The organism is Helicobacter pylori, from assembly GCF_014496485.1.
GTDB lineage: Bacteria > Campylobacterota > Campylobacteria > Campylobacterales > Helicobacteraceae > Helicobacter > Helicobacter pylori_DD.
Map to the genome: position 1 here is coordinate 1 of NZ_JACTAX010000004.1, position 115,343 is coordinate 115,343.

Sequence of the window (115,343 nt, forward strand, 5' to 3'; positions counted from 1 at the left end):
TGGGCTTAAAGATCCCTTTAGCGGTCAATTCCTTTTATGAAACGCATGGCAAAGGGCTAAACACTTCCCTCTTTTTCAAACGCCTTGTGGTGTTCAACGTGAGTTATGTTTATAGTTTTTAGGGGGGTAAATGCCTTCAAACGCTCTTTCTGTTGAAGAAATCGCTCATTTAATCAACGTTTCTCATAGCAGCGTGCGTAATTGGATCAAAACCAATCTTTTAGAAAAATTAGAGATTGATCATAAAATTTATGTGAAAACAAGCTCTTTTTTAGATTTTTGCCGCAACCATTTAGGGAAAAACAAGCTTAACAAATACGCTAACAAATCCTTAAAAAGCGTGCATAACCATCAAGAATTGATTTTAAAATACCTAGAAATGTTAGAAAATAGCTCTGATTTAGAAAATCTAGGCTCTTATTATGAAAAAGAGCTTTCCAATACCACCAGAAATTTAGAAGGCATTTACTACACCCCTAATAGGATAGTAGAACAACTTTTCACTCTCCCTAAAGATTTTGATACCTCCCAAGCGATTTTTTGCGATCCGGCTGTGGGGAGTGGGAATTTTGTCATGCATGCTTTAAAACTGGGGTTTAAGGTTGAAAATATCTATGGCTATGATACAGACGCCTTTGCTGTCGCTTTGACTAAAAAGCGTATTAAAGAGCGTTATCGTTTAGATTGCCCTAATATCATGCAAAAAGATTTTTTGAGTTTAAAACATGCCCCGCAATTTGATTGCATTTTCACTAACCCGCCATGGGGTAAGAAATACAATCAAAACCAAAAAGAAAATTTCAAACAGCAATTCAACCTCCCTCAAAGCCTAGATAGCGCGTCGCTCTTTTTTATGGCGAGTTTGAATTGCTTAAAAGAAAACGCTCATTTAGGGCTATTATTGCCCGAAAGTTGTTTGAATATTGATGCGTTCAGTAAAATGCGAGAAATGGCTTTAAAGTTTCAAATGAGAAGCCTGATTGATTTTGACAAACCTTTTAAAAATCTAATGACTAAGGCTGTGGGTTTGGCGCTTAAAAAAACCCCTAACAAGAATCAAAAAATCTCATGTTTTTATCAAAATAGCAAGTTCAAACGCTCACCCTCTTCTTTTTTCAACAACCCTAAAAAGATTTTTAATATCCATTGCTCTCACCAAAAAAATAAAATTTTAGACCACCTTTTTTCCATTCCCCACACCACTTTAAAAAATAACGCTCATTTTGCTTTAGGGATTGTTACAGGTAACAATAAAGAAAAATTACACCCCAAACAAGAAAAAAATACCATTCCTATTTTTAGGGGTTCAGATATTTTAAAAGACAGATTAAAGGCCCCTAGCCAATTCATTAACGCTGATTTAAAAGACTGCCAGCAAGTCGCTCCCTTAAGCCTTTATCAGGCTAGAGAAAAAATCGTGTATAAATTCATTTCTTCAAAGCTTGTCTTTTTTTATGACAATGAGCAACGCCTTTTTTTAAACAGTGCGAACATGTTTGTTTTAAAAGAAAATTTCCCTATCAACGCTCATGCATTAAAAGAATTATTAAACAGCGACTTAATGCAATTTATTTTTGAATCGCTTTTTAAAACGCATAAAATTTTAAGAAAAGATTTAGAATGTTTACCCCTATTTACGCAATTTATTAACAATAGTTTTGATGAAAAATTTTATTTAAAAAATTTAGGGATAGAAAAAAAAGACCCTAAACATTTCACCATCAGGAAAAACCATGCATGTTGCTTGTCTTTTGGCTTTAGGGGATAACCTCATCACGCTTAGCCTTTTAAAAGAAATCGCTTTCAAACAGCAACAACCCCTTAAAATCCTAGGCACTCATTTGACTTTAAAAATCGCCAGGCTTTTAGAATGCGAAAAACATTTTGAAATCATTCCTGTTTTTGAGAATGTCCCCGCTTTTTATGATCTTAAAAAACAAGGGGTTTTTTTGGCGATAAAGGATTTTTTATGGTTGTTGAAAGCACTTAAGAAGCACAAAATCAAACATTTGATTTTAGAAAAACAAGATTTTAGAAGTTTTCTTTTAGCCAAATTTGTTTCCATAACCACTCCAAATAAAGAAATTAAAAACGTTTATCAAAACCGCCAGGAGTTGTTTTCTCAAATTTATGGGCATGTTTTTGATAACCCCCCATATCCCATGAATTTAAAAAACCCCAAAAAGATTTTAATCAACCCTTTCACAAGATCCATAGACCGAAGTATCCCTTTAGAGCATTTAAAAATCGTTTTAAAACTTTTAAAACCCTTTTGTGTTACGCTTTTAGATTTTGAAGAACGATACGCTTTTTTAAAAGATGAAGTTACGCACTATCGCACTAAAACCAGTTTAGAAGAAGTTAAAAACCTGATTTTAGAAAGCGATTTGTATATAGGGGGAGATTCGTTTTTAATCCATTTGGCTTATTATTTAAAGAAAAATTATTTTATCTTTTTTTATAGGGATAATGACGATTTCATGCCGCCTAATGGTAAGAAGGAAAATTTTCTAAAATCCCATAAAAGCCATTTCATAGAACAGGATTTAGCCAAAAAATTCCGCCATTTGGGGCTATTATAATATTGTGTTATACTTCTAATTTCAATTTTGCTTGTTAGGACATTCATGAAAAATATTAGAAATATCGCTGTAATCGCGCATGTTGATCATGGGAAAACCACTTTAGTGGATGGCTTACTTTCTCAATCTGGCACATTTAGTGAGAGGGAAAAAGTGGATGAAAGGGTGATGGATAGCAATGACTTAGAAAGAGAAAGAGGGATCACTATCCTGTCTAAAAACACCGCTATTTATTACAAAGACACTAAAATCAATATCATTGACACTCCCGGGCATGCTGATTTTGGGGGCGAAGTGGAGCGCGTTTTAAAAATGGTGGATGGGGTGTTGCTTTTAGTGGACGCTCAAGAAGGGGTCATGCCTCAAACTAAATTCGTGGTTAAAAAGGCTTTGAGTTTTGGGATTTGCCCTATTGTGGTGGTGAATAAAATTGATAAGCCTGCCGCTGAACCGGATAGGGTGGTGGATGAAGTTTTTGACTTGTTTGTGGCGATGGGAGCTAGCGATAAACAATTGGATTTCCCTGTGGTGTATGCTGCTGCTAGAGATGGCTATGCGATGAAAAGTTTAGACGATGAAAAGAAAAATTTAGAGCCTTTGTTTGAAACGATTTTAGAGCATGTGCCAAGCCCTAGTGGGAGCGTTGATGAGCCTTTGCAAATGCAAATTTTTACGCTTGATTATGACAATTATGTAGGCAAAATCGGTATCGCTAGGGTGTTTAATGGCTCGGTTAAAAAGAATGAAAGCGTGCTGTTGATGAAAAGCGATGGGAGTAAAGAAAATGGCCGTATCACTAAGCTTATAGGCTTTTTAGGGCTAGCTAGGACGGAGATTGAAAACGCTTATGCGGGCGATATTGTAGCGATTGCTGGGTTTAACGCGATGGATGTGGGCGATAGCGTCGTTGATCCCACTAACCCCATGCCTTTAGATCCCATGCATTTAGAAGAGCCTACAATGAGCGTGTATTTTGCTGTCAATGATTCGCCTTTAGCCGGGTTAGAAGGAAAGCATGTTACTGCCAATAAATTGAAAGACAGGCTCTTAAAAGAAATGCAAACCAATATCGCTATGAAATGCGAAGAAATGGGCGAAGGTAAGTTTAAAGTGAGCGGGCGTGGGGAATTGCAAATCACTATCTTAGCTGAAAACTTGCGCCGTGAAGGGTTTGAGTTTAGCATTTCACGCCCTGAAGTCATCATTAAAGAAGAAAATGGCGTCAAATGCGAGCCTTTTGAGCATTTAGTGATTGACACGCCCCAAGATTTTAGCGGGGCCATCATTGAGAGATTAGGCAAAAGAAAAGCCGAGATGAAAGCGATGAATCCCATGAGCGATGGCTATACAAGATTAGAATTTGAAATTCCTGCAAGAGGGCTTATCGGTTACAGGAGCGAGTTTTTAACCGACACTAAAGGCGAAGGCGTGATGAATCATAGCTTTTTGGAATTCCGCCCTTTTAGCGGGAGCGTGGAATCGCGCAAAAATGGGGCGCTAATTAGCATGGAAAATGGCGAAGCGACCGCTTTTTCCCTTTTCAATATCCAAGAAAGAGGCGCGCTTTTTATCAACCCCCAAACGAAGGTTTATGTGGGCATGGTCATTGGCGAGCACAGCAGGGATAATGATTTAGATGTCAATCCCATTAAGTCCAAGCATTTAACCAACATGAGAGCGAGCGGGAGCGATGATGCGATCAAACTCACCCCGCCTAGGACTATGGTGTTAGAAAGAGCGCTAGAGTGGATTGAAGAAGATGAGATTTTAGAAGTTACCCCCTTGAATTTAAGGATTAGGAAAAAGATTTTAGACCCCAACATGAGGAAAAGGGCGAAAAATAAATAGAATTTTTTGGAATGCATGCCAATTTATTCAACCAAAACGCTAGTAAAAAAGATATTTTTTTGCACAATTTACGCTCTAATAATGGGCGTTACAAACGCTACATAAAAGCCCCTTTAAGATATGGTGGAGGCAAATCTTTAGCTGTAGGGTTAATAGTGGAGTGTATACCTAATGGTGTGCGTAGGATTATTAGCCCTTTTATAGGTGGGGGGAGCGTGGAAATTGCATGCGCGACAGAGTTGGGTTTAGAAGTGTTGGGCTTTGACATTTTTGACATTTTAGTGAATTTTTATCAAGTGCTGCTTAAAGACAAACAAGCTCTTTATAATCATTTGCTCTCTTTAGAACCGACACAAGAAACTTACAACATTATCAAACAAGAATTAAAAGCCCATTATAAAAAAGAATGCGTTTTAGACCCTTTAATTTTGGCTAGAGATTATTACTTTAACTTTAATTTAAGCTATGGGCCGGGATTTTTAGGGTGGATGAGTAAAATTTACACTGATAAGCAACGCTATTTAAACGCTCTTTTAAAAATTAAAGGTTTTAACGCCCCTAGTTTAAAGGTGGAATGCTCTAGTTTTGAAGAAGTGTTGCTCGCTTATCCTAATGATTTTTTCTATCTTGACCCCCCTTATGTGTTAGAAAATTCTAAAATGTTTAAGGGGATTTATCCTATGCGTAATTTCCCTATCCATCATAATGGTTTTAAACATGAAGTGTTAGCTCACATGCTAAAAAGGCATAAAGGGCCATTTATTTTAAGTTATAATGACTGCAAATTTGTAAGGAATGCTTATAAAGATTTTAAAATTTTAGAACCCTCTTGGCAATACACTATGGGACAAGGCGAAACCAGAATGGGTAAAAACCGCTTAGAAAGAGGCGATAATAACCATGTCAAACAATCTCATGAGCTATTGGTCATCAAGGAGTAAAAATGCATATTAGCGAGGTCAAAACTGCCTTTAAAATCGCTGATGTAGAATACGTGAAAGACAGCACAAAGTTGAATTTCAACTATCTTAAGGATTTAAAAGATGAAAACAATCAATCTTTATCTCAAAATATTTTGACTCAAAATGTGGCTAGAGTGTATTTAATTGTAGTGGATGGTGAGATTAAAAAAATCGGTGGCTCTCAAGCGGATGGTGGGATTAAAAGCACGCTCAATATTTATAAAGATGGGGGAGTCAAAGGGAGACCTAGTATTAGAAGTTTTGGCGTGTGGTATTTTCTTTATCACACAATACTCACAGGGGCTAAAATAGAATTTTACATGATTTATCAGCCTAATTTTGAAACTCAAGTGAAAGGCTTGTTTGGTTTTTGTGCAATCAAAGACGCAAGCATCAGCTATAAACTTTTAGAGCAAGCTTGCCTGACGGATTATAGAAACAATAATAATGACGCATTACCCGAATGGAATGCGCAAGAGCAAGGTAAAGATTGGCCAAACGATATTAAAGGTGAGCATGCCAATACCACTCAAAAAGCTCAAAACAGAGAAAAGGCCGTCCATAGAAAAGCGATTGACAAACCTGGCGGAACTTTAAAAGATTGAATAAATAGTCTTAACCCAATCTCAAAAAAAGGGCTTTAAGTTACTAGATGCATTTAAAATAAAGCATGGGTTTAGATGAAAGGAAGAAATAAAACTTGTATAAAGTAGCCGATATTTTTTGTGGTGCTGGAGGATTGAGTTATGGCTTTTCCACACACCCTTATTTTGAATTAGTATGGGCTAACGATATAGACCAAGACGCCATTTTAAGCTATCAAGCCAATCATAAAGAGGCCCAAACCATTTTATGCGATATTGCGCAACTTCATTGCCACAACTTGCCATGCGTTCCAATTGACATTCTATTAGGCGGACCACCATGCCAGAGCTATTCTACGCTTGGCAAAAGAAAAATGGATGAAAAAGCGAATCTGTTTAAAGAATATTTGCGGATCTTAGATTTAGTGAAACCAAAAATATTTGTTTTTGAAAATGTGGTGGGTTTAATGTCTATGCAAAAAGGGCAATTGTTCCAACGAATTTGTAACGCTTTTAAAGAGAGAGGTTATATTTTAGAGCATGCCATTTTAAACGCCCTAGATTATGGTGTGCCTCAAATAAGAGAGCGAGTGATTTTAGTGGGCGCGCTTAAAAGTTTTAAACAAAAATTCCACTTCCCTAAACCCATAAAAACGCATTTTTCTCTAAAAGACGCTTTAGGGGATTTACCACCCATTCAAAGCGGTGAAAATGGCGATGCTTTAGGTTATCTTAAAAATGCGGATAACGTTTTTTTGGAATTTGTGCGAAATTCTAAAGAATTAAGCGAGCATAGCAGTCCTAAAAACAATGAAAAACTGATAAAAATCATGCAAACGCTAAAAGACGGACAGAGTAAAGACGATTTGCCCAAAAATTTACGCCCCAAAAGCGGTTATATTAATACCTATGCCAAAATGTGGTGGGAAAAACCAGCCCCCACCATCACAAGAAATTTTTCTACCCCAAGCAGTTCTAGGTGTATCCATCCAAGAGACTCTAGGGCGTTAAGCATTAGAGAGGGGGCAAGATTGCAAAGCTTTCCTGATAATTATAAATTCTGTGGGAGCTCTAGTGCTAAAAGATTGCAAATTGGCAATGCCGTGCCGCCTTTATTGAGTGCAGCACTCGCTCATGCTGTCTTTGATTTTTTAAAGGGTAAAAATGTTTGATAATAACGATTTTAAAGGTTATAGAAATTTATTGGGTTTTAATTCTCAAAATGCGTTTAAGGAATTTTTAGGCGCTAAAGACATACAACCTTGCGTTGATTTCAATTATTTAAACGCGCTAAAAAAAAGGCTTATTGAAATTTTTAGCGCTATCAATAGTGTTTATTGTTTTAAATATAATGAGTATGAATTGGAATGCTTTTTTAAAAACTCCATAGAGCGAGTGTTTTCAAAGATAGCGGACACTCATATTATTTATAAGCTGAATAATCAAGGCAGAAGAGTTGAAGAAGTTTGTTTTTCGTGGATGCGCGGGTTTTTAGTAGCGGAGTTTTTTAAGGATTTTATCGCTTGTCTTTTTGGCGCGCAAAAAGAAATCATCAAATTTTTTGGTGGTGATAATTTTGAGAGTATAGAAAGCTTTAAAAGAAGTCCTAAAGCCGATTTTTTGTTAGACAATCATTTATTGCTAGAAGTTCAAAGCGGATTTCAAGGGATCAATGACATTAAACAACATAAAGTTTAGAAGCTCAAAGGCGTTTGATAACGGATAAAATTCCCACTATTGTGGTGCATTTTGATCTGTTTAACGGGCAAGTGGCATGCGTAGAAATTTCTAAAATCAAAAAAAATGATTTGAATTGGATAACCCGCCAACAAATGGAAGGGCAGAGCGTTTTTAATATTTCGCAAAACTTTTTTGATTACAAAATTACAGAAATGCCTAATTCGTTATTTTTTGCCTGACATTCAGCGTGAGTGTGTGCGCCTCAAGTAAGAGAGCGAGTGTTTTGAGTAGGCGCGCTTAAAAGTTTTAAACAAAAATTTTACTTCCCTAAACCCATAAAAACGCATTTTTCTCAACCGACTTATATTGATCCACCCTATCTTTTTTATTGCCTTCTGCTAAAAGTGATCCCATAAACTTCATTCCTGATTTGGAATAAGGGATCAGTAGGGGCTTCTACGCCTTTAGGGAGATCGGCTGGGAAATACACATCTTTATTGCAACCCATTCCTTCGTATTTTTCAACTTTCAAGGTCCCCACCAATAATTCCTTGTGTTTGCCTTTCCAAAGTGCGGTCGTGTCGTTGGTGGCATCATTTTTATTCGCAAACACCAGATACATTTGGTATTCTATGGGCTTAGTTTTAAGGTGTTGTTGGAATGAAGAAAGCAGATAATTTGAATCTTTTTGCTTTAATTCTTGGGGGTTAAGATACTTGATGCCGTCTTTAGGCACAAATTTCCATCTCGCAGGCAATAATTCCTCTTTCTTATCTTTAAACCTGAACGCATGCACGCTATAATAGGGCGTGTTAGCCACGCTTGAGCTAATCCCTATCGTTTTCATATAAGTTGCAAAATTCCTATAAGAGGGGACTTCTTCATAAAGCTTTTTGATTCTTGCTTCATCCACCTTGCCATTTTTAGGGATCCTCATCTCAAAGAATTGAGCGAATTCGTTAGGGTTTTTGGCAAAATTGATTTCTGTATTGAGCATCACCATTGTCCAGCTAGCGTTTTGATTTTCTAATTTTAACGCCATTCCCCTAACTTTGCTTTTATCGTCCATCATCGCGCCCCCTAAAGAATACCTTACAGACGCAGGGATTTCTTTTTCATTGAGTAATGGCACCTCTAAAGCCTCTCTTGCTTGCGGGTTAGGGAGGAACACGCCTTTAGCACAAAACCCCTTAGTGTGGTTGATTTTCATTTTAGGCTCTTTGGCGTTGAGCTTGTAGAAAATATCCGCAATCTCTTCAGTGCTCACTTCATGAGCTTTTAAAAAACCCAAACTCAAAACCAAACACAAGCTCAAACCAATTTTTTTCATTTTTTTCCTTATTGTTATTTTTTATATAAAACAATGCCTTTAATTGTATCAGTAAATTCCCTATTGAGCCTTAAAAAAGCCTTTTTTTCAATATATTATTAGGTCTTAAAAAATTATCCTATCCATTTGCATGCTCATGAGCAAGCTTTTAAGGATAAACTTGTGTTTTAAATTTTGTGATTTTTAAGAAAAACTAGCTTGATTTTAAACTAAATCTATATTCTTTTATGCTACAATTATTTCTACAGAGTAATTTATCTATTCTCAGGTAAAGTAAGGAAGAGGAATGAAATTAAAGAAACGAAAAGTTGCGGCTGCATTGCTAAAGCGTTTTACCTTGCCACTATTGTTCACTACGGGTTCATTAGGGGCGGTTACTTATGAAGTGCATGGAGATTTTATCAATTTTGCTAAAGTGGGTTTTAACCATTCGCCCATTAACCCTGTTAAAGGTATCTATCCTACAGAGACTTTTGTTAACCTTACAGGTAAGCTAGAGGGTTCTGTGCATTTAGGTAGGGGATGGACCGTGAATTTAGGCGGTGTTTTGGGCGGACAAGTTTATGATAGCACTAGATATGATAGGTGGGCGAAGGATTTTACCCCCCCAAGCTATTGGGATAAAACTTCTTGCGGCACTGATTTTATGAGCCTTTGTATGAACGCCACTAAAATGTGGGAGCAATCAGGGCCAGGTGGTATCATTAACCCTAGAGGTATTGGTTGGGAGTATATGGGTGAGTGGAACGGCTTGTTCCCTAACTACTATCCGGCTAACGCCTACTTGCCCGGTGGTTCAAGGCGCTATGAAGTTTATAAAGCGAATCTTACCTATGACAGCGACAGAGTCCATATGGTCATGGGGCGCTTTGATGTTACGGAGCAGGAGCAAATGGATTGGGTTTACCAATTGTTCCAAGGTTTTTATGGGACTTTCAAGCTTACGAATAAGATGAAATTCTTGCTCTTTAGCTCTTGGGGTCGTGGTATCGCTGATGGTCAATGGTTGTTCCCCATTTATCGTGAAAAGCCTTGGGGTATTCATAAGGCGGGTATTATTTATCGCCCTACAAAGAATCTAATGATTCACCCTTATGTGTATCTCATCCCAGAAGTAGGCACATTGCCTGGTGCTAAAATAGAATACGATACCAATCCTGAGTTTAGCGGTATGGGCATGAGGAACAGAACGACTTTTTATGTGTTGTATGACTATCGTTGGAATAACGCTGAATACGGCCGTTACGCGCCCGCTCGTTATAACACTTGGGATCCGTTCTTGGATAATGGTAAGTGGCGTGGCTTGCAAGGTCCNGGTGGTGCGACGCTCTTTTTACGCCACCATATAGACATTAACAACTACTTTGTGGTTGGTGGTGCTTATCTCAACATCGGTAACCCTAACATGAACTTGGGTACTTGGGGTAACATCATCGCTGTGGATGGTATCGAACAATGGGTTGGCAGTATCTACAGCTTAGGGTTTGCAGGGATTGACAACATTACCGATGCTGATGCGTTCACTGAGTATGTTAAAGGTGGAGGCAAGCATGGTAAGTTCAGTTGGAGCGTTTATCAACGCTTCACCACCGCTCCAAGGGCATTGGAATATGGTATTGGTATGTATCTAGACTATCAGTTCAGCAAGCATGTTAAAGCGGGTCTCAAACTCGTATGGTTAGAGTTCCAAATCCGTGCGGGTTACAACCCTGGAACCGGTTTCCTTGGGCCAAATGGGCAACCGCTTAACTTGAATAATGGTTTGTTTGAGTCTTCAGCGTTCGCGCAAGGTCCTCAAGACATGGGTGGCATTAAAAAGAGTATTACCCAAGACAGAAGCCATTTGATGACACACATTAGTTATAGTTTTTAAGAGAGTTCTCCCCCTATCTCTTAGATATGCCTTTTTTGTATTTTTATTTTTAATATCTTTGGGAGTTAGGGTTTTGGAAATTAAGAAATATTTTTCTTACTCTCTATTTTTTTTGCTTTTTTTTAGTCTTTTTTTATCCAAACTTCAAGCTTATAAATTCAACATGAGCATTGTTGGAAAGGTGAGCAGCTATACCAAGTTTGGCTTTAACAACCAAAGATACCAGCCTTCTAAAGACATTTATCCTACAGGTAGCTACACTTCTTTACTCGGCGAATTGAATTTGAGCATGGGTTTATACAAGGGTTTGAGAGCGGAAGTGGGGGCGATGATGGCAGCGCTCCCCTATGATTCTACCGCCTATCAAGGCAACAATATCCCTAATGGCCAGCCTGGCTCTAGGACGGATCCTTTTGGGGCGGGTATCTTTTGGCAATACATTGGTTGGTATGCGGGGCATAGTGGTTTAAACGTGCAAAAACCTCGTTTAGCCATGGTGCATAACGCTTTTTTGAGCTACAACTACAAAAAAGACAAATTCAGTTTTGGCGTGAAAGGGGGGCGCTATGATGCTGAAGAGTATGACTGGTTCACTTCTTACACTCAAGGGGTTGAAGGCTTTGTCAAATACAAAGACACCAGATTCAGAGTGATGTATTCAGACGCTAGGGCTTCAGCGTCAAGCGACTGGTTTTGGTATTTTGGGCGTTACTATACAAGCGGTAAGGCTCTAATGATTGCGGATTTAAAATACGAAAAAGACAACCTAAAAATCAACCCTTATTTTTATGCGATCTTTCAAAGAATGTATGCACCAGGCATTAATATCACTTATGACACCAACCCTAATTTCAACAATAAGGGCTTTCGTTTTGTAGGCACTTTCGTGGGGTTTTTCCCCATTTTTGCCACTCCGGCTAATCAAAACGATATTATTCTATTCCAACAAGTGCCATTAGGCAAGAGCGGGCAAACTTATTTCTTCCGCACTCGTTTTTACTATAATAAGTGGCAATTTGGGGGTAGTGTCTATAAAAATATCGGTAACGCTAATGGTGATATAGGTATTTATGGGGATCCTTTGGGGTATAACATTTGGACGAATAGTATTTATGACGCAGAAATTAACAATATTGTTGGCGCTGATGTTATCAATGGGTTTTTGTATGTAGGCTCACAGTATAGGGGGTTTAGTTGGAAAATTTTAGGCCGTTGGACGGATAGCCCAAGGGCTGATGAAAGGAGTCTCGCGCTCTTTTTGAGCTATTTTTCTAATAAGTATAATATTAGAATGGATTTAAAACTAGAATATTATGGCAATATCACCAAAAAAGGCTATTGTATTGGGTATTGTGGCATGTATGTTCCAGTCGATCCTAACGGGCCTGGCACGCAACCTTTAACGCACAATGTGTATTCTGACCGAAGCCATATCATGTTTAACATCACTTATGGTTTTAGGATTTACTAGTATTTATCCTTAATGGATATTTTTGATTAGCCTTTTTAAAATATTAAAAGGCTCTGCTCCAATCAAATATTAATACTCAAAAAGTTTTATTTAACTTTATTATTAAATATTTAATATACTAGAACACCACAGCACACCCTACGCAGTTTCTAAACAAACTAAACGAGTTTAAAAATGATGTTTTTACCACGCCCAAGGCTAAAGAATACATTGACATAGCGAGCGGTTTTCACAAGCTTTTCAAAAACGACGCTAAGATCGCCGACACCCTAAAACCCGCTATCACGAAAAACTTAAGCCAGGGTTTAGCGACCACTTTAAGCGGAGCGTTAAAATACCAATGGACTAAATTCACTTTAGGAACGCTATACAGAAACGCGCCCGATCGCATTTTAGGGATTAAACTTCCCAAAGCCTTGAACGAAGCCACCGCAGGCGCAGCCTTGAAGTATCACCTAAAAAGAGCGTTAGAGAGAAGCCATTCTATAAGCGAATTTAGTAAGAATTTAGAACTAAGCGCACAAAACGCTAAATTCAGCAACAACACGCTTAAAATCATTGAAGAGCTTACTAACGGAATCAAGCAAGCGAGCGAAGAACTAAGCCAAAAAGCGAGCGATTACCAACACGCTATAACCCCCCTTAAAGAGTTTGGCAAGAATTACCCCGAGTTTGCCTTAAAGCCTAAGGAAGCGTTAGAGAAACTCTTACAAGAGAAAAACGGACAAGTCGCAGGCGCAGCGTATAGGGAGGATTTAGGAGGGATTGATTTTGTTTGGGGAACGCCAAAGACTAAAGATAGCGTAGGTTATGGGTTAGCGCACATAATAGAAAGCCGAGAAAAACAATACAAAAAGTTAGGGCTAGCACCAGAACAAGCTAAAGAAAGGACTAATGAACTAATTAAAGAAATCCCTAATATCATACAAAAAGGCTTGAAAGAAGAAGACAGACCAGGTTATGCGGCTATTATTTTAAACAATTCAAAAGTAATTCTAAGTAAGTTTAAGGGAGATAACGAACTAAAAAACCATTATATGATTACAAGTTTTGAAGTGGATGAGAAAGTTTTAAGGGAGTTAGAAACCATTGCACCACTTCCTAACGATTACAGAGATGGCGGTAGCATCTCAAACCTTAATAGAGATAATCCTACTCAAAAACCTTTAACCAGTCAAGAGGATTTATTAAAAAATACAGAAAATTTAAACGAAAGCACCCAAGAAGTTAAAAATTTAAGCCCCTTAGAACAAGCCAGAGCCGAAAAGTTAGCGAAATTAGAAAGCGAACAATTACAAAGCGAACAGGAATTTTTAAAAGCTAAAGAGCAAGAAATAAAACGCAAAGAAGCGTTAAAAAAGAAATTAGAACATGAGCGAGGCAACGCAGGCAACATTGAAAGCCAGACTAAAATAGAAGTAGGAGAAGATATACCTACAAAAACGCAAGAGCAATTACCTAAAAGCCGAGTTCGGTTAAACGAACGAGAGATTTACGATCTAGATTATGCGATCGTGAAAGCCAAAGATTTAAAGCCTAGTTTTACCACAGGCGGGACGCAAAAACGCACCGACATGAACGAAGAACAGATTAAAAGCATAGCGGAAAATTTTGATCCTAAAAAGATATTTGGGAGCGGAGGTTTTGAAGATTTACCCATCATTCTACACGATGGGCAAGTGATCGCAGGAAACCACAGAATACAAGGCATGCTGAATTTCACGCCTAAAAGCCGTTATATTTACGATAAAGCGATCAAGGAATACTACAACATAGATTTAGCGCCGGACGAATTGTTAGTGCGAGTGCCGCATAAACGCCTAGACAACACCGAGATTAACAATTTAGCGGCTTCAAGCAATCAAGGAAGATTTAACAGCGAAAGCGATCATGCCATAGCGGTTTTAAGCCATTACGAAGCGAAATTGAAAGAATTAGAAAAGAAATTAGACGCTGATAGCATCTACTCACTTAAAAATATCGTTGCTCAAAACCTTAATTTTGACAAAGCCACGCATCCTAATGTAGGAGATAGTAACTTAGCGTTGCTTATGTTTAACATGCCAAGGACCAAGACGCAAGGGATAGAATTACTCAACCGATGGCAAAAAGAATTTTCTAACGATATTAAAAGCTATGAAAAGGTTAAAAAAATGTTTGTAGATAATGCGGGCAGTTTTCACAATCTAATCCATGACATGAATTTTCCTAATGTAAGCCTTAACGCTTATTTGAGCGATATTATGGATCGCAGTTTTGCGAATTTAAAGAATTACCAAAGCACGAGCGAGAGCTTAAAAGATTTGAGCGAGAAATTCTATAAAACGAGTTCTTTAGAGATGTTTGAAAAGAGCGAACAAAACACGAGTGATATTAGCGAGATTTTAGGAGGTGCGATCGCGCGCTTTGCGAGGTTTGATGATCCGAGCAAGGCGTTATTTGAAGCTTTAAGAAGCGATAACATTAAAAAAGGCTTGAAAGAGTTCAAGATCGCAGATATCACTAAAGACATGTTTAACCCTGATAGTAAAGAGTTTAAGGATATTGATATTTACGACTTCACGCATTATCTTTTAATGGTCAATAGAGAGCCGAATGAAAATAACCCTACCTTAAAGCGTTTGATAGAAGCCGTGAAGGACATGCAAAAAGAAAGCGAGAAAGGGAGTAAAAAACTAAAGCTTGAAAAAGTCAAGGAGTAAGAAGATGGAAAGAAAGCCTAACTATAATAATCCAAGGTTTAGAGGGCGTTTTCTAAACCTTAGATTGAATGATAGCATAAATAAGGAATAAAATGATCAATTACCCTAATCTACCTAATAGCGTTTTAGAAATCACCGAGCAGCCCGAAGTGAAAGAAATCACTAACGAGCTATTAAAGCAACTTCAAAACGCTTTAAAAGGTAATCATCTTTTCACTGAGCAAGTAGAACTGAGCCTTAAAGGCATCGTTAGGATTTTAGAAGTGCTTTTGAGTTTGGATTTTTTCAAAAACGCGAATGAAATTGATAGCAGTTTAAGAAACTCCATTGAATGGCTGAGTAACGCCGGCGAGAGTTTAAAATTAAAAATGAAAGAATACGAGGGCTTTTTTAGCGAGTTCAATACGAGCATGCACGCCAACGAGCAAGAAGTAACCGCTATACTAAACGCTAATACTGAAAACATCAAAAACGAAGTTAAAAAACTAGAAAATCAGATCATAGAAGCCACTACAAGGCTTTTAACGAGCTATCAAATCTTTTTAAATAACGCCCGAGATAACGCTAATCATCAAATCACCGAAAACAAAACCCAAAGCCTTGAAGCGATTACGCAAGCTAAAACGAGCGCTAATAATGAAATAAGCAACAACCAAACGCAAGCAATAAATAACATTAACGAAGCAAAAGTTAGCGCTAACAATGAAATAAACACCAATAAGCAAGAAGTTTTAAATAACATCACGCAAGAAAAGCAACAAGCCACAAGCGAGATCACCGAAGCGAAAAAAACCGCTTTTAACGAACTTTTAGAAACACTAAAGCCGAAGTTTAGCGGCTTGTTTGTGGGCGCTTATTATATTAGAAATGTTATTTATATCCAAAGCGGATGGGAGCAGAAAGTCAAGGATTTGAGCGATTACACGCTAGAAAAAAGCAAGAAAGGAGAGTGAAATTTTAAATTGAGAAATTGATGAAGATTTATTTTGCGCGGAATTTAGGGCAACGCTTCAAAAATGCGAAGAGAATGAGCATGATAAATAAATCACAGGACAAATTAAAACATGGTTTAAAAAAGTTCAAGAATCCTTTTAACAAAGAGGGCTTTAAAAGGGTTATAACATTAACTCTCATTGAGTGTATGGGTGTGAGAAAAATAAGCCCAAAATCCGTTTAAGTCTTGGATCTGTTCTCATCAAACATGAATGGCTAATTTTTTGGCTAACGCCAAGCTCTTTGCTATGGATTGTAAAAATGTTTTTAGCATTTTTTAGATTTTATTACCCGTATTTGATGAGAGCCAAGCCTTTTTTATTTAAAAAGGGCTGTATCAATCACAATGAAATGTAATCCACTTCTTTGGGTCTTTGATGGTTAGCGATGAGTTGCTTGCAGGTCGCAACGCCTTCTGAAGTGCCAACCATTAATAGTTTGGATTCGCTTGCAATGATCGTTTCTCCATCGGGCATGGGGATGTATTTGCCGTCTTTTTGAGTGATACCAATCACAAACGCTTTAGCGATCTCTCTAAAATGGGCTTCTTTTAATTTCCTTAACACAAGCCAGCTGGTTTTAGGGACAATCACTTCCTCTAAGTCTAAAAGCGTGTCTTTTTTATTGATAAAGCGCTCTAAGATATTTTCCATATCCGGACGCACCGCCATAGCGCTCACTCTCTGCGCCATGAGTTTTGTAGGGGAAACCACCATATCAGCCCCTAATTTTTTTAATTTTTCTAAGCCTTCATCGCTATGCGCGCTTGCAATGATGTAATAAGGTTTGCGCTTTAATTCCTTTTCAAACAAGCGCACGCTCACCATTAACGCCACATTCACCGGTAAAATCTTAGACAAAGCCACAACGCCCCTAGCACTGCTTAAGTGGGTTTTTAGCATGGCTAAATTGGTGTGCGGATCGCCTATGATATAGTAGGGGTATTTGTGCTTAATGGCTTCTTCTTCAAAACTAGGGTCATTATCCACGACCACAAAGGGGATTTGAGCGGAGCGGAATTGCTTGCTCAATTCAATGGTGTATTCATTGTGGTAACAAATCACATAATGATCCTTAAGGCGTGCGATTTTATAAATCATACCTTTCTCCTTAATCAATCTGGTAAGCGTGCCTTTATTGACCACGCTAACTAAAATAGCCACGCTAAAGGCAATGATTCCTGCCCCAAAAAACATTAAAATGGAAGTTAAAAAAATACTTATAGGCCCAAACTGGCTTTCATTTAAAGCACCAAACCCTGTAGCTGTCATGGTGTAAGTCGTTTGGAAGAAAGCTTGCATAAGGCTATAATTTTCTAGGGCGAAGTATCCCAGAGTGCCTAAAAGCACAAGCAATTGGATTAAAATAAGCGGGAGTCTAAAGACCTTAAATTGCTCATAGATTTCAGAATTTAAATTGACTTCTGGCTGAATTTCATCGTCTTTTTTGATTTTAAAAAATTTCAACTTTTCAAACAAAACCAATTCCTAGATCAAAATAAATTCTTTTGAAAGCGTTCACCTCTAAATTTAATCAAAACGCTAAACCTAAGCTGTGTTTTAATCTCAAAAAGAAGTTTAGATCTCAAGGGGAGTTTTAAAAAGGTTATCAAAAACATCAAAACCACCCCTACAATCAAAACGGACAGAAATTCTAAAAACTAAGCCCCTTTACGCATGGTTCTTAAAGTGGAAGCAGCCACTTTAATGCGTTTAGTCGTGCCGTCGTCTAATTGGATCTTAATCGATCGCAAGTTAGGGAGTAAGCGGCGTTTGTTTTTGTTGTTCGCATGACTGACATGATTGCCTACCATAGGCCCTTTAAAAGTTAAAGTGCATCTTTTTGCCATTGTGTATCCTTAATTATTGAAATAAATTTGATATTATACTTAAAATAGCCTTTAAAAAGACTGATTTTAAGGCTAATTTTTAAATGGTTCGTTTAAGAACTACTTTTTTTGAGGCATAGAACTTTTAAAGCCCTTCATTCTATCAATAGCGTCTCGGTATTTGGCAATATTTTCTTCTGTAAGTTCTGTTACAGCTTTTTTCATGACAACCGCATACATTCTGTTTAAGATTTTATGTATCGCATCTTCTTTATTCTTTTCCAAATCTTCATGGATAATGCTGTTTGAAGAATCAAACCCTCCAGAATTACTGTGTTTGTAAGTATAGGTCATTGCCTGAAAAGTCCCTACTTCCACAGCAAAATCATGAACTACACGATTGCTTTCTGGCTCATAAAAATTAAACCACACAGAGCCTGAACTTTGATCCACTAGCGTGTCTAAATTAGGGTTATTGGGATCTTTTACATTCATTTTCAAATCTTCTAAGATTCCTACCCACCCTTTCAAATCCAAAACGGAAAAAATCTTTCTCTTATCTTGCGCATTCAAAGCTTTTTCATCTTGAAAACGCAACACTTGATAGCCTCTTTTTTCAAAAATAGTTTGGATTTGATTGACTAAAGCGTCTTGAAACTTATCAATATAGGGTTTTAGATTATCGCTCACTTGAATGCGTGGCGCTAAAATACCTACAACATGGTGGTTTTGTGGGGCTTGAGCAATATGTATCGGATAATTAAAATCTAGCGGCGTAACATGTTCAGAGCTTGTTTGTATTCTTTCATGAGTTTGAACTTGGTTTTTGGCGTCATTTTGTTTTGTCTCAGCGCTTGGATTCATCGCGCAACCGATTAACACGCCTGAAAGCCCTAAAGCCACTAACATTTTAGAATAAACTCTAACTTTTTTAAAAATAAGCGAACGCTCCATAAAAGACTCCTAAAAATTAAAATGAACTCCCATTATATCCTATTCATGCTATTTTTAAGTAAATCAATTTGCGCTACAATTATGCTTTTTCTAATCTATACATGGCGATTTTAGGGGATTTTATGCTCTATTCTTTACTATATGGCTATTTTAATATCAATCTTTTCCAGTATTTGACTTTTAGAGCAGGGTTAGGGTTTTTCATAGCCTTTTTCCTCACGCTTTTTTTAATGCCTAAATTCATTCTATGGGCCAAGGCTAAAAAGGCTAACCAACCCATTTCAAGCTTTGTGCCAAGCCACCAGAATAAAAAGGATACCCCTACGATGGGGGGGATTGTGTTTGTTTTTGCAACCATTGTTGCGAGCGTGTTGTGCGCGTCTTTGGGTAATCTTTATGTGTTGTTAGGGATAATCGTGTTAGTGGGCTTTAGTTTTGTGGGTTTTAGAGACGATTACACTAAAATCAACCAGCAAAGCAATGCCGGGATGAGTGCGAAAATGAAATTTGGCATGCTTTTTGTCCTTTCGCTTGTAGTGTCTGTTTTATTGAGCCTTAAAGGGTTAGACACTTTTTTATACGCGCCTTTTTTGAAAAACCCCTTGTTTGAAATGCCCACGATTTTAGCGGTTGGTTTTTGGGTGTTGGTTTTTTTATCCACGAGCAATGCGGTGAATTTAACCGACGGGTTAGACGGCTTAGCGAGCGTGCCTAGCATTTTCACCCTCTTAAGCCTTTCTATCTTTGTGTATGTGGCAGGGAATGCGGAATTTTCTAAATACTTGCTTTATCCTAAAGTCATAGATGTGGGGGAATTGTTTGTTGTCTCGCTAGCGTTAGTGGGATCGCTCTTTGGCTTTTTGTGGTATAACTGCAACCCGGCAAGCGTGTTTATGGGCGATAGCGGGAGTTTGGCAATAGGAGGGTTTATCGCTTATAACGCTATTGTTTCGCACAATGAAATCTTACTCGTTTTAATGGGGTCTATTTTTGTAATAGAAACTCTGTCTGTGATCTTGCAAGTAGGGAGTTATAAAACCCGTAAAAAACGCCTTTTTTTAATGGCGCCCATCCATCATCATTTTGAGCAAAAGGGTTGGGCAGAAAATAAGGTGATCGTGCGTTTTTGGATCATTTCTATGCTGAGTAATTTAGTCGCTCTTTTAAGCTTGAAGGTGCGTTAAAATGAAAATTTCTTTATTGGGGCATGGCAAAACCACTCTAGCTTTGGGGCGTTTTTTTAGAAAAAACCATAATGAAGTCAAATTTTTTGACGATCAATTCACTGCATTTCATAAGGATAGCGAGGGTTTTCTTTGTTATCCCAGTAAGGATTTCAACCCTAATGATTCCCAACTAGAAATAGTCAGCCCTGGCATTAGTTTCACGCACCCTTTAGTCATAAAATCCAAGCATTTAGTGAGCGAATACGATTATATTGACAGCTTGTTTGATTTGGTTTTCACGCCTACTATAATCAGTATTAGCGGCACTAACGGGAAAACCACCACGACAGAAATGCTCACCATGCTTTTAGAAGATTTTAAGGCTGTGAGTGGGGGGAATATCGGCACGCCCTTGATTGAATTGTTTGAAAAACAATCACCCTTGTGGGTGTTAGAAACAAGCTCTTTTTCTTTGCATTACACGAATAAGGCTTACCCTTTAATCTACTTGCTCATCAATGTCAAAGCCGATCATTTGACTTGGCATTGCAATTTTGAAAATTATTTGAACGCTAAACTCAAGGTTTTATCGTTGATGCCTAAAACTTCGCTCGCTATCCTCCCTTTAAAATTCAAAGAACACCCTATTATTCAAAACTCGCAAGCGCAAAAAATCTTTTTTGACAAAAGCGAAGAGGTTTTAGAGCGTTTAGAAATCCCTTCTAACGCTCTTTTTTTTAAGGGAGCGTTTTTATTAGACGCGGCTTTAGCCCTTTTAGTTTATGAGCAATTTTTAAAAATAAAGAATTTAAAATGGCAAGATTATAGAGAAAATGCCCTTAAAAGACTGAACGCTTTTAAAATCGGTTCGCATAAAATGGAAGAATTTAGGGATAAAGAAGGGCGTTTGTGGGTAGATGACAGCAAGGCCACGAACATTGATGCCACCTTACAAGCCCTAAAAACCTTTAAAAACCAAAAAATCCATTTGATTGTAGGAGGCGATATTAAAGGGGTCAATTTAACCCCCCTTTTTGAAGAGTTTAAAAACTATAAAATAAGCCTTTATGCCATAGGATCAAGCGCTTTTATCATCCAAGCCTTAGCGTTAGAATTTAATGTTTCTTGTCAAGTTTGTTTAAAGTTAGAAAAAGCGGTTCAAGAAATTAAAAGCGTTTTATTGCAAAATGAAGTCGCTTTGCTTTCACCCAGCGCGGCCAGTTTGGATCAATTTTCTTCGTATAAAGAAAGGGGTGAAAAATTTAAAGCGTTTGTTTTAAAGGATTAAAGCGTTTGAACCACTCCGTCTAATTGTGAGATTTTTTGAAAAATCTCATTCCGTTCCGCTTCGTTTGAAACTTCCATAGAAACATTAAAGCTATAAAATTTAGCGTTTTTAGAAGTGTTTTTAAATTCCAATTTAAAGGGGCGTTGGTAGGTTTCTAAAAGCTTTTTTAATGTGCTTGTATCTTTAGTGGTCATAATCACTCTATAATCCCAAAGGCAAGGGTAAATGATAGTGGGTTTTTCTGAATCAGACGGCACTAAGAAGCTCCTTAAACAATTTAGGAATGGCAATAGGGCTGTATGTAGAGCGGTTGACAAAGCCAAACTTGATTTCTGAAGCAAAGACTTTAAAAGGCTTCATAGGCTCTAAAGAAGCGTTTTGGATACAATAAATTTCTTGAAAAAGCACCACAAAAACCTTTCTTAATTCTTTAATTTGCGTTCTTATTTCTAAGACCTGCCCAAGGCTTGCGGGGGTGAAAAAATCCGCTTTGATAGAGCGGATGACAAACACGCCTTCTTCATTTTCTGGCAAGACATTTTTTTTAAAAAAGAACTCGCTCCTAGCCCTTTCGCAATATTTCAAATAATTCGCATGATAGACCACGCCTTCAGAGTCGGTATCTTCGTAATATACCCTACAGCACATTAATTCCCCTTACTTAAATAATGAAATTTTCTTAAAATTATACAATATGTAACTTAACTATAGTATAATCTATGGGCGTTGCTCTATATTTTTTAGGTATTTTTGAAGTGGGTTTTTTCTTAAATCTTAAGATCTCTAAAGATTTCAAAAAATTAATACAGCAATAGTTGGACGATTAAGGACATAGCTCTTTAATTTTAATCATTCACAAGGAGTTTGGTAGTTAAGAATGGGTAATCATTTTTCTAAATTAGGATTTGTTTTAGCGGCTTTAGGGAGCGCGATAGGTTTAGGGCATATCTGGCGCTTTCCTTACATGACTGGGGTGAGCGGTGGGGGTGCTTTTGTTTTATTATTTTTATTTTTATCCTTAAGCGTTGGTGCGGCGATGTTTATCGCTGAAATGCTATTAGGGCAAAGCACTCAAAAAAATGTAATAGAAGCCTTTAAAGAGCTTGACCTTAACCCCAAAAAACGCTGGAAATACGCAGGGCTTTTGCTTATTTCTGGGCCTTTAATACTGACTTTTTATGGCACTATTTTAGGTTGGGTGCTTTATTATTTGGTGAGTGTTAGTTTTAATTTGCCTAACAATATCCAAGAATCTGAACAAATTTTTACTCAAACTTTGCAGTCTATAGGGTTACAATCCATAGGGCTTTTTAGCGTTTTATTCATAACCGGATGGATTGTTTCTAGAGGGATTAAAGAAGGGATTGAAAAACTCAATTTGGTTTTAATGCCCTTACTCTTTGCCACTTTTTTTGGTTTGCTTTTCTATGCGATGAGCATGGATTCTTTTTCTAAAGCTTTCCATTTCATGTTTGATTTCAAGCCAAAAGATTTGACTTCTCAAGTGTTCACTTATTCCTTGGGGCAGGTTTTCTTTTCTTTAAGCATCGGTTTAGGGATCAATATCACTTACGCTGCGGTTACGGATAAAACGCAGAATTTGCTTAAAAGCACTATTTGGGTGGTTTTATCAGGGATTTTGATTTCTCTTGTGGCAGGGCTTATGATTTTCACTTTTGTGTTTGAATATGGGGCTAATGTCTCACAAGGCACAGGGTTAATTTTCACTTCTTTACCGGTGGTTTTTGGCCAAATGGGAGCGATAGGCGTTCTTGTTTCAATTCTTTTCTTGCTCGCGCTCGCTTTTGCTGGCATCACTTCTACGGTGGCTTTATTAGAGCCAAGCGTGATGTATCTTACCGAAAAGTATCAATACTCTCGTTTTAAGGTTACTTGGGGTCTTGTAGCGCTAATTTTTATCGTAGGCGTGGTGTTGATTTTCTCGCTCCATAAGGATTATAAAGACTATCTCACTTTCTTTGAAAAAAGTCTTTTTGATTGGTTGGATTTTGCCTCAAGCACCATTATCATGCCTTTAGGCGGGATGGCAACCTTTATTTTTATGGGCTGGGTTTTGAAAAAAGAAAAATTGCGTCTTTTGAGCGTGCACTTTTTAGGCCCTAAATTGTTTGCAACTTGGTATTTCTTGCTTAAATACATCACCCCTTTAATTGTGTTTTCTATTTGGTTGAGCAAGATTTATTAAAATATTTGGCATGGGAAAATTTTCTAAATTAGGCTTTATTTTAGCCACTTTGGGTAGCTCTATCGGTTTAGGGCATATTTGGCGCTTTCCTTATATGGTAGGTCATAATGGGGGGAGCGCGTTTGTGCTTTTATACCTAGTGCTAACCTTGAGTTTAGGCATTGCTATGCTTTTAGTAGAAATGCTGATTGGGAATTTGGGTAAAAAAGACGTTGTTTCTAATTATCAAATCTTAGATCCTAGAAGGAAAAAATACTACCCTTTCACTTCCTTTTTTATTTTAGGCGGCCCTCTCATTTTATCTTTTTATGCGGTGGTGTTAGGCTGGGTGCTTTACTATCTTTTTGTAGTAACTTTTGATTTGCCTAAAGATTTAGAGCAAGCCAAAATGCAATTTAGCATGCTCCAAAATGGCAGTTTGATCTGGCCTGTTATTGGCTTTAGCGCATGTTTATTACCGACAATATGGTTTGTTTCTAGGGGGATTGAAGAGGGGATTGAAAAATTAAATGTCGTGCTGATGCCGTTATTGTTTGTGATTTTTATAGGGCTTTTAATCTATGCGATGACTTTAGAAAGCATGCCTAAGGCTTTGCGCTTTTTATTTAATTTTGAGATTCAAAAGATTGATTTTAAGGTTGTGATGGACGCTTTAGGGCAGATGTTCTTTTCTTTGAGTTTGGGGGTAGGCACGATCATTACTTATTCGGCTTTTACGCCTAAAAAAGAAAATCTACTTAAAAGCTCTTTATTTATTGTTTTACCGGGTATTTTAATCTCTCTCATTGCCGGGGTGATGATTTTTACCTTTGTGTTTGAATACCATGCAGATGTGTCTCAAGGGCCAGGGCTTGTTTTTATTTCCTTACCTTTGACTTTCGCTAAAATGGGCATGAGCGGACAGATTGTCTCGCTCTTTTTCTTTATGGCGCTTGTTTTTGCTGGGATCACTTCCACGGTTTCTTTAATAGAGCCTTTAGCGCTTTATTTAATCAATCGTTTTAATTTCTCGCGCCTTCAAGCGTCGCTATGGATAGGGATCGTTGTGTATGTTTTAGGCGTTTTAGTCATTCTTTCTATGAATGAACGATACGCTAAGTTTTTAAGCTTCGCTCATAAGAGCGTGTTTGGGTGGTTAGATTTCATCACTTCTTCATTTTTAATGCCTTTGGGAGGCTTGTTTTCAGTCTTATTTGTGGGGTGGGTTTTAAATAAAAAGCGCTCTTTTTTAGCCACGAAGCATTTCTTTAATATAAACGCTTTTAAAGCGTGGCATTTTAGCGTTCGTTTTATCGCGCCTGTAGTGATTTTAGCGATTTTCATCTTGCAATTTAAGTGAAATAAAGATACTTGATGAAAAGCATTTGGCTCTTTATGGTTTTTATAGTTTGTCAGTTAGAAGGCAAAAAATTTTCACAAGATAATTTTAAGATAGATTATAACTACTATTTGCGCAAACAGGATTTGCACATCATTAAAACGCAAAACGATTTGTCCAATGCCTGGTATCTCCCTCCACAAAAAGCCCCCAAAGAACATTCTTGGGTGGATTTTGCTAAAAAATATTTAAACATGATGGATTATCTAGGCACTTATTTTTTGCCTTTTTATCATAGTTTCACCCCCATTTTTCAATGGTACCACCCTAATATCAACCCCTACCAACGCAATGAGTTTAAGTTCCAAATTAGTTTTAGAGTGCCTGTATTTAGGCATATTCTTTGGACTAAAGGCACGCTTTATTTGGCTTATACCCAAACTAACTGGTTTCAAATTTATAATGACCCCCAATCCGCTCCCATGCGAATGATGAATTTCATGCCTGAACTCATCTATGTTTATCCTATTAATTTTAAACCTTTTGGGGGTAAAATAGGGAATTTTTCTGAAATTTGGATAGGTTGGCAGCACATTTCTAATGGCGTGGGAGGCGCGCAATGTTACCAGCCTTTTAATAAAGAAGGTAATCCTGAAAACCAATTCCCAGGAGGGCCTGTGATCGTTAAAGATTACAACGGGCAAAAAGACGTGCGCTGGGGGGGGTGTCGTTCGGTGAGCGCGGGGCAACGCCCTGTGTTTCGTTTGGTGTGGGAAAAGGGAGGTTTGAAAATCATGGTCGCTTATTGGCCCTATGTCCCTTATGATCAGTCCAACCCTAATTTGATTGATTACATGGGGTATGGGAACGCTAAAGTTGATTACAGGAGAGGGCGCCACCATTTTGAATTGCAACTTTATGATATTTTCACGCAATACTGGCGTTATGATCGCTGGCATGGAGCTTTCCGCTTAGGCTACACCTACCGCATTAACCCTTTTGTGGGGATTTATGCGCAGTGGTTTAACGGCTATGGCGATGGCTTGTATGAATACGATGTTTTTTCCAATCGTATAGGGGTAGGAATACGCTTAAACCCTTAAAAAAGCGTTCTTTTATGCTATAATTAAGACAAAAATTCAAGGGGATTATTCAGCTATGAAAATCAGTGTTAGTAAAAACGATTTAGAAAATGCTTTGCGCTACTTGCAAGCTTTTTTGGATAAAAAGGACGCTTCTTCTATTGCTTCACACATCCATTTAGAAGTCATTAAAGAAAAGCTTTTTTTAAAGGCTAGCGATTCCGATATTGGGCTAAAAAGCTATATTTTTACGCAATCTAGCGATAAAGAGGGCGTAGGCACGATCAACGGGAAAAAGTTTTTGGATATTATCTCATGTTTAAAAGACTCTAATATTGTTTTAGAGACTAAAGATGACAGCTTGGTGATCAAACAAAATAAAAGCTCTTTCAAACTCCCCATGTTTGACGCTGATGAGTTCCCTGAATTCCCTGTTATTGATCCCAAAGTGAGTATAGAAGTCAATACCCCCTTTTTAGTGGATGCGTTTAAAAAGATCGCTCCTGTGATTGAGCAAACCAGCCATAAAAGGGAATTAGCCGGTATTTTAATGCAATTTGATCAAAAACATCAAACCCTTTCGGTGGTAGGCACGGATACCAAACGGCTTTCTTACACGCAGTTAGAAAAAATCTCTATCCATTCCACTGAAGAAGATATTTCTTGCATTTTACCTAAAAGGGCTTTATTAGAAATCCTTAAGCTTTTTTATGAAAATTTCAGTTTTAAAAGCGATGGCATGCTAGCGGTGGTTGAAAACGAAACGCACACTTTTTTCACCAAGCTCATTGATGGGAATTACCCTGATTATCAAAAAATCCTCCCTAAAGAATACATTTCTTCTTTCACTTTAGGCAAGGAAGAATTTAAAGAGAGCATTAAATTGTGCAGTTCTTTAAGCTCCACCATTAAACTCACTTTAGAAAAAAACAACGCTTTGTTCGAATCTTTGGATTCTGAGCATAGCGAAACGGCTAAAACCTCTGTTGAGATTGAAAAAGGTTTGGATATTGAAAAAGCCTTTCATTTGGGCGTGAACGCTAAATTTTTCCTTGAAGCCTTAAACGCTTTAGGGACAACGCAATTTGTTTTAAAATGCAATGAGCCTTCTTCGCCTTTTTTGATCCAAGAGCCTCTTGATGAAAAGCAAAGCCACTTGAGTGCTAAAATTTCCACTTTGATGATGCCAATCACATTATAAAGGCTGATTTGAATGCAAAATTACCAGAGCCATAGTATTAAGGTTTTAAAAGGCTTAGAGGGGGTTAGGAAACGCCCTGGAATGTATATTGGCGATACCAATGTGGGTGGGTTGCACCACATGGTGTATGAAGTCGTAGATAACGCTGTAGATGAGAGCATGGCGGGTTTTTGCGATACGATTAATATCACTTTGACTAGTGAGGGGTCATGCATTGTAGAAGATAACGGGCGAGGCATTCCTGTAGATATTCACCCCACGGAAAAAATCCCCGCTTGCACCGTGGTTTTAACGATTTTGCATGCGGGGGGCAAGTTTGATAACGATACTTATAAAGTTTCAGGCGGTTTGCATGGCGTGGGCGTTTCGGTTGTGAACGCCTTGAGTAAACGCTTGATCATGACGATTAAAAAAGAGGGTCAATTCTATCGCCAAGAGTTTGAAAAGGGTATCCCCATTAGCGAGCTTGAAATCATTGGCAAGACTAAAAGTGCTAAAGAAAGCGGCACGACTATTGAATTTTTCCCTGATGAAAGCGTGATGGAAGTCGTTGAATTTCAAGCGGGTATTTTACAAAAGCGCTTCAAAGAAATGGCGTATCTTAACGACGGCTTAAAAATTTCTTTCAAAGAAGAAAAAACCCAACTGCAAGAAACTTATTTCTATAAAGACGGCTTGAAACAATTCGTGAAAGACAGCGCCAAAAAAGAATTGCTCACCCCCATTATTGCGTTTAAAAGCATGGATGAAGAAACGCGCACTTCTATAGAGGTCGCTTTAGCGTATGCTGATGATTACAATGAAAACACTTTAAGCTTTGTGAATAACATTAAAACTTCTGAGGGTGGCACGCATGAGGCGGGCTTTAAAATGGGCTTGTCTAAGGCGATTTTGCAATACATTGACAATAACATTAAAACCAAAGAGTCGCGCCCCATTTCTGAAGACATTAAAGAGGGCTTGATCGCTGTTGTGAGCTTGAAAATGAGCGAGCCTTTGTTTGAGGGGCAGACTAAATCCAAACTCGGCAGTTCGTATGCGCGCGCGTTGGTTTCAAAATTAGTCTATGACAAAATCCATCAATTTTTAGAAGAAAACCCCAACGAAGCCAAAATCATCGCCAATAAAGCCCTACTAGCTGCAAAGGCTAGAGAAGCCAGTAAGAAAGCCAGAGAGCTTACAAGGAAAAAAGATAATTTGAGTGTCGGCACCTTGCCTGGAAAATTAGCCGATTGCCAGAGTAAAGACCCCTTAGAGAGTGAAATCTTTTTAGTGGAGGGCGATAGCGCGGGCGGGAGCGCTAAACAAGGGCGCGATAGGGTTTTTCAAGCGATTTTGCCCTTAAAAGGTAAGATTTTAAATGTGGAAAAAAGCCATTTGTCAAAAATCCTAAAATCAGAAGAAATTAAAAACATGATCACGGCTTTTGGGTGTGGCATTCAAGAGAGTTTTGATATAGAAAGATTGCGCTATCATAAAATCATTATCATGACCGATGCTGATGTGGATGGGAGCCATATCCAAACCTTGCTGATGACTTTTTTCTATCGTTATTTACGCCCGCTGATTGAACAAGGGCATGTTTATATCGCTCAAGCCCCTCTTTATAAATACAAGAAAGGCAAGACAGAAATTTATCTTAAAGACAGCGTCGCTTTGGATCATTTTTTAATTGAGCATGGCATCAATTCGGTGGATATTGAGGGGATTGGCAAGAACGATTTGATGAATTTGTTAAAAGTGGCTCGCCATTACCGCTACGCGCTTTTGGAATTAGAAAAACGCTACAACTTGCTAGAAATTTTACGCTTTCTCATTGAAACTAAGGACGCTTTAAGCTTTGATATGAAAGTTTTAGAAAAAAACATTTTAGAAAAATTAGAGGGCTTGAATTATCAGATCTTACGCTCTTTTGCTACTGAAGAAAGCTTGCATTTGCATGCGCAAACCCCTAAAGGCTTGGTGGAATTTAACCTAGATGACAACCTCTTTAAAGAAGTGTTGTTTGAAGAAGCGCATTACACTTACCAAAAGCTTATGGAGTATAATTTAGATTTCTTAGAAAATAAGGACATTTTGGCGTTTTTAGAAGAAGTGGAAAATTACGCTAAAAAGGGAGCGAATATCCAGCGCTATAAGGGGCTAGGCGAGATGAACCCTAATGATTTATGGGAAACGACCATGCATAAAGAAAACCGCAGCTTAATCAAACTCAAAATTGAAGATTTAGAAAAAACCGATGCAGTCTTTTCGCTTTGCATGGGCGATGAAGTGGAGCCTAGAAGAGCCTTTATCCAAGCGCATGCTAAAGATGTGAAGCAACTAGATGTGTAAGGGATTTTAATCGCCACTCCCAAACATTTAACCAAACAAGAGAGCGTGAATTTAGGGGCTTACTACACGCCCCCTTATTTAGTGGATTATGCTTACAGGCTTTTAAAAAAGCATGTTGGTATTGAAAACTACACGCTTTTAGACACCGCATGTGGCAATAAAGAGTTTTTAAAACTCCACCACCCTAAAAAAATAGGAGCGGATATTGACCCTAAGTGTGGTGCTTTAATGATAAACGCTCTAGCCAATCCTAAAAGAGAAAATTATGGCATTAGCCAAGATGAGCCTTTAATCATTGTGGGCAATCCCCCCTATAACGATAGAACTTCCTTTATCAAACAAGATATTAAAAATAAAGATTTCATTTTTGAGATAGACAACGATTTGAAATCTAGGGATTTAGGGATAAGTTTTTTAAAATCTTTCGCGATTTTAAAGCCGGCGTTTATTTGCGTGTTACACCCTTTGTCTTATCTTATCAAAGAAGCTAATTTTAAGCAATTAAAGCTATTTAAGGATCATTACAGGCTTTTAGACGCTTTGGTTGTTTCTTCTAAATCTTTCACTAAGAGTAACGAATTTCCTATTGTGATAGCTTTATATGAGCGAGGGCGAATGGACTATGCAGATATTAGGCGTTTTATTTTTCCAACTGATTGCGATACGACGCTATGCTTAAACGATTTTGACTATATAGCCAATTATGTGGATAAATACCCTAACGCTAAAAAGGTTGGGGCATGCGTGGGCTATTTTTTCCCTATGCGAGACATCAACGCTCTTAAACGCAACAAAACTTTTTTAAACGTGCCAAGCGCTAATGCGGTATATATCAGTCAAGATAAATTGATTTATTACCAATATATCCATTATTTTAAGGAAATCGCCCCTAAAATCCCTTATTATTTTGGTAATTTGGATATTATTATTGATCATTTCGCTTTTTTAGAAATTAAAGACGCTTTTTTGAAAGATAAAAGAGTGCGTTTAGAATATTTTAAAAAATTGTTTCAAGGACACCCTTGTGAGTTTGATTAAAGCTAGTGGTGATAAAAAAGTGATCGAGGTTTCCATTCCTTTAACTTCAATTTCAGGCAAAGTGCGTGTGAAAATCAGACATGCCTTTAGCGATTATGGCATTTCAACAGCGACCAGAAAAATCCCTTTTAGTTTAAAACATTATGTAGAGTGGCAAATCGGTTATGATGTCCCCATTAAAGATAAAGAAAAATTGGAGCTCACTACCCTAAAAGATGAAAAATATCATTTTTTAGGGGCTAATAATAAAGTAAAAACCCTTTATGAATTGAGCGAAATAATTGATTACGCTAAGCAATTAAATTTAATCAGTTTAGAAAATTTAGAAAATACTTTAAAATATTTAGAAAAACAAAAACAATTTATAGAAGATAATTTTATGATCACAAGAGAAAGATTTAGATTGCATCAATTTGGTGGCATGGATTTTGAGCTCTCACGCATTTCTTATCCTTTGCTCATTCATTCTTTTAATGATAATCAGTTGAGCGAAATCGTTATTAGAGAGCAACAATACGGCTCTAAAACCCATGCTGTATTTTTGCTTTTCTATTTTGGAATTAAAAACCGCTACCCCCTTATTAAATAGAACGGCTGCACTCAAAGAACATGCCCTTTTAACTATCCATAAAACCAACGCTCTTATGTTTTTAGAAATGCTTAAAATTTTTGGACTTTTAAGCCAAGCGCACTATAACGATGTGTTAAAGATTTTAGAAAAAATACTTCAAAATTAACAATGATACGGATTGATTAGAAAGGGAATGAATATCCAACGCTATAAGACGGGATAAAACCATTTATGAGAAACCACCATGCACCAATAAAACGCGCTTCATAAAGCTATAAAAACAAGGCTAGGCTTTAAACTTGTATCGTTTTTCTTTAATGGCTTATGTTATACTAATAAAATACAGATTCAATTGAAGGCATTAAACGACTGCATGGTATTTTTTCATAAGAAAATTATTTTAAATTTTATCTATTCTTTAATGGTTGCTTTTTTACTCCATTTATCCCATGGGGTTCTTTTAAAAGCCGATGAAATGGCTAAAAAGCAAACTTTATTGGTGGGTGAAAGGCTTGTGTGGGATAAACTCACGCTGTTAGGGTTTTTAGAAAAAAACCATATCCCCCAAAAACTCTACTACAATTTGAGCTCTCAAGATAAAGAATTGAGCGCTGAAATCCAAAGCAATGTAACCTACTACACCTTAAGAGATGCTAACAACACGCTCATTCAAGCCCTTATCCCTATAAGCCAGGATTTGCAAATCCATATTTATAAAAAAGGGGAGGATTATTTTTTAGATTTTATCCCCATTATATTCACTCGTAAAGAAAAAACTTTGCTTCTTTCTTTACAAACTTCGCCCTATCAAGATATTGTCAAAGCCACCAATGACCCCCTTTTAGCCAACCAATTGATGAACGCGTATAAAAAAAGCGTGCCTTTTAAACGCTTGGCAAAAAACGATAAAATCGCTATCGTTTATACAAGAGATTATCGTGTGGGGCAAGCGTTCGGGCAGCCGACTATCAAAATAGCCATGATTAGCTCTCGCTCTAACCAATACTATCTCTTTTCCCATTCAAACGGGCGTTATTACGATTCAAAAGCGCAAGAAGTGGCAGGGTTTTTACTAGAAACCCCGGTGAAATACACCCGCATTTCTTCGCCTTTTTCTTATGGGAGGTTCCATCCTGTCTTAAAAGTCAGACGGCCTCATTACGGCGTGGATTATGCGGCTAAACATGGCAGTTTAATCCATTCTGCTTCAGATGGCCGTGTGGGTTTTATAGGGGTTAAGGCGGGGTATGGGAAGGTGGTTGAAATCCATTTGAATGAATTGCGCTTGGTGTATGCTCACATGAGCATGTTTGCTAAGGGGTTGAAAAAAGGATCGTTCGTTAAAAAAGGGCAAATTATAGGAAGAGTGGGAAGCACCGGTTTAAGCACCGGGCCGCATTTGCATTTTGGCGTGTATAAAAACTCCCGCCCCATTAATCCTTTAGGCTATATCCGCACCGCTAAAAGCAAATTACACGGCAAGCAAAGAGAGGTTTTTTTAGAAAAAGCTCAGCATTCTAAGCAAAAATTAGAAGAACTTCTTAAAACCCATTCTTTTGAAAAAAATTCATTTTATCTTTTAGAGGGTTTTTAATGTCTTATTTTAAGAATGCTTTCAACCAAAAATCTTTAATAGATGATTCCAGTGTGTATTTAGAGCCTTGTTCTAGCTCTAATTTCATAGAATTAAAACGCATGCATTATAATGAAGAGAATACTAAGAAAACATGGGATATTATTAAGTCTTTAGACAGCGTGGCGGTTTTACTCTATGAAAAAGAATCCGATTGCTTTGTGATTGTGAAACAATTCCGTCCAGCCATTTATGCGCGCCGTTTTCATTTTAAGCGCGATCAAGATCAAAATATTGACGGATACACTTATGAATTGTGTGCGGGGCTTGTGGATAAAGCTAATAAGAGTTTAGAAGAAATCGCTTGCGAAGAAGCGCTAGAAGAATGCGGTTATCAAATTAGCCCTAAAAATTTAGAAACCATAGGCCAATTTTATAGTGCGACCGGGTTGAGCGGGAGTTTGCAAACGCTCTATTACGCTGAAGTGTGCACGCATTTGAAAGTTTCAAAGGGTGGGGGGATTGATGCCGAAAAGATTGAAGTGCTGTTTTTAGAGCGATCAAAAGCTTTTGATTTTATAATGGACTTTCAATACGCTAAAACCACCGGATTGTCTTTAGCCATTTTATGGCATTTAAAAAAGTTTAAAAATGTTTAAAAGGAATTTTATGTTAAGGCTTTTGATAGGACTTCTTCTAATGAGTTTTATAAGCTTGCAATCAGCCTCTTGGCAAGAACCCTTAAGAGTGAGTATAGAATTTGTGGATTTGCCTAAAAAAATCATTCGTTTTCCTGCTCATGATTTGCAAGTGGGGGAGTTTGGTTTTGTCGTTACTAAACTTTCAGATTATGAAATCGTTAATTCTGAAGTGGTCATTATTGCCGTTGAAAATGGAGTCGCAACGGCTAAATTCAGAGCGTTTGAGTCTATGAAACAAAGACATTTACCCACTCCAAGAATGGTCGCTAGAAAGGGCGATTTAGTCTATTTTAGGCAATTCAACAACCAAGCGTTTTTAATCGCTCCTAATGATGAAATCTATGAGCAAATCAGAGCGACTAATACTGATATTAATTTTATTAGTTCTGATTTGTTGGTTACTTTTTTGAATGGGTTTGACCCAAAAATCGCTAATTTAAGAAAAGCATGCAACGTTTATAGCGTGGGGGTGATTTATATTGTAACCACGAACACGCTCAATATTTTAAGCTGTGAGAGTTTTGAAATTTTAGAAAAAAGAGAGCTGGATACAAGCGGTGTTACTAAAACTTCTACGCCGTTTTTTTCTAGGGTTGAGGGTATTGATGCAGGCACGCTGGGGAAACTTTTTTCAGGCAGTCAATCTAAAAATTACTTCGCTTACTATGACGCTTTAGTGAAAAAAGAAAAACGCAAAGAAGTGAGGATTAAAAAGCAAGAAGAAAAGATTGATTCTAGAGAAATTAAACGAGAAATCAAGCAAGAGGTCATTAAAGAGCCTAAAAAAGCCAATCAAGGCACAGAAAACGCTCCCACTTTAGAAGAGAAAAACTACCAAAAAGCAGAGCACAAACTTGATGCTAAAGAAGAAGGGCGCTATTTAAGAGATGAAAGGAAAAAAGCCAAAGCCACCAAAAAGGCTATGGAATTGGAAGAAAGAGAAAAAGAGCATGATGAAAGAGACGAGAGAGAGACTGAAGGAAGAAGAAAAGCTTTAGAAATGGATAAAGGCAATGAAAAAGTCAATGCCAAAGAAAATGAGCGAGAGATCAAACAAGAAGCCATTAAAGAGCCAGATAATGGAGATAACGCCACCCAACAAGGCGAAAAACAAAACGCTCCTAAAGAGAACAACGCTCAAAAAGAAGTGCCAAAACCAAATTCTAAAGAAGAAAAACGCCGCTTGAAAGAAGAAAAGAAAAAAGCCAAAGCCGAACAAAGAGCGAGAGAATTTGAACAAAGAGCGAGAGAGCATCAAGAAAGAGATGAAAAAGAGCTTGAAGAGCGAAGAAAGGCGCTAGAAGCGGGTAAAAAATAACATGTTAGAGAAGCAACACATCCAATACTTTAAAAACCTAGTAGGGGGAGAGGATTTTTTCACCGATTTAGCGCATTTGAACGCTTATTGCTATGACGCTACTAAAGAAAGGCATTTGCCTAGTGGCGTGATTTTCCCTAGAAACGAGCGAGAAATCAGTCAGATTTTAAAATATTGCAACGAGCACCGCCTTATCGTTGTGCCTAGGGGGGCTGGGAGCGGTTTTACAGGGGGGGCGTTGAGCGTGAGCGGGGGGCTAGTTTTAAGCGTGGAAAAGCATTTGGATAAGATTTTAGAGATTGACACTAAAAATTTAATCGCTAGAGTAGAGCCGGGCGTGATTAACAAGCATTTCCAAAACGAAGTGGAAAAATTGAATCTCTTCTACCCCCCAGATCCAGCGAGTGAAAATCAAAGCACTTTGGGGGGGAATGTCGCTGAAAATGCCGGTGGCATGCGTGCGGCTAAATACGGCATCACTAAAGATTATGTCATGGCGATGAGAGTGGTTTTAGCGAATGGTGAAATCATAAGGGCAGGCAAAAAAACCATCAAAGATGTTGCCGGTTTTAATGTTGCAGGGCTGATGATCGCTAGTGAGGGGTGTTTGGGCGTGATTTCTGAAATCACTTTAAAGCTTTTAGCCAAACCGCCCCTAAAACAAAGCGCAATGGGGGTTTTTAACCATATTGAAGACGCCATGAACGCTGTTTATAAGACGATGAGTAGCGGCGTTACGCCTGTGGCGATGGAATTTTTGGATAATTTGAGTATCCAAGCGGTTGAAGAACGATTCTCTAAAGGCTTACCCAAAGACGCTGGAGCGATACTCATCACTCAAGTGGATGGCGTGGTTAAAGAGCAGATCGCATGGCAACTCAATGAGATAGAAAAGCACTTCAAAGCCAATGGGTGCGTGGATTTTAAGATCGCTCAAAACGAACAAGAAGAGCAGGATTTATGGTTTTCAAGGCGTAACGCTTCCCAAAGCATTAGCGTTTATGGTAAAAAGAAATTGAATGAAGATGTAACCGTTCCTAGGGCGAGTTTGCCGAGCTTGTTGCAAGAAGTCGCCAAAATAAGCCAAAAATACGGCTTTAAAATCCCTTGCTTTGGGCATACGGGCGATGGCAATGTGCATGTGAATATCATGCTAGAAGATCCTAAAAGGGATTTAGAAAAAGGGCATCAGGCTATGGAAGAGATTTTTCAGGCCGCCATTAGTTTGGAGGGGACTTTAAGCGGGGAGCATGGCATAGGCTTGTCTAAAGCCAAATTCATGCCTTTAGCGTTTAATCATAGTGAAATGGAGCTTTTTAGGAATATTAAAAAAGCCCTTGATCCTAATAATATTTTAAACCCTTTTAAAATGGGGCTATAAAGTTTAAAAGCAAGGAAAGTGCATGAAAATCGGTGTTTATGGAGCGAGCGGTCGTATAGGGAAACTGCTCTTAGAAGAATTAAAAGGGGGGTATAAGGGATTAGAGCTGTCTAGCGTGTTTGTCAGGCAAAAATGCGAAACGGATTTCAGCTCTTTTTCACACGCCCCTTTAGTAACCAATGATTTAAAAGCGTTTGTGAGGGCATGCGAATGCGTGATTGATTTTTCTTTACCTAAAGGCGTGGATCATTTGCTAGAGGCTCTTTTAGAATGTCCTAAAATTTTAGTTTCTGGCACAACCGGTTTAGAAAAAGAAACGCTAGGAAAAATGCAACAATTAGCTTTAAAAGCGCCGCTTTTGCATGCACACAACATGTCTCTTGGGATTATAATGCTCAACCAATTAGCCTTTTTAGCTTCTTTGAAATTAAAAGATGCGGATATTGAAATTGTAGAAACGCACCACAATCTCAAAAAAGACGCTCCGAGCGGCACGGCGTTGAGTTTGTATGAAACTTGCGCTAAGGCTAGGGGGTATGATGAAAAAAACGCTCTTACCACTCACAGAGAAGGTTTGCGCTCTAAAGAAAGCATTGGCATAGCCGCTTTAAGGGGGGGCGATGTTGCCGGGAAGCACACGATAGGGTTTTATTTAGAGGGCGAATACATAGAACTTAGCCATACGGCGACTAACCGATCTATTTTTGCTAAAGGGGCTTTAGAAGTGGCTCTATGGCTTAAAGATAAAACCGCTAAAAAATATGAAATCAACGAGATGTTTGGTTGAATGTTTTAATTCTTTTTGTATAAATAATTCACGCTTTTACGATGAAATATTTCCCCTTTTTAGCCTTACTAAAAGGTTTTTACTATACTATAAGGGATATTACTGACAATCAAGCTGTATTGGAAGGGTTTGTTTTTTTAAGGATTGATCTTGTCTTGTGCGGTTAATAACACAAGGTGGGTGTAACAAGACCTACTATAATTCTAATTCAAGAAGCCTAACCAAAATAAAATGAGTAATTTTAGTTAGGGCTTTATTATAGCAAAAATTATTAAGGATTACAAAGGGTAGCGTTTCTGGTTGGGATTTAGAGCGTTATTCCCGTTGTTTTGAGTTCCATTTACTTTTTTTTCATAATAAATCTTAACTATCATAGACGCATGATTAAAGTATTTGAGTTATTAAAAATTTTAAAACAAAAGGATATAAAATGAAAACCATTAGAAATAGCGTGTTCATTGGATCTTCTTTACTCGGCGGTTGCGCTAGCGTTGAGACTTATTTTGACGCTTTTGCGTGTCGCTTGCGTTAAAGACGCTTGTTTATAGAGAAAGAAGCACACCACACGCCCAAAGATTTTAGTAGCCCTTACCACACTGACTAAACCGGCACTGGGTTTTAGGTGGGTTTCTTAAAAGATAAAAAATACTAAAAGCATTTTTATAATTAAGAATTAAAGAGCTTGATACCAAGTCAGGTGGTATCTTCTTAAGCGGTCTTGGGTTTTTTAGGGGTGTTATTTTAGATACCCTCTGTTCCCTTAAAGAAAATAAATTTCTACCATAAAATAAAATCTTAAATTAAGGCGACTAAAACCCCACTTTTAAAAAATTAAAAAGCGTTAAGTAAGACTTATCTAAAAAGCAAAGAAAATCAATTTTTCCAACCACTCTTTTTAAAAATAAGGTATTTTTTCCTTATTCTAAACTTTTAGAGTGGGATTATTAACCCACTCATTGTTTTAGCATGAATAAGTGGTGATAAATTCAAAAGGATGGGGCTTGCTCTCCCATGGGAACACTTCAGCGTTGAATTTAAGAGATTGATAGGCTTGAATAAATTCTTCGCTAAAGACCTGACTTTCTTTTAAATACTGCTTATCGGCTAGCATTTCTTCTAACGATCGCCTTAAAGTGTGGGGCATTTGTTTGATACCTTTTTCCCTAATTTCATCTAAAGTCAATTTGAAAAGGTTGATATCCATCGCTTCGCCGGGATCAATCTTATTTTTAACGCCATCCATGCCCGCCATTAAAATCGCTGCAAAAGCCAAGTAGGGGTTTGATGAGCTGTCCGGGAATCTGAATTCAAACCTAGCACTATTTTTAGAAATCCCATAAGGGATACGCACGCTCGCGCTCCTGTTATTAGCCGAATAAGTTAAAATAGATGGGGCTTCATATCCCGGAATCAGGCGTTTGTAAGAATTAGTGGAAGCGTTAGTGAAAGCGGCCAACCCTCTAGCGTGGCGCAACACGCCCCCTAAAAAATGCAACGCCAACTCACTCAAGCCCTTGTAAGTTTCGCCGCTAAAAAGGTTTTCGTTGTTTTTCCAAACGCTCACATGGGTGTGCATCCCGCTCCCGTTATCCCCATATAGGGGTTTTGGCATGAAAGTGGCGGTTTTCCCATTTAAATGAGCGACCATTTTAACCACATATTTGAGTTTTTGGACATTATCAGCCGCTTCCACTAAATCCCCAAATTTCACGCCCACTTCGCCTTGCGCTTGCGCGACTTCATGATGGACGACAAAAGTTTCTAGCCCCACTTGGTTTAAGACTTTCACAATTTCAGTGCGAATATCCATCATCGTATCCGTTGGCGGCACAGGCAAATAGCCCCCTTGCTTGCCTGGTCTATGCCCAAAATTGACGCCATTTTCAAAGCTCTTGTCTCGATTCCATTCGCCCTCTTCGCTATCCACTTCGTAGTATTGGGAATTGGAAGCGTCTTTAATCTTAATGGAATCAAAGATAAAAAATTCATTCTCCGCGCCAAAATAAGCCACATCGCCCAAACCTGAATCTTTTAAATGTTGTAAGGCTTTTTTAGCGATACTTCTAGGGCATTTCTCATAAGGCTGGTTTTTATACACATCATACACATCGCAAAACACGACCACGCTCACATCCGCGCTAAAAGGGTCAATGAAATAACGCACCAAATCGGGGGTTAAAATCATATCGGAGTGTTCAATGCCTTGCCAGCCTTTAAAACAACTCGCATCAAAAGGAATCCCCTCTTTAAGCATGCCATGCGTCAAAGCCCCAAAAGAATAAGCGATGTGGTTCCAAGTGCCTTTAATATCGCTGAATCTAAAATCCACAAATTCCACTTCATTTTCTTTGCAAAATTCAAAAAATTCTTTGATCTTGCTTTCACTATTTTGAGTTCTTACTATCATTAACCACCTTTAATTGTTATGAATTGAGTTTGATTGATAGGGGTGATTATAGCATTTATGGGGTAAAAAAGTAAAATCTGTATCAAGTTTGATTAAGATGCATGCGGTAAAATCCGCTAAATCAAGGAGTGTTATTATGAAAGCAGACGCAACCACACTATTAGGATTTTTTGAAGAAAATCAAAACAATCAATTTGTCATTCCTATCTATCAGAGGTTGTATAGTTGGGAAAAGGAACAATGCAAACAATTATGGGATGATATTATAAAAATTGGTGGGAATGATAAGATGAACGGGCATTTTATCGGTTCTATTTTGTATGTGCGAGTTGATGCTACGCACTCTAGCCCATTACTCATCATTGACGGCCAACAAAGGCTCACTACTATCACGCTTTTATTCATCGCTTTAAGGAATCACTTAAGCGAAGAAGTTGAAATTTTGGAAAAATTTTCGCGTAAAGAAATAGAGAGCTATCTTATTAACAGCGATAAGGACGGCGATAAGAAATTCAGGCTCATCTTATCAGAGTCTGATAAAGACACCTTGCTGTTTTTGATTGATAAAAACAAAAGAAAACCGAGCGAGCCTTCATCAAAAATAATGGAAAATTTCAAATTATTTGAAGAATGGATCCGTAAAAACACCGACAAACTAGAAACCATTTTTAAAGGATTAGACAAACTCATGATAGTTTGGATTGCTTTAAAAAAGGAAAAGATGATCCTCAACTTATTTTTGAGAGCATGAACTCAAAAGGTATCGAACTCACGCAAACGGATCTGATCAGAAACTATATTTTAATGGGATTAGAGCCCGAAAAACAAAAGATTTTTTATAAGAAGTATTGGAGGGCTATGGAGGAGGATTTTAAACAAAATGAAACATTGTTTAATCGGTTTGTCCGGCATTACCTCACGATCAAAACAAGAGAAATCCCCAATATCAATAAAGTTTATGAAGCTTTCAAGCGTTACCAACAAGAAAGGGGGATAGAGACAGAGGTATTGCTCCAAGATTTACAAAAATATTGCGGGTATTTTTGCCAGATTGCATTCAAAAAAGAAGCCGATAAAGATTTAAACAAGGCTTTAAGTTTTCTTGTAGATTTGGAAATGGATGTGGTGTATCCGCTATTATTGGAGCTTTATGGCGATTATAGCGATGGCGTTTTATCCAAGCAGGATTTTATCCCTATTATCGCTTTAACAGAGAGCTATATTTGCAGAAGGACGGTGTGTGGGCTTGGCGCAAATGGTCTCAATAAAATCTTTCCCTCTTTTACAAAAAAGATTGATAAGAAGCAATACCTTAAAAGCGTAGAGAAGCATTTTGGGTCGCTAAAAGGGAAGCAAAGATTTCCAAACAATGAAGAGTTTAAAGATTCTTTTATCACGATAGATTTTTATAAGCTTCAAAAAATTAAATACTTTCTTGAAAGGTTAGAAAATTTTGACACAAAAGAGCCGGTCAATACTCAAAAATGCAGCATAGAACATATAATGTCTCAAACCCTTAATTTAGAATGGGAAAGGGATTTGGGTGAAAATTTTAAAGCGATACACGAGAAATACCTCCACACAATAGGCAATCTCACTCTAACCGGTTATAACCAAGAGTATAGCAACAATTCTTTCCAAGAAAAAAGAGATATGGAGAAGGGCTTCAAACAAAGCCCGTTGAGACTCAATCAAAGTTTAAAAGATTTGTCTTTTGGCGAAAAAGAGATTGAAAAAAGAGCTAATGATTTAGCGGATTGGGCTTTAAAGATTTGGACTTACCCCAAGCTAGATGCAGAAACATTAGAGAAGTATAAACCCAAGAAAGAAAAAAAGGCTTATGATTTAAGCTCTTATAAGTTTGGTTCTCATTCAAGGGAATTATTTGATATTTTAAGCAAAGAGATTAAAGCTCTTGATGAAAGGATAACCGAAAGCTTTATGAAAGCATATATAGCTTATAAGTTTAAAACAAATTTTGTGGATATTGTTGTGCAAACAAAAGACTTAAAATTGTATTTAAATATGCCATTTAATGAACTGCAAGATGAAAAAAATTTGGCAGAAGATATGACTAATAAACATCATAATGGGAATGGGGACATAGAAGTCAAGCTAGAAGCAAAAGAGAATATCCCTTATTGTTTGGGGTTAATCAAACAGGCTTTAGAAAAGCAGATGGGTGGTAAGAACAGGCAATAAAAACCCAACTTATTAAAATAAAGAGTATAATTACAAATTACTTACAACTTAAAGGGGATATGATGAAAGTTCTATTACTAGAAGATGTGAAAAATTTAGGCAAAGCGGGTGAAGTGTGTGAGGTTAAAGATGGCTATGGGAATAACTTTCTAATCGCTAACAAAAAAGCCAAACTCGCCACTAACGAAGTGATCAACAAATACAAAGCCGAAGCTAAAAAGAAAGCGGAAAAAGAAGCCCTAGAAAAGGCGCAAAAATTGCAAATGGTAGAAACTTTACAGACCATCACGCTGACTATCCATAAAAAAGTCGGCGCGAACGGCTCTTTATTTGGAGCGATCACGAAAGAAGAGATCACAGAGCGTTTGAAAGAGCAACATGCGAGTTTAAATTTAGATAAAAAAGACATCGAGCTCAAACACCCAATTAAAAGCACAGGGATTTATGAGATTGAAGTCAAGCTTGGATCGGGGATTGCGGGCGCGTTTAAAATTGATGTGGTGGCTGAGTAGAAAATGTTTGAAGCGACAACGATTTTGGGCTATAGAGGGGAATTTGATAATAAGAAGTTCGCTTTCATTGGAGGCGATGGGCAGGTAACTTTGGGTAATTGCGTAGTCAAAGCCAATGCGACAAAAATCAGAAGCTTGTATCACAACCAGGTTTTAAGCGGATTTGCCGGAAGCACCGCGGACGCTTTTAGTTTGTTTGATATGTTTGAACGCATTTTAGAGAGCAAAAAAGGGGATTTGTTTAAAAGCGTGGTGGATTTCAGCAAAGAATGGCGCAAAGACAAGTATTTACGCCGACTGGAAGCGATGATGATCGTTTTAAATTTGGATCACATTTTTATTTTGAGCGGCACGGGCGATGTTTTAGAGGCTGAAGACAATAAGATCGCTGCTATTGGGAGTGGGGGGAATTACGCCTTAAGCGCGGCTAGGGCTTTAGATCATTTCGCTCATTTAGAGCCTAAAAAACTTGTAGAAGAGTCCTTAAAAATCGCAGGGGATCTTTGCATTTACACCAACACGAATATTAAAATTTTGGAGCTTTAATGTCTAAATTGAATATGACCCCACGAGAAATTGTCGCTTATTTGGATGAATACATCATTGGGCAAAAGGAAGCTAAAAAGTCTATCGCTATCGCTTTTAGGAATCGTTACAGGCGTTTACAACTGGAAAAATCCTTACAAGAAGAAATCACGCCTAAAAACATTTTAATGATTGGCTCTACTGGTGTGGGTAAAACTGAAATCGCAAGAAGAATAGCAAAAATCATGAAACTCCCCTTTGTGAAAGTGGAAGCGAGCAAATACACGGAAGTGGGTTTTGTGGGGCGTGATGTGGAGTCTATGGTAAGGGATTTAGTCAATAACAGCGTGCTTTTAGTGGAAAATGAGCATAAAGAAAAATTAAAAGACAAGATTGAAGAGGCGGTTATAGAAAAAATCGCTAAAAAACTCCTACCCCCCTTGCCTAATGGCGTGAGCGAAGAAAAAAAACAAGAATACGCTAACAGCCTTTTAAAAATGCAACAAAGAATCGCGCAAGGCGAGTTGGATAGTAGAGAAATTGAAATTGAAGTGCGTAAAAAAAGCATAGAGATTGATTCTAATGTGCCGCCTGAAATTTTAAGGGTTCAAGAAAACTTGATTAAGGTTTTCCATAAAGAACAGGATAAAGTCAAAAAAACTTTAAGCGTTAAAGAGGCTAAAGAAGCCCTAAAAGCAGAAATTAGCGACACGCTTTTAGACAGCGAAGCCATTAAAATGGAAGGCTTGAAGCGCGCGGAAAGTTCAGGGGTGATTTTTATTGATGAAATTGATAAGATCGCTGTAAGCTCTAAAGAAGGAAGCCGTCAAGATCCCAGTAAAGAGGGGGTTCAAAGGGATTTGTTGCCGATTGTGGAGGGGAGTGTGGTGAATACGAAGTATGGTTCTATCAAAACGGAGCATATTCTATTCATTGCAGCAGGGGCGTTTCATCTTTCTAAACCAAGCGATCTCATCCCTGAATTGCAGGGGCGTTTCCCTTTAAGGGTGGAGTTAGAGAATTTAACCGAAGAAATCATGTATATGATTTTAACTCAAACTAAAACCTCTATCATCAAGCAATACCAAGCCCTTTTAAAAGTGGAGGGCGTAGAAATTGCGTTTGAAGACGATGCGATCAAAGAGTTAGCCAAACTTTCTTATAACGCCAATCAAAAAAGCGAAGATATAGGCGCTAGAAGGTTGCACACCACCATTGAAAAAGTGCTAGAAGACATTAGTTTTGAAGCGGAGGATTATTCTGGGCAAAAGGTTACTATCACTAAAGAATTGGTCCAATCAAAGCTAGGGGATTTAGTGGCTGATGAAAATTTAGTGAAGTATATTTTATGATGAAAACTAAGGCGGGCTTTGTAGCTCTTATAGGCAAACCAAACGCTGGAAAAAGCACTCTTTTAAACACTTTATTAAACGCTCATTTAGCCCTTGTTTCGCATAAGGCTAATGCGACCAGAAAATTGATGAAATGCATCGTGCCTTTCAAAGATAAAGAAGGGTATGAGAGCCAAATCATTTTTTTAGACACACCAGGGCTCCATCATCAAGAAAAATTACTCAACCAGTGCATGCTCTCACAGGCTTTAAAAGCGATGGGCGATGCTGAATTGTGCGTTTTTTTGGCTTCTGTGCATGATGATTTAAAAGGCTATGAAGAGTTTTTGAGTTTGTGCCAAAAACCCCATATCTTGGCTTTGAGCAAGATTGACACAGCCACGCATAAGCAGGTTTTACAAAAATTACAAGAGTATCAAAAATATTCATCGCAATTTTTAGATTTAATACCTTTGAGCGCGAAAAAATCTCAAAATTTAAACGCGCTTTTAGAATGCATCAGTAAGCATTTAAGCCCTAGCGCATGGCTTTTTGAAAAGGATTTAATGAGCGATGAAAAAATGCGCGATATTTATAAGGAAATCATTAGAGAGAGTTTGTTTGATTTTTTGAGCGATGAAATCCCTTATGAAAGCGATGTGATGATTGATAAATTTATAGAAGAAGAACGCATAGATAAGGTGTATGTGCGCATTATCGTAGAAAAAGAAAGCCAAAAAAAAATCGTGATAGGCAAAAACGGGGTGAATATCAAACGCATCGGAACTAACGCGCGATTAAAAATGCAAGAAGTGGGCGAAAAAAAGGTTTTTTTAAACTTGCAAGTGATCGCTCAAAGATCATGGAGCAAGGAAGAAAAGAGCTTGCAAAAACTGGGCTATATCCATAAAAGGGGTATGGATTGAAAAAAATATTATCGGCTCTGTTAATGGGGTTTGTGGGATTGAATGCTAGTGATCGTTTGTTAGAAATCATACGCCTTTATCAAAAACAAGGCTTGGAAGTGGTGGGTCAAAAGCTGGATTCTTATTTAGCGGATAAATCTTTTTGGGCAGAAGAGCTTCAAAATAAGGACACGGATTTTGGCTATTATCAAAACAAGCAGTTTTTATTTGTGGCGGATAAATCCAAGCCCAGTTTGGAATTTTATGAGATAGAAAACAACATGCTTAAAAAAATCAACAGCTCTAAAGCCCTTGTAGGCTCTAAAAAGGGCGATAAAACTTTAGAGGGCGATTTGGCCACGCCTATTGGAGTGTATCGTATCACGCAGAAATTAGAGCGCTTGGATCAATATTATGGCGTTTTGGCTTTTGTAACGAATTACCCTAATTTGTATGACACCTTGAAAAAACGCACCGGGCATGGCATTTGGGTGCATGGAATGCCTTTAAATGGCGATAGGAATGAATTGAACACTAAGGGTTGCATTGCGATTGAAAACCCTATTCTAAGCTCTTATGATAAAGTGTTAAAAGGCGAAAAAGCGTTCCTTATCACTTATGAAGACAAGTTTTCCCCTAGCACTAAAGAGGAATTGAGCATGATTTTAAGCTCCCTTTTCCAATGGAAAGAAGCTTGGACTAGGGGTGATTTTGAACGCTACATGCGTTTTTATAACCCCGATTTCACTCGTTATGACGGCATGAGTTTTAACGCTTTTAAAGAGTATAAAAAAAGGGTGTTTGCAAAAAATGAAAAAAAGAATATCGCTTTTTCTTCTATCAATGTGATCCCTTACCCCAACTCTCAAAACAAACGCTTGTTTTATGTGGCGTTTGACCAAGACTACAAAGCCTACCAGCAAAACAAGCTCTCTTATAGCTCTAATTCTCAAAAAGAACTCTATATAGAGATTGAAAACAATCAAGTGTCTATCATAATGGAAAAATAAGAAAAATAAGGCTCTGTTTTAATTAGGGTAATCTAAGCGGATTTTCCTATTCCTTAAAGCTTTGATACAAGGATACAAGTTTGATTAAAAACTACAGAGCTTCCATGGCTTTTTCATAGCCAAATTCTGCGGATTTTTGCAGGAATTTTTTAGCTCTGTTCTTTTTCTTTCTAGTGCCAAGCCCTTCTTTATAAGCGATCCCAATTCTATAAAGGATCTCCCCCATTTGTTGTTTGAGTAAAATAATATTGCTTGAAATTTCAGCAATATCTTCCCAAAGAAGTGTCTTATCTTTGATTTGAGTGGATTTCTTAACAAGTATTCCAAACTTCTTTCCAAATTTTTCAGGATTCGCGCTCAAACCTGAAAGATCAATGAATCGCGATCCAATAAGCATACTAGTGAACGCAAGGTTTGGTAATCTAAAATTGTTAGCAAAATAATTTGTGCTTTTATTAGAAAACATGCGAACCACATGCCTGTAAGTCTTAAGCGCTTGTTTCAAATCCTTTTTCATCCCTAAGCCTTGCGCTTGCATGCGTCCTAAAATAAGAGCGCCCCCTAACAACCCGCTCCCATACCCTTTGATAGCGTTTTGTGCATAGAATTGCGCTTTTTTGTAATCCACTTTCACGCCCTTTCCCTCCAAATACATTTTGGCTAAATAAACGCTGCCAAGCCCAATGCTGTATTCTTGAGCCAATTTAAAATCCTTAAAGGCTTGCTTGTATTGGCCTTGATTAAAATGGTCTAAACCATTTTCAAAATAATATGTCTTATGATTTCGTGCAATTTCATCCCACTGATTTCGCGCCCTTTCATCCCAATCATCACTGATGCTAATATATTCATCAGCTATACAAAGTGAAAACGGCAACAATAAAACTAGTAAAAGCAATAAAGGCTTTAAAAAAGAGAGGGTGGTGCGATAAAAATCTTTAAACATGTCAAGTCCTTTTACAATTTGAGCCATTCTTTAGCCTGTTTTTCTAGCCAGATCACATCACCGCTCGCATGAAATTCCACTTTAGGGAATGCGTGTGCATTTTTCTTAAGGGCGTATTTTTGCTGCAAATATTCCACAATAGCATCGCCCGAATGGATGAGTAGGGGGGGGGTTGAAAGGGCAAAATGCCCCATGAAATAGCCCTCAATTTTTTGAGCGATTAAGGGAAAATGCGTGCAACCTAAAATAATCACTTCAGGTAAAATCTTTAAGGGAGTGAAATAATAACGCATGCAAGTTTCTAGCAATTCGCCCTCTAAAATACTTTCTTCAATCAAAGGCACAAAAAGAGAAGTAGCTAAATGCGAAACATTCAAATAGCCTTGTTGTTTCAGGGCGTTATCATAAGCGTTAGATTGAATCGTTGCTTTTGTCCCTAGCACTAAAATAGGGGCGTTTTTATCTTTTACTTGTTGTTTGATCGCTAAAATGCTTGGCTCAATCACGCCCACAATAGGGATTTTGGAATGCTTTTGCATCTCTTCTAAAGCTAGAGCGCTCGCTGTGTTGCATGCCACAATCAATAATTTAATCTGGTGCGGTTTGAAAAAATCCAAAGCCTCTAAGCCAAATTGCTTGATCGTGGTGGGGTCTTTAGTGCCATAAGGCACTCTAGCGCTATCGCCATAATAGATGATTTCATCAAATAGTTGTGCTTTTAAAAGGCTTTTTAAAACGCTAAACCCTCCCACACCGCTATCAAAAACGCCTATTTTCATGACACTTTTTTTAATTTAATGGGATTAATTAGGGATTTTATTTTTCATTCATTAAATTTAAAAATTCTTCATTGTCCTTAGTTTGTTGCATTTTAGAATACACAAAGCTTAAGGCTTCTATGTCGTCCATTTGTTGCATCACATTCCTTAAAACCCACACTTTAGTCAATCGGTCTTTGCCAAGCAAGATATTATCTTTTCGTGTGCCGGATTTTAAAATATCAAAGGCCGGATAAATACGCCTGTCCGCAATATTCCTCGCTAAAACGATTTCGCTATTCCCGGTGCCTTTAAATTCTTCAAAAATCACCTCATCCATTCTAGATCCCGTTTCAATCAACGCCGTAGCGATAATCGTCAAGCTCCCGCCTTCTTCAATATTCCTTGCGGCTCCAAAAAAGCGCTTGGGCCTATGCAAGGCGTTCGCATCCACGCCTCCACTTAAAACCTTACCGCTTGAAGGCGTTACAGCGTTATACGCTCTAGCTAAACGGGTGATAGAATCTAATAAAATCACCACATCTTTACCCATTTCCACTCGCCTTTTAGCCCTTTCTAAGACTAATTCAGCGATTCTTATGTGGTTATTAGCGGGCAAATCAAAAGTGGAACTAAAAACTTGACCTTTAACGCTTCGTTGCATATCCGTAACTTCTTCAGGACGCTCATCCACTAAAAGGATAATCAGCTCCACTTCAGGGTGGTTAGAAGTGATGCCTTGGGCGAGTTCTTTCATCAGCTCTGTTTTCCCGGTTCTTGGTGGCGCAACGATCAAAGCCCTTTGACCTTTCCCCACAGGGCTGAATAAATCTAGCATTCTGCCGGTAACTTTAGTGGATTCGTATTCTAATTTGATTTGTTCATCAGGAAATAGGGGGGTTAGATTGTCAAACAAAGGGCGGTTTTTAATCTCATCTGAAGGCAAATAATTGATGGCTTCTATTTTTAAAAGGGCGTAGTATTTTTCCTGGTCTTTGGGGGATCGCACTTGACCGGTAACAATATCGCCATTCCTTAAAGCAAAACGCCTGATTTGAGAAGGGCTAACATAAGTGTCATTATGCCCGTCTGAAAAACTCCCATCAAACCCTCTTAAAAAGCCATAGCCATCAGGCATGATTTCTAAAATACCGGTAAAAAGAATGTATCCGCCTTGCGTAACTTGGGTTTTTAAAATTTCAAACATCAAGTCTTGTCGTTTGAATTCTTGGGGGTTTTCCACTTTGAGCTTGTTAGCGATTTCTAAAAGCTTTTCAGTAGGGTAGGTGCGTAAATCTTCAATGTGATAACCGCTCACTGGCGTGTGTGTTTTGACTTTGTGCGAACTTTTGTGCGTAGGCGCGTTTTCGTTCATTAAATTTCCTTTTAACAAAAAGAGATTTCTAGTTTGTTGCAATTAAGATAAAAATACAAAAAGCTAAAGCATTCTTAAAAAATTAGTGTAACCAAAAGATGCTAATAAGTGGCCCATGCCACAAGTGTTGAATTTCGTAATGCTTTGCTATGCTATCATAATTTTTTTAACAAAGTCAAATTTTATTTTAACTTTAGAGTGGTTTTAATTTGTTGTTACTTGCGCTATAATTTTAAGTTTAAATTTAAAAATAAAGGATACTTGATGAAAAAAGGCATTCACCCCGAATATATCCCATGCAAAGTTACTTGCGTAACGAGCGGAAAGGAAATTGAAGTTTTAAGCACCAAACCTGAAATGCGTATTGATATTTCTAGCTTTTGCCACCCTTTCTATACCGGTAGCGATAAAATCGCTGACACTGCAGGGAGAGTAGAGAAATTCAAGCAACGCTATAACTTGAAGTAACTCTTTTAAAAAGCGTGGCTTTTTGTGCTGTATTTTTTGCCCACTCCTATAGGTAATCTCGCTGACATTACGCTACGCACACTAGAAGTTTTAGAGCGTTGCGAGATTTTTTTATGCGAGGATACAAGGGTGAGTAAGAGGTTGTTGCACTTGCTTGCACAAAACCCTATTATCAGCCATTCTTTCCCAAATATCGCTGCTAAAAAAAGGGAGTTTATCGCTTTCCATTCGCATAATGATCAGGAATTTTTAAACCAAATAGAGCCTTCTTTTTTTGACAAAGAAATCGCTGTGATGAGCGATGCGGGCATGCCAAGCTTGAGCGATCCAGGCATGAGTTTAGCCGCTTACGCTTTGAAACATAACATTCAATACGATGTTTTGCCTGGGGCTAACGCGCTCACTACGGCGTTTTGCGCGAGCGGGTTTTTAGAAGGGCGGTTTTTTTATGCTGGCTTTTTACCTCATAAGAGTAAGGAAAGGCGCTTAAAAATCGCTAAAATTTTAAACGCTTTAGCGTATTTGGAAGAAAAAACCCCGGTGGTTTTTTATGAAAGCCCGCACCGATTGTTAGAGACTTTAAAGGATTTAAACGATTTGGCTCAAGGCATGCATTTGTTTGCGGCTAAAGAGCTTACCAAACTCCATCAGCAGTATTATTTAGGAGAGGTTTCTCAAATCATAGAGCGGTTGCAACAAAATAATATCCAAGGGGAGTGGGTTTTAGTGCTTTTGAACGAGAAAAAAATAGAGCCTTGCATGGGGCTATCGGCGTTATTGGAGTTGGATTTGCCTCCTAAAATTAAGGCTAAAATTGAAGCCGCTATGACACAAAAAAACGCTAAAGAGCTTTATTTCCAGCGTTTGTTAGAAGAAAAAGATCAATAAAAGGGGTTTAGCATGCAAGCAGTAATTTATGGCAAGCAGGTGATTATGCACCTTCTAAACTCTCACAAAGAAAAATTGCAAGAAATCTATCTTTCTAAAGAAATAGACAAAAAGCTTTTTTTCGCGCTCAAAAAAGCATGCCCTAATATCATCAAAGTGGATAATAAAAAAGCGCAAAGCTTGGCTAAAGGGGGGAACCATCAAGGGGTTTTAGCTAAAGTAGAACTGCCTTTAGCTACTTCTTTAAAAGAAATTAAAAAAGCTCAAAAACTTTTGGTGCTTTGTGGCATTACGGATGTGGGGAATATTGGGGGTATTTTTAGGAGCGCGTATTGTTTAGGAATGGATGGCGTTATTTTAGATTTTGCTAAAGAATTGGCTTATGAGGGGATTGTGCGATCCAGCTTGGGGCTTATGTATGATTTGCCTTTTAGCGTTGCGCCTAACACGCTGGATTTAATCAACGAATTGAAAACGAGCGGGTTTTTATGTTTGGGCGCGAGCATGCAAGGCTCTAGTCAAATAGAAAATCTATCCTTAAAAAAATGCGCTCTTTTTTTGGGGAGTGAACATGAGGGGTTGTCTAAAAAAATCCTTGCTAAAATGGATACTATATTGAGCGTAAAAATGCGAAGGGATTTTGATTCGCTCAATGTGAGCGTGGCAGCAGGGATCTTAATGGATAAAATCAACTAGGTGGTCAATTGAATGGAACAGAATAAAAAAAGTTTAGAAAATTTAGATCTTTCTGATGTTCAAAACGTTTCTAAAGATATTTCTGGCACGGCTTTAGAAGAATTATCGCTTAAAAATTTAGATAAAAATTTGCAGATTTTAAAAGAAGTTGGAGTGGCGGAAATTTGCAAAGCGACTAAAATCGCTTCTAAAAATATCCATTCTATCTTGGAAAAGCGCTATGAGTCTTTATCGAGGGTGCGTGCTAGGGGTTTTATACAGATTTTAGAGCGCGAGTATAAAATTGATTTGAGCGCATGGATGAAAGAATTTGATAAGGCGTGCACTTTTAAAGAGGGTGTGAGCGAAGAGCAAAATCAAGAAACAGACCCCGAAGAAAAAACAAAAAACCCTTTGAAAGTTGAGATAGATTATAGCATCAATCAGGCCAATACTTCATTATCCAAAAAATCTTCCAAATGGAAACCCTTTGTTTTGGTTTTAGGAGTGGTTGTCATTGTTTTGGCGGTCGTTATCATTCAAAACAGCTCTTCTTTAAAAGAAGAAAGAGGGCAAGAAAGCGCTATTAAATCCGGCACTAAAAAGAATTCTTTCAATAAAGTTAATCCTACAGAAGAAAACAAGCCAGAGTCAACGCCTAAACTAGAAGAAAAACCAAAAGAACAAGACAAGCAAGAAAAAGAAGTGATCAAAGAAGATCCTAACACCATTTATATTATCCCTAAAAAAGATGTTTGGGTAGAAGTGATTGATTTAGATGAGAAAAAAAATTCCTTTCAAAAGGTTTTTAAAAAAAATTATTCTTTAGAAACCAAAAACCACCGCCTGTTGTTGCGTTTTGGGCATGGGCATCTTAGTCTTAAAAACAACCATCAAGAACAAGAATATAACGACAGCAAAACCAGGCGGTTTTTATACGAGCCAAATAAAGGCTTAACGCTCATCAACGAGGCCCAATACAAAGAACTCCAGCAATGAAAAACCTTTTTTTAGCTTTTATTGTTGGGGGAATGCTTTTAAACGCTGACGCTTTAAACGATAAGGTTGAGAATTTAATGGGGGAGCGAGCTTACCATACGAACAAGCTTTTTTTAGAGCGTTTGTTTAAAAATCGTAAGGATTTCTATGTGATGGGGCGTTTGGATTCCTTGAAACTGCTCAACACTCTCAAAGAAAACGGGCTTTTGTCTTTTAATTTTGACAAGCCAAGCATGTTGAAAATCACTTTCAAGGCTTCAAGCAATCCCCTAGCGTTTGCCAAAAGCATCAATAATTCTTTGAACATGATGGGGTATTCGTATGTTTTGCCTATTAAAATGCAAAGTTCTTCAGGCGAGAATGTTTTTTCATACGAGCTTAAAACGGAATACGTTTTAGACCCTAACATTTTGATAGAGACGATGAAAAGGCATGGTTTTAATTTTGTGGATATTAGGCGCATATCCTTGAAAGAGTGGGAATACGATTTTTCTTTACAAGAAGTCAAGCTCCCTAATGCGAGAGCTTTAGTTTTGAGCAGCGATCCTGTGGAGTTTAAGGAAGCGAGTGGGAAATACTGGCTGAGCGTGAATCAAAACGCGTATTTAAAAATAAGCTCTAATAACCCTTTGTGGCAACCCAAAATCATTTTTTATGATGAAAACTTAAAGATCATTCAAATCATTGCTAAAGAAAACAGACAACAAGAAATCGCTCTTAACTTGCTTGATGGCGTGCGTTTTATCCATATCACTGACGCGAAAAACCCTATCATTTTAAAAAATGGGATCAGCGTGGTTTTTGATGCGATGCCTTAAGTAGGGGTAACCCTTATCCAATTGATTGGAATATAAGAAAATGTGCTTTTAGACTTAAAAAAAGAGAGCCTTAATAATAGCGATCCACCCAATATTTACCAAAAAAAATCTTTTGTATCACACAGCCCACCAATAGATCAGCTCCCGCTTCTATAAAAAAGACAGCCCACCAATTAATGAAACCAAACCATACAAAAAACAAATGCGCTGGTAAAGCGCCAAGCAATAGTGAAACGCCGCTCACAATAGAAATTCCAAAGCGGGTTTTAAGGATTTTACTTTTTTTGCCAAACGCCATGTCTGCTACAAATTCCCCACTAAAAGAAATCAAAAACCACCCAATCAAATGTTCAGGCATCAATAACCAAGCAACTGCACTACTTCTATTAACCGCTGTAATGACAAGAAGTGAGAAAAAATACACGCTTGCAGATGCAAAATGCCTACCCCTATTCCTTAAAGACCAATTCCTAGAAAAGCGGCTTTTGATTTTTTCATGTGTAACCATAGGATTTCTTTCTTTTTTAAAATACCATTAGACCTAACTTTTGTATTGTAAAATAAGAATGCTTTCATTCAATACTCTGATCATGATGATTGTCTTTTTATATTCAAACAAAAGGATAGAATAGCAGATTGGTAACATAATGATGTTTTTTATATTATTTACAAACTATGTAAAATATCCGCTTTTTTCTAAAATGATAGCAAGTCGTGAAAAATTTGGCTTTGTTTTTATTGAGCGTTGGTTATAAAAAAATATTGCATTTTTAAGATTGGATAATAGAGAGCCTGATTTTATCAAGCGGTATTTTTAAAAGCGGTCTTTAGGGATTTAGGGGAGATTTTAGTTGTAGGGGGAGAATGATTTCAAAATACCCCTTATTTCTTTAAGAAAATGGGTTTAAAATAAAGTTTAAAAACACAATCTTAAAAGTTAAAGAACCAGTTATCAATATTTCATTAAGGTAAAGTTTTTTATAGATCTAATTCATGCCCTCCACAAACGAGCCAAGCGACATCAATTTTTGATAGCGGTTGTCAAGGAAATGAGGGTCTTGTTGGATAGTCCTTAGAGCGTCTAAAAAATACTCTTTAATCGTGTTAGCCGCTGAAAATTTGTCTCTATGAGCCCCTTTGCTAGGCTCTAAAATAATATCATCAATAAGCCCCGCCTCCTTTAAATCTCTAGGCGTGATTTTCATCGCTTTAATAGCCACTTCAGTCTTGCTAGGGTCATCCCAAAGAATCGCTGCGCAACCTTCTGGGGATATAACGCTAAAAATGGAATATTCCATCATAGCCAACTTGTCAGCTACCGCAATCGCTAACGCACCACCACTGCCCCCTTCACCGATAATTACAGAAATAGTAGGGACTTTTAAAGAAGCGAACTCTTGGAGGTTTTTAGCGATCGCTTCACTCTGGCCTCTTTCCTCTGCACCAATCCCCGGATACGCCCCGGCTGTATCTACAAGCATTAAAATAGGCAAATTAAATTTTTCAGCAAATTTCGCCATTTTCAAAGCCTTACGATAGCCACAAGGGTTAGGCATGCCAAAATTTCTTAAGAGCTTGTTTTTAGTCCCTCTGCCTTTTTCTTCTCCGATCACCACAACCGGGACATTATCAATTTTCCCTATAAAACACACGATCGCTTTATCATCGTTATAGTGCCTATCCCCAAAGACTTCATACTTATCTTTTAAGATGAGATCAATGTAATCCATAGCGTAGGGTCTGTCAGGGTGTCTCGCTAATTGGAGTTTTTGAAAATCAGTGAGATTGGAATAAATGCTTTTAACTTCCTTATCCAATCTTTTTTCTAAGATTTCTTTAGCGTCCTCATCGCCTCTAATAAGGGCTAATTCAATTTCATTTTGAATCTCTTTAATATGATTTTCAAAATCTAAATAAACGGCCATTCAAAATCCTAACTTTGTAAAACTAGGCTTTTTTGAAAATCACAACACCATTAGTGCCACCAAAACCAAATGAGTTACTCATCACCGCATCCACTTGTTTTTCTCTGGCCGTATTAGGGATATAATCCAAATCGCATTCTGGGTCAGGCGTTTCTTGATTGATGGTAGGAGGTAAGATCCCTTGATTCATGGCCATGATAGAAATAACGGCTTCTAACGCACCCGCAGCGCCCAAGCAATGCCCAATCTGCCCTTTAGTGGAGCTAACAGGAGGGACTTTTTCTTTAGAGCCAAACACATTTTTTAGAGCGATGCTTTCATACCAATCATTATAATGCGTGCTAGTCCCATGGGCGTTCACATAGCCTACTTCCACTTTTGCCATTTCTAAAGCCATTTTCATGGCTCTAAAAGCCCCTTCACCCTCAGGGGCTGGGGCTGTGATGTGGTTAGCATCGCCGCTCTCGCCATACCCGGCAAATTCCGCATAAATTTTAGCCCCTCTTTTTTTCGCGCTCTCGTATTCTTCAAGCACTAAAGCCCCAGCGCCTTCGCCCATTACAAAACCATTGCGATCCTTATCAAAAGGTCTTGAAGCTTTTTTAGGCTCATCATTCCTTGTAGAAAGGGCTTTAATGCTCGCAAACCCTCCGATCCCTACAGGACAAATGGTGGATTCCGCTCCCACGACTAGCATTTTATCAGCCCCATTAAGCAAAATGGTTTTAACGGCTTCAATAATCGCATGAGTGCCTGCTGCACAAGCTGTTACGCTAGAGAGGTTAGGCCCTTTAATGCCAAATTCAATGGAAGTGAAACCACCAATCATGTTCACTAACGCAGAAGTGATGAAAAAGGGATTGACTTTTCTAGGGCCTTTTTCAAAACAAAAAATGGAATTCGCTTCAATATTACCTAACCCGCCAATCCCAGAGCCAGAGCTTACGCCCATGCGGTTTGCCAATTCTTCAGGGCATCTATTGTGAGCGTCTAAAATCCCACTATCTTTCATCGCCTCTCTTGTGGCTTTCAAGGCTAATTGAATGAAACGACCCGCCTTCTTAACATCTTTGGGATTCATCACCTCTGTAGGGTCAAAGTCAGTGATTTCTCCAGCAATACGCACAGGAAACGCGCTCGCATCAAAACTTTCTATGTGTTTGATACCGCATTCTCCCTTAGCGATCGCTAAAAAAGAATCTTCTTTATTTAAACCTAGCGAATTGATCATTCCCATTCCAGTTACTACAATCCGACGCACCAATAGCTCCTCATTTCAAAAACTTTCATTCAATAAAACTAGATTTTAGCTAAAGCTAAATTTTTGACTAAAACCTGGAGACAAACGCTCCAAGTTAAAAAGATTAAGCTAGTTTATTGTCCTCAATATACTTCACCACATCGCCCACATTGACGATTTTTTCCGCTTGTTCATCAGGAATCTCAATGCCAAACTTTTCTTCTAACGCCATGATTAATTCCACGACATCTAAAGAGTCCGCACCCAAATCCTTTACAAATTCCGCCTCTGGCGTAACTTGTGCCGTATCCACATTCAACTGCTCAGCAATAACTGCCTGAATATCTTCAAATAAAGCCATGATTAAAACTCCCTTGTCTTGTAAAAATTAAATTGAATCATTGGAGCGTTTATTTTTGCTCCAAAACATCTAAAATTCTATACAACAAATAAATTATAATGAGAAACAATATTAAGTAAATAATCCCCATTTGACAATAACCTCTTTGTTTTAGAATAACCTCATAATGTTAGCATGATTTTTGCTACTTACAAACTTTTATCGCTAAAAGAATCCTTTGTTTAGGACTACATATAAAGCCCGCCATTGACTTTGAGAGTCTCCCCAGTGATGTAACTAGAGTGATCGCTCAAAAGAAACGCTACCGCTTCTGCCACTTCTTTAGCAGACCCTAGCCTGTTTAAGGGAATATTTTTAATATAATCCGCTTTGACTTCATCTTTTAAAGTGGCGTTCATGTCGGTTTCTATAAAGCCTGGCGTTACACAGTTAAAACGGATATTCCTTAAAGCTCCCTCATAAGCAAAGGACTTGCTCATTGCAATCATTCCCCCCTTACTCGCTGAGTAGTTTGTTTGCCCCATATTGCCTCTTTCACCAATGATAGAAGCGATATTAACCACGCTCCCAAAACGGCTTTTGCTCATAATTTTTAGGGCTTCTCTGCAACCTATAAACGCTGAAGTGAGGTTATTTTCTATGACATGGTGAAAATCTTCTGTTTTCATTTTGATCGCTAATTTATCGCGCACGATACCAGCGTTATTCACCAAGTAAGACAAACCCCCATCGCTTTGGACAATGGTTTGTATCGCTTCAATAAAATCGCTTTCAGAAGCCGCATCAAATTTAATGACAGCCACTTTGTAACCTTTTTCTTCAAGCTCATTTTTCAAAGCGTCAGCCACTTCAGCATTACTGCGGTAATTGATCCAAACTTTCAGCCCCATAGAAGCGAGAGTTTTGGCGATTTCAGCCCCAATGCCTTTAGAAGCTCCCGTAATAAGAACATTTTTCCCTGTGAATTGCATTCTTTAATAATCCTTAAATTTTAAATTCGTTCAAGTTCTTATAGTCTTGATTCATAACGCCTTAACATATAAAGACGCTTTAAGACTTTCTTTTTAGCACTGATTTTTTGTTTTTTGCGTTTTTCAGTCTTGGATTCAAAGAACCTTCTAGCGCGGCATTCTGTTACCACCAAATTGCGATCGGTTTGCTTTTTGAATCTCCTATAAGCTTCATCAAACGCATCGCCTTCTCTAACCTTAATCCCTGGCATACTGCTATCACCTCTTTTCCATAGCTTAAAATCATTGCTTAACAATGGCTACAAATGAAACAGCATTATATAAGACGAATTAACTGGTTGTCAAGAATTTTCACTTTTTTCTAGCAATTTTGTTAATAAGGTTATAAGGATCAAAGGCAACCGTCATATACACTTGGTAAGATTCTGACCAAGGCAAGCTCCTATCAAAGCCCCCACGCATCGCATTAAGAACGAAATTGATGCGGACCGATGCGAAGTCGTTTTTCCAATTGTAATAAAAATCAAAACGATTGTATAAATTAGCTTGAAAGAATGGCACGCCACGATAAATAGGCGTGGGGCAATAAGAAGGCGTGCAATACATTTCAACATACTGGTATTGGTTATAAAAAGGCATCTCTGGGGTCTTGGCGAAGAAAAATAAATTGTGGATGCCAAAGCCTTTGTATTGGATCTCCACATCAAATTGCCCGCCCACGCTGTTCATAAAAGGCACATTTTTATGAATTTGCCTTAATCGGCTTGATTCAGAAACCATGCCAAAACTAGCGTTGAGTTTTTCCATAAAGGGGGCGATGTCTAAAAGGCTTGTCCCTATGTAAGCGTTAAAGTAGAGGCGATCCATAAGATAAATATTATTGCTATCAATCGCCTTTTTTTCATTAAATTTCATGCCATCAGCCCCATTTAAAAGGTATTTGTCTTCGTTATGAAACAAGACAAAATACCCTCCAATACCCAATAAATCCTTAAAGAAATTATAAGCGACAGAGCCGTTCATTTGAAACCTGTCCATCGCGTTCCCATAAGGGTTTCTCCCAAACTTACAAGTGTTGTAACAATTGCCTCCAAACCAATCTAGCATAAACTCCGCATGCCCATAATAGGGTTTTGAAGGCGAATAATGGTTTTGAAATTGCAATAAAAACCCTCTAGCGTTGGGGTCTATAAACCAATAATAGGGGGCAAAAATATTCAAACCATACCTTCCTAAGAGGTTTTTTCTAGGAAAGATGCCACCATAAAAAGTAAAACGCTTCCCTCTAGCCTTATAATACATAGTAGGCCCCCAACGGTAGGGAAAATTGGTGCTGTAATTATGGAAGTTTTGAAAGAAATACGCCCCCACAGTCAGGCTTTGCTCCACACCTCTTGTATAAAATTGGATCCCAAAATTTGGAGTCAAACGGGTTTTAAGATTGGTGTTAGTATTGACCCAATAAGGCGTTGAGCCTTCATGATCCATGATAAACATATTGAAACCCAGATTGTATTTAAAAATATTCCAATCAAAAGCGTAAGAATTAACCGCTAACAAACAGACTAAAAAAGAATGTTTTAAAAAGGTGTTTATTGCCACTTGTTACCCCTATGTCATCATTTTTTTGATAAAAAAGCTTATCTTGTAACAAATGGGTATTCTAGCACATCTAAAAATATTTTTCTTTAGATTTAATATAAAATGGCGTTTATTTCATGTTAGAATAGCCACCATGATGTTACAACATACTAACTAAAAAAGGAAATTTTAATGGAATTAGGAAATAAAAATATAAAACCCGGTCGCAAGCGTGTCGCTGTAGATGAGTTGAAACGCAATTTTTCAGTTACTTTTTATCTCTCTAAAGAAGAGCATGATGTTTTAAGACGACTAGCGGATGAAGAAGTAGAAAGCGTCAATTCCTTTGTCAAACGCCACATTTTAAAAACAATCATTTATAAAAAAGGCGCTAACCAAGATTCTTCTATCAATTGTGATTCTTCTGGTAGGCTTTAAGCCTACTTTAAGGTATTCGCTCTTTAAGAGCAACACCCGCTAGAGCATTTAGTTTTAATCCCTACCGATGAGCGATCCATCAAGCAAAACCCTTTCCCCTCTAAATAGCGTTTCGCATCAAATCCGGCCACAAACAAGCCTCCAGCAAATAACGCCAAGTCTTTAACCACTAGCCTTCCAGCCCCAGAAAGCCATGGGAAATGCTGATTGACAAACACTTCTGGCGTTGTGAATAAAAAGGATAGAGTCGTGATCGTCATTCCAGCGACAAGCAAGCCCCCAATCACGCCCATTAAAGGCATCCAAAGCCCTAAAAGCACCAAAATACCTAGGATCATAATCGTGATCCCTAAGGCTTCAGCCACTAAATAAGTGCGGTTTTCTTTATGCCATTCTTTGTTTTCAACGATTTTAGGGTCATCTTGCATTTCTTCTTGCATAGACTGGGATTCAGACACTTTGTGTTGTTTGTATGCGGGCTTTTCAAATTTATACATGAAAGAAAAGAAAGGGGAATTAGCCACAAAAGGAGCGATCCCTTCGGCTTCATACGGCACAAACTTAAGCCCTCCAATCCAAATAAAAATGATGAAAATAGCTATATGCATCAAATAGCCGCCTAGATTCTGGAGTTTTGTAATCACTTCAAGCAATGATTTTAACGCTTGCATGGTTTTATTCCTTTAGGATATTTTTTATATTGCTAAAAACAACTCGCAAATGATAGCGCATTATGTTTAATTACGACAAAATCATTACCATTACAAGAAATAATGATCAAAAACACCCATTTTCAAAAACTCTCATGCTCAAAACACTCATGCCAATATAACGCACGATTCCTTTATAAAAAATCCCATCATTTTTTAAAGAAAGTTCTAAAGATTCGTTGCTTTTAGGGATGAGAGTGGCTTTTTTAGGCGTGTTATAAAAAATGCGCGCGGCGATAAAAACCGCCGCCATGCCTGTCCCGCAAGCTAGCGTGAAATCTTCAACCCCTCTTTCATAAGTTTGTAAAAAAATCGTCTCTTCATTTTCTATAAAAGCGATATTAATGTTAGCGTTAAATTCATGCCTTAAAGCCCTTAATTCTAGCGTGTTAAGAGAAAATAACCATTCTTTATTTTCCACAAATCCCACTAAATGCGGCACTCCTGTATCTATGAGATAGAAAGTAGGGATATGTTCTAAAACGCTGTCGCTTGAAAAAAAATTTTTGCATCTTAAGGCGGGTATGGTGTCTAGGATTTCGTAGTTACCGAGATTGCTCTCAATAATATTGGGCTCTTCTATGCGAATAGAAATCTCTCTTTTCCCGGCTAAAAAAACATGCTCTTTAGGGGCTATAGCATGTTGGTAGGCAAATAACCCCACGCAACGGCTCGCATTCCCGCACATGCCAGCTTTAGAGCCGTCTGAATTGTAAAAATCCCATTCGTAGTCATAATCTTTACTCGGTAAGACGACCACAAGCCCATCAGCCCCAAAACCCTCATGCCTATGGCACACCTGTTTGGCTAAATTGGAAAAATCTTTTTTTTTGAAGCTTTGCGTGATTAAAAAATCATTCCCGCTCCCTGAATATTTGTAAAACACCATTAATACAAGCCTTTTTGATTTTAATTATAAGTTAAAAGAGGTTTTTTATCCTTAAAAGAGCGTTTTTTAGCTAACATTTGATAATTTTTGGTTCAGTTTAATGGGGATAATTTCATGAAAGCTCAGTATTTCTTTTGGATTCTTTTTTTGATTGGTTTTTATTGGATGATCTATTTGTATCAAGATTTTTTAATGGATGCGCTGATTGCTGGGCTTTTGTGTGTGGGGTTTTTTCAAGTGAAAGTTTTTTTAGATAAGCGTTTTTTCAATGTTGTCAGTTCGTTTTTATGCGTTTTAGTTTTAGCGAGCGTCTTGATCGTGCCATTGTATTTTATTGTTTATAAAAGTTCTAATATCATTTTTGAAATCAATTTTGAAAAATTTTCAGCCCTAATCAAATGGCTTAAGGGGACAATCACCGAAAATTTGTCGCATTTTCCTACCATTCATGATGGAGCGAGCAAGTTTTTAGAAAATTTTAGCGCCGCTTCCATCACGGGTTACTTGTTGAAAATAAGCAGCTATGTGGGAAGATACAGCTTGAAACTCATTACAGACGCTTTGTTTATCTTGGGGCTGTTGTTTTTCTTTTTTTATTATGGGGAGAGATTCTATCGTTATTTTTTAGGGGTCTTGCCTCTTGGAATGAATCAAAGCAAAAAGATTTTTGAAGAAGTGGCTGGGATTTTACGCATCGTGCTTTTAACTTCTCTCATCACGGTTATTTTAGAGGGCGTGGCGTTTGGGGTGATGATCGTATGGTTTGGGCATGACGGCTGGTCTTTGGGGATTTTATACGGCCTAGCGTCTTTGGTGCCGGCTGTTGGGGGGGCTTTGATTTGGATTCCTATAGCGATTTATGAGCTTTATCATGGAAATGTGAATGAGGCTATTTTTATCGCTCTATATTCCATTTTATTGATTAGCGTGTTGATTGATAGCGTGATCAAGCCAATTTTAATCGTCTTCATCAAAAAAAGAATTTTTAAAACCACCCTTAAAATCAATGAAATGCTGATTTTCTTTTCCATGATTGCTGGGATTTCACAATTTGGTTTTTGGGGGATCATTGTGGGGCCTACTATCACGGCGTTTTTTATTGCGTTATTGCGATTGTATGAAAATTACTTTATCCAAAACGATCAAAAAGCATGCGAATAAGCCCTATGGCTCACAACGAAATTTTTAAAAATGATATATAAGAGTGAGAAATAACCATTCTTATGAAGAATTTTCAAACACCTCATTCAATGCGAACGCAAATTTAAACCCATATCTTAATAGATACAAATTTTATTTTTTGTAGCGGATCAAAGGGTAGGAGCAGTTTTTGCATAAAAGTTCTAACGCTTCGCCCTTTAAAAAATGGGTTTTGATGGCCATAGCTTTTTGGCTGTTTAAAATATCTTTTAGGGGCATATGGTTTAAATCGCCAAGGTTGATATGAGCTTGCGTGTCCATGCAGCACGGCACGACAACGCCATTAGATAAAATAGCGACTTGTTTAATAAGCCCATAACAATAGGGGATTTTTGATTCTTGGTTTAAAGGATTTGGGGCGTTCAAATTCGGCCATTTAAAGGTCTTTTGGATATTCAAAAAACTTTTTTTAAACAAACGAACGCGGCCTTGCGATTTTAAACCCCCTAAAGAAACGCATTCAAAGCTTTCTAAAAAAGGCTTGATCAAATTCTGGTGTTTTTCAAGGGTGCTGTCTTGAATGCGTAAATTCAAAAACACTTCGCTATTTTTTTCACATTTGTAGCGGCAAAATTCTAAAATTTTTTGGATATAGCGGTGCTGGTTGATTTTGTTATAATTGTCTAGCCCTGCGTCTAAAGAAATAGAAATTTGATAGATTACATCTTGTAAAAGCGTCTCAAAGTCGCGCCAATACACCCCGCTAGTAACCAAATCCACTTTCAAAGAAAAGCGTCTAGCGGCGCTTAAATAGTGGTTTAAATTTTTGAGCTTGCAAGGATCGCCTAAGACATGCAAGGTGATGATTGGGGTTAAGGGGGACACTTCTTTACAAACTTTTTCAAATAATTCTAAAGGCATCACGCCTCTGATATTTTTGGGGTTAGGGCAAAAACTGCATTGCAACCCGCAAATATCGCTTAACTCTATATAGATTTTTTTAAAAAGTTTCTTGTTGGGTGTCAATTCTTATAAGAAAATAGTAACGCTTGTTTGAAAAGACACTAGACATTGAAGCGAAAATGCAACACATCGCCATCTTGAACGATATAATCCTTACCTTCAATGCGTAACGCTCCCTTTTCTTTCGCCCCGGCTTCGCCCTTATAAGCGATAAAATCGTCATAACTGATGGTTTCAGCTCTAATAAAGCCTTTTTCAAAATCCTTATGGATCACCCCAGCAGCCACAGGCGCGCTAGAGCCTTTTTTAATCGTCCATGATCGCACTTCCTTGACTCCAGCGGTAAAATAATTGATCAAGCCCAATTCCTTAAAACTCAAACGAATGGTCTTTTCTAGCCCACTTTCTTCTACGCCTAAACTTTGCAAAAATTCTTTGACTTCATCTCCACTCATGGAAACCATTTCTTCTTCTAATTTAGCGCACAAGGCAACAAACTCGCTCTTTTGATCTTTCGCATAATTTTGGACTTTTTTGGCATGCTCATTGAGAGCGTTTAAATCTTCTTCGCCCACATTAGCAACATAGATCATTTTTTTATGAGATAAAAAACGCAATTCCTTGTCCAACTCCAAAAAAGCCTCGCTTGTATTCAAGGGGAAAGTTTTCGCCGGTTTTAATTCTTCTAAATGCGTTTTTAAACTCAAAGCGCATTCTAAAAGATTTTTAGCGTCTTTTGAGCTTTTTAGGGCTTTTTGCAAGCGATCGATCCTTTTGTCTAAAGTGGCAATATCCGCTAAAATCAACTCCAATTCAATGGTCTCTATATCATTCAAAGGATCAATTTTATCGTTCACATGCGTGATATTGTCATCTTCAAAACAGCGCACCACTTGCAAGATCACTTCGCATTCCTTGATATTGGCTAAAAATTGATTGCCTAAACCCTCCCCCTTGCTCGCTCCCTTAATCAATCCGGCAATATCCACAAATTCCACCACAGAATGCAAAATGCGTTCAGGCTTTACGATTTGAGCCAACGCATCAAGCCGCCTATCAGGCACATTCACAATGGCTTTATTGGGTTCAATGGTGCAAAAAGGGTAGTTCGCGCTTTGGGCGTTTTGGGTTTTAGTGAGCGCGTTAAAGGTGCTGGATTTGCCCACATTAGGCAAACCCACAATGCCTACAGACAAGCCCATTTCAAGCCTTTTTCAAAAGCTCTTCCACAAAAGCTGTGCAAGCTCTCACGCCAGCCCCACTCGCTCCAAAGCTATTCACATCCCATTCTTTTTCCACATAAGCAGGACCTGCAATGTCAATGTGTAGCCATTTGTCTTTAAATTCATCTCTAATAAATTCATTTAAAAACAAGCCCGCTGTGATCGCACCGCCATAGCGTGAAGAAGAAATATTGCACACATCAGCGATTTTAGATTCAATCAATTTCTTTAAATGGCGGTTAAAGGGGAGTTTGGCTAATAACTCGCCAGATTCTAATCCTGAAGTTTCAAAGAGGTTTTTTAACTCTTCATTATGCCCCATGATCGCTGAAGTGAATTCGCCTAAGCCTACAACGCATGCCCCAGTAAGGGTCGCAAAATCCACGATCACATCAGGGTTCAAGTCTTGAGCGTAGCTCAAACAATCCGCTAAAACCAAACGCCCTTCAGCGTCGGTATTACGGACCTCTATGCTCTTGCCTTCTTTGGAGATTAAAATATCATCTGGTTTATAGGCAGCTGGGCCTATCATGTTTTCTGTGGCCCCAATAATGCCATGCACTTCAGCCTCCACGCCCAATTTAGCTAACGCGTTTAAAAGCCCAATCACCGCAGAGCCACCGCCTTTATCCGCTTTCATGGTAACCATGTAATCGGCCGGTTTCAAGCTCAAACCTCCGCAATCATAAGTCAAGCCCTTGCCAACTAAAGCGATTTTTTTCTTCGCTTTTTTAGGTTTATAGACTAAATGGATCAAGCGGGGGGGATTGACAGCGAGAGAGGCTTTATTGACCGCTAAAAAGGCGTTCATTTTCTTTTCTTCTAAAAATTTTTCATCATGGACATGGATTTCTAAATGGTTTTCTTTAGCCACTTTTTGCGCCACTTCAGCCATATAAACCGGGGTGCCAATCATAGGGGGGGTATTGACTAGATCCCTAACGATATTCAAGCTTTCTGTCATGATTTCAGCGTATTTTAAAGCTTCTTTAGCGCTCTTTTCTAAAGAATTCGCACAAGTTTTTTCGCAAGGTTTGTGCAATTCTAAAGCGACAATGGCTTCTTTTAAAACGCTTTCTTTTTTGTTGGATTTAAAAGTGTCGTATTCATACAAGCCCAATTTTAAGCCCAAGAACAACGCTTTCAGGTTTTCTAAAAGCGCATTATCCTTAGAATGCGTCCCGCAAGTATAAACACCCACTTTAACGCTTTTAAAAGCGAGTTTTTTAAGGGTGCGAACGGCTAAACACGCGCTCTCTCTCAATAAATGCACATCATCTTCTTTAACGCCCACATACAGGATTTTATTTTCTTGGTCTAAAAATACGCCTTCGCCTTCGTATTTAAAGGTTTCTAGCAATTCTTTATTTTTGACCCAAGCGTGGCTAAAATCCTTATTGACAATAAAAACTAAACTGCATTCAGCTTTTGCGTTTTCAAAAGTGGTTTTTTCTAATTTGATTTTTAACATAAAGTCTCCTTTTTTAATTTCATATCTTTCAAGAATTGTATTGCACTCTAGCGGTTTTTCTTACTATAGTATTGGAAATACCATAGCACTAACGCTAAGAAAGATACTAATAGTAATATTAGCGCATAAGGGTGTTTTTTAAGCCACCCTAACGCATGCAATAACTCTTCTCCTAAATACCACGCTAGAATAATGGTAATGCTCGCCCACACCATCGCGCTAATGAGGTTGATGATAGCGAATTTTAAAGCGCTATAGCGTGTGAGGCCTATGCTAATGGGAATGATGGTGCGCATGCCATACATGTAGCGTTGGATAAAAATGATAAACCAGCCGTGTTTTTGCAACAATAAATGGGCTAGGGCTAGTTTTCGGCGTTGTTTTTCTAGCTTTTTTTGGATGTAAGCTTTATTGGTGCGGCCGATGTAAAAATAGATCTGATCCCCCACAAAACCCCCAATCCCTGCGACTAAAATGGCTAACCCTAAATGCATATGACCGGTATAGCTGGCAATCCCTGCTAAAATTAACCCAATTTCGCCTTCTAAAATGCTCCACCCGAATAAAATGAGATACCCCCAAGTTGCTGCATGCTGATTCCATAAGTCAATGATGTATTCTTCCAAAATTCACCCTTATTCTAGCACTCTAACAAACAAAAGGTTTTCACGCGTTCTTCTAAAAGTTGGATACCCGGTAATTCTTTTAACCCCATCAAAAAGCATGCTTCTACGCATTCGGCTTGTAGGGCTTTGATAAGCTCAAGGCTCGCTAAAGCTGTGCCTCCAGTGGCTAATAAATCATCAATCAACACCACCCTTACCCCCTTAATTCCCCTAAAAGCGTCGGAGTGGATTTCTATGCTATCGCTCCCGTATTCTAGGCTGTAGCTTTGAGACAAGGTGTGCGCAGGGAGCTTGCCCTTTTTCCTCACAGGCACAAAACCCACCCCAAGCGCATAAGCTAAAGCAGAGCCTAGAATAAACCCTCTCGCTTCAATGCCCACGATAAAGTCTATATTGAGAGCGAGATAGCGTTTTTTGAGCACGTCAATGAGTTTGTTAAAGAGTTTAGGGTAGTTGAGTAGCGTGGTAATATCTTTGAATAAAATCCCTTTTTTAGGGTAGTCTTTCACTTCTCTGATACTTTGTAAAAGTTCTTCTTTGAGCGTTTCATTCATTTTGATTTCCTTTAATATAACGGATTGGTTGTAGAATTTTGATCTATTATAGCGTTTTTAAAGGAGAGCTTCTATTTTTTGCTCCAATTCTTTAATACGATTTTTATATTTATCCGATTCGCCTTTGTATTCAGAGTTGCGTTGTTTAAGGGCTTTTAGTTCTGTTTTTAACGAGCTCATTTCTTGGGTGAGAATATCAATATTACCCAAAGCTCTTTGGAGTTGCAACTGGTGTTTTTGGATCAAAATTTCAGCTTCTTGTAAGGTGAGTTTCATGGATGCGTTAGTGCGTTCTTGCCGTTTAGCCACGGTTTTAAAAAAGAAAGTACGCACACCCATATAAAGGATAAAAACAATAGCGATAGTGATGATAAACCATTGGGTAAACATTCTATTAAAATATCCTTTTAGCGAAACGATGCAATTATACTACATTAGGTTGATGATTTCAGCGATTCATCTAGCTTTTGGATGCGCAACACATGACGGCCTTGTTCAAATTCTGTAGAGAAAAACGCTTCTAAAATGCTTTCTGTTACGCCAATACCGCTAATCTTTTCGCCCAAGCACAAGACATTAGCGTTATTGTGCAAGCGAGTCATTTTGGCCATGTAGGCATCAAGGCACAAAGCGGCTCTAATACCCTTAAAGCGATTAGCACCCATGCTCATGCCTATCCCTGTAGCGCACACTAAAATACCATAGCTTTGCGGATTTTCTAAGACCTTTTGGCACACTAATTTGGCGTAATCAGGGTAATCCACCCTCATAGTGGGTAAAAAAGCTTGGATCTTAAAATCCTTGTCTTCTAAAAAATGTTGAACAAATTCTGCAAGATGCAACCCTGCATGATCGCTGCCTATAAAAACTTGAGCAATATTCAAAGGCTTATTCATCAGCTCTCCTTGATAAAAGATTAAGAAAGGAGTAAGGAAAATAAAAATCTTGTGGGTGCATGGATAAAAAACTCCGATAAAGGGGGGATAAATAAGAATATTAATACAATCAACAAGCCGTAGCGTTCCATTTTAGAAAACCATTCCAATAAAAACGAACTTTTAAAATGCAACGCTAAAAAGCCTAATGCTTTGGAGCCGTCTAAAGGCGGGATAGGGAGGCTATTGAAAACGCCTAAGACAAGATTATAAAGAATACCTTGAATGAGAAAGGTTACTAAAGCGAGCTGATAAAGATTCAATTCATCAACGCTTAAAGCGTTGATCCCTAGTTGTTGGAAGCTCCAATGCGTGATGGAAGCGAGCAGAACGGCCAAGGTGAAATTATAAGCCACCCCGGCTAAACTCACCACTACGCATGCCAAAGAGCCTTTTTGAGAGACAATGTAGCGCATATCCACCGGCACGGGTTTAGCCCACCCAAACAAAAAAGGGGCTTGAAAAATGAGTAATAAAGCCGGTAAAAGCACCGAACCCATCATGTCTAAATGCCTGATAGGGTTTAAACTCAAACGATTAGCGTCTTTCGCACTCCTATCCCCAAATAAAAACGCGCTCAAGCCATGCATGATCTCATGCCCTATGATAGCGATTAAAAGGGCTAGGATTTTCATTAAGGTGGTAATAAAACTTTCTAAAGAGAAATCAAAAAATTGCACAAAAAACCTTAATGCGTTGCGTTTTCTTTTTTAATGATTTTTTCTAAGCCTTCAACGCTTTTAAACATGCGTTCCCAACGCACCAGATAGCGTTTTTTAGGGTTATTTTCTGCATCCATTTCCAGGCTATTTTTTAAACTCAAACTGAAATAAACAAACCAAGGCGAACCCACGATATTTTTATAAGCCACACTCCCCCAAAAGCGCGAGTCGCTAGAATTATCCCTGTTATCGCCGATCATGAAAAATTCATCGTCATTGATTTTTTTATAAAACACCTTTTCGCCCTCCATTTGAATGAGTTGCATGCTGATATTAGCTTCTGCGCCTTGAGTGGCTAACTGCTCCATTAAATGGAAGGTTTCATTGTCTTTTTGGTAATGGATACCCGGATGCTCACTTTTATAAGGGTTTAAAACAAAAATTTTACCCATAAATTCTTTAGTCATAGCATCTGGGTAATGTTTAGCGATGTAAGTTTTGTCCGTGCCGCTCTCAAAAGGGTGCAAATAAAACCCCTCATTAGTGAATAACACCTCATCGCCCCCAATAGCAAAATTCCTTTTGACATAGTAAGATTTTTTTTCATGGGGAGGGATAAACACCACCACTTCGCCGCGCTTGGGGCGATCCCCCTCTATCAAATGCCCGTTATTTTTAAAATCAGGCATAACAGGAAGCTCAATCCATGGGATTTTAGGAATGGGGATGCCGTAAGAAAATTTTTTGACAAAGAGCATGTCGCCCTCATAGAGCGTGCCTACCATAGAGCGAGAGGGAATGATAAAGGCTTGCGCGATAAAAAAGATAACCAACAGCACAATAATGATCGTCCCTATCCAGCTAGAGCAAAATGCATAAACAGAGCGTAAAAATTTCATTTAAAATCCCTTCCTTTGTTGTTTTTCAAAAGCGATTAGAGTGTTTTCTAAAAGCGAAACGATCGTCATAGGCCCCACGCCTTTAGGCACAGGAGTGATAAAACCGGCAACTTTTTGTGCGTTGGTAAAATCCACATCGCCCACGATACGCCCATCGTTCAAATGATTGATCCCAATATCCACCACTACAGCCCCTTTTTTTAACATGCTCGCTTTAATCAAATCAGGCTTACCCACGCCCACGCAGACAATATCAGCGTTTTGGGTGTAAAAACTAATGTCTTTAGTCAAAATATGGCACACGCTCACGCTAGCCCCAGCGTTTAGCATGAGCATGCTCAAAGGCTTTCCAATGATATTGCTCGCCCCGATAATCGCCACATCCTTGCCCTTGATTTCAATGTGATAATGCTCTAAAAGACGCATCACGCCCATAGGGGTGGCTGGCAGAAACGATTCCTTTTGGGTGCAGAGTTTGCCGATATTAAGGGGGTGGAAACCATCCACATCTTTGTTTGGGTCAATGGCTTCTAAAATCATTTTAGTATCAATGTGTCTGGGCAAAGGGAGCTGGACTAAAACGCCTGAAATGTTTTGATCGGTATTGTAATCTTTAATCAAGGATAGCAATTTGGCTTCAGTAATATTTTCTTGGAGGGTTTTTAAGTCAAAATCCATGCCCACCCTTTCGCACGCTTTGATCTTCATATTGACATAAGTGATACTCGCAGGGTCTTTTCCCACTAAAATCACGGCTAGTTTGGGGCGTTTATGCGTTTGCGCGGTTATTGTTTGGATTTTATTTTTCAAATCTTTTTCTATATCATAAGCTAACGCTTGCCCGTCTAATAAAACAACGCCCCTATTTGGCATGCCCATTTATCCTTTATATAATTAAAATCCTATTATTGTAGCAAAAATCATGCGTTTAAGGGAATTAAAAACTCAGTTTGTCAATCTTTAAGATTAGCCCCATGATAGAGCAAGTAAAAACTAAGGGCTTTTAAAAATTCTAATTGCTGATAAAACTTAGAAGCTTCTATTTTGTCGTTTTGTTTCTTGTCGTTTTGTTTATCCTTTGGCTCTTTAGGGTTTTCGTTCAAATACCTTAACCCCAAACTCGGGTTATAAAAGTAATCTTTGGTAGCGATCGCTTCATAGCCTAGCGCGTAATTGGGGTGGCTTGGGGGGTTTGTTGTATTGTTAGAAAATAAAGGCTTCCCAAAACTCACGAATTGAAAACCTTTAGGGGCGATTAATTCAATAATGCTAGGAGCGATGTCTAAATGCGATCCGACTTGACTGATTTTTTTAGGCTTTAAAGTGGGGGCATATAAAATAAGCGGCACGGATTTAATGATATACAAATCGTTTTTAGCGTATTCATAGCTCCTGTCAAAGTGATCCCCTGTGATGATAAAAAGCGAGTTGGGGAATTTTTGGCTGGCTTTTTTGATGAAATCAACCACCACTTTGTCATACCAGTAAATATGCCCTAAAGAATTAGCGTCCGGTAAATTTTCTGATTTGGGGGTTTTTTCCACAAATTGTTGGATTTTTTCTAAAGGTACATTAAAGGCTTTGAGATTCACGTTTTTGATCGCATGGTTGCTTAAAGTCATGACCATGCTGAAAGTTTTTTCATGGGGGTTGGTGTTTTCTAAAATATAGTCAAATAAAATATTATCATGCACTCCCCAGTTGCTCTCTATGGGTTTAGGGTAGGACTTATTTTTAACAAATTCTAAGAGATGATTGTTAAAATAAAGGGCGTGAAAACCTTGTTTTTTGGTGAAACTGGTGAGTTTATTCCAAATCCCGCTACCTCCATAATAAAAGTTGTTTTTATAACCTAAAGTCTTCATGATATTGCCAATTGCCATAGGAAAGCTAGGGAGGATCACCCCTGAATTGACTAAATTGTTATCATTAATATAGGGCAAGCCTGTGATCTGAACATCTAAGCTTTTAACGGTTCGTGGGGCGCTTTCAATAAAAGCAGAAAGCATGTGAGCATGTTCTTTTTTAACCAAGTCTTGTAAAGCGCTCGTTAGCCCTATGGAATCAAATTTTTTATCAAAATGCCATGAACTTAAGGACTCTGAAACGATATAAAAAACATGTTGAATGGTTTGAAGAGAATTGTTGCGGCTTGTTTGAGAAAGCAACTCATAGAGATTGTTTGAAGGGTTTTCTTTAAGATGGAAATAATTTTTCGCCACTTCTAAAGGCGTTTCTTTAGCAAAATCGCTGAATTTAAGGTTATGGCTTTGCCTGTAATTGCGCGCCAAAAGATAAAGGTTACGAAACGCCCCAGGGGTGATTTTCATTAAAAAAGGATCTTTGGCTGGCTCTATGCTGAGATCTAAAGACGCGCCCACAAAGCTCAATTGCGCGTTAATGTAAAACATTTGCGTGAGGGAAAAAAGCGCAAATAAAATGAAAATTTTAAGGGGTTTGGTGTGGGCGGCTTGATAAGCATTTTTGGGTTTAAAAAGGGCGTTTTGGAGTTTGAAATAGATAAAAGAAATCAAAACGCTAAGGATTACAAAGAGTGAAAAACCAGAAAAAATAGGGTATTCCCCGCTCATTTTTAAAATTGTGAGCGTGTCTTCATGCAAAAATTCCAATAAATTTTCATCAAACACATTCCCATAAATGCCATAATAAACAATGTTCGCAATGTTTAAAAACAGGATAATAGCGATAGAAAAATACGCCGTAATATTAAGCATTTTGGTTTGGTGTTTAGGGGCAAATAACCCCAATAACCCGATGATGATAAAGAGAATCGCTAGGCTTGAGACCACACGATTATCGTATCTGGCTCCATTGAATAGGGTTTTGATGATTTCATCAAAAATAGGGTTTTTTAAAGCATGCTTATAATAGCCAGTATAAAGGATAAAGCCGATACGATTAAACACAAACAACAAGCTCATAAAAAAGGTGAAGTAAAAACCTTTTAAAAAGAGCGAAAAAAGGGCATGGGATAGGGATTTCATAAGCGTTAATACAACCTTTTTTTAACAAGATATAAAGTCTTAAAAAAGACAAAAAGAAATAATGGGAAATCCAATAAAGAATCTAAGATTTGAAAATGAGAACGCATTAAAAGCGAACTGGATAACGCTACTAAAGCGATCACACCTAATAAGGGGCTACTCAAAAACAAACTGCTGCAAAAAAGCGCGCTAAAAATCAGAGAAGCCATGAAATGATGGTAGATTGAAAAAGGCAAGAACCCTAAAATATCTGTCAAAAGCAACAGATTGAAAAACAGCATGACGCTATAAGATTGCAAGGTTTCTAAAGGGGGTTTTTTGAGTATGCGACAAGAAAAGATCACATAAGCAAGAATTAAAAGACAGCTAAAAGGGCTTAAGGGGGCTGTAAAACTGCTTAAAAATTCATTGAGCGATAGGGAGTCTTTCAAAGCGATATTGCTTAAAATCACGCTTATTAAAGAGAGCGAGAACCTCAAACCCAATGGCTTATTTTTGAAAAAAAAGAAAATTAAAAAAAGCCATATAAAACTCAGCGTGTAAGAAGAAGATATAAGCATGACTGATTACTTGAGAAGGGATTTTAAATAAGCCATATTGAAACGGATGTGTTTGATATGAGAGCGGTTGTAGGTATAGACAATATCTATAAAATGAGGATTAAGGCTATAGCTTGGGTAACTCACTTCATTGGCTTTGTCTAAAACTTTTAAGGTTTTAAAAGAGTTTGAGTTTTCTAATTTAGAAAGCCAGAGTTCTTTACGACGCAAAGATGAATCGCTAGGGTTATGGATCAAATACAATTCTTCGTTTAAATTGATCAAATTCAAAGCGTCATTCAAGTTTTTCAAATTCGTGAGCGTGGGTTTTTTCCAAGCGGTGGGGGTTTTACAGGTTTCTAGCATGAGACTATCTTTAAAAGAATGGTTTCTAAACGCCATGACAGCGCAGTCTTTAAAGGGGGTTAGGCTTGGTTGGAGTTGGTGGTTTAAGGTATTAGGCCTTAAAAGCTCTCTTGGGTTATTTTGTTGGTCAAATTTCAATAATAGGGGGTATTGGGTGGCTAATTCGTGATAGAGTGGTAGCATAAAACCGCCATCAGTGGTGTTTAAAGGCTTATTTTTTATCAAATGGCTCAAGTTTAAAAAAGGGCTTAAAGAGAGCTTTCGCGCAAACTTAAAACGAATCGGCTCTAAAGCGCTTTCAAATTGATAGATTTTAGAAGTGGCCCACCCGCCCATGCTCACCCCTACGACAAACAACAAGATTTTATTATCATGCAAAAAAAGCAAGGGGTTACCTAGTTTTTTGATGTATTCATGCGAATGATGAGAAAGCTCTTCTTTGGTTAAAAGAATGAAGGCTTCGCTCCAGCGATTAGTCTTGCTGTCAAAAAGATTCGCGCTGATTTTCACATCCCTTGCCCCTTCTTTAGTGCCGCTAAAATAAGCGTTCAAAAGATTGTCGTTAGGCAAGCTGATTAAAGAGCTCGCATGCGTGCTTAAAGCGTCGTTTGGTTTAGGGATAGTGAGTTGCGTGAAATAGGGGGGGTTTTGAGTGACAAGGGCTTGATTGTGCACGAAAGCATAGGGGGGGGTTTGGCGCTTCATTATAATTAAAAACAAAACGATAAAAAGCCCCACAAAAAAGGCGGCATGTTTTAGGCGATTTCTTGAAGGTTCCAAGATAGCGTTTCGCCCCCTCTTAAGATAGCGATTTTTTCATTCAAGCAAAGCGTGTGCGTAGGGACTATAAAGGGTTTTTTAGACAAATGCGCTTTTTTATTAGGCAAATTGTCTAGCGCGTAGATTTTTTTAGCGTTATCGCTGATAAAGGCTTGCAAATTTTCTAAAGCGTTGTGTTTTTCAAAAAGTTCGCACAACGCAGGCAACAAAATAGGGGCAGAAAAGATGCCTGCCGGGATGCTAGCGCTATGCTTTTTAGAAATGAAATGCGGGGCGCTGTCCGATCCAAAAGAGATTTTAGGGTGGGCTTTTAAAGCAAGGGATAAAAGCCTTTCTTGGTCTTTTTTGGTTTTGATTAAAGGCTTACAAAAACAATGCGGGTCCAAACTCCCCCCTAATAAGTCATCTAAAGTCATGCTGATATGGTGTAAAGTTAAAGTCGCATAGAGGTTGTCATGTTTTTCAATCAAAGCGATACTGCGCCAATCGCTCAAATGCTCTATAATGATTTTGAGTTTAGGGAATGAAAGGGCGAAAGTTTCTAAAACGCTATGGCATAAAAATTCTTTATCCAAACAAAACCCGGCTTGTTCTGCATGGATGCATAAAATAAAGCCTAATTTTTGGGCGTTTTCTAAAACCTCTAAAGTCTTTCCACCCAACAAATCCGAAGTGCCGTTTTGCGCGTTTGTGGTCATGCCTTTGGGGTAGAGTTTTAAAAACCTGATGCCTTTTTCGTGAGCGCGTTGCAATTCTTCTAAAGTCAAGCCATCATTGAAATACAAACTCATTAAAGGCTTGAAGTTTGAAGAATGGTTTAAAATTTTTTCTTCATATTCAAGGGTGGTTGGAGTGTCAATCAAGGGCTTACTGAGATTAGGCATGATCACCGCAGCGCTAAAAGGCTCGCTAGAGTATCTTAACACCGCTTTTAAAAGCGCGTTTTCTCGCACATGCAAGTGGGCGTCTATGGGGTCAAAAAGCGTGATTTCCATTTTTTAATTGCCTCCTAAGTAATAACGCACTCTAATGCGAATGAGGGTTTTAGTTTTGGGGCGTGGGTAATCCTTATAAGCGATTTGAATGGTCTTTAAGGTGTTGTCATCAAGCATTTTGTATTCAGAGCCAATGATGATTTTAAGATCGGTAATATCGCCGTTAGGGTGCAAGTAAAACTCTACCGCATTCGTCCCGTCCTGCCCTAAATAAGCCGCTACTTGAGGGTATTCTAAATATTTTTGCGTGATGCGCCCAATATCCCTTAAATTATTCCTGATGAAATCTTTTTCGGCTGTGCCTAAATCCCCAAATTCTTCGCCATACAATTCATCAATATCCCTTCTGGTTTGGTTATCCAAGCCTTTATTATTTTCTTGTCTGGGTGGTGCAACTTCTTTAGGCAAGAAAGAAAGCTGGTTAGGGTCAAATTCTTTTTTGACAGGTTTTTTCTCTTCTATTTTTTTCTGCTCTACTTTTTGTTCTACTTTCTGCTCTACGATTTTTTTCTCTTCTTTTTTCTCCTCTACTACTTTTTTCTCTTCCACTTTTTCCACTTTTTTAAGAGCCTTATGTTTGTGGTTGGGCTTTTTGGGTTCTGGTTTGGGCTTTGGTTTAGGCTCAGGCTTTGGCTTTTCTATGGGTTTTGGCGGGGTTGGCGGGGTTGGGGGTGTGGGTGGGGTGGGGGGTGTTGGGGGTTTTTGGGGGCCAGCCAGCGTGGGTTTAGGAGCGCCTGGGTTGTTTTTATTGGGATCTTGCGAATGGCCTCTTTTTAAAACCAATAAATTTTCAGGATTTAATTTAACGAGCTTGGGTTTTGAAGGAAAAAAATCTTCTCTGTGTTCAAATAAAAAATAAATCAACCAATGCAACAATACAGACAGAATGAGAGAAAAGAAAAAATTCCTGTTAGAATGATCCACAGGGTCAAAATTTTTCCCTAACTTAGCAGGTTGTAGTTTAGAATTTTCCGGCATATAAATTTCCTAATTTTGAATTCTTTATCTTATTTTCAGCTTCTTTAATCAGTTCTTCTTTAGATGTTTTTGGGCTTATTTTGTCTAAAAGCAGGCCGTATTTGTCGCTTAGTAAGACCAAGTAACGCTCCTTATTGGTTTCTATTGAGATGATTTTATGGTTCGCACCAACACGACCCAAAACACTAACTTCTAACTTAAAATCTTTCGCAGAAAAAGACCCTTGTGTAGGAACAATTTTTTTTTTGATGACATACAATATTAAGAGTAAGGCAACAATAACCGCTAACCCCTTGTAAGCATGGCTTAAATCCAGTGGGGGTTTTAACTCTAGAGTGTTTAAGGGACTTTTGGCTCGCTCTTTTTCATCTTGGCTTGCGAGATTGGCATGCTGAGATTTTTCTTTCAGGCTAGGCGGTGGGGCTAAATGAAAACCTTTAGGCAAAAAAAGAAAGCGGAGTTGCTTTTTATCCTTGCTGTTTGAGGCTTGGATTTCTAAGTCCACTTTAGCTTTTTTAGACAAGAGATAGATGTCATTTTGGTAGGAAAACATTTCTAAGGCATTCAAAGAGGCTTCTTTAAAATCCATCGTTTTTTTAGAATCCAGTTTAGCGTTTTTTAAAACGATCACCTTTTGCCCTTCAACTTCCATGATTTTAGGCGTTTTGTTAAAAGGAGTTTCAAAAGTGAGCGTGGTTTGCACGGCTTTTATGGGTGGTGTTGCCGGAGCGTTTGAATCGGGTTGGATTTCTTTTAACGCATTTTGCCAATGCACCAATTTAATGGGGGCGTCATCATTTAAAGGTATTTTCTCTTCAGCCAGTAACATCAAAGTAGCGCTCAGTAACAAGAACAACAATCTCATGAATTTTTAGCGAGATAATATACAATGGCGTTAGAATCAAGGATTTCATTCAAACGAATGGCTAAATTCCTTTCAAAAACCATCACCTCACCCTTACCAATAACCCGCCCATTCACAAAAGTATCCACGCTTTCTCCGGCGGGTTTTTGCAAATCAATCACAGAGCCTTTTTCAAAACGCAAGATTTGCAATAAAGGGATTTGCGTAGAGCCAAGTTCCGCGCTAAAAACAATCTCCATGTCTAAAAGGTTTTTATAATCGCAAATGAGTTCTTCTAAATAAGTGGAAAGCTCTAATTCTCTTTCTTTATTCGCTTTCTCTTTTTCTTTTTCGGCTATTTTCAACTTATTAGCTTCTGTTTCTGGCATAAAACTCTACTCTTTCAAGAATGATTTGACTTTGATTATAAAATCTTGATTTTACTATAAATTTTATAACAAATAAAGCCACTACGCCTTAAAGCGAGCTTTAGAAACGCAAAATTCTTTTAAAAAACACACATCGCATAAGGGGTTTTTAGCCTTGCAGGTGTAGCGGCCAAACAAGATTAAGGCATGGTGGAGTTTGGACAGGTTGTCTTTAAACAGATCGCTGAGTTCTTCTTCGGTTTTAATAGGCGTTTTAGCGTTGCTTAAACCTAAGCGGTGCGTCGTGCGGAACACATGGGTATCTACCGCCATATAATTTGCGTCAAAGCACACTGAAAGCACCACATTAGCGGTTTTTTGCCCCACGCCATCTAAACTCATCAATTCTTTTTGCGTAGAGGGGATAACGCCCTTAAAATCCCTAACCACTTTTTGCGCCATACTGATTAAATGCTTGCTTTTATTGTTGAAATACGAAACGGATTTAATAATCTCTTTAACCTCTTCTAAAGAAGCGAGGGCTAAATCGTTCACGCTCGGGTATTTTTCAAATAACTTGGGCGTTATTTGATTCACTCTAGCGTCCGTGCATTGAGCGCTTAAAATGGTCGCCACCAGCAATTCATAGGGGTTTTTATGGCACAATTCGATGGTTTGGTTGGGGTAATGTTTTAAAAGCAGTTCTTTGATTTGTTGGGCTTTTTGGTAAGTTTTAGCGCGTTTTAAACCCATTTTCACACGCTTTCTTTGATGACAAGGTATTGCGCTTCATGGGATCTTAAAGCCACTTGAATGCGGTTGATTTTAACCGAAAGCGTGGCTTTTTTCATGGAATAATGCAAAAGAATGCATTGAACCCCTTCATGGATACCAAAAGAGAGGAAGCGTTTTTTAAGGGCTTCATCGCAGTTAGCGATTTCTACGATTTCATAAACTTTGTCTTTAATGGCTTCATTGAGCGTCATTTTACTTCCTTTTTGAATCAATGTTTTTTTTGACTTCATCCACGATGATGTCAATAGGTGTGAAAATACGGCGCAAGATTTTAAAAGGCGCTTGGATAATATCTGACGCTAAAGTTACTTGAGTTTTAGGTTTATCTAGCGTGCCTTTGACATTCACATTAGTGGTGATTTTACCTCCTTTTCCTAAAACGAGATAGCCCACGATAGGGATTTTATTTAAGACATTACTCAAAGCCTTGATAGTGGAAACTTCTAAGTTCAAATCCAATTTGTTTTTGTCTAATTCAATGATCCCATTGCCAGCAATATCAAGCGTTTTGCCGATAAGATCAATTTTTTCTAACCCTAAATATTCTTTAGTGATCCCAAAAACAACAGACCCCTTTTTGATTTGATAGCCATTAGCCCCTAAATGAGGGTTCCTAAAGACAATGAGAGAGGGAATGGTGTTGATGAGATTGATCATGTTTTGCATGAGAGCGAAATTTTTTAAGCTTGTGTTTTGGAATTTCAATTCGCCATTGAAAACCTGATCTTCAAGAGCCCCAATAAGCGTGAATAAGCCCCCTTCTACGAAATCTTTTTGGAGGATAGTGTTGATATAATCCCCGCTAAAATTATGGGCCTTAAGATACAAAGCCCCATGCACTAAATCCGCCATGATCATGGCGTTTTTATAATTGCCATCAATTTTCACCCTATCGTCTTGAGCGACAATATCAAGATTTTCTAAAGGAAAAGGCATTTTTTTATAGATCAGCACGACATCTTTAGCATGGATGCGTGTAGAGATAGGGATAATTTTGTGGGCTTTTTCATAGCGTTGTTTGGCGCTAATGAAAACATCTTCATCTTGGATTTCTTTAGAGCTAGGCTTTTCTTTTCGTTCTTTTGAGAATAATCCCGCAATAGCTGGCATTTTACTATCCAAGAAATCATCAATACTCAAATCAATGTTATTAAGGGTAATATCCTTTTGATCCCCCTTAACTTTTATGGATATGCTTTTGCTTGGAGTATAGACAGAAATTTCATCTTTATTGATAGAACCAAATAAAGAGAGGGAATTAAATTGCTTGCCGTTGCTATGATAGATGGGTAAAGTGATTTTCAAATCATTAGCAAAAAAATCAATATTAATAAAATCGCTCGTAGAAACTTCTAAAGAGCCATCTTCTAAAGCGAAATATTTCATAATAGGGGAATAGGGCTTGATTTTTTTAAAATCTTTGATTCTAAAAATATAGGCGTTATCTTTAAATTCGCCCTCTAATAAAAGTTGTGGCACGCTCCATTGCATGTGGTTGGGGTTAGAAAAATCAAAATTCAAAGAAAGGTTTTTAAGAGTGTCTCCTGTGGCGTAGAAAACATCTTTAGTGAATTTGTCTTCACTTTGGGCTTTAATGGTGTCTATGATTTTTCTTCTAAACACCTCTGAGTTTTCACCCTCTTGAATGATAGAATGCAAGCTTTTTAAATCTAAAGAAAATTTAGTAGGCTGTGGGTTATCTTGGTCGTTATTCAAGCCATAAGAACGCATGTTGATATTATTGTTAGTGTTGAATCGTATTTTATGGACTAAAGAATCCAAAGAAAGGATTTTTTTATTCAAATCTAAAGCGATTTTAGCGTCTAAATCCAGCATGTTTTCATAGCGGGTGTGGGTAGTTTCTATGTAGATGTATTGGTATTCTTGGGTAATATCTAAGCTTATATTAGCGTTTTGCGTATAAAGGGGGATATTATAGAGCGAGAGGGTGCCTTCTTGCAAATTAACGCTGCCTTGAACGCTAAATAAGGGGGCGGTGTTTTTTAAAAATTGTAAGGTGAGTTTCAAATCCGCGCTAGATGGCGTGCTGATTTTATCCAAAGGTAAAACGACTTTATAAGCGCTCAATAAATCCTTAATGCTATCGCCATAATAATTAGGGGTCGTTTTTAAAAAAACCTCCAACTTAGGGGCCTCTAACAAATTGGAAAAAGTGGCGTAAGAGCCGGTCAATTCCATGGTTTCATAAGTGATTTTTTGGGGCTGTATGAGGAGCTGTTTGTTTTTGAAGATCAATTCGGTTTTATCCATTTTAATGGGCGATAAGCCATCATTAAAAACGACTGAAGGCTTCATCAAAGTGGCTTTAACTACAGAATTTTCCAAAAGCGATGGGACAAACTCGCTAGGAGTGAAATTGGCTTTAATTAAAGCGTTATCAATCTTAAAGCTAGCAAATTGGATCTTGTCAAAAATCCATGTTTTTAAATTTTTTTGCGATTGGCGTTGGAAAAGGGGCTTTAAAAACGCTAGGCTTTTCATTGGGGAAGTGTTGATTTTCAATTCTATGGTTTTTAAATCGGTTAGCCCTTGCAAATAAATTGCAGCGCTGGGTTCAACTAAGGGCTTGACAATCAAATTGAACGCCATTTTCCTAGCTTTAGGTGAATAGTGGGCGTTGCCATCTACTTGGACTTTAATGTCTTTAAAAAGCAAATTGATGATTTTAAGCTTGATATTTTTATCGTCTTCTAGGGAAAATTCCCCTTTGATTCCTGGAAATTCCAACTCGTATTTATTCCCGTCAAAAAAGATATTGGCTTTATTTTTATCGTCTAAAATGATTTCTTTGACTTTAAGTTTTTCAAAATAAGACACCGCCCAAATGCCATAACGGATATTTTTAATCAGATCAGAAACTTCTAAACGCTTTTTAGTGGGTTTTTGATGGAAGAAAGAAGAGAGATCGATGCGTTCAATTTCTAAAGAAAGCTTGTTATTGAGTTTTAAGTATAATTCAGAAATACCAAGCTTTCCAATTTTTAAATTTTGTATGTGAATGCCGTTTGAAAGGGTTTTGTGAATGACAACTAAAAGAGTGAATACTGCCACAAACAAGATAATGACATTAAATACTTTCTTGGATACATGTTTTCTTTTATTCATCAGTATTCTTTTTTATTTAAGTATACCAATTTATCCTAACAAAGTGGTGGTTGTCCCGCAAGGTTCGCTCAAAAAAGTGTTTTTTTCTTTGAAAGAGCAAGGCGTGGATATTAACGCTTTGGATTTGCTTTTTTTACGCTTGATGGGCATGCCTAAAAAAGGCTATATTGACATGGGCGATGGGGCTTTAAGGAAAGGGGATTTTTTAGTCCGTTTGATCAAAGCGAAAGCGGCGCAAAAAAGCGCGACTTTAATCCCTGGAGAAACCCGCTATTTTTTCACGCAAATTTTGAGCGAGACTTACCAATTAGGAGTTGGCGATCTCAATGAAGCTTATGAAAGCATCGCTCCACGATTAAACGGCGCTGTGATAGAAGATGGGGTGATATGGCCAGACGCTTATCATTTACCCTTAGGGGAGGACGCTTTTAAAATCATGCAAGCTTTAATCGGTCAATCCATGAAAAAACACGAAGCTTTAAGCAAACAATGGCTTGGATACTACCATAAAGAAGAGTGGTTTGAAAAAATCATTCTCGCTTCTATTGTGCAAAAAGAAGCCGCTAATATTGAAGAAATGCCCCTGATTGCGAGCGTGATTTTTAACCGCTTGAAAAAAGGCATGCCTTTACAAATGGATGGGGCTTTGAATTATCAGGAATTTTCACACGCTAAAGTGACCAAAGAGCGCATTAAAACCGATAACACCTCCTACAATACCTATAAATTTAAGGGTTTGCCTAAAAATCCTGTGGGGAGCGTGAGCCTAGAAGCGATTAGAGCGGTGGTATTCCCTAAAAAAACTAACTTTTTGTATTTTGTGAAAATGCCGGATAAAAAACATGCTTTCAGCGCGACTTATAAGGAGCATTTAAAAAACATTAATCTTTCTAATAATCATTTTTAAAATTAGGGTTAATGGGGCGTTTTTTCTTTTAAATTGAGTAAAAAGTGTTTAGTATTTTCTCATTTCAATTTTAAGTTCTTACTATTAAAGCATTTTAGATTTTATTAAAAAAGGCTTGCTACAATTTTAGGCAAATTTTGATTGCTAGGGCTTAAAATACAGCTTTTAGCACAAAGGAGAATGAATGGCTAAAATGAGCGCTCCAGATGGGGTTGCCGTTTGGGTGAATGAAGACAGGTGTAAGGGTTGTGATATTTGCGTATCGGTATGCCCTGCTGGGGTTCTTGGCATGGGGATTGAAAAAGAAAGGGTGCTTGGAAAAGTGGCCAAAGTAGCCTACCCAGAGAGCTGTATCGGTTGCGTGCAATGCGAGTTGCACTGCCCGGATTTTGCGATTTATGTGGCTGACAGGAAGGATTTCAAATTCGCTAAAGTTTCTAAAGACGCTCAAGAAAGAAGCGAAAGGGTTAAAGCCAATCACTACATGCTTTTAGAAGAGACTATTTTAGAAGGGAGAGGCAAATAATGCGTGAGATTATTTCTGATGGGAATGAATTAGTCGCTAAAGCGGCGATTGAAGTGGGGTGTCGGTTTTTTGGGGGCTATCCTATCACGCCAAGTTCGGATATTATGCATGCGATGAGCGTGGCTTTGCCCAAATGCGGCGGCCATTTTATCCAAATGGAAGATGAAATCAGCGGGATTAGCGTGTCTTTAGGAGCGAGCATGAGCGGGACGAAGTCTATGACAGCAAGCTCTGGGCCTGGCATTTCATTGAAAGTGGAGCAAATCGGTTATTCTTTCATGGCAGAAATCCCTTTAGTGATCGCTGATGTGATGCGTTCAGGCCCATCAACTGGAATGCCCACTCGTGTGGCTCAAGGCGATGTGAATTTTTTAAGACACCCCATACATGGGGATTTTAAAGCCGTCGCGCTCGCTCCTGCGAATTTAGAAGAAGCTTACACCGAAACCGTTCGCGCGTTTAACTTGGCTGAAATGCTCATGACTCCTGTATTCTTGCTCATGGATGAAACCGTGGGGCATATGTATGGCAAGGTGCAAATCCCAGATTTAGAAGAAGTGCAAAAGATAACCATTAATCGTAAGGAATTTGTGGGCGATAAAAAGGACTACAAACCTTATGGGGTCGCGCAAGATGAGCCGGCCGTTTTGAACCCTTTCTTTAAAGGCTATCGCTACCATGTTTCAGGCTTGCACCATGGGCCTATTGGCTTTCCTACTGAAGACGCTAAAATCGGGGGGGATTTGATTGACAGATTATTCCATAAGATTGAATCCAAACAAGACATTATCAATGAAAACGAGGAAATGGATTTAGAGGGTGCTGAAATCGTTGTTATCGCTTATGGTTCGGTTTCTTTGGCGGTTAAAGAGGCTTTGAAAGATTACAACAAAGAAAGCAAGCAAAAAGTCGGCTTTTTCAGGCCTAAAACCTTATGGCCAAGCCCGGCTAAACGCTTGAAAGAAATAGGGGACAAATACGAAAAAATCCTTGTGATTGAATTGAATAAGGGGCAGTATTTAGAAGAGATTGAAAGGGTTATGCAAAGGAAAGTGCATTTCTTTGGGCAAGCCAATGGGCGTACGATTTCGCCCAAACAAATCATCGCAAAGTTGAAGGAGCTTTAAAATGGCGTTTAATTATGATGAATATTTGCGTGTGGATAAAATACCCACTTTGTGGTGTTGGGGCTGTGGCGATGGCGTGATTTTAAAATCCATTATCCGCACGATTGATGCCTTAGGCTGGAAAATGGATGATGTGTGCTTGGTGAGCGGGATTGGTTGCAGCGGGCGCATGAGTTCGTATGTGAATTGCAACACCGTTCATACCACGCATGGTAGGGCTGTAGCGTATGCGACAGGGATTAAATTGGCTAATCCTAGTAAGCATGTGATCGTGGTTTCTGGCGATGGCGATGGCTTTGCGATTGGAGGCAATCACACCATGCACGCATGCAGAAGAAACATTGATTTGAATTTTATTTTAGTGAATAATTTCATTTATGGTTTGACCAACTCCCAAACTTCGCCCACCACGCCTAATGGCATGTGGACGGTTACGGCTCAATGGGGGAATATTGATAACCAATTTGACCCATGCGCTTTAACCACCGCTGCCGGGGCGAGTTTTGTGGCTAGAGAGAGCGTTTTAGACCCTCAAAAATTAGAAAAAGTGCTTAAAGAAGGATTCACGCATAAGGGTTTTAGCTTCTTTGATGTCCATAGCAATTGCCATATCAATTTAGGGCGTAAGAATAAAATGGGCGAAGCGTCTCAAATGCTGAAATGGATGGAAAGCCGATTAGTGAGCAAACGCCAGTTTGAAGCCATGAGCCCTGAAGAAAGGGTGGATAAATTCCCTACAGGCGTTTTAAAGCATGACACGGACAGGAAAGAATATTGCGAAGCGTATCAAGAAATCATTGAAAAAGCACAAGGAAAACAATAATGGAAGCGCAGTTACGATTTACAGGCGTTGGAGGGCAAGGCGTGTTGTTAGCGGGAGAGATTTTAGCTGAGGCTAAGATTGTGAGTGGGGGCTATGGCACTAAGACTTCCACTTACACTTCGCAAGTGCGTGGAGGGCCCACTAAAGTGGATATTTTGCTAGACAGAGATGAAATTATTTTCCCTTATGCTAAAGAGGGCGAGATTGATTTCATGCTTTCAGTCGCTCAAATCAGCTACAACCAGTTTAAAAGCGATATTAAAAAAGGCGGTATCGTTGTCATTGATCCCAATTTGGTAACCCCCACTAAAGAAGATGAGGAAAAATACCAACTTTATAAAATCCCCATTATCAGCATCGCTAAAGATGAAGTGGGTAACATTATCACGCAATCTGTGGTGGCGCTAGCCATTACCGTGGAGCTGACTAAATGCGTGGAAGAAAATATCGTTCTAGACACCATGCTTAAAAAAGTCCCTGCAAAAGTCGCTGACACCAACAAAAAAGCCTTTGAAATTGGCAAAAAACATGCTTTAGAAGCTTTGAAAGTTAGGGCTTAATGGCTCTAAACTCTTGTTTTGAATTGATTTTCTTAATAAATTTTTGAGAACTTGATTGTAATGGGTTCAAGATAACTCAAGCTCTAAAAAGGGGCTTTGCTTTTTTACCCATTTTAGATTAAGACGCTCGCAAACACCAAAGGCAAAAACACCAATGATTTTTGAAAAGCAAGACTACCAGCAAGAGTGTATTAATAACATTATCACGCTTTTAGATGGCTTTGATTTTAAGCGCCACGATGCCTTAAATCTAAAAGATTGTTTAAGTCAATTCAACGCCGCATGCGAAATTCCTGTCAAAAATTTAAGCGGTAAGCTTAATGTTGATATTTTAATGGAAACAGGCACGGGCAAAACTTTCACTTATTTGAATTTGATTTTTGCGCTCCACAAGGCTTACAAGCAAAATAAATTCATCATCTTTGTCCCACGAAAACCCATTTTGGAGTCGGTTAAGCAAAATATCCGCCTTACGAAAGATTATTTTTATTTAGAATTCAAACGCCACCTGAAAACCTACACTTATGAAGGGGTTAAATCGCCAAGCAACATTATTAACCATTACCTTAAAAACCAAGATGAATTGAGCGTCTTGCTCCTCACTAACAGTGCGATTGACAAGGAGGGAAACATACTCAATAAAAACAGCGAAAACCTTTTTAACACTAAAAGCATTTTTGAAAATATCGCTGATTTAAAGCCTATTTCTATCATAGACGAGCCGCATTTGCTTAAAGGTGAGGCGTTTGGTAAGTATTTTAGTAAAATAGGCGCGCTTTATTTTCGCTTTGGGGCGACTTTTGCCAAAGAAAAAGAGCATGCTTTAAGCAATGTAGCCTTTTGTTTGGATTCAATCAGCACGTTTAGAAATTACCTTGTCAAACAAATCCGTGTCCATTCTGTCATGCAAGATGTGCAAAGCCCGTTTTTGCTCAATGCGGATTCAAAAAGCGCAAAAATTGCCTTTTATAAAGCGGGCATTCTTAAACAAATCACGCTTTCAAAAGGAGAGGATTTAGGCAAAATTAACGCTTCTTTTAACGGCGTTAGCTTGGTCAAAACCACCAAAGACAAGGCTTATTTGAGTAATGGCGCTACGCTTGAAAAGGCTTCTTATAAACTCACGCAAGATGAAATCAGCACTCTTTTAGAAAAAGCCATTGACTTGCATTTTGAAAAAGAGGCGTTTTTATTTGACCAAGACATTAAAGCGTTAAGCCTGTTTTTTATCCCAAAAATTGAGGATTTTAGACAAATTGATAACAAAGGCACGCCCTTTATTAAAACCGAATTTGAAAGGCTTTACAAACTCAAACGCGCTTCAATTCTAGCAAGGGAAAATTTATCGCCAAGCTATAAAGAATATTTAGCGAGAGATTTTGATGAGATCGGTAATTTACGCGTCCATCAAGGTTATTTTAGCGGCGATAGCGTAGCGCTCAATAAAGGCAAAAAAGAAAGCAAAAAAGAAGACATTGAAGCCAACGACATTAAAATGATTTTGAGCGAAAAAGAAAAATTGCTTTCATTTCAAACGCCTTTGCGTTTTATTTTTAGCGTGTGGGCTTTGCAAGAGGGTTGGGATAATCCAAACATTTTTACTCTTATTAAACTGGCAAATTCTACCAGCGAAACAAGCCGCCATCAGCAAGTGGGGCGCGGGTTAAGAATCGCTATCAATCAAGAGGGCAAGCGCGTTACGCATGGATTTTTAAAGGCAAACGACGACGCTTTTTATAAAATAAACCACCTTGACATGCTAGTGAGTGGCGAGGAAGTGGGCTTTATAGAGAATTTGCAAAAAGAGATTGAAGCGAGCAGTTTTATCAGTGGTGGCAGTGCACTAGACAGAGAGATTTTAGCCAGGTTAGGGCTTAATGAAAAAAAGATCAATAAATTTTGCGATGCATTAGAAAAATTAAACGCCGTAGAATTTGACGAAACAAACAACGCTTACAAAATCATCGCGCCCATTTATGAAGCGATGCAAAACAACGAAGAAAGGATAAAAAGCTTTTTAAGCGATGAAGAATATCACGCCGTTTTAAACGCCTTTAAAATGGCTGAAAATCCCACCAACAAGCGCGATCAAATTATAAACGCTAACCAACCTCAAGAAAAAGTCAAAATCCGCCAAAATTTAGCTAAGGAATTTAAAGAGTTATGGCAAACCATCAACGCGCAAAGCCAATTAAGCTATCAAAATATCCAAAAAAACAAGCTGATAGAATCTATCACCAAAGCGTTTAATGAAAGCCAAGTGGTGCATGAAGTAATCACTTTTGAAAGCAAAAGGTATGATGCAAAAACGAATCAAATCATCACAGAATCATCAAGCGTTTTAAAAGAGAAAAACTACGCTAACGCCTTACAAAAAGAAATCAACGCGCTTCTGCTTGACTTTGCCAAAGACGAATCATTGCCCTTAAAATTCACGCTTGAACTCTACAACGCTTTAAACAAAGAGCATTTCACAAACTCACCTAAAAAAGCCTTTAAATTGCTTAAAGACATTATCAAAGATAAGTTGCATGCGAATTTGCTTTCTTGCGTGAGTTATGGATTTTGCCAAAACGCCTTTTCTAACACGGCTTTTGATAAAACCGATCCGCTTTATTGTGAAGATGGCTCGCCCAAAAATGAGATTGAAAAACACAAATTAGGCAAATACAAAAGCGCGCAAACTCCAAGCCAAAACTATCTTTATGATACGATCATTTATGATTCTAAAATTGAAGAAGAAGTGAGTGAAGAGGGGGTGCAAACACTGGAAGGTAAAAGCGTAGAAGTTTTTGCCAAGCTCCCTAAATTTAAAATCCCAACACCTTATAAAAACTATGAGCCCGATTTTGCTTATTTGCTTAAAGATGAAAAGGGTGCAAAAATCTTTTTTGTTTGCGAAACCAAAGGTTATGAAAAAGAAAGCGATATCCCGCCAGATGAAAAGCGTAAAATTGAATACGCTAAGAAATTTTTTGAAACGCTATCTCAAAATTTAAAGAACGCGAAAAAAGAAATACGAGTCGTTTTTGCCACACGCATTAACAAACAAGATTTATTGAGCGTGCTTAAAAGCGCATTAAAGGAAACGCTATGACAGATAAAAATCAAGCCAAAAAAATGGGTATCAACATTATCCAAGCCAGCAAGAAAATAACCCCCTTTTTGACATGCTTTTAAAGAACTTCCCACAAACGATAAAAGACGGACAAGTGAGCTTAAGCGCTATCAAAATGCTTTTAGGCTTTAATGAAAGCATGAATGATATCAGCGGCTATGAGCTCACTTGGACGTGAAAAGGGCTTGCTAACGCTCTTTATTCTGAACCTTGCCAAAAACAACTCAAATTACAAGAAAGCTTTACGCCCCAAACTTCAGCCAGCAAACACCCCGGCAATGCTATTATCATAGGCGATAATCTTGATGCGCTCAAACTTTTAAAATCCGCTTACAGCGAAAAAATAAAGATGATTTACATTGATCCGCCTTACAATACGACAAACGAAAATTTTATTTATCCGGATAATTTCAGGCAAGATTATCAAAAGATTTTAAGGGAAGTGGGCTTGCTTGAAATAGATGAAAATGGGGAGGAAATAGAAAGCGAAAGCTTGAAATTTTTTAAAAACACTCAAGGGAGTGGGACGCATAGCGGTTGGCTCTCTTTCATGCTGCCTCGCCTAAAATTAGCGCGCGATTTGCTTAAAGAAGACGGCGTGATTTTTATTAGCATTGATGATAATGAGTGCGCGAATTTAAAAATCTTGTGCGATGAAATTTTTGGGGAAGATAATTTTGTTGGAGATTTTATTCGTAAAACAAAATCCACAACAAATGATGCAAAAATCGGATTAAATTACCAGCATGAATTTTTACTTTGCTATGCTAAAGATAAAAATTATACAAATCTCTTGGGAGGAGAAAAGAATTTAGAAAATTACAAAAACCCCGATAACGACCCTAATGGAGCATGGATTAATGGTGATCCTAGTGCAAAAAGTGGGAATATGAAAACGGGGTATTTTGGAGTTACTAACCCTTACACGAATAAAGTGGATTATCCCCCTGTGGGTATGTTTTGGCGTTTTTCGCAAAATACGATACAAAAACACATTGATGAGGGGCGGATTTGCTTTAAAAAAGAGCATAAGGATAATGAAAGGGGCTTTATTTACAAACGCTATTTAAAGGATATAAAAACCACAAAAAAGACTTTTGATAGTTTAATATTTAGCGATAATTGTTATATGAACCAAGCGGCGACTAAAGAATTATTAAGCCTTGAATTAGCGGAGTATTTTAGTTATCCAAAGGGCGTGGATTTTATGGCTAAGATTATAGAGCATGCCACCAATCCTGGCGACATCATCTTAGATTTTTTCGCCGGGAGCGGGACAACCGCGCATGCGGTGATGGAATTAAACGCAGAAGATAAAGGCAATAGGGAATTTATTTTAGTTCAAATTGATGAAGAGATAAAAGAAGATAAAAGCGCTTATGATTTTTGTAAGAATGTTTTAAAAAGCACAAAGCCTATCATTAGCGATATTACCATAGAAAGGGTTAAAAGAGCCGCTCAAAAAATCATTGGATCTTCAAAAGATAGCGGTTTGGATTTGGGCTTTAAAGTTTATACCTTACAAGACAAAGCGCAAATCACAAACGACAAAGAAGAAATAACGCTTTTCAACCATTCTCATTTAACGCCCTTTGACAAAGCCCTAAATTTAGCCTTACAATGCGGCAAAACGCTCAATTGTGCGCTAGAGATTATCATCAAAGACAAACTCTACAAATGCGAAGACGCTTACTTTTGTATTGTGTGCGATAAAGAAGCGCAAGAGTATTTAGCCAAAAGCAAAAACGAAATGATATTTTTAGACGGCTATGAAGAGATTGATTTAGAAGCCTTTCTCAATCTCAACGCCAGCTTTAAAGAGCGTTTAAGCGTGGTGTATTGATTGGAAATAAAAGGGGTTAAAACCGCTTGAGTGGTCTTGCCTCTCATTTTTTATTTATTTTGTTTTTGAGTATAATCCTACGAAAATTTTAAGGAACGGCATGGAGTTTTTAGGACTGATTTTAAGTCTGGCCGCTATTTTGATAGCGTTTAAAAAGCCTGAAAAAGAAAATTGGGCGTTTGGGATTTTGATGGTGGTGTGGTTGGTGGAGCTTATTATTTTTATAGCCCACAGCTCTAGCGTTTTGCCTAACATGAATCTATAAGGGGGATGCATGAATAAAGAAACCCGATTTTATAATCTTTTTTCTTTGGCAATTTTAGGGATTTTGATCTTTCCTGTGGGTTTGGCGAATTTTTATTTTGGCTATGTTTTGAAAGATTCGCCTTGTATTTTTTGCTGGGCGCAACGCATCAACATGATTTTAATAGGGGCGGTGGCGCTTTTGGTGGTGCGTTTTGGGTTTAAGCCTAAATACATTGCCTTGCTATTATTCATGGCTAGTAGCGGGTTGTATGAGAGCTTTTATCATACCGGTAGCCATGCCTTAGAAGATGTGGGGCAGGGATTCGCGCTCGCTATTTTGGGCTTGCACACGCAGTTTTGGGCGCTTTTTGTCTTTTTTAGCGTGATAACGCTTTTAGCGGTTTTGCTCTTTTTTGCCCCTAATGCCCAACCTTTTAAAGATCGTTTGTTAAACGTGCTCCAAAAAAGCGCTTTTTATGTTTTCTTTATGGTGGTGGGTTCTAACGCCGTGCAAGCGTTTATTTCTACCGGGCCTTTCCCTTACATAGGCCAAAGCGATCCGGTGCGTTTTTCGTGGAATTTGAAAGAATCGGTCTGGTCTATGGAGAATTGGGATCATTTGAAATTCCCAAGAAGCGTTTTAGGCAGAAGAGATGTGGGCGAGCCTTTGAAATTGAGCGCTTTGCCCAAAGATAATGATTATGATCATTCGCCTCTAGAAATCGCAAAAGCGTTGAAGATTAAGAAAAAAGAAGAGCTTTTTTTGAAATTGAATGGAGCGATCACGGATTTGAGTTTCAATGAAGACAGGGCGATCCTTACTACAGAAAACCAAGGCCTTTATCTTGTAAGTAACGATTTAAAAACCATTCATAGCTACATGGTGTTGGATAGCTATTATAGCGCGACGGTGGGGTCGTTCGTGGGGGCGGATTTTAACGAAGATGAAAACATTGTGATCATGGGTAATAATAAAACGAGCGTGGAAATCACTCCTAACAAAAACGCTAACGCGCTTAAAAACTTCCCTTATTTTTTAGAGGGGGCTGACTCTTTTGATGAAGTGGAACGCAACCGCTTAAAAACTTCTAGGGCGAAAAACTATTATATTAGCGCTACAAGAAGAGGGGCTAAATTCACTTATTTGATCACCGCTCCTAACAAACGCTATAAGGATTTGATTATCATCTCCATGCTTAATAGCTACAAACAGGTGCATGGGGAGTTTTTACTTGAACTGGGCAATGCCAAACTTAAAGAAAAAAGGAAACTGGGCGAGTTAGTCATCAGCGCGTTAGCTTTAAAAGATAACAAGCTTTATGCGTTCAGTAAGGAATTTAACACGCTTTTAGTCATAGACCCTATAAAAGAAGAGATTCTTGAAGTTTATGGCTTGCCTAAAGAGATTAAAAATATCAGCGCTGGGGGGTTTAGGGATAATGAGCTTATCCTTGTGAGCTATGAGAATAATAAAAATATTCTCTACACCCTTAATTTTTAAACTCTTTTAAAGCTACTTTTTTCTAATATATTAACGCATTAGAAGATGGTCGCTATTTTAGAATAGAGGAAAGTCCGGGCTACATTAGACAAAATTCCATCTAACGGATGGCTAGCGCAAGCTAAGGGAAAGTGCCACAGAAAGCAAACCGCCTTTTTAAGGTAAGGGTGAAAGGGTGGGGTAAGAGCCCACCAGAGCTAAAGCGATTTAGCTTGTTTGGGCAAACCCAATTTGTAGCAAGAAGCGCATGGTAAGTCTAAATTGATACACGCTTCGCTTGAGGAATATTGCAAAATATTTCCCAGATAAATGGCCATCCATTGACAGAACCCGGCTTATTCTAATGCTCAACTGCGTGTTGATTTTTTAATAAAGTTTCAATCATTTTATTTTTTTTATTTTTTACCTGATTATTGTTTAAAATCTTAAAAATTTGTGTTACACTCTGTAAAATCAAAATCAAAGGGGATAGCGTGTTAGAAAAATCTTTTTTAAAAAGCAAGCAATTATTTTTATGCGGATTGGGTGTTTTGATGCTGCAGGCTTGCACTTGCCCAAACACTTCACAAAGGAATTCTTTTTTACAAGATGTGCCTTATTGGATGTTGCAAAATCGCAGCCAGTATCTCACGCAAGGGGTGGATAGTTCGCACATTGTGGATGGTAAGACAACTGAAGAGATAGAAAAAATCGCTACCAAGAGAGCGACAATAAGAGTGGCGCAAAATATTGTGCATAAACTCAAAGAGGCTTACCTTTCTAAATCCAACCGCATCAAGCAAAAGATCACTAATGAAATGTTTATCCAAATGACACAGCCCATTTATGATAGCTTGATGAATGTGGATCGTTTAGGGATTTATATCAATCCTAACAATGAGGAAGTGTTTGCGTTAGTGCGCGCGCGTGGTTTTGATAAGGACGCTTTGAGCGAAGGGTTGCATAAAATGGCCTTAGACAATCAAGCGGTGAGTATCCTTGTGGCTAAAGTGGAAGAAATCTTTAAAGATTCTATCAATTACGGAGACATTAAAGTCCCTATAGCCATGTAGACTTAGAACAATAAGCGTTCTTCGCTATCGTCTGTTCTTTTAGGGGTGGGGGTGATGGAATTAGGGGTTGAATAGTAGGGGATTTTATCCACGATTTCTTTACGCAAGCCTTTGGGGACATCAAACTTTCTTTTTAAAGAAGGTTCAATCGCTAAAATATTGCGCATGAAATGCGAATACACAGGTGCACTCACAACGCCTCCTGTCGCTCCTTTACTAATAGGTGTGTTATCGTCCCTCCCAAACCAGATCACGCTTTGTAAGGTGGGGGTAAAGCCAATAAACCAAGCGTCAATATTGTTGTTAGAAGTTCCGGTTTTACCGGCAATTTCTAAACCTTTAATGCGTGCCAAACGCCCTGTGCCGTTTTCTACCGCATTCATCAGCACTGAAAGGGTTAAAAAGGCTTGTTCTTTGGAGGTGATCTTTTTGGTTTCAATGGGCGTGAAAGCTTTGACTTCGTTTTGTTGGTTGGTGATGCTTTCAATGAGCATGGGTTTGAGCATGGAGCCGTAATTAGAAAATAGAGAATACTTTTCAGCCGCATCAATGGGTGAGATAGCAAAGCTCCCTAACACAATAGACAAATCTTTGGGGAGGTTTTTAAACCCCATGTCGCTTAAAGATTGATAAATTTTTTCAAAGCCAAGCTGATCGCTTAAATTGATCGTAGCTAGATTTAACGAATGGCTCAAGGCTTCTTGCAAGGTTACAAGCCCTAAAAATTTGCGAGTATAATTGCTAGGGTGCCATGCGTGGTTTTGCGCGCTGTTTTTACTATAATTGCCATTTTCAAAATTTCGTGCGGTATCAGGGATTTTAGAAGTCGTGGAATAGCCATTATCAAAGGCGATTTGATACACAAAAGGCTTGATCGCGCTCCCAAATTGCCGTTTGGCTTGCGTGGCGCGATTGAAAGCGCTTTTTTTATAATCAATCCCCCCCACTAAAGCTAAAATCTTACCGGTGCTCGTGTCTGTAACTATCATGCTAGCGTTCAAGTTGTCTTCATCTTCATCATTAGAGGCGTTAGTTTTTGGCTTCTCTTTAGCGATTTTTTCTAAGATTTTTTGATGCCCAAAACGCAAAGACTCTAACGCTAAGCGTTGGTAATCCAAATCTATCGTGAGTTTTATGGTATAGCCTTGAGTTTTTAGCCCGTCTAATTGATCCAATTGCTTCAACACTTCATCCACGACATAAGGGGCGATGTTTTGCGTGGAAGTTTGGTTATAAACGATTGGCACTTCATTGAGAGCGCCTTTGAGCTCGTTAGAAGAAATCCAGCCTAAAGAATACAACCGCCTTAAAATATCATTAGCCCTAGAGAGTGAAAATTCTAAGTTTTTGGTAGGGTCATAAAAACTCGGAGCCCTAGGTAAGGCGACTAACATGGTGATTTCTTTAAGCGTGAGTTTGTCAAGGGGTTTTTTAAAATACCCTAAGCTTGCGGTTTTCACGCCATAATACCCATGCCCAAAGAAAGTTTGGTTCAAATAACGCTCTAAAATTTCTTCTTTGCTTAAGACTTTTTCAATGCGTAAAGAAATGATGGCTTCTTTGAGCTTTCTGGTTAGGGTTTTTTCTCGCGTGAGCACCATGTTTTTAACGAGTTGTTGGGTTAGGGTGCTACCCCCTTCGGTGTAACGACCGCTTTTAGCGTTTTTAATCATAGCGCGCATGATAGCGTCTAAATTGATCCCCCCATGTTCAAAAAAGAGGGTGTCTTCTACCGCTAGAAGGCTTTCAATAAATCGTGGAGGGATTTCTTCAAAACGCGCATAAAAACGAAATTCCTTATCATAAATATTAGCAATCAAACGCCCTTTTCGGTCTAAAATCTGTGAAGCGACGCCCGGGCGATAATCTTTAATCTTAGCAATATCCTTATCCGTAGTTACCCAAACTTGAGCGATAAGAATGGCTAACAACCCTATGATAATCAAAAATAAAACGATAAAACCATAAAAAATCTTTTTTAGCATTTAACCACTCTTAAAAGAAGATTGTATTTTAGAATAATTTAAAAGGGTGTTTGCAAGATCTTTAGTGTCTTCTAAGCTGTTTTTGAGAGATAAAGAAACTCGTAAAAGGGGTTTAGAAACCGTGGGGGGGCGGATAGCACCCACTAAAAACCCCTTTTCTTTCAAAAAATGATGAGCGTTTAAAAGAGCGGGATTGTTTTCAAATTCTAGAGTAAAAAATCCTGCGAGCGTTCTAATACCTAAGGTTTCAAAAATAATCTGTTGGTGTTTGCTAAGCTCATTTTTTAATTCTTGTTTTTGCGCGATAAAGTATTCTAAATGGGCCAAAGTTAAAGCGGTGTCTAACAGGCTTAAAGCGGTGGTGTAAATCACGCTTTTAGCGCGATTGGTTAAAAACTCTATGGTTTGTAAGGGGGCTAAAACACACGCCCCATAGCTCGCAAGCGCTTTAGAAAAAGTGCTGAGCTTAATGATTTTGTCTTTTTCTTTGATGCGATAATATTCTAAAAAACCCAATAAATTCTCGCCGATAGTCCCAAAACTATGGGCTTCATCTACGATTAAAAAAGCGTTAGGAGTCTCTTGAGTGATTGCATAAAAATCATAAGGAGTGATGCTCGCATCCATAGAATAAACCCCCTCAATGGCTATGAATTTGAGCTTGTTTTTAGGGGCGTTAAAGAGTTTTTGTTGTAAATCTTTAGCGTCATTGTGCGAGAAAAAAACCACTTGATTAGACTTCGCTTTCGTGCTAAAAATCCCGCTCGCATGGTAGTGTTCGTCTATGAATAAGAGAGCGTTTTTGACTAAAAGGGTGTCTATTAAAGCCAGATTGCCCAAAAAACCACTCCCCACTAAAAGAGTGCTTTCAAACCCCAACAAATCCGCTAATCGTTCTTCTAACTCTGCATGCAAAGGGTGGTAGCCATTCACTAGCATAGAAGCCTTGGGGGAATGAGAAACAAAGGATTGGAGCTTATTAAAAGCGTTTTGAAGCAAGTCTTTTCTAACGCTCAAACCCAAATAATCATTAGAAGCGTAATCCTTTAATGAAGGGTCAAACAACTCTCTTTTGCGGTAGCGTTTGGCATGGCGTAGGGCTTCTAAAGATTTAGAAAACATCAAAACACTTCATTGAATGGAATCATTCGCCTTTTTGGATTTTTTCAATGATTTTATTGAGTTCATCTTGTTTTTCATAAAACATCTTATCAATATTTTCTTTGACATGCTTAGCGCTATCTTCCATTAAATGCACTTTATGCTCTAGGTATTTTGAATCGGTAATGTGGTCTTCTTGAACGGCTTTAACCAAATCATTAGCTTCAGCATGCACGCTCGCATGGTGGCTCTCTAAAGCTCTATAGCCTGAAGTGTTGGAAAAATTCTCTTTGCCCGCACCCTCATAATACCATTTGCCTAAGCGGCAATTTTTATGGCTAGTAATATCAAAGGAGTTGAGACCAAAGACCATGCCATAAAGATTGTTTTTAAAGACCACATGATCGAGTTTGGCTAGACCGCAAAACACCCGGTTATTGACATTGTAGATGGTGTATTTTGCGGCTTGCGCGACAATCATGTTATTTTTTACGGTGGATTTAAGCTCTTCCACATCGCCCTTAATAGAGCCTACAATAGAATTAATATCGTGGGTGTTGGTTTGAATATCGTTCGCTTCTTGTTGCATGCTTTTAACCACAACGGCGATTTCTTTAGTGGCTTTTTGGGTTTTTTCAGCGAGCTTTCTCACCTCATCAGCCACCACCGCAAAACCTCTCCCATGCTCGCCCGCTCGTGCGGCCTCAATAGCGGCGTTTAGGGCTAAGAGATTGGTTTGTTCTGCAATATCATCAATCAAAGAAATGACTTGAGTGATTTCATTGCTCCGTTGGTTTAGAGAGTCCGCCAACGAAGTGGCGTTTTGCATCTTTTCATAAAGCGATTCAATGTCTTGACCCGTTTTATTAACGGTCCCTAATCCTTCAGTAGAATGCGCTTCGCCATTTTTAGCCGCATTCAAGAGCAAGCCTGTTTCTTGATGGAAATACTGCATGCTCTCTTGCGCATTCTCTAAGCCCTCTTTTAAGCTCGCGCAAAAAGTCTTAAACAAATCATTTTTATGGTATTCCCCCACACAACCTGTTTTTTTAGCCAACGAAAAATACTGCACGCCATCAATATTTTGGCTTTTTAAAGAATAAGAAACCCCTTGTAAATTAACGCTCTCTGCGTTTTCTTTAAAATGAACGCTCTGCTCTTCTAGATTGTTTAAGCCTGCAAGATTCCCACTCTTAAAAACGACTTTATTGTTTTTAATACCCACAAAACCCTCATGCAAGCACAAATTTAAAAGGCTTTGATAGAGATTGACTTCCTTTTTTAACTCCGTAATTTCAGAATCTTTTTGACTGATTTGAAGCTGTAACTGCTTATTCCCAAACATGGTGGCATTCCTTATTTAAATTTGAATCTTTTGAGATTATACCCAAAATTACCAAACATTTTAACCGCTCGCTAGTATTGTTGCTTCAAAAACAATTCGTAAAATAAGCCCTGTTTCTTTATAAGGGTTTCAAAGTTGCCCTGTTCTATAAGTTTGCCTTTGTCTAACACAATAATTTCATCAGCTTGTTTGACACTATTCATGCGGTGTGTAATAATTAAAGCCATCTTAGATTGCGATTTTTTAAAAATAAAATCTAAAAACTCTTTTTCCATAATGGGATCGATGGCGCTGCTTGGCTCATCTAAAACAATGCAATTACTTGGTTTTAAAAAGGCTCTTATGGTAGCTATGCGTTGCTTTTGACCTAAAGAAAAATCTACCCCATTATATTGCGCTCCAAATAGTGTGTTGTTGCAATCATTAAGACAATTTTGAAAATTCTCATCAAAAGATTTTAGTATTTCTCTTTTTTGTTTTAATTGCTCTTTAGTGATATTGTTTTGCATAAAAAGATTATCATTAATGCTATACCCAGCATAAAGAGAAAAATCTTGGAATATAGCGCTCATTTGTTGATGGTAGCTATTTAGTTCCAAGTCTTGTAGTGGGTATTTGTTATTAATGATAATTTGACCTGAATTTGGGGTATAAAAACCTAACAATAAATTAATCAGCGTGCTTTTTCCGCTAGCATTCCTACCGACTAGTGCATAAATTTTGTTAGTGCTTAAAGAAAGATTAAAATTTTCAAAAATAGGTTTTGAATTAGAATAAGAAAAACTAATGTTTTCAAATGTAATGCTATGGATTTTTTCTTCTAATTTGATTTGTGATTCTAGTTTTGGTGTTTTGTAATCTAATATATAAAAATAATTTTCAAAATATTTATTGATAGTAAAAAACCACTTTCCATAAAACGACAAATCTTGTAGTTGCTGCTCAGTAGAGCTAAATGCTTGGATATACCCAGCAATTGCCCCCACACCAATGGATTTTGAAAGGATAATAAAAACCATTAAGAAGAATAATGCGACACTTAGAATGGTTGTTAAAATATCAGCATATATAGTAAGCATTAAGTTTTTTTGGGCGATTTTTACAAAATGATTGATATATAATTCTTTGTTTTCAATAAATTTATGATAAAAATTGAATACAAAACTAAATAATAGGTTGTCCTTGTTCTTTTGGGTATCTAGTCCAGAGTATAGGTAATTTTGCATGCTCTCTTTTTGGTCTTGAAGTTTATCTATGGAAGCGCTATGTTTTTTTGCTATATGATTAGTGATAAACATGCAAGGAACTGTTGCAAAAATCATTATAAAGGGTAGATAAATACTAATAGAAAATAATATCCCAAACAGACTCACAAGCCCTATAATGCGTTGCAAGTTAAAAAATAGATTACTGACATAATTTAGTGGACGGATGTATAGACCGTTATGAATAGCGTTAAGCTTAATAGTGTGATCTTTGTTTTCAAAAAAATTTAGATTTTTAACTTTTGTGAGTTTATTAGCAAGCTGAGTGGTGATGTTTATAGAAAATTGTTCGGCAATAATGGTTTGTAAGCTTGATGAAATTCCTGAGAACACATGCGTCAAAAACAGCAAAGCTCCCAATAGTAGCAAAGTTGGTAACAGCAAGCTGTATTCAAAATGCGTATGATTTTGCAATAGGTTTACCACAATATCAATCAATCTTATCATAACAAGAATATTTAGAGATGGAATAATGCCGATAAATAGCACTGTAATTGATGCCAACACAACACATTTTGGTGAGCTTTTATAGAGTAAAATAAAAGTCCTTAATGGAATGTTTTTTATGGTATCCATTGGTGTTTGCATTCAATAAGATTTGGTATAAATTTTCTTTATTATAGCCCATTTTCATGCTCCTTTAAATTTTGCTTTTAAAATAAAGCCCTTTAAAATTTCAAACTTTAACCGATAATAGTTCCAACCAAAAGCAAGGATGCCTTTGGGTTTTTTATAACAAGGAGTTACAACAATGGCTTTTCAGGTCAATACAAATATCAATGCGATGAATGCACATGTGCAATCCGCACTCACTCAAAACGCGCTTAAAACTTCATTGGAGCGATTGAGTTCAGGTTTAAGGATTAACAAAGCGGCTGATGACGCATCAGGCATGACGGTGGCGGATTCTTTGCGTTCACAAGCGAGCAGTTTGGGTCAAGCGATTGCCAACACAAATGACGGCATGGGGATTATCCAGGTTGCAGATAAGGCTATGGATGAGCAGTTGAAAATCTTAGACACCGTTAAGGTTAAAGCGACTCAAGCGGCTCAAGACGGGCAAACTACCGAATCTCGTAAAGCGATTCAATCTGACATCGTTCGTTTGATTCAAGGTTTAGACAACATCGGTAATACGACTACTTATAACGGGCAAGCGTTATTGTCTGGTCAATTCACTAACAAAGAATTCCAAGTAGGGGCTTATTCTAACCAAAGCATTAAGGCTTCTATCGGCTCTACCACTTCAGATAAAATCGGTCAGGTTCGTATCGCTACAGGCGCGTTAATCACGGCTTCTGGGGATATTAGCTTGACTTTTAAACAAGTGGATGGCGTGAATGATGTAACTTTAGAGAGCGTGAAAGTCTCTAGTTCAGCAGGTACAGGGATCGGCGTGTTGGCAGAAGTGATTAACAAAAACTCTAACCGAACAGGCGTTAAAGCTTATGCGAGCGTTATCACCACGAGCGATGTGGCGGTCCAGTCAGGAAGTTTGAGTAATTTAACCTTAAATGGGATCCATTTGGGTAATATCGCAGATATTAAGAAAAATGACTCAGACGGAAGGTTAGTCGCAGCGATCAATGCGGTTACTTCAGAAACCGGCGTGGAAGCTTATACGGATCAAAAAGGGCGCTTGAATTTGCGCAGTATAGATGGCCGTGGGATTGAAATCAAAACCGATAGCGTCAGTAACGGGCCTAGCGCTTTAACGATGGTCAATGGCGGTCAGGATTTAACAAAAGGTTCTACTAACTACGGAAGGCTTTCTCTCACACGATTAGACGCTAAGAGCATCAATGTGGTTTCGGCTTCTGACTCGCAGCATTTAGGCTTCACAGCGATTGGTTTTGGGGAATCTCAAGTGGCAGAAACCACGGTGAATTTGCGCGATGTTACCGGGAATTTTAACGCTAATGTCAAATCAGCGAGTGGCGCGAACTATAACGCTGTCATCGCTAGCGGTAACCAAAGCTTGGGATCTGGGGTTACAACCTTAAGAGGCGCGATGGTGGTGATTGATATTGCCGAGTCTGCGATGAAAATGTTGGATAAAGTCCGCTCTGATTTAGGTTCTGTGCAAAATCAAATGATTAGCACCGTGAATAACATCAGTATCACTCAAGTGAATGTTAAAGCGGCTGAATCTCAAATCAGGGATGTGGATTTCGCTGAAGAGAGTGCGAATTTCAATAAAAACAACATTTTGGCGCAATCAGGCAGCTATGCGATGAGTCAAGCCAACACCGTTCAACAAAATATCTTAAGGCTTTTAACTTAGTTTTAAGAAAGGTGTTTGTATGGGGCTAACGCTTCAAGCGTTGGCTTTTCGCTTTAATTTTTGCTTCTTTTTTAATAAAATATTCTTTTTTATTTCTTTTTATTACAGGCGGTTATTGTGTTAGATAGTTTTGAGATTTTAAAGGCTTTAAAGAGCTTGGATTTATTGAAAAACGCCCCTAGTTGGTGGTGGCCTAACGCTTTGAAATTTGAAGCTTTATTAGGAGCGGTTTTGACGCAAAACACTAAATTTGAAGCCGTTGTGAAATCTTTAGAAAATCTAAAAAACGCTTTCATTTTAGAAAATGATGATGAAATCAATCTTAAAAAAATCGCTTATATAGAGTTTTCAAAGCTTGCAGAGTGTGTCCGCCCTAGCGGGTTTTATAACCAAAAAGCCAAACGACTGATTGATTTGAGCAAGAATATTTTAAAAGACTTTCAAAGTTTTGAAAATTTTAAACAAGAAGTAACCAGAGAGTGGCTTTTAGATCAAAAGGGCGTTGGCAAAGAAAGTGCGGATGCGATTTTATGCTATGCGTGCGCTAAAGAAGTGATGGTGGTGGATAAATACACCTATCTTTTTTTAAAAAAATTAGGCATAGAGATAGAAGATTATGATGAATTGCAACATTTTTTTGAAAAAGGCGTTCAAGAGAATTTAAATGCCGCCTTAGCGCTTTATGAAAACACCATTCCTTTAGCGCAACTTTATGCGAGATTCCATGGAAAGATTGTAGAGTTTTCCAAACAAAAATTGGAATTAAAGCTTTGATTTTTAGATTTTTCTTAATCTTAAGCCTTTTAAAAGGCGTTTTACTGGCCAAAAAGGATTGGAATTTTTTCAAACCTTTAGAGCCTACTAAAAAATATTTTGGCTCTTTTAAAATCGGCTATCTTTATCAGCATGCAGAGACGACTAAAAGATCCCCTATTCGCCCTAAAAACCGCCCGCCTATTTTAATGGATAAAATTTACCATGACGCTTCTTTAGGCTTTCAAGCAGGGTTTGTTTTAAAAAAGAACGCTTTATTAGGGGGGTATTTGGATGCAGGAATGGGCGATTCGTATTTCATGAGCGCTGGGCTAGTCGCTGGGGTTAGGCTTTTTAAGGGGTGGGTTATCCCTAAAATTGCATTAGGCTATCAGCTTCAAATTTTAGGGGCTAAGATTGATAAGTATCAATTCAATATCCAATCAGCAGTGGGGAGCGTGGGTTTGTTTTTCAATGCGGCTAAAAATTTTGGCTTGAGTATAGAAGCAAGGGGCGGTATCCCTTTTTATTTCATCCAAAGCAAATTTTCTAAGGCTTTCGGCACGCCACGATTGAATATTTATTCTATTGGTATCACTTTCACTTTTTATGATTTTACTAGATTTTTAGGGTAAAATACTCATTTTAAAAACTAACTATAGAGTATAAAAACAATAATTAGACAAACCTTTAAGGATTTATGATGATTTTCATTGATGCATGTTTTAGAAAGGAAACGCCTTACACACCCATTTGGATGATGAGGCAAGCGGGGCGTTACCTTAGCGAATACCAAGAGAGTCGTAAAAAAGCGGGGAGTTTCTTGGAATTGTGTCAAAATAGCGATCTAGCTACAGAAGTTACCTTACAGCCGGTAGAGATTTTAGGCGTGGATGCGGCTATTTTATTTAGCGATATTTTAGTAGTGCCTTTGGAAATGGGCTTGAATTTGGAGTTTATCCCCAAAAAGGGGCCGCATTTTTTAGAGACGATTACGGATTTAAAAAGCGTGGAAAGCCTAAAAGTAGGGGCTTATAAACAGCTAAACTATGTCTATGATACGATTTCTCAAACGCGCCAAAAACTCTCTAAAGAGAAAGCGTTAATCGGTTTTTGCGGATCGCCTTGGACTTTAGCGACTTACATGATAGAAGGTGAGGGGAGCAAATCGTATGCCAAAAGCAAGAAAATGCTTTATAGCGAGCCTGAAGTTTTAAAAGCGCTTTTAGAAAAATTAAGCCTTGAGTTGATAGAGTATTTGAGCCTTCAAATCCAAGCAGGGGTCAATGCGGTGATGATCTTTGACTCATGGGCTAGCGCTTTAGAAAAAGAAGCGTATTTGAAATTCAGTTGGGATTATTTGAAAAAAATCTCTAAAGAGCTTAAAAAACGCTATGCACATATCCCAGTTATCCTTTTCCCTAAAGGGATTGGCGCTTATTTGGATAGCATAGATGGGGAGTTTGATGTGTTTGGCGTGGATTGGGGCACGCCTTTAGAAGCGGCAAAAAAGATTTTAGGCGGTAAGTATGTTTTGCAAGGGAATTTAGAACCCACCCGCCTTTATGATAAAAACGCTTTAGAAGAAGGCGTTGAAAAGATTTTAAAAGTCATGGGCAATCAAGGGCATATTTTCAATTTAGGGCATGGGATGCTGCCGGATTTGCCCAGAGAAAACGCAAAATATTTAGTGCAATTAGTGCATGATAAAACCAGGCGATAAGGGGGGCTTGATGAAAACTATTATAAGATGCATGGGCTTATTAGGTTTGTGTGTTACTTTAACTCTAGCGCAAACCCCCTCTAAAACCCCTGATGAAATCAAGCAAATCCTTAACAATTATAGCCATAAGAATTTAAAACTCATTGATCCGCCGACAAGTTCTTTAGAAGCGACACCGGGTTTTTTACCCTCGCCTAAAGAAACAGCGACCACGATCAATCAAGAGATCGCTAAATACCATGAAAAAAGCGATAAGGCCGCTTTGGGGCTTTATGAATTGCTAAAGGGGGCTACCACTAACCTCAGTTTGCAAGCGCAAGAGCTCAGTGTCAAGCAAGCGATGAAAAACCACACCATCGCCAAAGCGATGTTTTTGCCCACTTTGAACGCGAGTTATAACTTTAAAAATGAAAACAGGGATACCCCAGAATTTAAGCATTATAACACCCAACAACTCCAAGCTCAAGTCACATTGAATGTGTTTAATGGCTTTAGCAATGTGAATAATGTCAAAGAAAAGTCTGCGACTTACCGCTCCAATGTGGCTAATTTAGAATATAGTCGCCAGAGCGTGTATTTGCAAGTGGTGCAACAATACTACGAGTATTTTAACAATCTCGCTCGCATGATCGCTTTGCAAAAGAAATTAGAGCAAATCAAAACGGACATTAAAAGGGTTACCAAACTCTATGACAAAGGGCTGACCACGATTGATGATTTGCAAAGCCTAAAAGCGCAAGGGAATTTGAGCGAATACGATATTTTGGACATGCAATTTGCTTTGGAGCAAAACCGCTTGACTTTAGAATACCTCACCAATCTCAGTGTGAAAAATTTGAAAAAGACCACGATTGATGCGCCTAATTTGCAATTAAGAGAAAGGCAGGATTTGGTTTCTTTAAGGGAGCAGATTTCCGCACTCAGATACCAAAACAAGCAACTCAATTATTACCCCAAGATAGATGTGTTTGACTCATGGCTTTTTTGGATCCAAAAACCCGCTTATGCCACAGGGCGTTTTGGGAATTTCTACCCCGGTCAGCAAAATACGGCTGGGGTTACTGCGACTTTGAATATTTTTGATGATATAGGCTTGAGCTTGCAAAAACAATCCATCATGCTAGGCCAATTAGCGAATGAAAAGAATTTAGCGTATAAAAAATTGGAGCAAGAAAAAGACGAACAGCTTTACAGAAAATCGCTTGATATTGCCAGAGCCAAGATTGAATCTTCAAAGGCTAGTTTGGATGCGGCCAATCTTTCTTTTGCCAATATTAAAAGGAAATACGACGCTAATTTAGTGGATTTCACCACCTATTTAAGGGGCTTAACCACGCGCTTTGATGCAGAAGTGGCTTACAATTTAGCGCTCAACAATTATGAAGTGCAAAAAGCCAATTACATTTTCAACAGCGGGCATAAAATAGACGACTATGTGCATTAAGGGAATGAAAATGATACGAAAAATTTTAATAGGACTTTTTTTGAGTTTTTTGAGCATGGAAGCTGGCGAAAGAGTGTATGCGATTTTCAATGTGAAAGCGATGCAAGATTCCAAGCTCACCTTAGACAGCACAGGGATTGTGGATAGCATTAAGGTTACTGAGGGGAGCGTGGTCAAAAAGGGCGATGTTTTGTTGCTTTTGTATAATCAAGACAAACAGGCTCAAAGCGATTCTACCGAGCAACAACTCATTTTCGCTAAAAAGCAATACCAACGATACAGCAAAATTGGGGGTGCTGTGGATAAAAACACTCTAGAGGGTTATGAGTTCACTTACAGGCGTTTGGAATCGGATTACGCTTATTCTATTGCGGTATTGAATAAAACCATTTTAAGAGCCCCTTTTGATGGCGTGATAGCGAGTAAAAACATTCAAGTGGGCGAAGGGGTGAGCGCGAATAACACGGTGTTATTGAGACTAGTCAGCCATGCTAGGAAATTGGTTATTGAATTTGATTCTAAATATATTAATGCAGTCAAAGTGGGGGATACTTACACTTATTCTATAGACGGGGATTCTAATCAACATGAAGCTAAAATCACTAAGATTTACCCCACGGTTGATGAAAACACCAGAAAAGTGAGCGCTGAAGCCCTTTTGTCTAAGCCTATGGCAGTGGGGCTTTTTGGCGATGGGTTTATTCAAACGAAATAATAGGATATTTTGATGTATAAAACAGCGATTAATCGTCCTATTACGACCTTAATGTTTGCTTTGGCGATTGTCTTTTTTGGGGTGATGGGGTTTAAAAAATTGAGCGTGGCGCTTTTCCCTAAAATTGATTTGCCTACAGTGGTGGTTACTACGACTTATCCTGGGGCTAGCGCTGAAATCATAGAGAGTAAGGTAACCGATAAGATTGAAGAAGCGGTGATGGGGATTGATGGGATCAAAAAGGTTACTTCTACGAGTTCTAAAAATGTGAGTATTGTTGTCATTGAATTTGAGCTAGAAAAACCTAATGAAGAAGCCCTAAACGATGTGATGAATAAAATTTCTTCGGTGCGTTTTGATGACTCCAACATTAAAAAACCCTCTATCAATAAATTTGATACCGACAGCCAAGCCATTATTTCATTGTTTGTGAGCAGTTCAAGCGTGCCGGCTACAACCCTTAATGATTACGCTAAAAACACCATTAAGCCCATGCTCCAAAAAATCAATGGGGTGGGGGGCGTGCAGCTTAACGGCTTTAGGGAGCGCCAGATTAGGATTTATGCCGATCCCACTTTGATGAATAAATACAACTTGACTTATGCGGATCTTTTCAGCACGCTTAAAGCGGAGAATGTGGAAATTGATGGCGGGCGCATTGTCAATAGCCAAAGGGAATTGTCTATCTTAGTGAATGCGAATAGTTATAGCGTTGCGGATGTGGAAAAGATTCAAGTGGGTAATCATGTGCGCCTTGGCGATATTGCAAAGATTGAAATCGGCTTGGAAGAAGACAACACTTTTGCGAGCTTTAAAGACAAACCCGGTGTGATTTTAGAAATCCAAAAGATTGCCGGAGCGAATGAAATTGAAATCGTGGATAGGGTGTATGAAGCTTTAAAACACATTCAAGCCATTAGCCCTAGCTATGAAATCAGACCCTTTTTAGACACCACGGGCTATATCCGCACCTCTATTGAAGATGTGAAATTTGACTTGATTTTAGGGGCGATTTTAGCGGTTTTAGTGGTGTTTGCGTTCTTGCGTAACGGCACGATCACCCTTGTTTCAGCGATCTCTATCCCTATTTCTATCATGGGGACTTTTGCGCTCATTCAATGGATGGGCTTTTCATTAAACATGCTCACCATGGTGGCTTTAACGCTAGCGATAGGGATCATCATTGATGATGCGATCGTGGTGATTGAAAACATCCATAAAAAGCTAGAAATGGGCATGAGCAAACGCAAAGCGAGCTATGAGGGGGTGAGGGAAATTGGTTTTGCTCTAGTAGCGATTTCAGCGATGCTGCTCTCTGTGTTTGTGCCTATAGGGAACATGAAAGGCATTATCGGGCGCTTTTTTCAAAGCTTTGGGATCACGGTGGCTTTAGCGATCGCTCTATCGTATGTGGTGGTCGTTACGATTATCCCCATGGTAAGCTCAGTCGTGGTCAATCCCAGGCACTCTCGTTTTTACGTGTGGAGTGAGCCTTTTTTTAAGGCTTTAGAGTCTCGTTATACCAAATTACTCCAATGGGTATTAAACCACAAGCTCATCATCTTTATAGCGGTGGTTTTGGTGTTTGTGGGTTCGCTTTTTGTGGCTTCCAAATTGGGTATGGATTTCATGCTGAAAGAAGATAGGGGGAGGTTTTTAGTGTGGCTTAAGGCTAAACCGGGCGTGAGTATAGATTACATGACACAAAAGAGTAAGATCTTTCAAAAAGCGATTGAAAAACATGATGAAGTGGAATTTACCACTTTGCAAGTGGGTTATGGCACCACACAAAACCCTTTTAAGGCTAAGATTTTTGTGCAACTCAAGCCTTTAAAAGAGCGTAAAAAAGAACACCAATTGGGGCAATTTGAGTTGATGCGCGCTTTAAGGAAAGAGTTGAGAAGCTTGCCTGAAGCTAAAGGTTTAGATACTATTAATCTTTCTGAAGTTGCTCTTATAGGGGGCGGTGGGGATAGTTCGCCCTTCCAAACCTTTGTGTTTTCCCATTCTCAAGAAGCGGTGGATAAAAGCGTGGAGAATTTGAGAAAATTCTTATTAGAAAGCCCTGAATTAAAAGGCAAGGTTGAAAGCTACCATACAAGCACGAGCGAATCGCAACCGCAATTGCAACTGAAAATCTTAAGACAAAACGCTAACAAATACGGCGTGAGCGCTCAAACCATTGGCTCAGTGGTGAGCTCTGCTTTCTCTGGGACTTCTCAAGCGAGCGTGTTCAAAGAAGATGGCAAAGAATACGACATGATCATTAGAGTGCCTGATGACAAGCGCGTTTCTGTAGAAGACATCAAACGCTTGCAAGTGCGTAACAAATACGATAAATTGATGTTTTTAGACGCTTTAGTGGAAATCACAGAAACTAAAAGCCCGTCTAGCATTTCTCGCTATAACCGCCAACGCAGCGTTACGGTGCTTGCTGAGCCTAATAGGAATGCGGGCGTTTCTTTAGGCGAAATTTTAACGCAAGTGAGCAAGAACACGAAAGAATGGCTGGTTGAAGGGGCGAATTACAGATTTACCGGAGAAGCGGATAACGCTAAAGAGAGCAATGGGGAGTTTTTAGTCGCTTTAGCGACAGCGTTTGTGCTGATTTATATGATTTTAGCGGCGTTGTATGAGTCCATTTTAGAGCCTTTTATCATCATGGTTACCATGCCTTTAAGCTTTTCAGGGGCGTTTTTTGCTCTGGGTTTAGTGCATCAGCCTTTGAGCATGTTCTCTATGATAGGCTTGATCTTGCTCATTGGTATGGTGGGTAAAAACGCCACGCTTTTAATTGATGTGGCGAATGAAGAGCGTAAAAAAGGTTTGAATATCCAAGAGGCCATTTTATTTGCCGGCAAAACCCGTCTAAGACCGATTTTAATGACGACCATTGCGATGGTTTGTGGCATGCTGCCTTTAGCGTTGGCGAGTGGGGATGGAGCGGCGATGAAATCCCCTATAGGGATTGCGATGAGTGGGGGCTTGATGATTTCTATGGTGTTAAGCTTACTGATTGTGCCGGTGTTTTATCGTTTGCTCGCTCCCATAGACGATAAAATCAAGCGGTTTTATCAAAACCAAAAGGCTTTAGAATGAAAAAGATTGTTTTCATTTTGGCTCTATGGATGGGCTTGTTAGGGGCGTTTGAGCCTAAAAAAAGTCATATTTATTTTGGGGCTATGGTGGGTTTAGCCCCTATTAAAATAACCCCAAAACCGGCTAGCGATTCTTCTTATACGGCTTTTTTATGGGGGGCTAAAGGGGGGTATCAATTCGCTTTTTTTAAAGCTCTAGCGCTAAGGGGTGAATTTTCCTACCTTATGGCGATCAAACCCACCGCACTGCACACGATTAACACTTCTTTATTGAGCTTAAATATTGATGTGTTAAGCGATTTTTACACTTACAAAAAATACAGCTTTGGGGTGTATGGGGGGCTTGGGATAGGGTATTTTTATCAAAATAACCATTTAGGTATGAAAAATAGTTCGTTTATGGGGTATAACGGCTTGTTTAATGTGGGGCTTGGCAGCACGATCGATCGCCATCACCGCATAGAGCTTGGGGCTAAAATCCCTTTTTCAAAGACCAGAAATTCTTTTAAAAATCCTTATTTTTTAGAGAGCGTTTTTATCCATGCGAGTTATAGTTACGCTTTTTAAAGGAGGTGTATTACAGAAAGTAACTAACTGATGGTTTTTATAATGAGATTGTTTGCTAACATATAAAAGGATTTGTTTTGTTTTCTTTTAGTTAATATAATGAAAATTTCGTTGTGAATAGTGTGTGAATAGTGTTAATAAATGTAATTATATAATATAATATGAAAGGGTTCAAAATATGACTTATAGAAATGGCAAAATAGATTTAAAGAATGAACGCTTTGGCAAAAACCGCTCTTTTAAGGGCATTAAAAAGAAAATCGCTAAAAAATATACAATCAAAAACTCGCCTTTGACAATTTACTCCTTAAAAACGCATTCAAATTCTTCTCTATCCTTTAACAAAAAAATCTTCTTAGGGCTAGGGTTTGTTTCAGCTTTGAGTGCTGAAGATTATAAGAGTTCGGTGTATTGGCTCAATAGCGTGAATGAAAATAATAACAACAAATCCTACTATATCAGCCCTTTACGCACTTGGGCTGGGGGGAGTAGGAGTTTTACGCAAAACTACAACAACAGCAAATTGTATATAGGGACAAAAAACGCTTCTTCAACGCCCAATAATTCTTCTATATGGTTTGGGGAAAAGGGCTATGTAGGTTTTATTACAGGGGTTTTTAAGGCAAAAGACATTTTTATCACAGGGGCTGTTGGCTCAGGTAATGAGTGGAAAACCGGTGGAGGCGCGATACTGGTTTTTGAAAGCTCAAACGAATTAAACACTAACGGGGCTTATTTTCAAAATAACAGAGCCGGGACGCAAACTTCTTGGATCAATTTGATTTCCAATAACAGCGTGAATTTGACAAACACAGATTTTGGCAACCAAACCCCTAATGGAGGCTTTAATGCTATGGGGCGAAAGATCACCTATAATGGCGGGATCGTCAATGGCGGGAATTTTGGCTTTGATAACGTGGATAGCAATGGCACAACCACCATTAGCGGAGTAACTTTCAACAATAACGGCGCACTCACTTATAAGGGTGGGAATGGTATTGGGGGGAGCATCACTTTCACTAACTCTAATATCAATCATTACAAACTCAATCTTAATGCTAATAGCGTTACCTTTAATAACAGCATTTTAGGGAGTATGCCTAATGGCAACGCTAACACCATAGGGAATGCCTACATCCTTAATGCGAGTAATATTACTTTTAATAATTTGGCCTTCAATGGGGGTTGGTTCGTTTTTAATAGACCTGATGCTCATGTTAATTTTCAAGGCACAACCACGATCAATAATCCCACTTCGCCTTTTGTCAATATGACCGGTAAAGTTACCATTAATCCTAATGCGATTTTTAACATTCAAAATTACACGCCTAGCATAGGAAGCGCTTACACGCTCTTTAGCATGAAAAATGGCAACATCACTTATAATGATGTGGGTAATTTATGGAATATCATCAGGCTTAAAAACACGCAAGCCACAAAAGACGCTGATAAAAATCATACAAGCTCAAATAACAACACCCACACTTACTATGTAACTTACAATTTAGGTGGCACGCTCTATAATTTTAGGCAAATTTTTAGTCCTGATTCCATTGTTTTACAATCCGTTTATTATGGCGCGAACAATATTTACTACACCAATAGCGTGAATATCCATGATAATGTCTTTAATTTAAAAAATATTAACGATGATAGGACTGATACGATTTTCTATCTCAACGGCTTGAACACTTGGAATTACACTAATGCGAAATTCACTCAAACCTATGGCGGGAAAAATAGCGCTTTAGTCTTTAACGCCACAACCCCTTGGGCTAATGGCAGTATCCCTAAATCTAACAGCACGGTGCGTTTTGGAGGGTATGAGGGAGTCAATTGGGGGAAAACGGGCTATATTACCGGCACTTTCACAGCCGATAGGGTTTATATCACCGGTAACATGATGTCTGGTAATGGCGCTCAAACCGGTGGGGGGGCGACTTTGAATTTTGTGGGCGCGACTGAAGTTAATATCGCTGGGGCTGATTTTAAAAACCTAAAAACCACTTCGCAAAACTCTTACATGACTTTTATCGCCTTAGGGGATAGCTCTGGTAGCGGTAAGATCAATGTCTCTCAATCTGATTTTTACGATTGGACGGGTGGGGGGTATGATTTTACCGGTAATGGCGTTTTTGATAGCGTGAATTTCAACAAGGCTTATTACAAATTTCAAGGCGCTGAAAATTCTTACCATTTTAAAAACACGAACTTTTTAGCAGGGAATTTTAAATTCCAAGGCAAGACCACCATTGAAAAATCCGTTTTAAGCGACGCTTCTTACACTTTTGATGGCATAAATAACGCCTTTAATGAAGACAAATTTAATGGCGGATCGTTTAATTTTAGTCATGCAGATCAAGCAGACGCTTTTAATAACAATTCGTTTAATGGTGGATCGTTTAGTTTTAACGCTAAGCAAGTGGATTTTAATGGAAATGTTTTTAATGGGGGCGTGTTTAATTTCAACAATACCCCTAAAGCCAGTTTTACTAACGACACTTTTAATGTGAATAACCAATTCAAAATAAATGGCGCTCAAACGGATTTTACTTTCAGTAAGGGCGTTGTTTTCAACATGCAAGGGCTTTTGAGCAGTTTAAGCGTAGGCACGACTTATCAATTGCTTAACGCTAAAAGCGTGGATTATAAGGATAATAACGCTTTGTATCAAATGTTGCGTTGGATTAGTGGGGAAAACCCTAGCGGCACGCTAGTAAATAAGGATCAGTCCACGCCAGACAGCACTAAAATTTATAATGTCCAATTCACTGATAACGGCTTGACTTACTACATCAAAGAAAATTTTAATAACGGGATCACGCTCACTCGTTTATGCACTCTAGGGTATACGCATTGCGTGAATATCCATAATGAGGTATTTCATCTTAAAAATATCAATAATAACGCCAGTAACACCGTGTTCTATCTCAACGGCATGACGACTTGGAAGATCGCTGGCACAGGCGTTTTCACGCAAGATTATAGCGGCACTAACAGCGTTTTAGTGTTCAACCAAACCACCCCTTTTCTTGCTGGGGCGAATCCCACTTCTAATAGCGTGGTGGGTTTTGGGAAAACTTCAGGGGCTGAATGGGGGCTAGTGGGCTATATTCAAGGCGTTTTTAAAGCCAATCAAATTGACATTACCGGCACGATTCGTTCTGGTAATGGGGCCAAAACCGGTGGGGGTGCGACTTTAGTGTTTAACGCTCAAAAGCGTTTGAATATCGCTAACGCTCATTTGAATAGCGATAAAGCCGGTTTGCAAAATTCATGGATGAATTTCATTGTTAATAATGGCAATTTGAATGTGACAAACGCAAATTTTAGCAACCAAACCCCTAATGGAGGCTTTAACCTTAAAGCCAATAATATCACTTGGGATAAAGGCTCTGTGAGTGGAGAGGGGAATTTTGGCGTGGATAATGCTAGTGCTAACGGAAATGCCGTGATTAAGAACGTTAATTTTAGCGATAACGGCACTTTGATTTATAAGGGGGGCGAAAACAGCGCCGGAAATTCCCTAACCCTAGAAAACAACACCTTCAATTCCTATAATATCAACGCAAAAGCGCAAAACCTAATTTTTAACAACAACTCGTTTAATGGCGGTAGCTATTCGTTTAATGATACTAAAAACACCACCTTTAAAGGCACAAACACGCTTATTAACAGCGATCCTTTTAGTCGCCTTCAAGGCTCAATCGCTATTGACAATAATAGTATTTTTAATATTGAAAGGGATTTGACTGACAACACCACCTACACGCTTTTAAGTGGGAATAACATTAAATATAATAATGAAATTTTGGCGGACAATGCTTTTTCAAAAAATTTATGGAATTTGATCCATTATGGTGGCGAACAAGGGACTCTATTAAGAGCGGATAACAACACTTTTTTTGTGCAATTCACGCAGAGCAACGGCCAAAAATTTGTCTTTGAAGAGACTTTTAATCCGGGCTCTATCACTTATAAATATTTCACTATCCATTCTTCGCCTTTCCACACAGACGCTGATTCTAAAGACATTTGGAATCAAGTGAGGAAGCAATTTGACTTCATTCCAGGAAAAACCCCTGTGTGTGTTGGCGTGTGCTATATCGCGCCTTATAAAAATCAAGACCTTATTGGCTCTAGCGCTTTTGCGTGGTCGCTGAACTTTGGGGCTACGGTGGTAGGGACTTTGCTGTTAGGGAGCGCTCAAGAAAAGGCCAATAACAATGGCGGATCTATCTGGTTTGGTAAGAATAATTTGCTGTATTTGCACGGCAATTTCAACGCGACTAATATCTTTTTAACGAATAATTTTAATGTCGGCAACCCTAATGCTGGCGGTGGGGCGACGATTGATTTTAACGCTGATGAAACCTTGAGTGCTGACGGGTTGAATTACACGAATTTCCAAACCGTGGCTTTAGGCTTACAAACCAGCGCGAGTCAGCATTCATGGGCGAATTTTAATTCCAAGCTTTCTATGGAAATTAAAAATTCTAACTTTAGGGATTTCACATGGGGAGGCTTTAATTTTAACTCAGGGCGTATCGCTTTTGAAAACACCACTTTTAGCGGCTGGACCAATATTAACGGAGCGACTGAGAGCGGCTCATCGTATGTGAATATGGTTGCAAATACGGATTTGATATTCACTGATTCCATTTTAGGAGGGGGCATTCGCTATGATTTGAAAGCTAATAACATTATTTTCAATAATTCTCAAATCGTCATTGATGTGTCTAAGAATGTGAATCAGTCATCATTGAATGGGAATGTTACTTTCAATCATTCCAGGCTTTCAGTCAAGCCCAACGCTGCTATTAATATTGGGGATAGCCAAACCCAAACGACTTTAGAAAACGCTTCAAGCCTTTCTTTTTATAATAATAGCGTGGCGAATTTTAACGGCACAACCGCTTTTAACGGGGTGTCTTATTTGAACTTGAACCCTAACGCTCAAGTCAGCTTCAATCAAGCGAATTTCAATAACGCTAATGTAACTTTTTATGGCATTCCGCTATTTGGCAAAACGCCTGATTTTGGCAACTCTGCACGCCTGATTAATTTCAAAGGGGATGCAAAGTTTAATCAAGCCACGCTCAATTTAAGGGCTAAAAATATCCATATCAATTTCCAAGGGGCTTCCACTTTTAAACAAAACTCTACGATGAATCTAGCTGAAAGTTCTCAAGCGAGCTTTAACGCTCTTAGCGTGGAAGGGGAAACGAATTTCAATCTCAACGGCTCAAGCTTATTGAGTTTCAATGGCAACAGCGTTTTTAACGCCCCTGTGAATTTCTACGCTAATAATTCTCAAATTTCTTTCACCAAACTAGCAACCTTTAATGCAGGCGCTTCATTTGATTTAGGCAATAACAGCACCCTGAATTTTCAAAGCGTTCTTTTAAGCAGCGCTCTAAACCTTTTAGGCAATGGTGCTAACAATCTAGCGATCAACGCTAAAGGGAATTTTAGTTTTGGATCTCAAGGGATTTTGAATCTGTCTTATATGAATCTATTTGGAGGGGATAAAAAAGCTTCCGTTTATGATGTGTTGCAAGCCCAAAATATTAGCGGCTTAATGGGGAATAACGGCTATGAGAAGATCCGTTTTTATGGCATACAGATTGACAAGGCTGATTACTCGTTTAATAACGGCGTTCATTCTTGGAGTTTCATTAACCCGCTCAATACGACTGAAACGATTACCGAAACCTTGCATAACAACCGCTTGAAAATTCAAATTTCTCAAAATGGCGTTTCTAATAATGAGATGTTTAACCTCGCCCCTAGTTTGTATGATTACCAACAAAACCCTTATAATGAAAGCTCTAATTCCTATAATTACACGAGCGGCAAAGCCGGCACTTATTATTTGAGTAGCAATATCAAAGGCTCTAATCAAAACAATGAAACACCTGGGACTTATAATGCGCAAAACCAGCCCTTACAAGCCTTACACATTTACAATCAGGCTATCACTAAGCAGGATTTGAATGCGATTGCCAGTTTGGGTAAGGAATTTTTGCCTAAAATGGCTAATCTTATCGCTTCAGGGGCTTTAGACAATCTCAATCTCAATAGCCCAAATAGTTTTGAAACTCTTTTTGGTATCTTTGAAAAGTATGGTATCACTTTAAACCAAGAAAATTGGAAGAGCTTATTAAAGATTATCAATAATTTTTCTAACACGGCTAATTATCATTTCTCTCAAGGCAATCTCGTTATAGGAGCGATCAAAGAAGGGCAAACGAACACTAATAGCGTGGTGTGGTTTGGAGGCGATGGCTATAAAGAGCCATGCGCGGTTGGGGATAACACTTGCCAGATGTTCAGACAGACTAATTTAGGGCAATTGCTCCATTCTAGCGCGCCTTATTTGGGCT

General features: G+C 38.4%; 99 protein-coding genes, 1 other RNA gene and 4 pseudogenes (1 of these 104 running past the window's edge). 61 read left to right on the plus strand and 43 right to left on the minus strand.

The features are described 5' to 3' along the window. The 8 genes and pseudogenes from IC572_RS03060 to IC572_RS03095 all read left to right on the plus strand — a co-directional run. The coding region (locus IC572_RS03060; protein WP_073423031.1) for an outer membrane beta-barrel protein at window positions 1-122 on the plus strand (122 nt) is incomplete at its 5' end. An 8-nt stretch (window positions 123-130) separates the two neighbouring features. Beyond that, complete coding sequence (locus IC572_RS03065; RefSeq protein ID WP_187855036.1) at window positions 131-1,768, plus strand: class I SAM-dependent methyltransferase; 1,638 nt, start codon at window positions 131-133, stop codon at window positions 1,766-1,768. Further along, window positions 1,734-2,582 carry a glycosyltransferase family 9 protein gene (locus IC572_RS03070; protein WP_187855037.1) on the plus strand — a complete coding sequence of 283 codons (849 nt, stop codon included), beginning with the start codon at window positions 1,734-1,736 and terminating at the stop codon, window positions 2,580-2,582. The genes IC572_RS03065 and IC572_RS03070 overlap by 35 nt, the downstream gene beginning before the upstream one ends. Before the next feature lie 45 nt (window positions 2,583-2,627). After that, a complete protein-coding gene (gene typA / locus IC572_RS03075; protein WP_187855038.1) occupies window positions 2,628-4,430 on the plus strand; it encodes a translational GTPase TypA in 1,803 nt (600 codons plus the stop codon). An 11-nt stretch (window positions 4,431-4,441) separates the two neighbouring features. Then, on the plus strand, window positions 4,442-5,371 hold the full coding sequence (locus IC572_RS03080) for a DNA adenine methylase (RefSeq protein WP_187855039.1): 930 nt from the start codon (window positions 4,442-4,444) through the stop codon (window positions 5,369-5,371). A 2-nt stretch (window positions 5,372-5,373) separates the two neighbouring features. Then, window positions 5,374-5,997: a GIY-YIG nuclease family protein gene (locus IC572_RS03085; protein ID WP_187855040.1), complete on the plus strand. Its 624-nt coding sequence runs from the start codon at window positions 5,374-5,376 to the stop codon at window positions 5,995-5,997. A gap of 95 nt (window positions 5,998-6,092) precedes the next feature. Continuing rightward, a complete protein-coding gene (locus IC572_RS03090) occupies window positions 6,093-7,148 on the plus strand; it encodes a DNA cytosine methyltransferase (RefSeq protein ID WP_187855041.1) in 1,056 nt (351 codons plus the stop codon). After that, window positions 7,141-7,895 (plus strand): annotated as a pseudogene (locus IC572_RS03095) (restriction endonuclease). Before IC572_RS03090 ends, IC572_RS03095 begins: the two are co-directional and overlap by 8 nt. Window positions 7,896-8,041: 146 nt before the next feature. Here the strand turns inward: IC572_RS03095 and IC572_RS03100 are convergent. Continuing rightward, on the minus strand, window positions 8,042-8,986 hold the full coding sequence (locus IC572_RS03100; RefSeq protein ID WP_187855042.1) for a catalase family peroxidase: 945 nt from the start codon (window positions 8,984-8,986) through the stop codon (window positions 8,042-8,044). A 286-nt stretch (window positions 8,987-9,272) separates the two neighbouring features. Here IC572_RS03100 and hofC point away from each other — a divergent pair, with 286 nt between their 5' ends. The 4 genes from hofC to IC572_RS03120 all read left to right on the plus strand — a co-directional run bounded on the left by hofC (window position 9,273) and on the right by IC572_RS03120 (window position 15,985). Then, window positions 9,273-10,859: an outer membrane beta-barrel protein HofC gene (gene hofC / locus IC572_RS03105; RefSeq protein WP_121071224.1), complete on the plus strand. Its 1,587-nt coding sequence runs from the start codon at window positions 9,273-9,275 to the stop codon at window positions 10,857-10,859. 73 nt (window positions 10,860-10,932) lie between these two features. Beyond that, on the plus strand, window positions 10,933-12,330 hold the full coding sequence (hofD, locus tag IC572_RS03110) for an outer membrane beta-barrel protein HofD (RefSeq protein WP_162970969.1): 1,398 nt from the start codon (window positions 10,933-10,935) through the stop codon (window positions 12,328-12,330). Between the two features lie 215 nt (window positions 12,331-12,545). Beyond that, window positions 12,546-15,032 carry a DUF3519 domain-containing protein gene (locus IC572_RS03115; RefSeq protein ID WP_415751473.1) on the plus strand — a complete coding sequence of 829 codons (2,487 nt, stop codon included), beginning with the start codon at window positions 12,546-12,548 and terminating at the stop codon, window positions 15,030-15,032. Window positions 15,033-15,124: 92 nt separating this feature from the next. Next, window positions 15,125-15,985 (plus strand): ATP synthase subunit B family protein, encoded by an 861-nt coding sequence (locus IC572_RS03120; RefSeq protein ID WP_187855043.1) that lies wholly within the window; start codon window positions 15,125-15,127, stop codon window positions 15,983-15,985. A gap of 381 nt (window positions 15,986-16,366) precedes the next feature. On the opposite strand, the gene IC572_RS03125 is transcribed toward IC572_RS03120, so the two are convergent. The 3 genes from IC572_RS03125 to IC572_RS03135 all read right to left on the minus strand — a co-directional run bounded on the left by IC572_RS03125 (window position 16,367) and on the right by IC572_RS03135 (window position 18,807). Next, window positions 16,367-17,503: a potassium channel family protein gene (locus IC572_RS03125; protein ID WP_000461980.1), complete on the minus strand. Its 1,137-nt coding sequence runs from the start codon at window positions 17,501-17,503 to the stop codon at window positions 16,367-16,369. A gap of 182 nt (window positions 17,504-17,685) precedes the next feature. Further along, window positions 17,686-17,874 carry a 50S ribosomal protein L28 gene (gene rpmB, locus IC572_RS03130; RefSeq protein WP_001119008.1) on the minus strand — a complete coding sequence of 63 codons (189 nt, stop codon included), beginning with the start codon at window positions 17,872-17,874 and terminating at the stop codon, window positions 17,686-17,688. A 99-nt stretch (window positions 17,875-17,973) separates the two neighbouring features. Then, window positions 17,974-18,807, minus strand: a complete 834-nt coding sequence (locus tag IC572_RS03135) for an HpaA family protein (protein WP_187855044.1) — start codon at window positions 18,805-18,807, stop codon at window positions 17,974-17,976. A 122-nt stretch (window positions 18,808-18,929) separates the two neighbouring features. Between IC572_RS03135 and mraY the strand changes: the two genes are divergently transcribed. Both mraY and murD read left to right on the plus strand, forming a co-directional pair. Then, on the plus strand, window positions 18,930-19,991 hold the full coding sequence (gene mraY / locus IC572_RS03140; protein WP_187855045.1) for a phospho-N-acetylmuramoyl-pentapeptide-transferase: 1,062 nt from the start codon (window positions 18,930-18,932) through the stop codon (window positions 19,989-19,991). Window position 19,992: 1 nt separating this feature from the next. After that, window positions 19,993-21,261, plus strand: a complete 1,269-nt coding sequence (murD, locus tag IC572_RS03145) for a UDP-N-acetylmuramoyl-L-alanine--D-glutamate ligase (RefSeq protein ID WP_187855046.1) — start codon at window positions 19,993-19,995, stop codon at window positions 21,259-21,261. Here the strand turns inward: murD and IC572_RS03150 are convergent. Together IC572_RS03150 and ybgC are read right to left on the minus strand one after the other, a co-directional pair. Then, window positions 21,258-21,518 carry an HP0495 family protein gene (locus IC572_RS03150; RefSeq protein ID WP_187855047.1) on the minus strand — a complete coding sequence of 87 codons (261 nt, stop codon included), beginning with the start codon at window positions 21,516-21,518 and terminating at the stop codon, window positions 21,258-21,260. The two genes, murD and IC572_RS03150, sit on opposite strands and share 4 nt — an antisense overlap. Next, window positions 21,508-21,909: an acyl-CoA thioesterase YbgC gene (ybgC, locus tag IC572_RS03155; protein WP_000332761.1), complete on the minus strand. Its 402-nt coding sequence runs from the start codon at window positions 21,907-21,909 to the stop codon at window positions 21,508-21,510. Before ybgC ends, IC572_RS03150 begins: the two co-directional genes overlap by 11 nt. Before the next feature lie 229 nt (window positions 21,910-22,138). Between ybgC and IC572_RS03160 the strand changes: the two genes are divergently transcribed. The 13 genes and pseudogenes from IC572_RS03160 to IC572_RS03220 all read left to right on the plus strand — a co-directional run bounded on the left by IC572_RS03160 (window position 22,139) and on the right by IC572_RS03220 (window position 37,375). Beyond that, on the plus strand, window positions 22,139-23,467 hold the full coding sequence (locus IC572_RS03160; protein ID WP_033617202.1) for a sodium-dependent transporter: 1,329 nt from the start codon (window positions 22,139-22,141) through the stop codon (window positions 23,465-23,467). A 10-nt stretch (window positions 23,468-23,477) separates the two neighbouring features. After that, the gene (locus IC572_RS03165) at window positions 23,478-24,806 is read left to right on the plus strand and encodes a sodium-dependent transporter (RefSeq protein ID WP_187855048.1); all 1,329 of its coding nucleotides are present in this window, start codon (window positions 23,478-23,480) and stop codon (window positions 24,804-24,806) included. Between the two features lie 14 nt (window positions 24,807-24,820). After that, window positions 24,821-25,888: a phospholipase A gene (locus tag IC572_RS03170; RefSeq protein ID WP_187855049.1), complete on the plus strand. Its 1,068-nt coding sequence runs from the start codon at window positions 24,821-24,823 to the stop codon at window positions 25,886-25,888. A gap of 55 nt (window positions 25,889-25,943) precedes the next feature. Further along, window positions 25,944-27,068, plus strand: coding sequence for a DNA polymerase III subunit beta (dnaN, locus tag IC572_RS03175; RefSeq protein WP_187855050.1), 1,125 nt, complete (start codon window positions 25,944-25,946; stop codon window positions 27,066-27,068). Between the two features lie 12 nt (window positions 27,069-27,080). After that, the gene (gyrB, locus tag IC572_RS03180; RefSeq protein WP_187855051.1) at window positions 27,081-29,402 is read left to right on the plus strand and encodes a DNA topoisomerase (ATP-hydrolyzing) subunit B; all 2,322 of its coding nucleotides are present in this window, start codon (window positions 27,081-27,083) and stop codon (window positions 29,400-29,402) included. A 45-nt stretch (window positions 29,403-29,447) separates the two neighbouring features. After that, window positions 29,448-30,440: a DNA methyltransferase family protein gene (locus IC572_RS03185; protein WP_187855052.1), complete on the plus strand. Its 993-nt coding sequence runs from the start codon at window positions 29,448-29,450 to the stop codon at window positions 30,438-30,440. Beyond that, window positions 30,427-31,177, plus strand: a pseudogene (locus IC572_RS07905) (R.Pab1 family restriction endonuclease). The gene IC572_RS03185 and the pseudogene IC572_RS07905 overlap by 14 nt, the downstream one beginning before the upstream one ends. Before the next feature lie 207 nt (window positions 31,178-31,384). Next, entirely contained in the window at window positions 31,385-32,605 is a 1,221-nt protein-coding gene (gene csd3, locus IC572_RS03195) for a peptidoglycan DD-metalloendopeptidase Csd3 (protein ID WP_187855053.1), read from the plus strand. Further along, entirely contained in the window at window positions 32,605-33,243 is a 639-nt protein-coding gene (locus IC572_RS03200) for an NUDIX hydrolase (protein WP_187855054.1), read from the plus strand. Before csd3 ends, IC572_RS03200 begins: the two co-directional genes overlap by 1 nt. A 10-nt stretch (window positions 33,244-33,253) precedes the next feature. Continuing rightward, entirely contained in the window at window positions 33,254-34,603 is a 1,350-nt protein-coding gene (pgbA, locus tag IC572_RS03205; protein ID WP_187855055.1) for a plasminogen-binding protein PgbA, read from the plus strand. Between the two features lies 1 nt (window position 34,604). Next, a complete protein-coding gene (gene glcD, locus IC572_RS03210; protein ID WP_187855056.1) occupies window positions 34,605-35,984 on the plus strand; it encodes a glycolate oxidase subunit GlcD in 1,380 nt (459 codons plus the stop codon). A gap of 22 nt (window positions 35,985-36,006) precedes the next feature. Then, window positions 36,007-36,771, plus strand: a complete 765-nt coding sequence (gene dapB, locus IC572_RS03215; protein WP_187855057.1) for a 4-hydroxy-tetrahydrodipicolinate reductase — start codon at window positions 36,007-36,009, stop codon at window positions 36,769-36,771. Window positions 36,772-37,201: 430 nt separating this feature from the next. Continuing rightward, window positions 37,202-37,375, plus strand: a pseudogene (locus tag IC572_RS03220) (urease-enhancing factor). Window positions 37,376-37,732: 357 nt separating this feature from the next. On the opposite strand, the gene glnA reads toward IC572_RS03220, so the two are convergent. After that, entirely contained in the window at window positions 37,733-39,178 is a 1,446-nt protein-coding gene (glnA, locus tag IC572_RS03225; RefSeq protein WP_187855058.1) for a type I glutamate--ammonia ligase, read from the minus strand. A 136-nt stretch (window positions 39,179-39,314) separates the two neighbouring features. Here glnA and IC572_RS03230 point away from each other — a divergent pair. The 6 genes and pseudogenes from IC572_RS03230 to csd6 all read left to right on the plus strand — a co-directional run bounded on the left by IC572_RS03230 (window position 39,315) and on the right by csd6 (window position 45,663). Next, window positions 39,315-41,380, plus strand: a pseudogene (locus tag IC572_RS03230) (GmrSD restriction endonuclease domain-containing protein). Window positions 41,381-41,442: 62 nt separating this feature from the next. Further along, a complete protein-coding gene (rplI, locus tag IC572_RS03235; protein WP_164500531.1) occupies window positions 41,443-41,892 on the plus strand; it encodes a 50S ribosomal protein L9 in 450 nt (149 codons plus the stop codon). A gap of 3 nt (window positions 41,893-41,895) precedes the next feature. Further along, window positions 41,896-42,438, plus strand: coding sequence for an ATP-dependent protease subunit HslV (hslV, locus tag IC572_RS03240; RefSeq protein ID WP_000461003.1), 543 nt, complete (start codon window positions 41,896-41,898; stop codon window positions 42,436-42,438). Further along, a complete protein-coding gene (gene hslU / locus IC572_RS03245; protein ID WP_187855059.1) occupies window positions 42,438-43,769 on the plus strand; it encodes an HslU--HslV peptidase ATPase subunit in 1,332 nt (443 codons plus the stop codon). Before hslV ends, hslU begins: the two co-directional genes overlap by 1 nt. Continuing rightward, window positions 43,769-44,674, plus strand: coding sequence for a GTPase Era (gene era / locus IC572_RS03250; protein WP_187855128.1), 906 nt, complete (start codon window positions 43,769-43,771; stop codon window positions 44,672-44,674). Before hslU ends, era begins: the two co-directional genes overlap by 1 nt. Then, window positions 44,671-45,663, plus strand: coding sequence for a cell shape-determining L,D-carboxypeptidase Csd6 (csd6, locus tag IC572_RS03255; protein ID WP_187855060.1), 993 nt, complete (start codon window positions 44,671-44,673; stop codon window positions 45,661-45,663). The genes era and csd6 overlap by 4 nt, the downstream gene beginning before the upstream one ends. Before the next feature lie 91 nt (window positions 45,664-45,754). Here the strand turns inward: csd6 and IC572_RS03260 are convergent, their stop codons facing one another. Genes IC572_RS03260 through rho form a run of 3 tightly spaced genes read right to left on the minus strand, consistent with a single transcriptional unit; the run spans window position 45,755 to window position 48,742 of the window. Continuing rightward, window positions 45,755-46,609, minus strand: a complete 855-nt coding sequence (locus tag IC572_RS03260) for an SEL1-like repeat protein (RefSeq protein WP_187855061.1) — start codon at window positions 46,607-46,609, stop codon at window positions 45,755-45,757. Window positions 46,610-46,620: 11 nt separating this feature from the next. After that, window positions 46,621-47,388 (minus strand): glutamate racemase, encoded by a 768-nt coding sequence (gene murI / locus IC572_RS03265; RefSeq protein ID WP_121090006.1) that lies wholly within the window; start codon window positions 47,386-47,388, stop codon window positions 46,621-46,623. A 37-nt stretch (window positions 47,389-47,425) separates the two neighbouring features. Next, the gene (gene rho, locus IC572_RS03270; protein WP_187855062.1) at window positions 47,426-48,742 is read right to left on the minus strand and encodes a transcription termination factor Rho; all 1,317 of its coding nucleotides are present in this window, start codon (window positions 48,740-48,742) and stop codon (window positions 47,426-47,428) included. 264 nt (window positions 48,743-49,006) lie between these two features. Between rho and rpmE the strand changes: the two genes are divergently transcribed. The 5 genes from rpmE to IC572_RS03295 are packed head-to-tail and all read left to right on the plus strand — an operon-like array spanning window position 49,007 to window position 52,590. Next, window positions 49,007-49,210 carry a 50S ribosomal protein L31 gene (gene rpmE, locus IC572_RS03275; protein WP_000715278.1) on the plus strand — a complete coding sequence of 68 codons (204 nt, stop codon included), beginning with the start codon at window positions 49,007-49,009 and terminating at the stop codon, window positions 49,208-49,210. Window positions 49,211-49,234: 24 nt separating this feature from the next. Then, entirely contained in the window at window positions 49,235-50,098 is an 864-nt protein-coding gene (gene rsmI, locus IC572_RS03280) for a 16S rRNA (cytidine(1402)-2'-O)-methyltransferase (RefSeq protein WP_187855063.1), read from the plus strand. A 12-nt stretch (window positions 50,099-50,110) separates the two neighbouring features. Further along, complete coding sequence (rlmB, locus tag IC572_RS03285; RefSeq protein WP_187855064.1) at window positions 50,111-50,794, plus strand: 23S rRNA (guanosine(2251)-2'-O)-methyltransferase RlmB; 684 nt, start codon at window positions 50,111-50,113, stop codon at window positions 50,792-50,794. 12 nt (window positions 50,795-50,806) lie between these two features. After that, window positions 50,807-51,772, plus strand: coding sequence for a sialidase (locus tag IC572_RS03290; protein WP_187855065.1), 966 nt, complete (start codon window positions 50,807-50,809; stop codon window positions 51,770-51,772). After that, on the plus strand, window positions 51,769-52,590 hold the full coding sequence (locus IC572_RS03295; RefSeq protein WP_078291052.1) for a hypothetical protein: 822 nt from the start codon (window positions 51,769-51,771) through the stop codon (window positions 52,588-52,590). The genes IC572_RS03290 and IC572_RS03295 overlap by 4 nt, the downstream gene beginning before the upstream one ends. A 70-nt stretch (window positions 52,591-52,660) precedes the next feature. Here the strand turns inward: IC572_RS03295 and IC572_RS03300 are convergent, their stop codons facing one another. The 7 genes from IC572_RS03300 to IC572_RS03330 form a co-directional block, all read right to left on the minus strand. Continuing rightward, entirely contained in the window at window positions 52,661-53,098 is a 438-nt protein-coding gene (locus tag IC572_RS03300) for a hypothetical protein (protein WP_021174714.1), read from the minus strand. A gap of 478 nt (window positions 53,099-53,576) precedes the next feature. After that, window positions 53,577-54,515, minus strand: a complete 939-nt coding sequence (accA, locus tag IC572_RS03305; protein ID WP_000312020.1) for an acetyl-CoA carboxylase carboxyl transferase subunit alpha — start codon at window positions 54,513-54,515, stop codon at window positions 53,577-53,579. Window positions 54,516-54,537: 22 nt separating this feature from the next. Then, a complete protein-coding gene (locus IC572_RS03310; protein ID WP_001864351.1) occupies window positions 54,538-55,776 on the minus strand; it encodes a beta-ketoacyl-ACP synthase II in 1,239 nt (412 codons plus the stop codon). A 103-nt stretch (window positions 55,777-55,879) separates the two neighbouring features. After that, window positions 55,880-56,116: an acyl carrier protein gene (acpP, locus tag IC572_RS03315; RefSeq protein WP_001163104.1), complete on the minus strand. Its 237-nt coding sequence runs from the start codon at window positions 56,114-56,116 to the stop codon at window positions 55,880-55,882. Between the two features lie 227 nt (window positions 56,117-56,343). Then, window positions 56,344-57,087: a 3-oxoacyl-ACP reductase FabG gene (gene fabG / locus IC572_RS03320; protein ID WP_187855066.1), complete on the minus strand. Its 744-nt coding sequence runs from the start codon at window positions 57,085-57,087 to the stop codon at window positions 56,344-56,346. 38 nt (window positions 57,088-57,125) lie between these two features. Next, the gene (rpsU, locus tag IC572_RS03325; RefSeq protein ID WP_001117778.1) at window positions 57,126-57,338 is read right to left on the minus strand and encodes a 30S ribosomal protein S21; all 213 of its coding nucleotides are present in this window, start codon (window positions 57,336-57,338) and stop codon (window positions 57,126-57,128) included. Window positions 57,339-57,438: 100 nt separating this feature from the next. Next, window positions 57,439-58,689 (minus strand): hypothetical protein, encoded by a 1,251-nt coding sequence (locus IC572_RS03330; RefSeq protein WP_078242404.1) that lies wholly within the window; start codon window positions 58,687-58,689, stop codon window positions 57,439-57,441. 171 nt (window positions 58,690-58,860) lie between these two features. Between IC572_RS03330 and IC572_RS03335 the strand changes: the two genes are divergently transcribed. Next, window positions 58,861-59,106: a ribbon-helix-helix domain-containing protein gene (locus tag IC572_RS03335; protein ID WP_128042211.1), complete on the plus strand. Its 246-nt coding sequence runs from the start codon at window positions 58,861-58,863 to the stop codon at window positions 59,104-59,106. Window positions 59,107-59,129: 23 nt separating this feature from the next. Here the strand turns inward: IC572_RS03335 and IC572_RS03340 are convergent, their stop codons facing one another. Beyond that, window positions 59,130-59,777, minus strand: a complete 648-nt coding sequence (locus IC572_RS03340; RefSeq protein ID WP_187855067.1) for a YkgB family protein — start codon at window positions 59,775-59,777, stop codon at window positions 59,130-59,132. 106 nt (window positions 59,778-59,883) lie between these two features. Next, the gene (gene dapF / locus IC572_RS03345) at window positions 59,884-60,705 is read right to left on the minus strand and encodes a diaminopimelate epimerase (RefSeq protein ID WP_187855068.1); all 822 of its coding nucleotides are present in this window, start codon (window positions 60,703-60,705) and stop codon (window positions 59,884-59,886) included. 114 nt (window positions 60,706-60,819) lie between these two features. On the opposite strand from dapF, the gene IC572_RS03350 reads away from it, so the two are divergent. Continuing rightward, window positions 60,820-61,866 (plus strand): AI-2E family transporter, encoded by a 1,047-nt coding sequence (locus tag IC572_RS03350; RefSeq protein WP_187855069.1) that lies wholly within the window; start codon window positions 60,820-60,822, stop codon window positions 61,864-61,866. 132 nt (window positions 61,867-61,998) lie between these two features. On the opposite strand, the gene IC572_RS03355 is transcribed toward IC572_RS03350, so the two are convergent. From IC572_RS03355 to IC572_RS03450, 20 genes are all read right to left on the minus strand, one after another. After that, window positions 61,999-62,871, minus strand: a complete 873-nt coding sequence (locus tag IC572_RS03355) for a radical SAM/SPASM domain-containing protein (protein ID WP_187855070.1) — start codon at window positions 62,869-62,871, stop codon at window positions 61,999-62,001. Window positions 62,872-62,909: 38 nt separating this feature from the next. Continuing rightward, on the minus strand, window positions 62,910-64,010 hold the full coding sequence (gene ychF, locus IC572_RS03360; RefSeq protein WP_187855071.1) for a redox-regulated ATPase YchF: 1,101 nt from the start codon (window positions 64,008-64,010) through the stop codon (window positions 62,910-62,912). Between the two features lies 1 nt (window position 64,011). Further along, window positions 64,012-65,502: a leucyl aminopeptidase gene (locus IC572_RS03365; RefSeq protein ID WP_187855072.1), complete on the minus strand. Its 1,491-nt coding sequence runs from the start codon at window positions 65,500-65,502 to the stop codon at window positions 64,012-64,014. Between the two features lie 47 nt (window positions 65,503-65,549). Then, window positions 65,550-66,128: a DedA family protein gene (locus IC572_RS03370; RefSeq protein ID WP_000393406.1), complete on the minus strand. Its 579-nt coding sequence runs from the start codon at window positions 66,126-66,128 to the stop codon at window positions 65,550-65,552. 14 nt (window positions 66,129-66,142) lie between these two features. Further along, the gene (gene apt / locus IC572_RS03375) at window positions 66,143-66,682 is read right to left on the minus strand and encodes an adenine phosphoribosyltransferase (RefSeq protein WP_187855073.1); all 540 of its coding nucleotides are present in this window, start codon (window positions 66,680-66,682) and stop codon (window positions 66,143-66,145) included. 57 nt (window positions 66,683-66,739) lie between these two features. Further along, the gene (locus IC572_RS03380; protein WP_000495089.1) at window positions 66,740-67,072 is read right to left on the minus strand and encodes a hypothetical protein; all 333 of its coding nucleotides are present in this window, start codon (window positions 67,070-67,072) and stop codon (window positions 66,740-66,742) included. Window positions 67,073-67,116: 44 nt separating this feature from the next. Beyond that, on the minus strand, window positions 67,117-67,578 hold the full coding sequence (gene rpiB, locus IC572_RS03385) for a ribose 5-phosphate isomerase B (protein ID WP_001039823.1): 462 nt from the start codon (window positions 67,576-67,578) through the stop codon (window positions 67,117-67,119). Window positions 67,579-67,598: 20 nt separating this feature from the next. Further along, window positions 67,599-68,297, minus strand: a complete 699-nt coding sequence (locus IC572_RS03390) for a site-2 protease family protein (RefSeq protein WP_187855074.1) — start codon at window positions 68,295-68,297, stop codon at window positions 67,599-67,601. Between the two features lie 8 nt (window positions 68,298-68,305). Continuing rightward, window positions 68,306-69,178, minus strand: coding sequence for a signal peptidase I (lepB, locus tag IC572_RS03395; protein ID WP_187855075.1), 873 nt, complete (start codon window positions 69,176-69,178; stop codon window positions 68,306-68,308). Then, on the minus strand, window positions 69,179-70,051 hold the full coding sequence (folD, locus tag IC572_RS03400) for a bifunctional methylenetetrahydrofolate dehydrogenase/methenyltetrahydrofolate cyclohydrolase FolD (RefSeq protein ID WP_187855076.1): 873 nt from the start codon (window positions 70,049-70,051) through the stop codon (window positions 69,179-69,181). 80 nt (window positions 70,052-70,131) lie between these two features. After that, complete coding sequence (locus IC572_RS03405) at window positions 70,132-72,183, minus strand: LTA synthase family protein (RefSeq protein WP_187855077.1); 2,052 nt, start codon at window positions 72,181-72,183, stop codon at window positions 70,132-70,134. A gap of 5 nt (window positions 72,184-72,188) precedes the next feature. Further along, window positions 72,189-72,743, minus strand: a complete 555-nt coding sequence (locus IC572_RS03410) for a 3-deoxy-d-manno-octulosonic acid hydrolase subunit 1 (RefSeq protein ID WP_187855078.1) — start codon at window positions 72,741-72,743, stop codon at window positions 72,189-72,191. Window positions 72,744-72,749: 6 nt separating this feature from the next. Beyond that, a complete protein-coding gene (locus IC572_RS03415; protein ID WP_187855079.1) occupies window positions 72,750-73,868 on the minus strand; it encodes a 3-deoxy-d-manno-octulosonic acid hydrolase subunit 2 in 1,119 nt (372 codons plus the stop codon). Then, the gene (gene pyrC / locus IC572_RS03420; RefSeq protein WP_187855080.1) at window positions 73,844-74,863 is read right to left on the minus strand and encodes a dihydroorotase; all 1,020 of its coding nucleotides are present in this window, start codon (window positions 74,861-74,863) and stop codon (window positions 73,844-73,846) included. The genes IC572_RS03415 and pyrC overlap by 25 nt, the downstream gene beginning before the upstream one ends. Window positions 74,864-74,866: 3 nt before the next feature. Beyond that, window positions 74,867-75,841 (minus strand): energy transducer TonB, encoded by a 975-nt coding sequence (locus IC572_RS03425; protein ID WP_187855081.1) that lies wholly within the window; start codon window positions 75,839-75,841, stop codon window positions 74,867-74,869. Further along, window positions 75,825-76,706, minus strand: coding sequence for a hypothetical protein (locus tag IC572_RS03430; protein ID WP_187855082.1), 882 nt, complete (start codon window positions 76,704-76,706; stop codon window positions 75,825-75,827). Before IC572_RS03430 ends, IC572_RS03425 begins: the two co-directional genes overlap by 17 nt. Then, window positions 76,703-77,074 (minus strand): flagellar motor switch protein FliN, encoded by a 372-nt coding sequence (fliN, locus tag IC572_RS03435; protein ID WP_001115284.1) that lies wholly within the window; start codon window positions 77,072-77,074, stop codon window positions 76,703-76,705. The genes IC572_RS03430 and fliN overlap by 4 nt, the downstream gene beginning before the upstream one ends. An 81-nt stretch (window positions 77,075-77,155) precedes the next feature. Continuing rightward, the gene (gene nth / locus IC572_RS03440; protein WP_187855083.1) at window positions 77,156-77,806 is read right to left on the minus strand and encodes an endonuclease III; all 651 of its coding nucleotides are present in this window, start codon (window positions 77,804-77,806) and stop codon (window positions 77,156-77,158) included. Between the two features lie 2 nt (window positions 77,807-77,808). Further along, complete coding sequence (locus tag IC572_RS03445; protein WP_000174130.1) at window positions 77,809-78,039, minus strand: FeoA family protein; 231 nt, start codon at window positions 78,037-78,039, stop codon at window positions 77,809-77,811. A 1-nt stretch (window position 78,040) separates the two neighbouring features. Continuing rightward, on the minus strand, window positions 78,041-80,974 hold the full coding sequence (locus IC572_RS03450; protein WP_187855084.1) for a DUF3971 domain-containing protein: 2,934 nt from the start codon (window positions 80,972-80,974) through the stop codon (window positions 78,041-78,043). On the opposite strand from IC572_RS03450, the gene mltG reads away from it, so the two are divergent. The 12 genes from mltG (at window position 80,892) to IC572_RS03505 (ending at window position 92,677) form a co-directional block, all read left to right on the plus strand. Continuing rightward, window positions 80,892-81,881 (plus strand): endolytic transglycosylase MltG, encoded by a 990-nt coding sequence (mltG, locus tag IC572_RS03455; RefSeq protein WP_187855085.1) that lies wholly within the window; start codon window positions 80,892-80,894, stop codon window positions 81,879-81,881. The two genes, IC572_RS03450 and mltG, sit on opposite strands and share 83 nt — an antisense overlap. Before the next feature lie 184 nt (window positions 81,882-82,065). After that, window positions 82,066-82,407: a 4Fe-4S dicluster domain-containing protein gene (locus tag IC572_RS03460; protein WP_001918447.1), complete on the plus strand. Its 342-nt coding sequence runs from the start codon at window positions 82,066-82,068 to the stop codon at window positions 82,405-82,407. Then, the gene (locus IC572_RS03465; protein ID WP_187855086.1) at window positions 82,407-83,534 is read left to right on the plus strand and encodes a 2-oxoglutarate synthase subunit alpha; all 1,128 of its coding nucleotides are present in this window, start codon (window positions 82,407-82,409) and stop codon (window positions 83,532-83,534) included. The genes IC572_RS03460 and IC572_RS03465 overlap by 1 nt, the downstream gene beginning before the upstream one ends. 1 nt (window position 83,535) lies before the next feature. Next, window positions 83,536-84,357 (plus strand): 2-oxoglutarate ferredoxin oxidoreductase subunit beta, encoded by an 822-nt coding sequence (locus tag IC572_RS03470; RefSeq protein WP_000885307.1) that lies wholly within the window; start codon window positions 83,536-83,538, stop codon window positions 84,355-84,357. Further along, window positions 84,357-84,917, plus strand: coding sequence for a 2-oxoacid:acceptor oxidoreductase family protein (locus tag IC572_RS03475; protein WP_127975724.1), 561 nt, complete (start codon window positions 84,357-84,359; stop codon window positions 84,915-84,917). Before IC572_RS03470 ends, IC572_RS03475 begins: the two co-directional genes overlap by 1 nt. Before the next feature lie 154 nt (window positions 84,918-85,071). Next, a complete protein-coding gene (locus IC572_RS03480; protein WP_187855087.1) occupies window positions 85,072-88,014 on the plus strand; it encodes a restriction endonuclease in 2,943 nt (980 codons plus the stop codon). A gap of 73 nt (window positions 88,015-88,087) precedes the next feature. After that, window positions 88,088-88,213: a hypothetical protein gene (locus IC572_RS08055; protein WP_462936846.1), complete on the plus strand. Its 126-nt coding sequence runs from the start codon at window positions 88,088-88,090 to the stop codon at window positions 88,211-88,213. A gap of 171 nt (window positions 88,214-88,384) precedes the next feature. After that, window positions 88,385-89,878 carry a site-specific DNA-methyltransferase gene (locus IC572_RS03485; RefSeq protein WP_462936847.1) on the plus strand — a complete coding sequence of 498 codons (1,494 nt, stop codon included), beginning with the start codon at window positions 88,385-88,387 and terminating at the stop codon, window positions 89,876-89,878. Between the two features lie 100 nt (window positions 89,879-89,978). Further along, complete coding sequence (locus tag IC572_RS03490) at window positions 89,979-90,143, plus strand: hypothetical protein (protein ID WP_000394806.1); 165 nt, start codon at window positions 89,979-89,981, stop codon at window positions 90,141-90,143. 9 nt (window positions 90,144-90,152) lie between these two features. Beyond that, the gene (locus IC572_RS03495; protein ID WP_187855088.1) at window positions 90,153-91,625 is read left to right on the plus strand and encodes a disulfide bond formation protein B; all 1,473 of its coding nucleotides are present in this window, start codon (window positions 90,153-90,155) and stop codon (window positions 91,623-91,625) included. 35 nt (window positions 91,626-91,660) lie between these two features. After that, window positions 91,661-91,976: RNase P RNA component class A (rnpB, locus tag IC572_RS03500), an RNA gene on the plus strand. A 122-nt stretch (window positions 91,977-92,098) separates the two neighbouring features. Further along, window positions 92,099-92,677, plus strand: coding sequence for a tumor necrosis factor alpha-inducing protein (locus IC572_RS03505; protein WP_000890854.1), 579 nt, complete (start codon window positions 92,099-92,101; stop codon window positions 92,675-92,677). Window positions 92,678-92,679: 2 nt separating this feature from the next. Here the strand turns inward: IC572_RS03505 and pbp1a are convergent, their stop codons facing one another. The 4 genes from pbp1a to IC572_RS03525 all read right to left on the minus strand — a co-directional run bounded on the left by pbp1a (window position 92,680) and on the right by IC572_RS03525 (window position 98,961). Continuing rightward, the gene (gene pbp1a, locus IC572_RS03510) at window positions 92,680-94,662 is read right to left on the minus strand and encodes a penicillin-binding protein 1A (RefSeq protein ID WP_187855089.1); all 1,983 of its coding nucleotides are present in this window, start codon (window positions 94,660-94,662) and stop codon (window positions 92,680-92,682) included. Further along, on the minus strand, window positions 94,663-95,784 hold the full coding sequence (locus IC572_RS03515) for an aminotransferase class I/II-fold pyridoxal phosphate-dependent enzyme (protein ID WP_187855090.1): 1,122 nt from the start codon (window positions 95,782-95,784) through the stop codon (window positions 94,663-94,665). Window positions 95,785-95,806: 22 nt separating this feature from the next. Beyond that, the gene (gene tlpD, locus IC572_RS03520; protein ID WP_187855091.1) at window positions 95,807-97,108 is read right to left on the minus strand and encodes a chemotaxis chemoreceptor TlpD; all 1,302 of its coding nucleotides are present in this window, start codon (window positions 97,106-97,108) and stop codon (window positions 95,807-95,809) included. A 71-nt stretch (window positions 97,109-97,179) separates the two neighbouring features. Beyond that, entirely contained in the window at window positions 97,180-98,961 is a 1,782-nt protein-coding gene (locus IC572_RS03525) for an ATP-binding cassette domain-containing protein (protein ID WP_187855092.1), read from the minus strand. Window positions 98,962-99,124: 163 nt separating this feature from the next. On the opposite strand from IC572_RS03525, the gene IC572_RS03530 reads away from it, so the two are divergent. From IC572_RS03530 to IC572_RS03570, 9 genes are all read left to right on the plus strand, one after another. Continuing rightward, window positions 99,125-100,657: a flagellin A gene (locus tag IC572_RS03530; RefSeq protein WP_000885496.1), complete on the plus strand. Its 1,533-nt coding sequence runs from the start codon at window positions 99,125-99,127 to the stop codon at window positions 100,655-100,657. A gap of 117 nt (window positions 100,658-100,774) precedes the next feature. Then, on the plus strand, window positions 100,775-101,431 hold the full coding sequence (locus IC572_RS03535) for a 3-methyladenine DNA glycosylase (protein ID WP_187855093.1): 657 nt from the start codon (window positions 100,775-100,777) through the stop codon (window positions 101,429-101,431). Further along, complete coding sequence (locus IC572_RS03540; protein ID WP_187855094.1) at window positions 101,428-102,045, plus strand: hypothetical protein; 618 nt, start codon at window positions 101,428-101,430, stop codon at window positions 102,043-102,045. Before IC572_RS03535 ends, IC572_RS03540 begins: the two co-directional genes overlap by 4 nt. A 68-nt stretch (window positions 102,046-102,113) precedes the next feature. Continuing rightward, a complete protein-coding gene (gene hemE, locus IC572_RS03545) occupies window positions 102,114-103,133 on the plus strand; it encodes a uroporphyrinogen decarboxylase (protein WP_187855095.1) in 1,020 nt (339 codons plus the stop codon). Window positions 103,134-103,143: 10 nt separating this feature from the next. Then, window positions 103,144-104,577, plus strand: a complete 1,434-nt coding sequence (gene hefA / locus IC572_RS03550) for an efflux RND transporter outer membrane subunit HefA (RefSeq protein ID WP_187855096.1) — start codon at window positions 103,144-103,146, stop codon at window positions 104,575-104,577. A gap of 10 nt (window positions 104,578-104,587) precedes the next feature. Then, window positions 104,588-105,292, plus strand: coding sequence for an efflux RND transporter periplasmic adaptor subunit HefB (hefB, locus tag IC572_RS03555; RefSeq protein ID WP_000619670.1), 705 nt, complete (start codon window positions 104,588-104,590; stop codon window positions 105,290-105,292). Between the two features lie 12 nt (window positions 105,293-105,304). Further along, window positions 105,305-108,391, plus strand: coding sequence for an efflux RND transporter permease subunit HefC (hefC, locus tag IC572_RS03560; protein ID WP_187855097.1), 3,087 nt, complete (start codon window positions 105,305-105,307; stop codon window positions 108,389-108,391). Continuing rightward, entirely contained in the window at window positions 108,388-108,957 is a 570-nt protein-coding gene (locus IC572_RS03565; RefSeq protein ID WP_187855098.1) for an outer membrane beta-barrel protein, read from the plus strand. The genes hefC and IC572_RS03565 overlap by 4 nt, the downstream gene beginning before the upstream one ends. A 178-nt stretch (window positions 108,958-109,135) precedes the next feature. Continuing rightward, window positions 109,136-115,343 carry the 5' portion of a vacuolating cytotoxin domain-containing protein gene (locus IC572_RS03570; protein WP_187855099.1) on the plus strand. It continues 3,356 nt past the right edge of the window, so only the first 6,208 of its 9,564 coding nucleotides appear in the window; the start codon lies at window positions 109,136-109,138; the stop codon falls past the right edge of the window.

What these genes read in the sequence shown, in the direction of transcription:
- IC572_RS03065 (WP_187855036.1), top strand. Translation starts at nt 131, where the DNA reads ATGCCTTCAAACGCTCTTTCTGTTGAAGAAATCGCTCATTTAATCAAC.
- IC572_RS03070 (WP_187855037.1), top strand. Translation starts at nt 1,734, where the DNA reads ATGCATGTTGCTTGTCTTTTGGCTTTAGGGGATAACCTCATCACGCTT.
- typA (WP_187855038.1), top strand. Translation starts at nt 2,628, where the DNA reads ATGAAAAATATTAGAAATATCGCTGTAATCGCGCATGTTGATCATGGG.
- IC572_RS03080 (WP_187855039.1), top strand. Translation starts at nt 4,442, where the DNA reads ATGCATGCCAATTTATTCAACCAAAACGCTAGTAAAAAAGATATTTTT.
- IC572_RS03085 (WP_187855040.1), top strand. Translation starts at nt 5,374, where the DNA reads ATGCATATTAGCGAGGTCAAAACTGCCTTTAAAATCGCTGATGTAGAA.
- IC572_RS03100 (WP_187855042.1), bottom strand. Translation starts at nt 8,986, where the DNA reads ATGAAAAAAATTGGTTTGAGCTTGTGTTTGGTTTTGAGTTTGGGTTTT.
- IC572_RS03120 (WP_187855043.1), top strand. Translation starts at nt 15,125, where the DNA reads ATGATCAATTACCCTAATCTACCTAATAGCGTTTTAGAAATCACCGAG.
- rpmB (WP_001119008.1), bottom strand. Translation starts at nt 17,874, where the DNA reads ATGGCAAAAAGATGCACTTTAACTTTTAAAGGGCCTATGGTAGGCAAT.
- IC572_RS03135 (WP_187855044.1), bottom strand. Translation starts at nt 18,807, where the DNA reads ATGGAGCGTTCGCTTATTTTTAAAAAAGTTAGAGTTTATTCTAAAATG.
- mraY (WP_187855045.1), top strand. Translation starts at nt 18,930, where the DNA reads ATGCTCTATTCTTTACTATATGGCTATTTTAATATCAATCTTTTCCAG.
- murD (WP_187855046.1), top strand. Translation starts at nt 19,993, where the DNA reads ATGAAAATTTCTTTATTGGGGCATGGCAAAACCACTCTAGCTTTGGGG.
- ybgC (WP_000332761.1), bottom strand. Translation starts at nt 21,909, where the DNA reads ATGTGCTGTAGGGTATATTACGAAGATACCGACTCTGAAGGCGTGGTC.
- IC572_RS03160 (WP_033617202.1), top strand. Translation starts at nt 22,139, where the DNA reads ATGGGTAATCATTTTTCTAAATTAGGATTTGTTTTAGCGGCTTTAGGG.
- IC572_RS03165 (WP_187855048.1), top strand. Translation starts at nt 23,478, where the DNA reads ATGGGAAAATTTTCTAAATTAGGCTTTATTTTAGCCACTTTGGGTAGC.
- IC572_RS03170 (WP_187855049.1), top strand. Translation starts at nt 24,821, where the DNA reads ATGAAAAGCATTTGGCTCTTTATGGTTTTTATAGTTTGTCAGTTAGAA.
- dnaN (WP_187855050.1), top strand. Translation starts at nt 25,944, where the DNA reads ATGAAAATCAGTGTTAGTAAAAACGATTTAGAAAATGCTTTGCGCTAC.
- gyrB (WP_187855051.1), top strand. Translation starts at nt 27,081, where the DNA reads ATGCAAAATTACCAGAGCCATAGTATTAAGGTTTTAAAAGGCTTAGAG.
- csd3 (WP_187855053.1), top strand. Translation starts at nt 31,385, where the DNA reads ATGGTATTTTTTCATAAGAAAATTATTTTAAATTTTATCTATTCTTTA.
- IC572_RS03200 (WP_187855054.1), top strand. Translation starts at nt 32,605, where the DNA reads ATGTCTTATTTTAAGAATGCTTTCAACCAAAAATCTTTAATAGATGAT.
- pgbA (WP_187855055.1), top strand. Translation starts at nt 33,254, where the DNA reads ATGTTAAGGCTTTTGATAGGACTTCTTCTAATGAGTTTTATAAGCTTG.
- glcD (WP_187855056.1), top strand. Translation starts at nt 34,605, where the DNA reads ATGTTAGAGAAGCAACACATCCAATACTTTAAAAACCTAGTAGGGGGA.
- dapB (WP_187855057.1), top strand. Translation starts at nt 36,007, where the DNA reads ATGAAAATCGGTGTTTATGGAGCGAGCGGTCGTATAGGGAAACTGCTC.
- glnA (WP_187855058.1), bottom strand. Translation starts at nt 39,178, where the DNA reads ATGATAGTAAGAACTCAAAATAGTGAAAGCAAGATCAAAGAATTTTTT.
- rplI (WP_164500531.1), top strand. Translation starts at nt 41,443, where the DNA reads ATGAAAGTTCTATTACTAGAAGATGTGAAAAATTTAGGCAAAGCGGGT.
- hslV (WP_000461003.1), top strand. Translation starts at nt 41,896, where the DNA reads ATGTTTGAAGCGACAACGATTTTGGGCTATAGAGGGGAATTTGATAAT.
- hslU (WP_187855059.1), top strand. Translation starts at nt 42,438, where the DNA reads ATGTCTAAATTGAATATGACCCCACGAGAAATTGTCGCTTATTTGGAT.
- era (WP_187855128.1), top strand. Translation starts at nt 43,769, where the DNA reads ATGAAAACTAAGGCGGGCTTTGTAGCTCTTATAGGCAAACCAAACGCT.
- IC572_RS03260 (WP_187855061.1), bottom strand. Translation starts at nt 46,609, where the DNA reads ATGTTTAAAGATTTTTATCGCACCACCCTCTCTTTTTTAAAGCCTTTA.
- murI (WP_121090006.1), bottom strand. Translation starts at nt 47,388, where the DNA reads ATGAAAATAGGCGTTTTTGATAGCGGTGTGGGAGGGTTTAGCGTTTTA.
- rho (WP_187855062.1), bottom strand. Translation starts at nt 48,742, where the DNA reads ATGAACGAAAACGCGCCTACGCACAAAAGTTCGCACAAAGTCAAAACA.
- rpmE (WP_000715278.1), top strand. Translation starts at nt 49,007, where the DNA reads ATGAAAAAAGGCATTCACCCCGAATATATCCCATGCAAAGTTACTTGC.
- rlmB (WP_187855064.1), top strand. Translation starts at nt 50,111, where the DNA reads ATGCAAGCAGTAATTTATGGCAAGCAGGTGATTATGCACCTTCTAAAC.
- IC572_RS03290 (WP_187855065.1), top strand. Translation starts at nt 50,807, where the DNA reads ATGGAACAGAATAAAAAAAGTTTAGAAAATTTAGATCTTTCTGATGTT.
- IC572_RS03295 (WP_078291052.1), top strand. Translation starts at nt 51,769, where the DNA reads ATGAAAAACCTTTTTTTAGCTTTTATTGTTGGGGGAATGCTTTTAAAC.
- IC572_RS03300 (WP_021174714.1), bottom strand. Translation starts at nt 53,098, where the DNA reads ATGGTTACACATGAAAAAATCAAAAGCCGCTTTTCTAGGAATTGGTCT.
- accA (WP_000312020.1), bottom strand. Translation starts at nt 54,515, where the DNA reads ATGGCCGTTTATTTAGATTTTGAAAATCATATTAAAGAGATTCAAAAT.
- acpP (WP_001163104.1), bottom strand. Translation starts at nt 56,116, where the DNA reads ATGGCTTTATTTGAAGATATTCAGGCAGTTATTGCTGAGCAGTTGAAT.
- fabG (WP_187855066.1), bottom strand. Translation starts at nt 57,087, where the DNA reads ATGCAATTCACAGGGAAAAATGTTCTTATTACGGGAGCTTCTAAAGGC.
- rpsU (WP_001117778.1), bottom strand. Translation starts at nt 57,338, where the DNA reads ATGCCAGGGATTAAGGTTAGAGAAGGCGATGCGTTTGATGAAGCTTAT.
- IC572_RS03335 (WP_128042211.1), top strand. Translation starts at nt 58,861, where the DNA reads ATGGAATTAGGAAATAAAAATATAAAACCCGGTCGCAAGCGTGTCGCT.
- IC572_RS03340 (WP_187855067.1), bottom strand. Translation starts at nt 59,777, where the DNA reads ATGCAAGCGTTAAAATCATTGCTTGAAGTGATTACAAAACTCCAGAAT.
- dapF (WP_187855068.1), bottom strand. Translation starts at nt 60,705, where the DNA reads ATGGTGTTTTACAAATATTCAGGGAGCGGGAATGATTTTTTAATCACG.
- IC572_RS03350 (WP_187855069.1), top strand. Translation starts at nt 60,820, where the DNA reads ATGAAAGCTCAGTATTTCTTTTGGATTCTTTTTTTGATTGGTTTTTAT.
- ychF (WP_187855071.1), bottom strand. Translation starts at nt 64,010, where the DNA reads ATGGGCTTGTCTGTAGGCATTGTGGGTTTGCCTAATGTGGGCAAATCC.
- IC572_RS03365 (WP_187855072.1), bottom strand. Translation starts at nt 65,502, where the DNA reads ATGTTAAAAATCAAATTAGAAAAAACCACTTTTGAAAACGCAAAAGCT.
- apt (WP_187855073.1), bottom strand. Translation starts at nt 66,682, where the DNA reads ATGAATGAAACGCTCAAAGAAGAACTTTTACAAAGTATCAGAGAAGTG.
- IC572_RS03380 (WP_000495089.1), bottom strand. Translation starts at nt 67,072, where the DNA reads ATGTTTACCCAATGGTTTATCATCACTATCGCTATTGTTTTTATCCTT.
- rpiB (WP_001039823.1), bottom strand. Translation starts at nt 67,578, where the DNA reads ATGAATAAGCCTTTGAATATTGCTCAAGTTTTTATAGGCAGCGATCAT.
- lepB (WP_187855075.1), bottom strand. Translation starts at nt 69,178, where the DNA reads ATGAAATTTTTACGCTCTGTTTATGCATTTTGCTCTAGCTGGATAGGG.
- folD (WP_187855076.1), bottom strand. Translation starts at nt 70,051, where the DNA reads ATGCCAAATAGGGGCGTTGTTTTATTAGACGGGCAAGCGTTAGCTTAT.
- IC572_RS03405 (WP_187855077.1), bottom strand. Translation starts at nt 72,183, where the DNA reads ATGAAATCCCTATCCCATGCCCTTTTTTCGCTCTTTTTAAAAGGTTTT.
- IC572_RS03410 (WP_187855078.1), bottom strand. Translation starts at nt 72,743, where the DNA reads ATGCTTATATCTTCTTCTTACACGCTGAGTTTTATATGGCTTTTTTTA.
- pyrC (WP_187855080.1), bottom strand. Translation starts at nt 74,863, where the DNA reads ATGGAAATCACGCTTTTTGACCCCATAGACGCCCACTTGCATGTGCGA.
- IC572_RS03425 (WP_187855081.1), bottom strand. Translation starts at nt 75,841, where the DNA reads ATGCCGGAAAATTCTAAACTACAACCTGCTAAGTTAGGGAAAAATTTT.
- IC572_RS03430 (WP_187855082.1), bottom strand. Translation starts at nt 76,706, where the DNA reads ATGAGATTGTTGTTCTTGTTACTGAGCGCTACTTTGATGTTACTGGCT.
- fliN (WP_001115284.1), bottom strand. Translation starts at nt 77,074, where the DNA reads ATGCCAGAAACAGAAGCTAATAAGTTGAAAATAGCCGAAAAAGAAAAA.
- nth (WP_187855083.1), bottom strand. Translation starts at nt 77,806, where the DNA reads ATGGGTTTAAAACGCGCTAAAACTTACCAAAAAGCCCAACAAATCAAA.
- IC572_RS03445 (WP_000174130.1), bottom strand. Translation starts at nt 78,039, where the DNA reads ATGACGCTCAATGAAGCCATTAAAGACAAAGTTTATGAAATCGTAGAA.
- mltG (WP_187855085.1), top strand. Translation starts at nt 80,892, where the DNA reads ATGACAACTAAAAGAGTGAATACTGCCACAAACAAGATAATGACATTA.
- IC572_RS03450 (WP_187855084.1), bottom strand. Translation starts at nt 80,974, where the DNA reads ATGAATAAAAGAAAACATGTATCCAAGAAAGTATTTAATGTCATTATC.
- IC572_RS03460 (WP_001918447.1), top strand. Translation starts at nt 82,066, where the DNA reads ATGGCTAAAATGAGCGCTCCAGATGGGGTTGCCGTTTGGGTGAATGAA.
- IC572_RS03465 (WP_187855086.1), top strand. Translation starts at nt 82,407, where the DNA reads ATGCGTGAGATTATTTCTGATGGGAATGAATTAGTCGCTAAAGCGGCG.
- IC572_RS03470 (WP_000885307.1), top strand. Translation starts at nt 83,536, where the DNA reads ATGGCGTTTAATTATGATGAATATTTGCGTGTGGATAAAATACCCACT.
- IC572_RS03475 (WP_127975724.1), top strand. Translation starts at nt 84,357, where the DNA reads ATGGAAGCGCAGTTACGATTTACAGGCGTTGGAGGGCAAGGCGTGTTG.
- IC572_RS03480 (WP_187855087.1), top strand. Translation starts at nt 85,072, where the DNA reads ATGATTTTTGAAAAGCAAGACTACCAGCAAGAGTGTATTAATAACATT.
- IC572_RS08055 (WP_462936846.1), top strand. Translation starts at nt 88,088, where the DNA reads ATGCTTTTAAAGAACTTCCCACAAACGATAAAAGACGGACAAGTGAGC.
- IC572_RS03485 (WP_462936847.1), top strand. Translation starts at nt 88,385, where the DNA reads ATGATTTACATTGATCCGCCTTACAATACGACAAACGAAAATTTTATT.
- IC572_RS03490 (WP_000394806.1), top strand. Translation starts at nt 89,979, where the DNA reads ATGGAGTTTTTAGGACTGATTTTAAGTCTGGCCGCTATTTTGATAGCG.
- IC572_RS03495 (WP_187855088.1), top strand. Translation starts at nt 90,153, where the DNA reads ATGAATAAAGAAACCCGATTTTATAATCTTTTTTCTTTGGCAATTTTA.
- pbp1a (WP_187855089.1), bottom strand. Translation starts at nt 94,662, where the DNA reads ATGCTAAAAAAGATTTTTTATGGTTTTATCGTTTTATTTTTGATTATC.
- IC572_RS03515 (WP_187855090.1), bottom strand. Translation starts at nt 95,784, where the DNA reads ATGTTTTCTAAATCTTTAGAAGCCCTACGCCATGCCAAACGCTACCGC.
- tlpD (WP_187855091.1), bottom strand. Translation starts at nt 97,108, where the DNA reads ATGTTTGGGAATAAGCAGTTACAGCTTCAAATCAGTCAAAAAGATTCT.
- IC572_RS03525 (WP_187855092.1), bottom strand. Translation starts at nt 98,961, where the DNA reads ATGCAAACACCAATGGATACCATAAAAAACATTCCATTAAGGACTTTT.
- IC572_RS03530 (WP_000885496.1), top strand. Translation starts at nt 99,125, where the DNA reads ATGGCTTTTCAGGTCAATACAAATATCAATGCGATGAATGCACATGTG.
- hemE (WP_187855095.1), top strand. Translation starts at nt 102,114, where the DNA reads ATGATTTTCATTGATGCATGTTTTAGAAAGGAAACGCCTTACACACCC.
- hefA (WP_187855096.1), top strand. Translation starts at nt 103,144, where the DNA reads ATGAAAACTATTATAAGATGCATGGGCTTATTAGGTTTGTGTGTTACT.
- hefB (WP_000619670.1), top strand. Translation starts at nt 104,588, where the DNA reads ATGATACGAAAAATTTTAATAGGACTTTTTTTGAGTTTTTTGAGCATG.
- hefC (WP_187855097.1), top strand. Translation starts at nt 105,305, where the DNA reads ATGTATAAAACAGCGATTAATCGTCCTATTACGACCTTAATGTTTGCT.
- IC572_RS03565 (WP_187855098.1), top strand. Translation starts at nt 108,388, where the DNA reads ATGAAAAAGATTGTTTTCATTTTGGCTCTATGGATGGGCTTGTTAGGG.